This window comes from Pedobacter ginsenosidimutans (assembly GCF_001442625.1).
Taxonomy (GTDB): Bacteria; Bacteroidota; Bacteroidia; order Sphingobacteriales; family Sphingobacteriaceae; genus Pedobacter; species Pedobacter ginsenosidimutans.
The window spans coordinates 173015-263945 of sequence record NZ_LMZQ01000007.1 but is presented as its reverse complement, the minus strand read 5'-3'; the positions used below and the strand labels follow the sequence as shown (position 1 = coordinate 263945).

At 39.1% G+C, this 90931-nt stretch carries 77 protein-coding genes, 1 tRNA gene and 1 pseudogene (1 of these 79 only partly in view); 28 read left to right on the top strand and 51 right to left on the bottom strand.

Annotation, left to right across the window (positions count from 1 at the left end; translation table 11 throughout):
- Nucleotides 1–126: 126 nt before the first annotated feature.
- Both ASU31_RS12990 and ASU31_RS12985 read right to left on the bottom strand, forming a co-directional pair.
- A complete protein-coding gene (locus tag ASU31_RS12990; RefSeq protein WP_057932726.1) occupies nt 127–543 on the bottom strand; it encodes a hypothetical protein in 417 nt (138 codons plus the stop codon).
- Between the two features lie 10 nt (nt 544–553).
- Nucleotides 554–1270: a glycohydrolase toxin TNT-related protein gene (locus ASU31_RS12985; RefSeq protein ID WP_057932725.1), complete on the bottom strand. Its 717-nt coding sequence runs from the start codon at nt 1268–1270 to the stop codon at nt 554–556.
- A 640-nt stretch (nt 1271–1910) separates the two neighbouring features.
- Here ASU31_RS12985 and ASU31_RS12980 point away from each other — a divergent pair.
- From ASU31_RS12980 to ASU31_RS12960, 5 genes are all read left to right on the top strand, one after another.
- On the top strand, nt 1911–2678 hold the full coding sequence (locus ASU31_RS12980) for an SDR family oxidoreductase (protein WP_057932724.1): 768 nt from the start codon (nt 1911–1913) through the stop codon (nt 2676–2678).
- A 36-nt stretch (nt 2679–2714) separates the two neighbouring features.
- Nucleotides 2715–4133, top strand: a complete 1419-nt coding sequence (locus ASU31_RS12975) for a coniferyl aldehyde dehydrogenase (RefSeq protein WP_057932723.1) — start codon at nt 2715–2717, stop codon at nt 4131–4133.
- 19 nt (nt 4134–4152) lie between these two features.
- Nucleotides 4153–5040 (top strand): helix-turn-helix domain-containing protein, encoded by an 888-nt coding sequence (locus tag ASU31_RS12970; protein ID WP_057932722.1) that lies wholly within the window; start codon nt 4153–4155, stop codon nt 5038–5040.
- A 280-nt stretch (nt 5041–5320) separates the two neighbouring features.
- Nucleotides 5321–6232: an AraC family transcriptional regulator gene (locus ASU31_RS12965; RefSeq protein WP_057932721.1), complete on the top strand. Its 912-nt coding sequence runs from the start codon at nt 5321–5323 to the stop codon at nt 6230–6232.
- A 116-nt stretch (nt 6233–6348) separates the two neighbouring features.
- A complete protein-coding gene (locus ASU31_RS12960; protein ID WP_057932720.1) occupies nt 6349–7080 on the top strand; it encodes an SDR family oxidoreductase in 732 nt (243 codons plus the stop codon).
- A 312-nt stretch (nt 7081–7392) separates the two neighbouring features.
- Here ASU31_RS12960 and ASU31_RS28115 read toward each other — a convergent pair.
- Nucleotides 7393–7548 (bottom strand): annotated as a pseudogene (locus ASU31_RS28115) (DUF2000 family protein); the annotation flags it as partial.
- Between the two features lie 187 nt (nt 7549–7735).
- Between ASU31_RS28115 and ASU31_RS12955 the strand changes: the two are divergent.
- From ASU31_RS12955 to ASU31_RS28050, 6 genes are all read left to right on the top strand, one after another.
- On the top strand, nt 7736–8305 hold the full coding sequence (locus ASU31_RS12955) for an RNA polymerase sigma factor (protein ID WP_057932719.1): 570 nt from the start codon (nt 7736–7738) through the stop codon (nt 8303–8305).
- A gap of 108 nt (nt 8306–8413) precedes the next feature.
- The gene (locus tag ASU31_RS12950; protein ID WP_057932718.1) at nt 8414–9571 is read left to right on the top strand and encodes a FecR family protein; all 1158 of its coding nucleotides are present in this window, start codon (nt 8414–8416) and stop codon (nt 9569–9571) included.
- A gap of 147 nt (nt 9572–9718) precedes the next feature.
- Nucleotides 9719–12997: a SusC/RagA family TonB-linked outer membrane protein gene (locus tag ASU31_RS12945; RefSeq protein WP_083505359.1), complete on the top strand. Its 3279-nt coding sequence runs from the start codon at nt 9719–9721 to the stop codon at nt 12995–12997.
- Between the two features lie 9 nt (nt 12998–13006).
- Complete coding sequence (locus ASU31_RS12940; protein ID WP_057932716.1) at nt 13007–14416, top strand: RagB/SusD family nutrient uptake outer membrane protein; 1410 nt, start codon at nt 13007–13009, stop codon at nt 14414–14416.
- 12 nt (nt 14417–14428) lie between these two features.
- Nucleotides 14429–15562, top strand: a complete 1134-nt coding sequence (locus ASU31_RS12935) for a TlpA disulfide reductase family protein (protein WP_057932715.1) — start codon at nt 14429–14431, stop codon at nt 15560–15562.
- Nucleotides 15563–15730: 168 nt separating this feature from the next.
- The gene (locus tag ASU31_RS28050; protein ID WP_157257997.1) at nt 15731–16081 is read left to right on the top strand and encodes a helix-turn-helix domain-containing protein; all 351 of its coding nucleotides are present in this window, start codon (nt 15731–15733) and stop codon (nt 16079–16081) included.
- Nucleotides 16082–16430: 349 nt separating this feature from the next.
- Here the strand turns inward: ASU31_RS28050 and ASU31_RS12925 are convergent, their stop codons facing one another.
- The 5 genes from ASU31_RS12925 to ASU31_RS12910 form a co-directional block, all read right to left on the bottom strand.
- On the bottom strand, nt 16431–17447 hold the full coding sequence (locus tag ASU31_RS12925; RefSeq protein ID WP_057932713.1) for a hypothetical protein: 1017 nt from the start codon (nt 17445–17447) through the stop codon (nt 16431–16433).
- 122 nt (nt 17448–17569) lie between these two features.
- Nucleotides 17570–18352: a DNA-deoxyinosine glycosylase gene (locus ASU31_RS12920; RefSeq protein ID WP_057932712.1), complete on the bottom strand. Its 783-nt coding sequence runs from the start codon at nt 18350–18352 to the stop codon at nt 17570–17572.
- Between the two features lie 127 nt (nt 18353–18479).
- Complete coding sequence (locus ASU31_RS12915) at nt 18480–19391, bottom strand: DUF6615 family protein (RefSeq protein WP_057932711.1); 912 nt, start codon at nt 19389–19391, stop codon at nt 18480–18482.
- 198 nt (nt 19392–19589) lie between these two features.
- Nucleotides 19590–19730: a hypothetical protein gene (locus ASU31_RS27475; RefSeq protein ID WP_157257996.1), complete on the bottom strand. Its 141-nt coding sequence runs from the start codon at nt 19728–19730 to the stop codon at nt 19590–19592.
- 142 nt (nt 19731–19872) lie between these two features.
- Complete coding sequence (locus ASU31_RS12910) at nt 19873–20106, bottom strand: helix-turn-helix domain-containing protein (protein ID WP_157257995.1); 234 nt, start codon at nt 20104–20106, stop codon at nt 19873–19875.
- Between the two features lie 515 nt (nt 20107–20621).
- Here ASU31_RS12910 and ASU31_RS12905 point away from each other — a divergent pair.
- From ASU31_RS12905 to ASU31_RS12890, 4 genes are read left to right on the top strand one after another with little or no spacing between them, the layout of a single operon-like run.
- On the top strand, nt 20622–21764 hold the full coding sequence (locus ASU31_RS12905) for a hypothetical protein (protein WP_167346184.1): 1143 nt from the start codon (nt 20622–20624) through the stop codon (nt 21762–21764).
- Nucleotides 21761–22978, top strand: coding sequence for a hypothetical protein (locus tag ASU31_RS12900; protein WP_057932708.1), 1218 nt, complete (start codon nt 21761–21763; stop codon nt 22976–22978). The genes ASU31_RS12905 and ASU31_RS12900 overlap by 4 nt, the downstream gene beginning before the upstream one ends.
- Nucleotides 22979–22980: 2 nt before the next feature.
- On the top strand, nt 22981–25209 hold the full coding sequence (locus ASU31_RS12895; protein ID WP_057932707.1) for a hypothetical protein: 2229 nt from the start codon (nt 22981–22983) through the stop codon (nt 25207–25209).
- Between the two features lie 3 nt (nt 25210–25212).
- A complete protein-coding gene (locus ASU31_RS12890) occupies nt 25213–25893 on the top strand; it encodes a hypothetical protein (RefSeq protein WP_057932706.1) in 681 nt (226 codons plus the stop codon).
- Nucleotides 25894–26262: 369 nt separating this feature from the next.
- Here ASU31_RS12890 and ASU31_RS28110 read toward each other — a convergent pair whose 3' ends face one another.
- The 5 genes from ASU31_RS28110 to ASU31_RS12865 form a co-directional block, all read right to left on the bottom strand.
- Nucleotides 26263–26475 (bottom strand): Arm DNA-binding domain-containing protein, encoded by a 213-nt coding sequence (locus ASU31_RS28110; RefSeq protein ID WP_057932705.1) that lies wholly within the window; start codon nt 26473–26475, stop codon nt 26263–26265.
- 248 nt (nt 26476–26723) lie between these two features.
- Nucleotides 26724–26808: transfer RNA gene (locus tag ASU31_RS12880), tRNA-Ser, on the bottom strand.
- A gap of 172 nt (nt 26809–26980) precedes the next feature.
- Nucleotides 26981–27421: a DoxX family protein gene (locus ASU31_RS12875; protein WP_245224538.1), complete on the bottom strand. Its 441-nt coding sequence runs from the start codon at nt 27419–27421 to the stop codon at nt 26981–26983.
- A 365-nt stretch (nt 27422–27786) separates the two neighbouring features.
- Nucleotides 27787–28611, bottom strand: coding sequence for a response regulator transcription factor (locus ASU31_RS12870; RefSeq protein ID WP_057932703.1), 825 nt, complete (start codon nt 28609–28611; stop codon nt 27787–27789).
- Nucleotides 28596–31766: a ligand-binding sensor domain-containing protein gene (locus ASU31_RS12865; protein ID WP_157257994.1), complete on the bottom strand. Its 3171-nt coding sequence runs from the start codon at nt 31764–31766 to the stop codon at nt 28596–28598. The genes ASU31_RS12870 and ASU31_RS12865 overlap by 16 nt, the downstream gene beginning before the upstream one ends.
- 663 nt (nt 31767–32429) lie before the next feature.
- Here ASU31_RS12865 and ASU31_RS12860 point away from each other — a divergent pair.
- From ASU31_RS12860 to ASU31_RS12825, 8 genes are all read left to right on the top strand, one after another.
- On the top strand, nt 32430–35633 hold the full coding sequence (locus ASU31_RS12860) for a SusC/RagA family TonB-linked outer membrane protein (RefSeq protein ID WP_057932701.1): 3204 nt from the start codon (nt 32430–32432) through the stop codon (nt 35631–35633).
- A 19-nt stretch (nt 35634–35652) separates the two neighbouring features.
- On the top strand, nt 35653–37557 hold the full coding sequence (locus ASU31_RS12855) for a RagB/SusD family nutrient uptake outer membrane protein (protein WP_057932736.1): 1905 nt from the start codon (nt 35653–35655) through the stop codon (nt 37555–37557).
- A gap of 12 nt (nt 37558–37569) precedes the next feature.
- On the top strand, nt 37570–38271 hold the full coding sequence (locus ASU31_RS12850; protein WP_057932700.1) for a DUF3823 domain-containing protein: 702 nt from the start codon (nt 37570–37572) through the stop codon (nt 38269–38271).
- A gap of 233 nt (nt 38272–38504) precedes the next feature.
- Nucleotides 38505–39482, top strand: coding sequence for a glycoside hydrolase family 43 protein (locus tag ASU31_RS12845; RefSeq protein WP_057932699.1), 978 nt, complete (start codon nt 38505–38507; stop codon nt 39480–39482).
- A 117-nt stretch (nt 39483–39599) separates the two neighbouring features.
- The gene (locus ASU31_RS12840) at nt 39600–40640 is read left to right on the top strand and encodes a glycoside hydrolase family 43 protein (RefSeq protein WP_083505358.1); all 1041 of its coding nucleotides are present in this window, start codon (nt 39600–39602) and stop codon (nt 40638–40640) included.
- Between the two features lie 17 nt (nt 40641–40657).
- Complete coding sequence (locus ASU31_RS12835) at nt 40658–41737, top strand: glycoside hydrolase 5 family protein (protein WP_057932698.1); 1080 nt, start codon at nt 40658–40660, stop codon at nt 41735–41737.
- A gap of 392 nt (nt 41738–42129) precedes the next feature.
- Nucleotides 42130–43983: a glycoside hydrolase family 2 protein gene (locus tag ASU31_RS12830; RefSeq protein ID WP_057932697.1), complete on the top strand. Its 1854-nt coding sequence runs from the start codon at nt 42130–42132 to the stop codon at nt 43981–43983.
- A 553-nt stretch (nt 43984–44536) separates the two neighbouring features.
- Nucleotides 44537–45088, top strand: a complete 552-nt coding sequence (locus tag ASU31_RS12825) for a GNAT family N-acetyltransferase (RefSeq protein WP_057932696.1) — start codon at nt 44537–44539, stop codon at nt 45086–45088.
- Nucleotides 45089–45106: 18 nt separating this feature from the next.
- On the opposite strand, the gene ASU31_RS12820 is transcribed toward ASU31_RS12825, so the two are convergent.
- From ASU31_RS12820 to ASU31_RS12810, 3 genes are read right to left on the bottom strand one after another with little or no spacing between them, the layout of a single operon-like run.
- Nucleotides 45107–46105 carry a hypothetical protein gene (locus ASU31_RS12820; protein WP_057932695.1) on the bottom strand — a complete coding sequence of 333 codons (999 nt, stop codon included), beginning with the start codon at nt 46103–46105 and terminating at the stop codon, nt 45107–45109.
- 32 nt (nt 46106–46137) lie between these two features.
- Nucleotides 46138–46959 carry an MOSC domain-containing protein gene (locus ASU31_RS12815; protein WP_057932694.1) on the bottom strand — a complete coding sequence of 274 codons (822 nt, stop codon included), beginning with the start codon at nt 46957–46959 and terminating at the stop codon, nt 46138–46140.
- Between the two features lie 11 nt (nt 46960–46970).
- Nucleotides 46971–49331 carry a mechanosensitive ion channel family protein gene (locus tag ASU31_RS12810; protein WP_245224537.1) on the bottom strand — a complete coding sequence of 787 codons (2361 nt, stop codon included), beginning with the start codon at nt 49329–49331 and terminating at the stop codon, nt 46971–46973.
- Between the two features lie 393 nt (nt 49332–49724).
- Between ASU31_RS12810 and ASU31_RS12800 the strand changes: the two genes are divergently transcribed.
- On the top strand, nt 49725–50504 hold the full coding sequence (locus tag ASU31_RS12800; protein ID WP_157257993.1) for a hypothetical protein: 780 nt from the start codon (nt 49725–49727) through the stop codon (nt 50502–50504).
- A gap of 96 nt (nt 50505–50600) precedes the next feature.
- Here the strand turns inward: ASU31_RS12800 and ASU31_RS12795 are convergent, their stop codons facing one another.
- Nucleotides 50601–51053: a hypothetical protein gene (locus ASU31_RS12795; RefSeq protein ID WP_057932690.1), complete on the bottom strand. Its 453-nt coding sequence runs from the start codon at nt 51051–51053 to the stop codon at nt 50601–50603.
- Nucleotides 51054–51232: 179 nt separating this feature from the next.
- On the opposite strand from ASU31_RS12795, the gene ASU31_RS12790 reads away from it, so the two are divergent.
- A complete protein-coding gene (locus ASU31_RS12790) occupies nt 51233–51901 on the top strand; it encodes a hypothetical protein (RefSeq protein WP_057932689.1) in 669 nt (222 codons plus the stop codon).
- A gap of 241 nt (nt 51902–52142) precedes the next feature.
- Here the strand turns inward: ASU31_RS12790 and ASU31_RS12785 are convergent, their stop codons facing one another.
- Nucleotides 52143–52652, bottom strand: coding sequence for a PRC-barrel domain-containing protein (locus ASU31_RS12785; protein ID WP_167346183.1), 510 nt, complete (start codon nt 52650–52652; stop codon nt 52143–52145).
- Between the two features lie 285 nt (nt 52653–52937).
- Between ASU31_RS12785 and ASU31_RS12780 the strand changes: the two genes are divergently transcribed.
- Nucleotides 52938–53228 (top strand): hypothetical protein, encoded by a 291-nt coding sequence (locus ASU31_RS12780; protein ID WP_057932687.1) that lies wholly within the window; start codon nt 52938–52940, stop codon nt 53226–53228.
- A gap of 101 nt (nt 53229–53329) precedes the next feature.
- Here ASU31_RS12780 and ASU31_RS12775 read toward each other — a convergent pair whose 3' ends face one another.
- The 3 genes from ASU31_RS12775 to ASU31_RS12765 all read right to left on the bottom strand — a co-directional run bounded on the left by ASU31_RS12775 (nt 53330) and on the right by ASU31_RS12765 (nt 57809).
- Nucleotides 53330–55603, bottom strand: coding sequence for a GH92 family glycosyl hydrolase (locus ASU31_RS12775; protein WP_057932686.1), 2274 nt, complete (start codon nt 55601–55603; stop codon nt 53330–53332).
- 331 nt (nt 55604–55934) lie between these two features.
- Complete coding sequence (locus ASU31_RS12770; protein WP_157257992.1) at nt 55935–56534, bottom strand: GIN domain-containing protein; 600 nt, start codon at nt 56532–56534, stop codon at nt 55935–55937.
- A 525-nt stretch (nt 56535–57059) separates the two neighbouring features.
- Nucleotides 57060–57809, bottom strand: a complete 750-nt coding sequence (locus ASU31_RS12765) for a hypothetical protein (protein ID WP_057932684.1) — start codon at nt 57807–57809, stop codon at nt 57060–57062.
- Nucleotides 57810–58047: 238 nt separating this feature from the next.
- Between ASU31_RS12765 and ASU31_RS12760 the strand changes: the two genes are divergently transcribed.
- Nucleotides 58048–59319 carry an MFS transporter gene (locus tag ASU31_RS12760; protein ID WP_057932683.1) on the top strand — a complete coding sequence of 424 codons (1272 nt, stop codon included), beginning with the start codon at nt 58048–58050 and terminating at the stop codon, nt 59317–59319.
- Between the two features lie 141 nt (nt 59320–59460).
- Here ASU31_RS12760 and pepE read toward each other — a convergent pair whose 3' ends face one another.
- Nucleotides 59461–60156, bottom strand: a complete 696-nt coding sequence (gene pepE, locus ASU31_RS12755; protein ID WP_057932682.1) for a dipeptidase PepE — start codon at nt 60154–60156, stop codon at nt 59461–59463.
- A 227-nt stretch (nt 60157–60383) separates the two neighbouring features.
- On the opposite strand from pepE, the gene ASU31_RS12750 reads away from it, so the two are divergent.
- Entirely contained in the window at nt 60384–61007 is a 624-nt protein-coding gene (locus tag ASU31_RS12750) for a class I SAM-dependent methyltransferase (protein ID WP_057932681.1), read from the top strand.
- On the opposite strand, the gene ASU31_RS12745 is transcribed toward ASU31_RS12750, so the two are convergent.
- The 29 genes from ASU31_RS12745 to ASU31_RS12605 form a co-directional block, all read right to left on the bottom strand.
- Complete coding sequence (locus ASU31_RS12745) at nt 60997–61740, bottom strand: polysaccharide deacetylase family protein (protein ID WP_157257991.1); 744 nt, start codon at nt 61738–61740, stop codon at nt 60997–60999. The genes ASU31_RS12750 and ASU31_RS12745 overlap by 11 nt on opposite strands.
- A 2-nt stretch (nt 61741–61742) precedes the next feature.
- Nucleotides 61743–62294 (bottom strand): WcaF family extracellular polysaccharide biosynthesis acetyltransferase, encoded by a 552-nt coding sequence (locus ASU31_RS12740; protein WP_057932679.1) that lies wholly within the window; start codon nt 62292–62294, stop codon nt 61743–61745.
- A 7-nt stretch (nt 62295–62301) separates the two neighbouring features.
- On the bottom strand, nt 62302–62922 hold the full coding sequence (gene xrtY, locus ASU31_RS12735; RefSeq protein ID WP_057932678.1) for an exosortase Y: 621 nt from the start codon (nt 62920–62922) through the stop codon (nt 62302–62304).
- Between the two features lie 103 nt (nt 62923–63025).
- Nucleotides 63026–63880 (bottom strand): glycosyltransferase family 2 protein, encoded by an 855-nt coding sequence (locus ASU31_RS12730; RefSeq protein WP_057932677.1) that lies wholly within the window; start codon nt 63878–63880, stop codon nt 63026–63028.
- Complete coding sequence (locus ASU31_RS12725) at nt 63877–65094, bottom strand: XrtY-associated glycosyltransferase XYAG1 (protein ID WP_057932676.1); 1218 nt, start codon at nt 65092–65094, stop codon at nt 63877–63879. Before ASU31_RS12725 ends, ASU31_RS12730 begins: the two co-directional genes overlap by 4 nt.
- Nucleotides 65095–66489 carry a hypothetical protein gene (locus ASU31_RS12720; protein ID WP_057932675.1) on the bottom strand — a complete coding sequence of 465 codons (1395 nt, stop codon included), beginning with the start codon at nt 66487–66489 and terminating at the stop codon, nt 65095–65097.
- A gap of 1 nt (nt 66490) precedes the next feature.
- A complete protein-coding gene (locus ASU31_RS12715) occupies nt 66491–67474 on the bottom strand; it encodes a glycosyltransferase (RefSeq protein WP_057932674.1) in 984 nt (327 codons plus the stop codon).
- Complete coding sequence (locus ASU31_RS12710; protein WP_057932734.1) at nt 67471–68637, bottom strand: glycosyltransferase family 4 protein; 1167 nt, start codon at nt 68635–68637, stop codon at nt 67471–67473. Before ASU31_RS12710 ends, ASU31_RS12715 begins: the two co-directional genes overlap by 4 nt.
- 34 nt (nt 68638–68671) lie before the next feature.
- The gene (locus ASU31_RS12705; protein ID WP_057932673.1) at nt 68672–69976 is read right to left on the bottom strand and encodes a glycosyltransferase family protein; all 1305 of its coding nucleotides are present in this window, start codon (nt 69974–69976) and stop codon (nt 68672–68674) included.
- Nucleotides 69973–71172 carry a glycosyltransferase family protein gene (locus ASU31_RS12700; RefSeq protein ID WP_057932672.1) on the bottom strand — a complete coding sequence of 400 codons (1200 nt, stop codon included), beginning with the start codon at nt 71170–71172 and terminating at the stop codon, nt 69973–69975. Before ASU31_RS12700 ends, ASU31_RS12705 begins: the two co-directional genes overlap by 4 nt.
- Nucleotides 71169–72098: a hypothetical protein gene (locus ASU31_RS12695; RefSeq protein WP_057932671.1), complete on the bottom strand. Its 930-nt coding sequence runs from the start codon at nt 72096–72098 to the stop codon at nt 71169–71171. The genes ASU31_RS12700 and ASU31_RS12695 overlap by 4 nt, the downstream gene beginning before the upstream one ends.
- A 5-nt stretch (nt 72099–72103) precedes the next feature.
- Nucleotides 72104–72724 carry an O-methyltransferase gene (locus ASU31_RS12690; protein ID WP_057932670.1) on the bottom strand — a complete coding sequence of 207 codons (621 nt, stop codon included), beginning with the start codon at nt 72722–72724 and terminating at the stop codon, nt 72104–72106.
- 75 nt (nt 72725–72799) lie between these two features.
- Nucleotides 72800–73762 (bottom strand): glycosyltransferase family 2 protein, encoded by a 963-nt coding sequence (locus ASU31_RS12685; protein WP_057932669.1) that lies wholly within the window; start codon nt 73760–73762, stop codon nt 72800–72802.
- A gap of 25 nt (nt 73763–73787) precedes the next feature.
- Complete coding sequence (locus tag ASU31_RS12680) at nt 73788–74510, bottom strand: FkbM family methyltransferase (protein WP_057932668.1); 723 nt, start codon at nt 74508–74510, stop codon at nt 73788–73790.
- A 2-nt stretch (nt 74511–74512) separates the two neighbouring features.
- Entirely contained in the window at nt 74513–75343 is an 831-nt protein-coding gene (locus tag ASU31_RS12675) for a glycosyl transferase (protein ID WP_157257990.1), read from the bottom strand.
- Between the two features lie 107 nt (nt 75344–75450).
- On the bottom strand, nt 75451–76368 hold the full coding sequence (locus ASU31_RS12670) for a glycosyltransferase (RefSeq protein WP_057932666.1): 918 nt from the start codon (nt 76366–76368) through the stop codon (nt 75451–75453).
- Nucleotides 76365–77573, bottom strand: a complete 1209-nt coding sequence (locus ASU31_RS12665; RefSeq protein ID WP_057932665.1) for a glycosyltransferase family 4 protein — start codon at nt 77571–77573, stop codon at nt 76365–76367. The genes ASU31_RS12670 and ASU31_RS12665 overlap by 4 nt, the downstream gene beginning before the upstream one ends.
- A gap of 2 nt (nt 77574–77575) precedes the next feature.
- On the bottom strand, nt 77576–78688 hold the full coding sequence (locus tag ASU31_RS12660) for an acyltransferase family protein (protein ID WP_057932664.1): 1113 nt from the start codon (nt 78686–78688) through the stop codon (nt 77576–77578).
- A gap of 4 nt (nt 78689–78692) precedes the next feature.
- A complete protein-coding gene (locus tag ASU31_RS12655; RefSeq protein WP_057932663.1) occupies nt 78693–79619 on the bottom strand; it encodes a glycosyltransferase family 2 protein in 927 nt (308 codons plus the stop codon).
- Between the two features lies 1 nt (nt 79620).
- Complete coding sequence (locus ASU31_RS12650; protein ID WP_057932662.1) at nt 79621–80496, bottom strand: FkbM family methyltransferase; 876 nt, start codon at nt 80494–80496, stop codon at nt 79621–79623.
- 29 nt (nt 80497–80525) lie between these two features.
- Nucleotides 80526–81677: a glycosyltransferase family protein gene (locus ASU31_RS12645; protein WP_057932661.1), complete on the bottom strand. Its 1152-nt coding sequence runs from the start codon at nt 81675–81677 to the stop codon at nt 80526–80528.
- A gap of 2 nt (nt 81678–81679) precedes the next feature.
- Nucleotides 81680–82465, bottom strand: a complete 786-nt coding sequence (locus ASU31_RS12640) for a DUF5672 family protein (protein ID WP_057932660.1) — start codon at nt 82463–82465, stop codon at nt 81680–81682.
- Between the two features lie 20 nt (nt 82466–82485).
- Complete coding sequence (locus tag ASU31_RS12635; protein ID WP_057932659.1) at nt 82486–83325, bottom strand: class I SAM-dependent methyltransferase; 840 nt, start codon at nt 83323–83325, stop codon at nt 82486–82488.
- A gap of 18 nt (nt 83326–83343) precedes the next feature.
- Entirely contained in the window at nt 83344–84633 is a 1290-nt protein-coding gene (locus tag ASU31_RS27940) for an ABC transporter ATP-binding protein (RefSeq protein WP_057932658.1), read from the bottom strand.
- Nucleotides 84634–84691: 58 nt separating this feature from the next.
- Nucleotides 84692–85546, bottom strand: a complete 855-nt coding sequence (locus ASU31_RS12625) for an ABC transporter permease (RefSeq protein ID WP_057932657.1) — start codon at nt 85544–85546, stop codon at nt 84692–84694.
- A 26-nt stretch (nt 85547–85572) separates the two neighbouring features.
- Nucleotides 85573–86541: a glycosyltransferase family 4 protein gene (locus ASU31_RS12620; protein WP_157257989.1), complete on the bottom strand. Its 969-nt coding sequence runs from the start codon at nt 86539–86541 to the stop codon at nt 85573–85575.
- Nucleotides 86542–86714: 173 nt separating this feature from the next.
- A complete protein-coding gene (asnB, locus tag ASU31_RS12615; protein WP_083505355.1) occupies nt 86715–88529 on the bottom strand; it encodes an asparagine synthase (glutamine-hydrolyzing) in 1815 nt (604 codons plus the stop codon).
- A 171-nt stretch (nt 88530–88700) separates the two neighbouring features.
- A complete protein-coding gene (locus ASU31_RS12610) occupies nt 88701–89204 on the bottom strand; it encodes a UpxY family transcription antiterminator (RefSeq protein ID WP_057932654.1) in 504 nt (167 codons plus the stop codon).
- A 102-nt stretch (nt 89205–89306) separates the two neighbouring features.
- A protein-coding gene (locus ASU31_RS12605) for a GumC family protein (RefSeq protein WP_057932653.1) crosses the window boundary here: on the bottom strand, nt 89307–90931 show its 3' portion. It continues 775 nt past the right edge of the window; only the last 1625 of its 2400 coding nucleotides appear in the window; its start codon lies beyond the right edge, outside the window; it ends in the stop codon at nt 89307–89309.

Below are 90931 nucleotides of genomic sequence, written 5' to 3'. Positions count from 1 at the left end.
GGATGACTTGTGCATTCACTATATTTAACTAGCTGGGATTTTTTTAGAGATTAATGTATTGATTTATCGAAACCCCAAGTTAGGCTTTTACTAAGACCATTGGCACTAAGACTTGCGCTAGATGGGTTAAATTTCGTCATATTTCCATACGCCGGAGATGGTAAGCAAAGTTAGTCCAGGTTGTTTTTCACCATAGCTAAAAACACAAATATATTTTGAATGGCAAGACGGACAATCTGTTCCAAAGTACAATGTTGGTAAATCATTTACTGTCAATTCTCCAAAGTGAAGCAAATTTATGGAGGTTTCGGAGACAATTTTATTCTTTAATAATTCATTTTTAGCTAAAACCTTTTCGTTATTGTACAATTGAAAAATCGGAAAGCCTGATTCATAAGGTGTTATTTTAACGATATTTTCATGGCCACAGTTACAACATTTGAATTTTACTTCTGCTGAGTTACCGATCTCTGCATTACTGAACGTGTTCTTGACAACAGAAACCTGTTTTTCAATGAATATTTTTTTTGAAATGGAATACATCTAAATGATTTTATTGTGCAATAACTACGCCCACAGCTCCCGGGTATTTTCCACTCGGGTTTTTCTTAATTGTTACTTTAATATACCCTTCCTGGGCCAATTTATTCCAGGTTTTTTGGTAGCCAGTCGCTGGATCGATCGGGATTTTCCACATGGTCTGCTTACCATAGCCCATCTGATTAAACCAGGGAATAATATCTGCTGTTTGGCCTTTGAAATTTAATGAATTATTTAAAACTTCGATTTCATAATAAAAATCATAAGCATTTTCCGGTTGATTCAAGGCTCTTTGCCCGAAAGTATATACGGATCCATTGATGATTGGACTGGTAAAACTTCCTCCCAAGGTCGGAGCTCCTGTTCCGCTATAGGTTCCAATCGCACTACTGTATCTATCGTATTTTTGTCCCATCGCGATTGGTGTATCATCTACTGTATTGAAACCTCCGTTTGCAGGTGGCCATTTTCCGTTTAAATTGTTGTTTATAAATAACGTTTCCAGGTCGCCCCACTTTTGTTTCTTGTATAAATCGTAAACCTGATCCCTTATCGTTTGGCTTACAGTATTTGAAGGATCATAGGTCGCAGCCAGTTGGTTTGCGTTTTTGTAGAATTCAGTGGTTGCCGTAATTGGTGGTTCATCTAAAAGACCATCCTTATCTGAGCGACAAGCCGCAGAGAATAATACAATGTTTAAAAGTAGTAAGTACTTTAATAAATTTTTCATAGCTGTTAATTTAGTTTAGTAAAGTGATGATTTTAAAAATAGATCGATAATGACAGTAAAATAAGACATTTACTGCATTGCGAATCTAATATTTTTTAATGATAAAAAATACAAATGAATAGAATATTCGCCACATATTGCCCTTCTTACTAGCGCAAGTCTTAGTGGGGAGGCAGCTGGGTGGACGACTTGTGCATTCACTATATTTAACTAGCTGAGATTTTTTTAGAGATTAATGTGTTGATTTAATGAAAGCCCAAGTCAGGCTTTTGCCAAGGCAGTGGGCGCTAAGACTTGCGCTAGATGGGGATCTGGTTCCTGCTGGCTCTTCAATAATTTTTTGATCGTTTAAAATAAGCGTTTAGTGCATGCGCTTCATATCCCCGCGGATCTTACTTGCTATCGGTTAAAAACCGGGATCGCATTTGTTACGACCTGCTCACCCGTTTTTTTGTGTCAGACATTCCACCTTTTGGGTTATAACCGTGGCATTGCATCGATCTACATTTGTATTATCAAATGCAATGATAAAGATGTATCCAAAGCGAAATTTAAAGAAACATCATTAACAGGTATTTATGCGGTTATTTAAAATAATTGATGTATACACGTCATTAAACAACTTAAAAATTATAAAATCATGGAACTAAAAGGAAAAACAATATTGATTACAGGCGGTGCCGCAGGTATTGGTCTGGAAGCGACAAAACAGTTTCTGGCTAATGGAGCCAAAGTAATTATCACCGGCAGAAACCAGGCAAAATTAGACGCTGCAAAAAGATCGTATCCGGCTATAACTGCGATACAAAGTGACGTAGCTGATGCCAAAGATGCAGAATTACTTTTCGATCAGGTTAAGCAACTTGGAGGGATTGACATCCTATATAATAATGCCGGCGTGATGAGCGGCCCACAGAACCTGGGAATAGCCAATGATAAACATTTTGAATTGGCCAAGTATGAAATGGACATCAACTACCTGGGTGTAATCCGCCTGAACAACCTGTTCATCGAGATGCTGAAATCAAGGAAAGAAGGCGCCATAATCAATACCTCTTCACTCTTAAGTTATGTGCCATTAAATCTTGGCCCAACCTATTCTGCCAGCAAAGCGGCCATGCGCTTTTATACAGTGGCACTGAGAGATCATTTAAAAATAATTGGCAGTAAGCTTAAAGTGTTTGAGCTAGTACCACCTGTGGTGGCAACAAGTATGACAGAACACGTTGAGACAAAAGGAATCTCTCCGGAAAAACTGGTGAATGCATTGATTGCCGGCATCAAAAATAATCAGTTTACTATACGTGTCGGTATCACCAAATTGGTTTACCTGGCCAATCGCCTGTTTCCTAAAATAGCATACAGATTAGTGAATCCGGCTGAAAATGCCAGTCAGCTTCAGTCATAGGCACATTTTCTCCTTACATTATAATATTGAAAGATCATGACAACAGATATTTTAGGCTCAGCACCAGACAAACTTCATAATATTCTTAATAATCAGAGAAGTGCCTTTTTACGTCAAGGCGCACCCACACTTGAACAGCGCAGAGCCGATTTGAGAAAGTTTAAAGCTGCACTGATCGCGCGAAGAAAAGAGATCGAAGAAGCGATCAATACTGATTTTGGACATCGGTCGCGGCACGAAACAGCCGTCGTAGAAATATTAGGCGTGGTTGAAGGGATCAAATACCTGGATCGCCATCTCCCCAAATTTATGCGGCGAACCCGCCGTCATGTAGCATTGCACATGCGGTTTGGCAAAGCCCGGATAGAATATCAGCCACTTGGCGTTGTAGGAGTGATAGCCCCCTGGAATTACCCCATCAATTTATCGTTGATGCCGGTTGTTACCGCAATTGCGGCGGGTAACCGGGTAATGCTTAAGCCCTCTAAGTTTACACCTGCCACAAACGCCGTAATCGAAACAATGTTTAAAGACATTTTCCCGGAAGAGCAGGTAACTCTTGTAAACAGCGATGGCTCAGCATTTTCTAAATTACCTTTCGACCATCTTGTTTTTACGGGCAGTACCTCGGTAGGGCGTTCGGTAATGAAGGCCGCGAGCGAGAACCTCGTGCCGGTTACACTCGAACTGGGTGGCAAATCTCCGGTGATTATCGCTAAAGGCTACCCGCTTCAAAAGGCTGTATCCCGTATTGTATACGGCAAATTGCTTAGTGGCGGGCAAACATGCATAGCACCCGATTATGCACTGGTACACGAAACAGAAATTGATGCCTTCATTAAGGCTTATGACAATGGCGTAAAAATTGCATACCCTGATGGTCCTACGAGTGCAGACTATACTTCGATCGTAAATGATCAGCAATATGATCTGTTGATGGGACTGCTTAACGATGCCCGCCTGCACGGGGCAAAGGTTATTGAAGTGGGTAACAGACCCAGCGATGCCTTAAACCGGCCACACACACTTGCCCCAACCATTGTGCTGGGGGTAACCAATGACATGAAGATAGCGCATGAAGAGATATTTGGCCCCATATTGCCGGTACTTTCTTATCATACTATTGAAGATGCTATCGGTTATGTAAACGCACGGCCAAGGCCACTGGCGCTTTATTACTTTGGTAATGATAATACGGATAAACGAAAGGTGCTGGATCGTACCACCTCCGGTAATGTTACCATCAATGGTACGTTCTTTCATATCGCGCAAGATGATCTTCCCTTTGGTGGTGTAGGCGACAGTGGTATGGGGCAATATCATGGCATAGAGGGCTTCCGCACGCTTAGCCATGCCAAGGGTATATACGAGCAAGGCCGCTGGAATGGCATGGACCTGCTTCATGCTCCCTTTGGAAGCCTTACCGATAAATTGATCGGGTTCTTTCTACGTTAATTTGTAACTTTATAATACTATGCAACATTTTAAGTCTCTCAGTGAACTGGCGTTTGCCAACGGGATGGCACCGCCTGAGCATCCGCTGATTGCTTTGATCAGGATACGCGAAAATATGGTGATTAACCACCCGGAGTTTACCAGCGATTGTTATATGATTGGGCTAAAGCGGGTAAAGGCCGGATTTATGCTTTATGGCCGCACCAAACTCGATCACGAAAAGGGATCGATGATATTCCTGAAGCCTCGCCAGGTTACTGAAATGCGGAACTTAGCATTTGAAGAGGACGGGTATATCCTGTTTTTCCACGAAGATTTTTTAAACGGCAATCCACTCTACCACGAGATCCAAAAGTATGCTTTCTTCGATTACGAAACTAACGAAGCCCTGCACCTGGCACCAAGGGAAGAAAAAGTTGTCTGGAATATTTTTAACACCATAGAACTGGAATACAATAATAACGAAGACGAATTTAGCCGGGAAATCATTTTAGCCAACATCAATTCCATGCTGAAATTCGCAGAGCGGTTTTATAAAAGGCAATTCATTAACCGTAAACAGCTGTCCGGTAAAACGGTTACAGAGTTCAATAGGGTATTGCTGGACTATATTAAAGATGGCTCCCTTGATAAAGGTTTGCCCGCTGTAGCTGACTTGGCAGAAAGGCTCCATATTTCGCGGCGTTATCTTACAGACCTGCTGAAAATTGAAACTGGAAGGACTGCTCAGGATCTCATTCATTTAGCCCTGATCAATGAAGCGAAAAACAGGTTAACAGTTAATGACAAAGCGGTATCTGAAATAGCCTATGCCTTAGGATTTGAAAATATGTCTTACTTTTCCAGGCTTTTTAAAAGAGAAACAGGAATTTCACCAACATCTTACAAAAAGAAACCCATAAACTAAAGATAGTGAAGAGCATTTTAGCCTATGGCCGGTGTTGTTGCAGCACACTTTAAAAAAAAGAAACTGCCTCACTTTTGAGACAGCTTATTTAATTTTTTTCTGCGGGGAAGGATGGACAGTTTAGTTTAATAAACAATATTATAGTAGCTTATAATCAAAAGGTAGTTCTGCTCAAATTATTTGACTCGTCCTAGAACTATTGATTATTATTAGCCAGGGGAATATTCCCAAATAGAATTATTGCAGTAGAAAGAGATCAACTTTTATTTTATTTTTGCTTATGAAAATCCCCGATTTTACATCATCTGTAGACCCTGCAAATATTGCTGCCTTATCAGACACTATTCAGAATGGTGCAGATTTTTTTCATATACTGGACCTCAGCATAACTGGTAATCCGATTTTTTCATTTGAATATAGCAGGAAGAAATTTTACACAGCTACATTATTACAAGGTGACTATCAGCTTGAGTTTGAAGATAGGAACATTGATATTTCGGGCAACTCCTTACTGTTCACCACCACCAAAATTCCTTTTGGGGTTCACGAGGCCGGTTTAGGGTACTCCGGGATTAGTTGCGTCTTCAAGGAGGAGTTTATCACCAAAGCTAACAGCGGTTATCGTTTACTTGAATTTCCAATCTATAAACCAGGCAGACAGAATATCTATTCCCTTACAGAGGAGCAGACGAAACTTTTTATTGAGGTCTACAATAAAATGTTTGATGAATCACAGGCCGATAGCCCTTTTAAAGATAATCTGCTACGCACCTATTTACTTGAGATTATTTTCAATGCACAAAAGCTCGCGCCGTTTAGCTCCTTCGTAAAAACGAACAATACCACCGAGGTTATCGCCTGTTCCTTTATAAGATTGTTAGAATCGCAGTTTCCCATAGAATCCCCTCAGGATACAATCAAATTTAAAACTGCGAAAGATTTCGCAGACAGCCTGTCACTACATCCCAATTATTTGAACCGGCAGGTAAAATTGTCTAAAGGAAGAACTGTAAGTGAGATCATCGCAGCAAGGCTTGTTCAAGAGGCTAAGATCTTATTAAAATTAACCAACTGGAATATTGCGGAGATTTCTTTTGCACTCGCTTTCGAAGAGCCGTCGCATTTCAATCTATTCTTTAAAAAGCATGCCAGCATTTCGCCTACAGATTACCGAAAATTACAAAAGGAATAGTTGCTCCATGAAGTTGGTGCAAGAAAGTTTGATTTTAGTAAGGATCGGTGTTATTTGCGCTAACATCGGCCATGCCATCCACGCTACCTTTGCATTGGAATTAAACAATTTGCAAAATGACAAAGATAGCATTAGTGACCGGAGCCAATAAAGGCATTGGTTTTGAAACAGCGAAACAACTAGCAGCTCACAATATTAAAGTTTTATTAGGGGCAAGAAATGAAACCGAAGGTAAAAAAGCGGAAGCTGCCTTAAGGGATTTATCATTAGACGTAACTTTTGTACAACTAGACATCAGTAATTCAACTGATATCGATAACGTTAGAAAATACATTGAAAGCGAATATGGTGTATTGGACATTCTAATCAACAATGCAGCCGTATTTTTAGACGGCGCGTGGTTCGGAAATAACACGGAAACTGTATCCACACAAACCCTGCGGGATACTTTTGATATTAATTATTTCGGTACCGTAGAGCTGACCCAGGCATTATTGCCCGCAATCAAAAAAAGCGAGGCGGGGCGTATTGTAAACATCAGCAGCTTGTCTGGTTCCTTTGGTATTCATCTGGATAAAGAACATTGGTTATACGCTTTAAAACCTTATGCTTATAGTGCGTCAAAAACGGCCTTGAACCAGTTCACAGTTTTTCTGGCTAATGCCCTTGCCGCTTCCAAGATTAAAGTAAATGCAGTTAGTCCGGGTTGGGTGAAAACATCCATCGGTTCAGACCAGGCACCCTTAACTACGGAAGAAGGTGCTAAGTCAGGTGTTGCCATGGCATTACTTGATGAGAATGGTCCAACAGGAACTTTTTCCCAATCCGGCGAATTTGTACCATGGTAAATACCAACCTATAATTTTAAACGCGGAATGTGCAACTGACTGTATCAGATTATTTGATTTAAACTATAATCGCTCCCTTTCTTTGGAACGCTTTAATCACGAATCCAATCAATACAGCATTGGCAAAGGGCCGTAAGACCCCATAGCTCACCCAACCAGGGGCCTGCATGCCTCCCAGTAAATTGAACCTCGCTGAGGGGACAAAGAGGTATTATCTTTGCCTAACTACTCAAGTGACTGGGAGGTGTCACCCTCGCAATATCAAAATTAAAGTTGCTCTGCCACGATTTAATTCTTTTATGCTGTACCACATCATTTTATATAACTAATCAAAGCCAGTCCTTTCGCGGCTTTGTTGATACTTTTCTTATCTCCAAATAATACAATGCCAAGGTAGATTATGTCCCTTATGGCGACTTCTTCAATGTTTGCTTGATATTCCCCGTAAGTACGAGCCTGTTGTGCAAAAGAAGTAAAAGATAACTAAAATAAAATACAAGAAAGTTTGGTTGGTCACCAGTCATCTTATACCACCTGCTCTGACTTTTTGGTGTGAAGATACAACAGTTCTTTAATATTTTGAGTAAGGCGGATTTCAGCTAACATTGTATGGCTTTGTCAAGGAAATTGCTAAATTGCCATTTCAAATAGTGAAATGGCAGGCTATAAATCATATACTGATCAAGAATTGATTTCATTGCTGAGAAGCGGTGACGAATTTGCTTTTGAAAATCTGTACCTGCGCTACTGGGAAAAGATGTTTTATTTTGCCATTCAGAAAACCGGGGACATCATGGATGCAGAGAATGTAGTACAGGATGTTTTTATTTCTTTGTGGAACAGAAGATCTTCCATTAATGTCACCTCAGAACTTTCTCACTACCTGATAGTATCTGTAAAATACCGGATCATTAAATTGTTTGAAAAACAACGAAACCAGCGTTTGCATGAAGAACAGAGTTTGGTAGCTTATGATATTTTAGACGATTCTACTCAGCAATATCTCAATTTAGAAGAACTTCGTAGCAGGCTTGAAGAATTTATCTGTAAACTGCCGGAGAAAAGTGCGGTCATTTACAGAATGAGCAGACAGGAAGATGTCAGCCATAAAGAAATCGCCCTCAAATTAGGTATCTCGGAGGATGCGGTAAATTCAGACCTTAAAAGGACTAAAAAGAAGCTGGCTATTAATCTCAAATCATTTCTTCATACCGTTTTATTGTAGTTTAATTTTCAGTATATCAGTTAATTATACTTTTTTATCATTTTTATCTGTCACATTTTGACAGTTTCCCTTTTCAGCAGGTACTTGTCTATATAAGACCTATCGGAAATGATTGAAAAAAGTAAAATAAGATTACAGGAATTGTCTCATAGATGGTTGAAAGGCACGCTTACCAAAGCGGAACAACAGGAATTCGACGAATGGTTCAATGAGCAGAATCAGATTCCGATAGAGATGCCATCTGATATTGCTAAAAACCGTGAAGAGCATGAGCAGGCAATATTAAATCGCATTAAATATGCAACAGGTATTGCCAGACAACCTAAAGTGGTCTCCTTATGGCCGCGTATTGCGATTGCTGCCACTGTTGCGTCCATCATTTTTGGAGCTGTACTATTTTACTTCAACAGTGATACCAAAAACACGACCGATCAGATTGCTTACTCCAATGATGTCAAACCAGGGGTGCAAGGCGCTACGTTGACGCTGGCCGACGGGAAGAAGATATCGATAAATGATGCGGTGGCCGGAAACATAGCTTTGCAGTCTGGCGTGAAAATTTCAAAAACCATAGACGGGCAGATCATTTATGAAGTTACAGATCAGAATTCCGAGACCTCGGATTACAATACCCTAACTACGTCGCGGGGAGAACAAACACAGGTACGTTTACCTGATGGCTCTTTGGTTTTTTTAAATTCTGCATCCTCCCTAAAATACCCAACTAGTTTTGTCGGAGCGAAATTCAGGCGCGTTACCCTAACAGGTGAAGGATATTTTGAAATTTCAAAAGATAAGGTACATCCTTTTTTGGTCCAGAGCAATGGGCAGGAAGTAGAAGTATTGGGAACGCATTTTAATATCAACGCGTACAAAGATGAAAAGGCGGTGAGAACGACATTGCTGGAAGGTGCGGTAAAGATTACACCAATGCCCGGCAACAGAACAAAAAGTTCAATTCTCAAACCCGGTCAGCAAAGTGCACTGGATGAAAACGGAATCCAGGTTACTGAAGTTGACCTGGAAGAAGCCATGGCCTGGCAAAAAGGCTATTTCAGTTTTTATGACGAAGACATCTCTGCAGTTATGCGAAAAGTATCGCGATGGTACAACATAGAAGTGGAATATCAAGGTCAATTGCCGGATGTTGGATTCAATGCGCGTATCGACAAATACAGCGACATAAAAGAGGTGTTAAAAATATTACAAAAATCAAAAGCCGTTCACTTTAAACTAGAAGGGAGGAAAGTTATCGTCAGCAAATAATTACGCAATGGCTAAAACGCCAAATCCCGAGTGGAATCGGGATCTGGTGGTCTAATTGGCTATAAGTCAATAAAAATATATCAACTAACCGCAGTCAGCCTAGTGTTTTCGAGGCAATAGCTTACTGCTAAACCAAACTAATTACTAATGTATAAAAAATATACTAACAAACGGGGTGTGCCCAAGGCATACCTGCGTCAAATTCTATTGATTATGAGGCTAACCACTATCGTCTTGATCATGGCTATTATGCAGGTAAGCGCATCCACCTTTGCGCAGCGCATCACCCTGTCCGAAAAAAATGCTACACTAAGAAAGGTGTTCGACCGCATTTCCGATCAAAGCGGATACAACTTCATTTTCACCAGCGATTTGCTAAAAGGCACAAAACCTGTATGGATCAACGTGAAAGACACAGAACTGGCTCAGGTGCTGGACAAGATTTTTGCCAATCAGCCCGTGTCCTTTTCAATTGAAGACAAGACCGTAGTAATAAAAGCAAAAGAAAAAAGTTTATTCGAAAACATCATTGCCAACTTTCAAGCGATTATTGTCCGGGGTAAGGTCTTGGATGAAAACGGCCAACCCCTAGTTGGCGCTAATGTATTCATTAAAGGTACGAATAGATCGGTAAGGACGGATCAAAACGGAAATTTTTCAATCGACGATCTTCCAGATAACTCTGTGATCGTGATTTCTTATGTAGGTTATAAGGTGAAAGAAGTCAGGGCTTCTTCAGATTTTATGACTATTAAACTGGAGCCAGATGAACAGACTCTACAGGGTGTAATAATCAATAAGGGGTATTATTCTACCTCCGAAAAATTAAATACAGGTTCCGCTGTTCAGATTTCGGCAAATCAATTACAGAGGCAACCACTTGGAAATCCTTTGCAGATGTTACAAGGATTGGTTCCAGGCATGCAAATCAAACAAACATCTGGTATGCCGGGATCGGCCACAACGGTATTCATCAGGGGTAGGAATTCTATTAACTCCGGACTTATCCCACTTTATGTTATAGATGGAATTCCGTTTAATGGCGTTCCAGTGGATCAACAGGTAGGTTCAGGAGCAACAACCTTGGGAGGGCAACCGAATGGTTTTACCGATCCGTTAAGTAATATCAATACTAATGACATCGAAAGCATTACAGTACTCAAGGATGCTGATGCTACAGCAATTTACGGGTCAAGAGGAGCCAATGGAGTAGTGCTGATCACAACCAAACGCGGTGCAAAAGGAAAAGCAACATTCGATGTGAATTACAACAGCGGTCTATCAGAGGTGGTAAATCAAAGAAAGCTGCTTTCATCAAGCGAATACCTGGATCTTCGTAGAAGAGCATTTGCCAATGATAACAGAACGCCAACTGTAGCTCTTGCCCCAGACCTTATGCTTTGGGATCAAAATGCCAATACCAACTATCAAAATATGCTTATTGGCAATACAGCCAAACAAAATGAAGTTAGTACCTCTTTGTCTATGGGGAATGAGCGCTCATCTCTTCTCCTCAGTACGAACTATAGGCACGAAACATCCATTCTTTTTGGGAATGGCAAATATCAAAAAGGTGGTTTCAATATCCGTGCTACACAAACTTCGGCCGATAATCGACTTAAACTGGATCTTGGCACTTCACTCGGATTGACCTCCAATAATATGCTCGGTAGTGATTTTGCTTCGGCTGCGATAAATATTCCTGCTAACTATCCGCTTTATGACAGCACCGGCAAACTCTATTGGGTTACCAACTTCAGCAATCCCATTGCTACTAGCAACCAATCGGTGTTAAATAAGGGAAGCAACCTGCTTGTCAGTGGGAATCTTTCGTATAAAGTGAGCGAGCATTTAACAGCCAGAGTAAATTTGGGCTACAACAACATATCGCAGGAATTAAAGGCAAAAGCCCCTGCAAGCACCCAGAATCCACTATTTTCTACTCCTGTATCTTCAGGTATCTATTCCGAAACAGAGGGTAAAGTTTACATCGCAGAACCTCAATTAGATTATCAGACAAAAATTTGGAAAGGAATATTGAAAGCAACATTGGGAGGAGCGTGGCAGCAGAGCAAAAACAATCAGCCTTATTTTATAAATGCGAACACCTTTGCTTCGGAAAGTTTGATGGACAGTTACACAAATGCCGCAAACTTTACAACTGTGAGAAGCCTCAATTCTGAATACCGCTATGTTTCTGGCTTTGGTATCTTAAACTACAACTTGTTGGATAAGTATGTTGTTAATGTTGTATTTCGTAGAGATGGATCTTCGCGTTTTGGACCCGGGAATAAATATGGGAATTTCGGTTCAATAGGATGGGCATGGAATTTCGCAGATGAAAAATTCATCCAAAATCTAAACCTGTTTAGCTATGGAAAACTTCGTGGCAGTTATGGTGTGACAGGGAATGACCAGTTCGAGAATTACAGCTTTATGGATACTTATACGTCAACAACTTCCAGTTATGGCGGTAACCCTGGATTTTATCCTACTCGCCTCGCTAATCAAGATTTCAAGTGGGAGGCCAACCGCAAAATGGAAGTGGGACTCGAATTGGGCTTTCTGAAAGACAGAATACGTTTTACTTCGTCTTTTTACAGAAACCGTTCAGACAATATGGTTGTCCGTAATGCTCCTCTTCCGGCACAAACAGGGTTTAGTACCTATATTACCAATCTGGATGCGCTTGTACAAAACCAAGGGGTTGAGTTTGATCTGAATGCTACTCCAATAAAATCGCCTGGTTTCACATGGGATGTTTCCTTTAATTTGTCCATTTCAAGAAATAAGCTTTTAAGCCTTCCCGACGAACTATTTACACTTTATGGAAATACCTATGCGGTTGGATCAAGTTTAAATTCATACGTTGTATATCAAAATACCGGATTTGTAAATGGTGTAGCTCAATTTCAGGATAGAAATGGCAACGGCGCTGTAACAAGTGGTTTGACCAATGATAGCTACGTTGCCGGAACAAGAGATCCTCAGTTTTATGGGGGATTGGCTTCTGCAATCTCTTACAAAGGTTTGAGGTTAGACATTTTGGTTAATTTTACTAAGCAAACAGGTGTAAATCAGATTGCATTTCCTGGGTTGCTTGGTAGTCAACTAGATGATTTGAGGGACACGCAATTTAAACCGAGTTCTTTAACCAGCTCAGCAGCCTATAGCTCTTACGTTAATTATGCCGGATCGGACGCGGTTTTGACTGATGCGTCTTTCATTAGGCTGCGTAATGTTTCGCTAAGCTATAATTTGCCGGAGAAATGGTTGGGTGCCATTAAAAGCAAAAGGGCGCAGATCTACCTGCGGGGGCAGAATATTTACACAATAACTGGCTACAAGGGGCTTGATCCTGAAACCCAAGGTTCGGTACTTCCTCCCCTAAAAATGTTTGTGGCTGGCTTACAATTTACACTCTAAGTAAACATCATGAAAAAGAAGATTCAAAATATAAAAAACGTTGCATCAACAATGTTACTCGCACTATTGATGATAGGTTTAAATGGCTGCGAAAAATTAATTGAAGTGGGTGTGCCGGTCAATCAACTTACCAGCAGTAACGTATATACCGACTCGGTAACTGCTCAAGCGACCGTAAACGGTATGTATTCTGTTATGTATAATACAACAGGTGGCGGCAATGTTACCGCTTCCACTTTCGGAACTTTCGTCATTAACTGTCCGGCAAGATCTGCTGACGAATCTTATTTTCCAGACTCGCCTGATGACTTTGAGAGCAATTCGCTAGATCCGACAAATATCAATAGCAATTCAATTTGGGTTAGTAGCTACCTCAGCGTGTATCACGCCAATAAAATTATAGAAGGAATGGAAAACAGCGATTTGTCTGCCACACTTAAAAGACAGCTGATAGGTGAAGCCAAGTTCATAAGGGCATATTGCTATTATACCTTGGTCAATTTTTTTGGTGATGTACCATTAGTCACAAAAACAGATGTGCAAACGAATATATCAATGCCGCGTACGCCATCTGATCAGGTTTATGCACTGATCATTCAAGACTTAAAGGATGCACAATCTTCGCTTGCACGAGACTACAGCTGGTCAGCAGGGCTTAGAACCAGGGCAAACTATTGGTCGGCTACAGCCATGTTGGCAAGGGTATACCTTTACCAGAAAGAATATGCTTTGGCAGAAACGGAGTCAAGTAAAGTAATTGCAAATTCTACACTTTTCACCATGCCAACACTTTCCACAACATTTTTGAAAGCCAGTACCGAGACCATCTGGGCGTTCAATACCAATCAGTTTGGTTACCCATTTATTACAAGGGCGTTCTTAACGGGTTCAACCGGCGAACCTGGCCAGCCAGTTACAGCACAATTGGTAGCTGCTTTCGAACGGGATTTGACACGGCCTGAATTTGAAGATGACCGGTTTACCGCCTGGTTGCGAAGGTCGCCAGGGGGGCGCTATTACTCGGTAAAATATCAGTCTAGTACGGCAGGCGCCAATACCGAGTTTGCTGTGGTGCTACGCTTAGCCGAACAATATTTGATCAGGGCAGAAGCCAGGATACAACAAGATAAGCTTACTGATGGAATAAGTGATCTTAATGTAGTTCGAACTCGTGCCGGGCTTCGTGGAACACCATCTACAGGTAAGGCAAACCTACTATTGGCTGTAGAGCATGAACGCCAAGTGGAGCTTAACATGGAATTTGGACATCGGTGGTTTGACTTGAAGCGAACTGGAAGGGCAACAGCTGTACTTGGTCCTATCAAAGGCCAAAATTGGCAGTCAACCGACCAATTGTATCCCATTCCAACGGTACAAATAACTAGTAACACCAACCTGACTCAAAACCCTGGTTATTAATATATCTTCGACATGACAAAAAATATCTTCATACTGGTCGCGTTATTACCTCTTTTTGCCCATGCTCAACAGCAATATGTTGTGAAAGGAAATTTTCATGATACCAAAAGGACGGGCAAGGTATACCTGACCTACAAAATAGGCGGCCTTACCAGAGCTGATAGCGCTGTGGTTACCTCAGGCGTTTTCGAACTGAGCGGGCCGATGCCTGCGGTTACAAGTGGTTATTTGCAATTTGTCGGGCTACAACGTGCTACAAAAAAGACATCACCTGACGCCATCATTTTATATTTAGAGCCTGGACAGATTTCCATTGTGGCAAATGATTCATTGAAACATGCAACTATTAAGGGATCCAAGGTTAACGATGATTATCTCAACCTAAACAATTTGGATGAGCCTCTAAAAATGGAATTGAATAGGTATAGAGAGCAATATTCGGCTATTCCTAAGCATGCACCTGATCTTATACAGCAACAACAGGCGGTTCAGGTTAAAATGAAAGAACTGGCCGAAAGACGAAAGCTGGTCTATAAGAATTTTGTGCGCGATAACCCGAATTCTTACATTAGCTTATTTGTTATCCGCGATGTTGCCGGACCATACATGGACCAGGAGAATGGTGCGGAACTTTTCGCTGGTCTGTCCGATCGGATAAAAAATTCACCAGACGGCAAACAGATGAAAACAATGCTTGATGGCTTAGCCCGTACAGCTAAAGGAAATATGGCTCCCGTTTTCAGTCAGCCAGATACAGCCGGAAAAATCGTTTATTTGACTGATTTTAAAGGTAAATACGTCTTGGTAGATTTTTGGGCATCCTGGTGTCATCCATGTCGTGCTGAAAATCCAAGGCTGCTCAAAGCGTATAATCGTTTCAAAGACAAGGGGTTTAGTATAGTGGGTATTTCTATTGACCAGGAAAAGATGCGGAATGCTTGGTTAAAAGCCATAAAAGACGATGGTATGCCTTGGACGCAGTTGATAGACGCTAATGCTGATAAGAACGGTGCAGCGGCACTTTACGGTGTAAAAGCAATCCCTTCTAACTTTTTAATAAATCCCGAGGGAAAAATTGTCGCGAGAAACCTAAGGGGGGAAGATATTGAAAAAACAATTGAACGTATACTGAAAGACGAATATTAAAAAGCAGTTACACGAGCTGAAGCACATTGGATTTTTTTTCAGCAGCTCTAATTCGTTCCCGCTGATCGGTACTAACCGGGCCCAAGCCCAAAACCTTAAAGGGTTGCTCGTTAAAAAGCAGCCCTTTTTACTTGGCTTTTAAGATGTCACGATGCAAGCGCCAGGATTATGACCGTATTCTCTGAATTGCTGGAAAGACAGTTTCCAATTGACTCACCCTATAACCGCTTCTCTATGCGTTCGGCAAAGGACTTTGCAGATAAGCTATTTGTTCATGTAAACCATCTTCCCAGGGCTATTAAACAGACTACTGGAAAAACCACTAGTGAGCATATTGCTGAGCGGATTACCCCGAAGGTTATGCTGTGTCATACCAACTGGAATATCCCTGAGATCAGCTACTGCCTGGGCTTTGAGGAACCAGCTCATTTTAACCATTTTTTTAAGCGCCATTGTTTTCGGTGGGTCATTAGAATTTTTCATGGTGACTCACCGAATCTTTCACTTTGGGTATGTTAGTGAAGGAATCGAATGATACCCCTAGGAACGCAAAAAGCCCGCTATCATACGATTTGCGGGCTTTTTAAGGACTTTAATGCCATTTGTGCGGAGAGCGAGGGATTCGAACCCATGCCTAAAATTCCGCTTTAATATGTTTTATAGGTCGTTTCAAAATTATGACTCACCGAATCACTTACCGCCTTCTTTGATCGCAAAGTATATGTTTCCATATATACGAGATTTTTAGTACCTTTTAAAATATAAATATAAAGAGATTCAAATCCTCACAAAACTCCAGGCTGGATTCATACAGCTTTTTACCGGTTTGGTCCGTTTGGATAATGACTTGGGCGTCCATGTAGTCAGCTTAATATCCAGTGTTAACCTGCAGCGCTTCCAAACCTTCTTCGGCTAACGCCAAGGGGTTTTTACCGGATAATATTCTAAAAACCTCTTGCCCCAAAACTCTCGTGTTTTTTTCACCTCGGCCCTTGCTGCTATGGTGGAGGTCAACTTCAATGCCATAGGCAAGTTTGATGTGCGGAACAATGGTATCCCGAAGAACGGTCAATGCTTTAAGCATCATATTATTCCTTCGGTCAATCAGGATCACTTTTTTGCCTGCCTCAATGCACAGTACATACCTGTCCATCACCAAAATTTCAGGATTGTCACTGGTTTCCAGATAAGTTTTTATCCTGGGCTTTTTCTGGCTAGGCTTTTTCCTGGCCCGTTTTTCATCCTGCACATAAGGGTATCGGCTCAAATCTATTTGGGGCAGGCCCTTGACCGCATCCCAGCGCTCCACCAATTGATGCAAACGCGGAACACCCGTTCCAACATTTGCCCCGGTTGGGCTGTGCAGGCGTTTGCAGTTAATCTTTAGCGATGCCGCCTGTTGCTCTATCTTTCGCATCTCCACGGAAAAGATAGATTTTTTATTACCTGAAAGCAGCGTAAAGAAGACGTGCCCCGGTTTATTGTCTTGAAGGAAAGCCTCGATCGCTGTCGTGTTCCAAACGATCTCATCGAACTGTTCCAGATCCGTATCCAACACAGAATAAATTCTCTGGCGGTGCTCCGGATTTGCCCAATCTGCATCCTCAATATCAAGAATCAGGTCCGTAAAACCGATTTTGTGGCGTTTACAAAAATCGACCATCGCCTGCTGGTCATCCCGGGCATAACTGTAGGGTCTATCCTTAAAGAAAATACTCACTGCGTCCCAAAAGTAGGCACTTCGGCCATAGAAGTAGGCTGCATTAACCAAATCGGGACGGTCCCATAGCGGATTAAATGTCCCAATGAACAGATAGTCGATTTCCCAGTCTGGAAAGAGCTGGCCATCAATATGCAAACCAAGGTATCGGTGAGGGCAGGGCATAGCGTCATTTTTGGATTTACTTAATTATAGTGAAATAATTCTGAAGAAAAAAATCTTTTTCAAAATACCCTTTCGCTTCCCTAACCTATAAATCACGGCCCATATTTGAATGAAGTAAGGCTTCAGATCATTCCTAGGGCGGATCTCCACTGGTTTAACAACCGTTCCAGATTCCAGGAGGCGTTGGCTGGGCTGGTGCTCGGCAAGGTCACATACCTGATGTTTGCCCTGCGCTTAAAATATTTGTCATACAGTACCTGCGCCTTATTTCCGTTAAAAGCAATGAGAGAAATATCAGATTGCCGGTGCATAAAGCTCTCCAGGTCATTCACCTGTTCTTCCCGAATCGCACTATCCAAACTGCCTTTGCGCTCAGAACTGTGTACCACGTCCCAAAGCCCGATGCCCAGACCAAATAGTGCGCTCTTCTTAGACGCATAATCCGTTAACTCCGCCCGCAGGCTTAAGCCCGCGACCACTTTCCAGAATCGGTTGCGCGCATGTCCATAATATTCCATTTTTCGTAGAGACTCATCACCGGGTAAAGTGCCCAGTATCAAAATTTGAATCCGCTCATCAAAAAGTGGCGCAAAGGAAGTTTTGACCCTTGAAGTCGGCACAGTTAAATGTGATGTTTCAATCTTTGGATTAGCGGATACCTTGCTGCGTGGATTGATCGACACGGCCTCACTAACAACATCAATTAGCATCGGCTTTACGGACCGGTTAACCGTGAACATAAGCGGATAATTCTTGACCCTTGCGTTAATTTGGGCGGCTGAAATGACAGTGCCGTCTGCTTTTCGGTACCACTTATTAGCGTTTAATGCTTCGCTGATCTTGCCGGCATCCATAGGTTGTCCGGCCTGCTGAATAAGCTTCTCAATGGCTTCATGTAATTTCATTCGTAAATTTTTTATGGTTTAGCGCAGCTAAAAAATAATGCGCCAAATACCCAAACCGCATCTGGTCTGCTTGCCATCGACTACACTCAAAGTTACTGCGTATCACTAACCTTTATCCCTTCATTTGTTAATAATGACGATTCCTTAGATCCAGTTCCAGATGAAATCTTGGGTTAAAGCCAGAAGATGGAATAGCTACCGTATCATTTAGCTCATTTGATCCCTGCCGGTTAGTGGATAGGGGCCGAGGTTGGATAAATTCCATGACCCGGTTTTCATCCTCCATTTTTAACCATTCCTCGTCTATTCTCAAAGCAGAGCGAGGCGCTTTTGTAAGCGCGTAATCCGGCGGTAAACCTGAAGCCTCCAAAATCAATTCGTCATCAAGACCCGAAAAAATACAAGCCAGATCAGAAAGTGGGAAAGCATGTTTAAAATGGAGTTGGCTATACCTGACCTTATCACTTAGGTCCTTACCTGAGGTGTCTGGGAAACGGTCTTTCATCTTTTGGGCACCCACCACGGTGCAACCTAAGCCTTTAGATTTTGGGCGTTTTTTTCGTACATAATTGTACATCAGGTACATCGGGATGTAACCCCTTTTTTTTGCATAGTCCAACAGGATGTTCACCTGTGAATCCGCCTCGGGACCTTTGCCCACCATGTGCTTGAACTGCGGATAGGTACCGTCATCCAAGTGGGTTCCCTTTTTAACATCGCCCAGGTTATGGTAGATAATCTTGGCCTGCAGAGCATAAGTGTAGACCTCGTTTTTGCTCGATAGGATGCGCAGCAGCAAGTCGTGGCCATTCGCCTTCTCGTTTCTAGACTCAAAAAGGGTGTATCCAATATGGCCAAATCGATGTTTGAGCAGCCGGAGCTCATAAACGATATTTTGGGTAATCGTAGTCTCCATGATCCGAAGACCAGGGGTTTCCCTGGTAAAGCCAATACGTGCCCAGGTATCCTGTTCGACTGCCCTCAGCAGCTCACAGGGGCCCACAACTTCGCGGCCCCTTAGGTAGTGTTCATTACTCATGATCTAGGCGATTTGATTTTCATTATTCCAATTGCGAAACCCTAACGGCAAAAAAATATTAACCCATTATAAAACCCATACTCACCGGTACAATTGCTTCGCTAATATAAACTGCCGAGCTTAGGAAAACAACACATAAAATTCGGGTACAGGAGCAGGCCATTAAGCGGAGAACAGTGTTTTTGCTCTGGATTGATGTTAATCAATATTTTCTAATAGTGCATCTACTTCACGGTCAACATGCAGGTAATCCTTGAAGTTATCGATGTTGGCATGGTTGCCATCGATGACTGCTTCTTTTGAAGCAATACTTAACTTATCAAATATATATTTGAACATATAATCTAAAATTTCATTAAAAGCTGATTTCCTCTCGATGCCTTATTTTTGCCGCGGCATAAATCTGCCAGTACCGAATGAATGAAGGCTTATATAAAATGGAAAAAGAGAGAGGGAGGGCGTGGTTCATGTCTAATTTGGTTTATTCTTGGACGGATTCTGCGGGCATGAAGTCCTTGGGACTACAATTAAACTCCTGCGCGATTTTGTTAAGCTGGTCAAAGGAATACATACTAGCGGAGCGAACACTTTCAATTTGTCCGATGTATCCATCCGTAACTTCCAGCACCATAGCGATATAGGGCTGATATTTTTTATGCTGATTACGGATTCTCTTCACATTCTCCACAATGGCAAGCTCAAAGTTTGATTTCATTCCCATAGTAGTGCAAAAAGCATAAAATTTCAGTTTTTTGTTCTTAGTATGGACTAAGAATTGAAAAAAATGTTATAGGGTGTAGTAATACTCAACACTTGAAATTTAACTGAATTTTAACAATCTGTCTCCGCAAGCGGTAATCTTAACAACCAGGTATCTTTTATGTCCCACATAGAGTCCACCTCAAAATCTCTAAGCGAAATATTAAAAATACCAAAAAATAGGTATTGTGAGCCGTTTGTAAATGGCTATATTAGAGTTAGATATGTGATGATGTTCCCAGCGGCTTACAAAGGCTGCAAGCGGTGATTTAACGAAACAAACCAAACAAGCGCTCATGGATACCATTATTAAACCCGCCATTTCCGATCTTAGACATTTACATCGAGGCTCAGCTGCTTTCCGCAGAGTTAACCAGCACTTAAAGACAGTTTTTACCCAAATTTAGGCAGACAACTCACGTGTTCGATAATGCTGCTATAGATGTTAGCCTAGGGCTTATATTTATATTTTTGCTGTACAGTTTATTGGCAACTATTCTGCAAGAAATGGTTTCACAATGGTTTTCTCTTCGTAGCAGAAACCTGATGAAAACCATCAGGGGGATGTTGGACGGTAAAAAACCAAGGAATTCTTTTTCGTTAGTTAACATACCCTGGGATTGCTTAACCGGACTTAGTAATTATTTTAGTCCGATGTCCGAAGGCTCGTTGATGAAAGCTTTTTACGACGACCCTTTGATCAACACTCTAGGCGAAAACCGAAGCAACGCACGTCCTTCCTACATAAGTCCCAAGGATTTTTCACAAGTAATGATTAATATATTAAGGGGAGATGGCTTTGATCATACAGCAAATCCGATGAATAGAATTCGAGAAAATCTACTTAACGGAAAAATAGGCAGTGTAGTCCTTTCGCCAAGTACAATTAGGTATCTCAAACAGCTCTACATTAACTCAAATGGCGATATTAATAAATTTCAAATTTTCTTAGAGACTTGGTTCAATTCTGTTATGGATCGGAGCATCGGATGGTATAAAAAACAGACACAAAAAATCCTTTTCTGTCTCGGTTTCGCATTAGCTGTCATATTCAATATCGATTCGATTGCAATCAGTAAAATTCTGATCAACAGCAAAACAGCTCGCGAGCAGTTAGCAGATTTTGCCACCTCCAGGGCTTCGGTGTATGGGGGAATGGTACAAGGTAACGTTGCTAGCCAGCAAGAAGAAAATGCTTCGAAAAATGATACCATAACCCAAAAGGAAATTAGAGCACTTAAAACAGATGCCAAAGCGGTAAATCTCATACTCGGCCTAGGTTACGATTTTGATAAGGTCAAAAACAATTGCAAGCAAGGCATCCTTGATACCCTTGCTAAGTTTTCCAAAGCAAAAAAATTAGATCAGAGAACAATTCAAATGCTCCAGAAACAGTCGTCGGGGTGCTCCATCATAGTTCAATTGCCGCAAGAAAGTAAACCAATGATTAGATTTTTGGGATGGCTTATAACAGGACTGGCCATCTCGCTCGGCGCGGCATTCTGGTTTGACTTACTCAATAAGTTCATCAACCTGAGGGCAGCAGGAGTGAAAGAAGCGGCTTCGAATCCACCGTCAAATCCTTCGGAGGAAATTATATCTAGAGTAGGATGAAAGTAACCGTTTGCAAATACCTCAACGCCCGTAAAAGCGCACAGATAGCTGCTGAATGTCCCTTATACAGAAAGCCGGGCGATACCTTGGAAATCTCTCATGTTTTAACAGGCACCATGATTGAAGGTAACGCTATCTGGTATCGATGTTCCGAAGATGGCAATTTCTACTGGAGCGGCGGAATCATGCAGACAGTGGAATTGCTCCAGCCAGCGATTTCGATATCATCGTTTACTCAGGAACAGCAATTGGACATTTACATAACTGCGGCAAACGAGCTTAGTGCGGATTTTGCAGCCAAGGGAGGTAAGGGATTTAAAGGACTCGCAGTTGGCTATAAAAGTTTGAATGAGATTTTCACAGATGAACTTTCCCTTGTTTTTTATGTGTCAGAAAAAGACGATAATACAGTGTGGCCGATCCCGGCAAAAATCAACCACCGGGGTCTTGCACTAACCACCGATGTAAGAAAAATGCGGGATATCATATTGCATGAATCAACCGATGCCATAGAGGCGGACGAGGGACCGAATTACACGATGGGCGGTAGCCTTTCAGAGATGATTGGTGGGGTTGCCCAAGGCTTTGGCTCGCGGGCAAGCTTGGTTACAAGGCGTGATAAATATGGCGAACAACTCTTACTGCTTGCCTGCTTCCACGTGGCCTGTAACGCGCTATTTAAAAGCGGGATATTTACGCTAGATAATCAAAATCGCAAGGTGAGCTTTCCATCCCCTTTGAGAACAAAGCAAGAGGTTTCCAGCTTGCTGAGTGGAACTGTTGTGGAGGGTGGTTACGGTCCTGGTTATGATTATGCATTGATAGATATAGGACAGGCGAAACTTTCAAATAGACTACCTGACAAAGTAAATTTCGCGGGTTATTATACAATGAAAGAGCTAAAGACCAAATTCAATAAAGATAAAGTGTTAAGAAAATACGGTGCCAAGACATTGGATTCGGTAGGAACTTTTAGAACATTGCATACCACCGGGCGGGACCTAGGTAAAGGCATTGTGATGTCGGGCTTAATTGAAACAAGTTGCATGTCAGACAAAGGTGATTCCGGTGCCCCTGTAATTGACCCCGAAAATAATTTTCTTGTGGGTTATATTATCGCAGGCATAACCAAGGGAAAGGAAATTGAAAGGTGCTCTTTTATTCTACCCTTCGCCGCGCTTGAATTTAAATTTTCCATAAAACCCCATACATAAAAATGAATAACGCTAAAGCCAAATCTAAAATCATCTTTTTTCTGATACTAGCACTTTTTCTGGGTGTGTTAAACGCAGACGCTCAGAAAGCTGCCACCATAAATCTTAACTGGGGAGAGGCAACTGCCCCTGTAAAGCGTGAGGTTTCAGAAAACCAGCCAATCAACATTAAATTTGATAAATTACCTTCTATCAGTGAACGTAAACAATTTTTGGATAAAAGTACTCTTCAAATAATGGACAAGGCTAGTAATGTCAAGTCTATAACGTTGAAAGAAAAAACTGGGGTTTTGGAGTCTACTAACTCATTTTCGTTAACGGATATTACTGGCAAGCTTTCAGCAGGCGATCAAGTTTCGTTTACCGTAAACTATGGAAATATAACTCCTTTTTTGATTGCTATAACCGTCAAGGAAGAAAAGGCAGAGTCAATAACTAATGCAATGGCTACTGCGCAAGTTGACTCAAAGATCGGCCAAGTTCGAGCTGATTTTGAAGGTAAAATTTCTAAAACTAATGCGAACTTAAATGACTTGTCACAGCGTGTTGGCGCTATCGGGAAGCTACCATTAACCAATAAAGAAAAAAAACAGCAGGCTAAACTGTTGGCGGCGATGCGAGCAGACAGATTAAATAATGCAGATTATCAAGACTGCCCGGCCTGCGAAGATAGAGACGGGGATCTGATCTACGATTTCAAATGTAAACTCTTAGTCCAGGCAAGACTTGTTGTCGGAAATGAGGGAAAGGGACAAATTGACTACTATGTTGTAAATGATCTCAGGGACATAAAAGCCAAAGACCGCCGTTTACTGCGTTTCAAAATCGCTGGGATAAACAGGTATTTATATGATGTAGAGGTTACAGTGGATGATATTACCTTTAAATCAGAAACACCAGCATTGTGGAGCAGCTATTTTGGCGGGACAGGTAATTTGGCGGGGGTCCTTGCCGATAAACTCAAAACAGTAGATAAACATCAAGTTGGTGGAGAAGATGAAAATGAGGATCCAAGTGAATTGATAAACGAACTTCAAAAATTTGAGGACGATTATAATAAATTGTTAGAATATCAGCTTAAAGCTTACCTGTTATGTCCAACGGCAAAATGTTGTGGCGAAGCCCTGCCTACTGAGGAGTTCAGTTACTACTCCAAACAGCTTACCAATATAAACTATAAATTACTTCAGCTGGAACTCACAACCCTTAAAGGAGTTCCTGGTGGTGTAGAACTCAATGAAAAAATTACCGCCAAACAGGCTACCTATGATAAAATGGAAACGGCATGTGCGCTGGCAGATAAGATTGAGGTATTGACAAAAGATATTTCAAAATTAAAGGAATCAGAAAAGGACAAAATCGACAGTCTCAATAAAATTTTGACGCCGCTCAAAACTGAGCTCAGCAAGCTTGGCCTCGCCTGTGATAAAGCCGCTAAGACAAAACTTTCTGAAGAGCTGCTTACGCTAAGAAATTCACTGCCCTTTAGACAGGCAATGGATAAAGTGAGGGGGGCGTTACCAACGATAGATGACCTTAGAAAACTTTACCTATTTGATAAAAATATTGCCAGAGAAAACTTCTTCTACCGCTTACCACCGATTTATCCTGAAGGCGAAAAATTAGCGTTGACGATTGATATCAATGCTAGGGATACTGACATTGCAACTAAAATGGGCTTTCTGCCGACCTATCACGATAAATTTAATTTGAATTTCTCTATTAGGAGCAAAACAACCTTTAGCTTTTCTTCTGGACCATTCGTGAATGTGTTTGCAAACAACAGCTTAAAATCTTATGACTGGATAAGCGTTCCTTCTTCTGGCAATTTAGTGGATGCTAATGCCAGTTATAGGTTGGTCGAAAATGGGAGCCCAGCCGTTCCCTATGGCCTTGGTGCTTTCGCTAACGTTGGGCGCCGGTTTGGTGGCGACTTCGGATTATCTCTTACTTTCGGGGTTGGCGCCTCTATAGAAGAAAAACCACTGCCTACGTTTATGCTCGGGTTGACGCCGTCCTTTGGAATAGATAACCGCATACTCATATCTTTCGGGATTGCCGCGTCTCAGTTACGTACAGTAAAAAGCGAGCTTTATGGCAGCAATTTATATGCTACCCAGCCTACCTTGGAATATAGAAAACAATTTCGTCCAGGTGCCTTTATATCTCTTTCGTACGCAATATTAAAGTCTGAAACGAACAAAAAATCATCCTCAAAATCAAAACAATAGACAATGGATCTGAAACATTACATTATACTGATCATCCTGGCTACAACTTTTAGTAGTTGCAAGAAAGATTTTCCAGCGAGGATTGACCTAACTGCAGTTGCGAAAATTCAATCTATTTTGGTTCCAAATGAACCACCTAAGGTATTACCTGATCAAAAAATTGAACTAAATGATCTCAGTAGGGGAAGTAAGTTTAATTTGTTAACAGATAAATTAGGGGTTTTCAGCTTTCCTGGACTTGAAGGTAGTGGCCAGTACAAATTGAGCTATCGGCAAGAATTTACTGATGCAAACCAATACAGGGCAGTTTACGCAGGGGAACAGACTTTTACAGGTAGTTCTGCCGACCTCAATAGTTACACATTCATGGCCAATTTGGATACCAAAAACATGAAAGGGGTATTACTTAATGTCACAGACAAGGGCTCCGGGGCTATTTCTGGGGCAAAGGTGATCTTTTATTCAAGTGAAGAACTGGCAAAATTAGACCCCGACCTTGTGGGATATGGGTCAATATGTACGCTTACCTCGAATAACGTAGGCTTGTCACTAGCAATGCAATTACCTCAAAAAGTCCATATTAAGGCAATGTTCAAAAGTGAAGACGGCAAAGTAAAACTGGTGAGTGAATTGCAGACGGTGACGGTTGACACTTTTAAGGAAATTTCAATAGTAATCAAATAATAGAAGAGATTTATAAGTAAACGTTCACTAATAAGTTGTCTAATACACAACCTTGTAGAGAAGCTCCACAAATATCCTTGGTTGCGCTTACAAGCAGTTCGGATTTAAAATAGAATTGCGGAGAAATAATTCGGTAGCCGTTTTAAAGTCTATAGTATGCTTTAATGATGTGCGATATCGCTCAGCGGTCCCCTTCGTATATTCTGACCCGATGAGGATCTCCAACTTTCTGTTGTGTTCCTTGAATACGCCTATTATAGTATGATGGCTTCCTTATTTTCCAAGAAATCTATCTCTGATAGAGATTGCTGTGACTTCTTCATTATGAAGTGTTAATTGACGATGGGGCTCATGGATCTTAATTGAAGATCATCCAGGTAGGCATTGAGGGATTTTGAATCTTCTTTCTTTCCACTGCTCCGGCCCATTTACAGTATTCCATTGACTGGGTTCACAGGATCTTCCGGATGTCATTTCCACCCGTTTTCCGTTGACAATAATCCGCATGTAGATAGCTACAGGTCCAAATTGATAGTTTTTTTGCCTCTTTAAATAAAAGAGCAAGCTAAAATTAGTTTTCATAGTACTCACCTTAATGGTTAACAAATCTAACTTTGCAGGCAAATCAAATCAAGATGTTTAATCGCTAAACAGCTTGATATCTAACGGTTTAAGTCGTCTTCGGTGGGTCATTTGAATTTTTCATGGTGACTCACCGAATCTTTCACTTTGGGTATGTTAGTGAAGGAATCGAATGATACCCCTAGGAACGCAAAAAGCCCGCTATCATACGATTTGCGGGCTTTTTAAGGACTTTAATGCCATTTGTGCGGAGAGCGAGGGATTCGAACCCCCGGACCTGTTACAGTCAACAGTTTTCAAGACTGCCGCATTCGACCACTCTGCCAGCTCTCCGCTGCAAAAGTACGAACTTGGCGCAAATCTCCAAATGATTTCCATTCAAATATTTGCATAAATATTTTAAGCGTTGCTAATCATTTAGTTAGCTCGCATAAAAACCTTCAAAAAAACAAATAAAGGACCAATAAAGGCCATTTTAGCTGCAATTTTGGGCTTTAGGTTTAAACTAAAGCGCCTGTTTAGGGTAAATTTTTTCCCGGTCTACCGATAAAATACCATTTCCCTCAATTGCAAAACAAACGAGTCCGATTAATACCGAGACCGAAAACCAAAATTCTGAATAGGGTTTAAAAATACCACCAGAAATATTCACAAAGAATACCGCCCCAATCAGTATTGGTAAATTAACCAGGCAGAATACACGGGTATGTGTGCCAAGGGTAATGGCTAAGCCCCCAATAATGTGCAACATAATAATCAGGTGTGCCAGTAAGCTAATGCTCACAGCGGTGCCTAAGAAAGCGCCCCTCATTAAATTACTAAAGGCTTGCATATTGATGTAAAAATCAATTCCCTTCCAAATTAAAATAAGGCCTAATAAGATTCTAAAATAGTCTAACCATTTTGGGTGATGGTGATCGCCCCAGATCTGGATTTTCTTAAGCATGTTCATAACTTCTATATTTTGGTTATGACAATTTACGGAAAAATTAAGAAAATAACAATGGCTAGCTAATTGTTTGATTTTGAGATGGAAAATAACACGCTTCAATTCTTGATGTGGTTAATTTACTAATTATCTACACCCAATTGAATGGCCGGAAATGTACGGTAATATCTTTCGACTCCGATACCATTAGACTTCAATAAAAAGAGTCGTCATCTCGACTGAAGCGCAGTCCCGAACTTTCGGGAGAGAGATCTATATACGTAGATTTCTCGGCTACGCTGCACCCGATAGCTATCGGGTCCGCTCGAAATGACGATTTATCTTAGTTTATATACGCTTCAATCCTTGGTAACCCTTTAAAATTACCCTTTCTTCTTATCCGCTATTTTATTGTTTACGTAATCAGTGGGCGACATGCCGAATTGTTTGGCAAAGTTTCTGCCAAAGTGAGATTGAGAGCTATAACCAACCATTTCTGAGATTTCGTAAATTTTTAGTACCCCTTCATTTAAAAGTTCGGCCGCTTTTTTTAGCCTTGCCAAATTAATCAGTTCATTGGGGCTAAGGTTAGAAATAGATTTAATTTTCCGGTATAAGGTTGGCCGGCTCATGTTCATCTTTTCTGCCAGATGCTCTACATCCAGCTCCTGATTGCTGATATTCTTGTTAATGGTATCCTGTAATTTTTCTAAAAACAGTTCGTCTGCCTTTGAATAAGCAATACTTTTAAGGTGGAGCAGGGGGGAGCTCGCGAAATATTCCTTGATCTTGTTCCTGTTTTTAATCAGGCTTGAAATCTGTACCTGTAAAAACTCGGGAGAAAAGGGCTTTTCTACATAGGCATCTGCACCCAGTTCCAATCCTTCAATTTTAGATTGCAATGAATTTTTTGCGGTAAGCAGTATAACGGGGATGTGGCTGAATTCTAAGGTAGATTTTACTTTCGCACAAAATTCGAAACCGTCCATTTCTGGCATCATTACATCGCTAATGATGAGTTGAACAATTTCACGCTGTAATATTTCTAATGCTTCTATGCCGTTTCTGGCCTGTAATACATGGTATTTTTCTTCGAGATCATCTGAAATGAAATCAAGGATATCTTCATTATCATCAACCAGTAACACTACAGATCTTTCCATATCTTCAGTATCTTTTATGGTCAGCGTGCCTATAATTTCTTCCATTTTCCGTTCAGGTTAAATTCTATAAGTTGATGGATAGGCAATTCTAATACAAATATATTAAAATCACGATCATTAAAATCTAAATAAAGCTCCCCGCTGTGCAGTTGAGCAAGCGATTTTGAAATCGATAAACCTATTCCCGTTCCTGCCTTTATTTCTGTTTCTTTGCCCCTAAAAAAAGGTTCAAATATCTTGTCTTTAATTTCAATGGGGATACTATGTCCGTCGTTTTTTACCCTCACAGCAAACTTGTCGCCTGCCTGTAATGATAAGTTGATGTGTACCGTGGTTTTTCCGTATTTAATGGCATTGTCTACCAAATTGCTGATCATTTTGTAAAAAGCCTCAACGTCGATATAAGCATAGAGTTTTTTCTCAGGTAAATCAAGGTTATACTTAATGTCTTGCTGTTCTGCAGCAGGTTGAAACTGAAGAAATACATCTTTTAGGATTTCTGAAATATCAGCCTTTACGAAGTTTAATGAAAATTCACTGGTTTCGGTTTTCCTGAAATCCAGTAACTGATTGGTCAATTTGAGTAACCTATCGGTGTTCCGCCCCATAATCCGTAAATTCTTTTCTATTGCAGGTATGGCATCGGCCTGTTTAATCAGTTTCTCCATCGGGCCGATAATCAGTGTGAGCGGTGTCCTGATTTCGTGGGCAACATTGGTGAAGAATTCGATTTTCGCCTGATACACTTCTTTTTGTTTTTCATGCTCAAAAACTTCCATTCTTCTGCTGTTTTTTAACGCAATTTTTCGGTGGTATCTCCGTACCAGGAAGAAAATAATTCCTCCTGCGGCGATCAGATAAAGCAGATAAGCAAGGGGACTGAGGTAAAAAGGAGGACGGATTTTGATCAGTAACTTCGCATTTTTGGTGCTCCAGGTACTACTTCCTTCAACCAATGCTTTCACTTCAAAAATATAATTCCCAGGGGCAAGTTTGGTAAAATAAACCTTCCTGTTGGTTTTTAAATATTCCCAGTTTTTATAAAGCCCTGTCATTTTGTAGGCATACTCCGTCATTTCTGGCGATAGATAACTTAATGCCGCAAAATCGATACTAAAAGAAGATTGGTTGTAGTTAAGTTCGATGGTATCGGCATAAACGATCGATTTGTTAGAAACAGAATCTTTCCCATTTAAACCGATTTCTGAACTGTTGATCTGAAACCCGGTTAAAAATACAGGCGTTTGGTAAGATGTTGCTTTTAAATTAGCCGGATTGAAGCTGACCAGCCCTTTTACGCTCCCAAAATAGGTTCGGCCATCCTCATCCTGATAGGCAGAACTGTAGTTGAACTGATCGGTAAGCAATCCGTTGGCTTTAGAATAGGTTTTGCTGAGGCCTGTGTTGGGGTCAAAATGGATAAGCCCCCTGGTACTGCTAATCCAGAACTTGTTTGCAGCATCTTCTTCAATGCGGAAAAGGTAATTGCTGGGAAAACCATTTTTTATGCCATAACGCTTAAACTGATGTGTTTTCTGGTCAATCCTGCAAAGTCCACCACCGTCAGTGGTTACCCAAATCCGTTGTTTACTATCTTCAAAAACATTATTTACGGTGTTATGACTTAAACTTTTCGCATCTGTCGGAATATTTCGATAGTTCACATAGCCTGATTTTGATAAGTTAAACTGAAATAAACCATCGTTAAAGCTACCTGCCCAGATATTACCCTTACTGTCTTCGATAACCGAATAGTAAAAAATAAAGGGGAGGCCGGCAACAGGTTCAAAATCATCGCGTTTTCGGTTATAACGGTAAATCCCGTTAATGGTTCCAACTAAAATTTCACCAGACCGTGTTTTACAAAAAGTAACGATAAAGTTGGTGCGTAAGGCATTTCCAACACCTGCCTGGTAATGTTTAATTACCTTTTCTGTTTTCAGATCTAAAACATCCAGTCCATGTTCGAAAGTGCCAATCCAGAGTTTGTTGCCGTCAACAAGCAGACCATGAATATTGGAATAGGCAATGCTTCCAGGTTTTCCATCCGGTAAGAAATGTTTAAATATTCCTGTTTTTACATCGAGTTTGTTCAGCCCGGCATCTTCCGTACCGATCCAGAAATTTCCGTTTCCATCCTTGGTAATTTCCCTTACATCGCTTCCACTGATCGAATTAGTGCCTTTTTGAGGAAAGTATTTGGTAAACAGTGAAGTATGGCTCGAATAGTAATTTACGCCTCCAAAATAAGTGCCCGTCCAAACGCCTCCTTCGCGGTCAAGGCAGATGGTGTAAACCGCATTATCGCTTAAAGAATAATCGTTATTGTATTGTTTTTTGATGTGGATAATCGCTCCACTTTCATCATTATAAATGTAAATGCCCGATTCGGTGGCAATCCAAAACTCATGAGGACCTGTTTTTTTGATATCCCGTACAAAAATTGGCGTTTGGTCGTCGTTTAACCGGAGTATATTTTTCGATGCTAAAGTAATAGGATTGAAGAGCTTAACACCCTGATTGGTAGTGCCTACCAGTAAATTTCCATTTTCTGTTTCTGCAATTCTGGATACCCAGCCGTATTCGGTTTTGGCATTTTTACCATTGATATTAAATCGCTGAAAATTATTCGCTTTGGGATTGTATTTTTCAACGGTTCCCCTTCCGGTACTGATCCATACGCTGCCATCTTTTAAAACCGTTACCAGCGAGGCATCGAAAGGTGCATTATGGGTAAAAGCCTGTACTTTTTTTGTGCGCTTTTGATAAAGGTATATTTTGAATGAAGATAAGATCCATAAATTTCCACGCTGATCGCTGGCCAGATCTATAATCCGCATTCCTTTAGTTTCTTTGATGATGGTGAAGCTTTCTTTTGCCGGATTGTATTGGTACACGCCGCTGTTCGTGCCTACCCAAAGTGTTTGATCCAGATCGTGGTGGAGCGCATAGATTAAATCGTTGCCTAAACTGCCGCCCTGGTCTGGGTCGTGGCGATAGGTTTTAAAAGAATAACCATCAAAGCGGTTTAAACCATCTTTTGTGCCAAACCACATAAAACCGTTTCCATCCTGCACACTGCAAAAGGCGGTATTGTTAGAAAGTCCGTTTTCTACCTGGTAATGCCTGAAATAATAAGGTTGAGCCCACAGCATGTGGACCGAAAACAACAGGCATAAAAGGATGAAGAATTTTTTCAAGATATCTTGGTCAGCTGCATCAAATATATTAAAGAAATGTTTTGCTTTCAGGCTAAATTGAATTTGAGCGGATACGTAGAAAGATTGAGACAGATTCCATTTTATTTGGGAAAGCCTTAAAGATTTAAGAAACTCAAATTTTATAAACCTGAAAACTGTTAACTGCCAATTGCAAACTAATCTGGGCGTTACCTAAGCTGCGCAAAGGTCGGGCTTTTCAGGGCTGCGCTTCGCTCCGGTACCGATGAAGGATCGGTACTGAACCCTTACAATCCCTAACGCAAAAAACCGGCGAGGCTGATTTCAATAGCGCTACAGGCCTTTGTTAAATAAACCTGATAGAACGTAAAGCCCGGAGCGAAGCATGAGTGAGGACTTGAAGAGATAGCAGGGCTTTCCTAACCGAAATGTGCCAGCCCCTCATTTCCAAAAAACTGTTGCTTAAGATCCTGAGCTGAACTCAGGATGACGCATTGAACGGCATTTTCTGTGTTTCTGAGTCTCCGTGGCTAAACAGACTCCTTAAACACAAATCGAGACAAAATGAAGAAAGATTGATACAAATGCGTATCCCTCCGAAAAGCTAAAAACCGAATCTTTGGATAAGAATTAAATAGAACTAAATCCATTTAGCTCTTTAACTAACCAAATCCCTAACCTAATATGAAAAGAAGTTTATTCTCTTATGGCGGTTTTGTCTGCCTGGATTGGTACCCGCTTCAAAAAATGTTTCTGAAGCGTAAAGTCCTCTCCGCTATTTTTACTTCCATCACCTTAATCTTACTTTCCTTTCAGCTCAGTGCCCAGGAGCAAACAGCTGTTACCGGAACAGTAACCGACGAAAAAGGAGAAACGGTAGTTGGTGCCAGTATTAAAGTTAAGGGTACCAACACAGGAGTAACTACAGATGGCAATGGAAAATTCAAAATTCAGGTAAGCGATAAAAATGCTACCCTGATCTTTATTTATGTGGGATACGCCAATCAGGAAGTTGCATTGGCTGGTCGTACGCAAATAAATGTTAGCCTTAAGCCTTCTAATAACGATCTGTCAGAGGTTATTGTGGTGGGCTACAACACGCAGAAAAAGGAAGCCATTACGGGCGCCATTTCATCAATCAGCAGCAAAGACCTCGAAAAAGTGCACGGTGGTTCTACGGTAAGTACAGGCCTGGCCGGAAAGCTACCAGGTGTATCTTTCAGAATGCCTGACGGAAGGCCTGGTGCGAGCGCGAATATCCAGATCCGTAACATGGGGAACCCGCTTTATGTTATAGATGGTATTCAACAGGATGCTGGCCAGTTTAATAATATTTCACCTAACGATATCGAAAGTATCAGTGTGCTTAAAGATGCATCGGCTGCTATTTATGGTAGCAGGGCATCAAACGGTGTAATTTTGGTTACCACTAAAAGAGGAAAAAACAGTACCCGCAATACCTTTAGCGTTGATGCTTACACGGGCTGGCAGAACTGGGTGCGTTTCCCGGAAACTACCGATGCTTACCAATGGAAAGTGGGGCAGGCTACTGCAGAAATGAACCAGAACGGCGCAACCAGTATTACCCAGGCCGAACTCGATAAATGGAAAGCAGGAACAGAATATGGCTACCAAAGCCAGAACTGGAAAGACATTATCATTGCGCCTAATGCACCCCAAACTTCAGTTAACCTAAGTGCTTCGGGTGGAAGTGACCGGGTAAACTATTACTTTTCTGCTACCCGTTTAGATCAGAAGGGCGTATATGGAAAAGCAAGAGAATTCGATTTTAACCGGACCAATATTCAGAGTAATATTGAAGCTAAAATAACCGACCGTTTTAAAGTGGGGATGCTCATCAATGGCCGTATAGAAAGCCGCGATCAGCCAGGCGTACCGGGGGGAGATGATTACTGGGCTGCCCGTTTTGCCTTATTGAGAAACAGGCCTACCGAACAGGCTTATGCCAATGGCAATCCGAATTACCCGAACGATATCGGGCACAATACAGAGCAGTTCGCTGTGCAGAGTAAAGCTTTAAGCGGTTACTGGAAATCAGACTGGAGGGTTTTACAGACCAATTTATCAGCCTCTTACGAAACGCCTATCAAAGGTTTGGAAATAAAAGGCTTATATTCTTATTACATTGCCGATAATGTAATCAACGGGCATGAGTATACATACAATGTATATACCTACCATCCGGAAACGGGTATTTACGAACAAAAAGTAGGCAGTTCAAATCCATATAGAGAGCGTAGAAACGAAAAAGTATACACCAATACCTATCAGCTTCAGGCCAATTATAACCGCACTTTTGGCAAACATACCGTTGGTGGGGTATTGGTAGCCGAGCGCTTGGATCGTTTTAGAACTTATACCTTTCAACACGCTGTACCACAAACTAATATTTTACCTGTGCTGCAGTTTGCCGATATGGATGGGCAGGATTTTGCTGATATACAGGAAGAGCAGGCCCGTATCGGTTATGTGGGTAGGTTAAATTATAACTACGACAATAAATATTACCTGGAGCTTTCCGGTCGTAGAGATGCCTCTTGGAAATTTGCGCCAGATAGACGTGTAGGTTATTTCCCTTCGGCATCTATTGGATGGAGAATTACGCAAGAGAAATTTATGAAGTCGCTTTTGGGTGAAAGCAATGTTTTAAATGATCTGAAACTTCGTGCTTCTTATGGGGTATTAGGGGATGATGATGTGGGTATCGATCCTTTTGCCTATATCCCGGGTTATAACTACAATCAGGGCAGTGTGATATTGGATGGAAAAAATATTACTACTTCGAGGGATAAAGGTCCTATTATCAATAACCTGAGCTGGTTTAAAAGCAAAATTACCGATATCGGTCTTGATTTTACGATGTTCGGCAGTAAACTCTCGGGAACGGCAGATTATTTTTATAGAAAACGTTCTGGTTTACCGGCCATTAAAAACGACGTAATTGTTCCGATTGAACTAGGATATCCTTTAAATGTTGAAAACCTGGAGAGCGATGCACAGTTTGGAGGTGAATTCTCTTTAAACTACAGAGATAAAATCGGTGAGTTTAACTACAATGTTGGTGGAAACATTTCCATTAGCAGAAAGAAGCTTTTAGAAAGATATAAGCCACGTTTTGGCAACTCATGGGAGAATTACAGAAGTAATGGTACGGATAGATATGCCGATATTTTTTGGGGTTATGAAGTAACCGGTCAGTTTCAGAGTATCGATGAAATCAATAATTACAAAGTGAACATCGATGGAAAAGGAAACCGCTCTTTATTGCCTGGCGATTTAATTTACAAAGATCAGAATGGCGATGGTATTATTGATGGTTTAGATGAAAGGCCCATTGGTTATACCACGGCGGGGCAGCCGAACGTCGGCTTTGGTTTCACCATCGGGGGCTCTTATAAAAACTTCGATTTTACCGCCGATTTTTCTGGTGGTGCCATGTATTCATGGAACCAGAACTGGGAGCAGCGCTGGGCATTCCAGAACGGAGGTGCCTTGCTACAGAATTTTGCGGATGACAGTTGGCACCGTACTAATCTTTACGACCTGAACAGCCCATGGGTGGCCGGTAAATATCCTGCAATCCGTTTTAACGATCGCGACCATAGCAACAATACCAGAAACTCGACTTTCTGGTTGCACAACGTTAGGTACTTAAGGGCACGTACACTTGAAATTGGTTATACCTTGCCAAAAAGATGGGCAGAAAAAATCAAGATCCAGAATGCAAGGGTATATGTAAACGGATATAACCTGTTCTCCATCGATAACCTGAAAGAATATGGTGTAGACCCAGAAATTGCAGACGATAATGGACTGCAATATCCACAGAATAAGTTCTTTAACATCGGTCTTAAATTATCGCTATAACATGAAAAAGACTAATCAAATGAAAAAATACATATACACATTTGCTGCCATTGCATGTTTAAGTTTTGCGCAGTCGTGTAAAAAAGATTCCGAGTTTTTGGATAAACAACCTACCAGTACCCTGCCGATTGATGCAGTGTGGAAAGACCCTAACCTGGTACTTACCGTGGTTGGCGATCTGTACGATCGTTTCCCTGATTTTCAACGTATCGAATCATGGTGGTTATTTGCCGATTTTGATGAGGGTTTTGCCTCCGCCAGCGGTGATTATTTTCGCCACCAGAATTTAGAATACGGATACGATGCATGGAGATACTGGGATATAGGTGTTTACAGGCTGGTAAACGACCTGAACCTGTTTATTAAACGCGGGCAGGAAGCGACAGCTTTAAAAGCCGAAGACCGCGACCGTTTTTTAGCTGAGGCGCGTTTTATCAGGGCTGGTGTATACTTCGAGATGGTAAAAAGAATGGGCGGTGTTCCGCTGATTACTGTTCCCTTGGCTTATGATTATAGCGGAGATCCAAGTTACCTGCAATACCCAAGGGCAAAGGAATCTGAAGTTTACGATTTTGTGATTGCTGAACTGGAAGCCGTTAAAACCATACTTCCGGATAATGCAACCATACAGAGCAGGGCTACAAAAGCTGCGGCCCTGGCCATGGAATCGAGAGCGGCACTTTATGCAGGTTCTATTGCAAAATATAGCAATGCCCAATTAACCCTTCCGGGTGGAGAGGTAGGCATTTCTGCTGCAATGGCTAACGGTTATTTTACCAAAGCTTTAAATGCCGCAAAAGAAATTATCGATGGCGGTAAATATTCGCTTTACAAAAAGAACCCCAATCTATCTGATAATTTTGCAGCCCTTTTTACCGATAAAGGCAGCAACCCGGAAGTGATATTTGCTAAAGATTTTAAATTGAAAACCAATAAAGTGCATGGTTTTACAATCGATAACCAACCGCGCTCTTCTGCCGAGGAAGCACAGGGTGGAAGGTTAAACCCTTCGTTAAATCTTGTGCAGTCTTTCGAAAAGCTAGATAATACCTATGCCTCCTTAGCTTCGGTTGATGGCAGCGGAAACCCGGTTTATTATACCAATATCACCGATATTTTTGCTGACCGTGATGCGCGTTTAGCCGGTACTGTAATTCTTCCCGGAACACAGTTTAAAGGTAAAACAGTTGATATATGGGCGGGCTATCAATTAGCCAATGGTACAATTGTAACGGGCGACAATTTTGCGCAGAGTAAAAGCAATGTACTTCCCGGTAACCCAGGTTCGGTGCAGGTAGTGGGTGGTGATGGTCCTGTTGATGGGCTTGAATTCAGCGCACAATCTGGTTTTTATGTTCGTAAATATTTAGATCCTGCTACAGGTTCAGGCCAGATTGGTACCCGAAGTGATGTATGGTGGATCCGTTACCGTTATGCCGAGGTATTGTTAAATGCTGCCGAAGCCGCTTTTGAATTGGGCGATGCAGCTGCTGCAGCCAACTATATTAAACCGGTAAGAGACCGTGCAGGATTAACCACAGCACTGAGCCCGGCCAATATTACTTTCGATCGTATCGTACACGAACGTAAAGTAGAATTTGCCTTTGAAGGACATCAGCTTTGGGATATGAAACGTTGGAGACTGGCCGATAAAGTATGGAATGGCAACAATATGTCGGTTGCTGATTTTACCAATGCCAGCAATATCGGTAGCGCAACACGTACCAGTACACAGGTGTTTGGTTTGTGGCCATATAAATACTATAACCCGGGTAATGCCAATCACCTGAAGTATATTTTTAAAGTGATTAAACCCAGCCGTGTAACTGCAGCGCACCGCTTCCGTATCGGCAATTACTACTCTTCAATCGGGCAGGACGTACTTAATGGCAACCCGAAAATTATCAGAAACCCTAATCAATAATCAGATACAGACATGAAAAATAGATTTTATTTCATCATAGGGGCAATTATAGCCGTGTTATTCTCCGCTTGTAAAAAGGATAACTACGAAGCACCTGCAGCCGATTTTACAGGAAGGATCGTATATAAGGGCGAAGCAATCAATGTACAGTACGGCCAGGTAAATTTCGAGCTCTGGCAATCTGGCTTTGGCAATTACTCCGCACTAAATGTAAACGTTAACCAGGATGGCAATTATTCGGCTAAGTTATTTGATGGCAACTATAAACTGGTTTTCTCCCCAAACCAGGGTCCGTTTTTGTGGAAAAAGAATGCCGCCGGTAAACAAGATACCATAGCGGTAAATATTAGCGGTAACAAGGTGATGGACATTGAGGTAATGCCATATTATATGATCCGCAACGCTAGTTTAACCGCTGCATCTGGAAAAGTGAACGGATTCTGCAAACTGGAAAAAATCATTACTGATGCCAATGCAAAAGATATAGAAAGTGTATCACTCTACATCAACAAAACACAGTTTATAGATGGAGGTAATAATATCGGGGTACAAGAACTTAGAGGTGCAGCCCTTGCCGACCTGAATAACTTAAATATGAGTGTAAGTATCCCTACAATTGTACCTGCACAAAATTATGTTTTTGCCAGGATAGGGGTTAAAATTGCAGGCGTAGACGACCTGATTTTTACGCCTGTTACTAAAATAAGTTTTTAACCAGGGAAGGTGTTTTAGAAGGTAAATCTAAATGGAATTTGTCACGTTGTCCACAGGAGTCCTTTGGACAGGATGACAGCTTTAAAATCACGCGTCATTTCGACTGGAACGCAGTGAAATGGAGAAATCTTTGAACTGTGTTTATTGCATAAAAGATTTCTCCACTACGGTCGAAATGACGATCTTAACACATTACACATCCTAAAGTATTACCCTTAGCAAATCATCATTATATGAAATATCTTTTTGCCTTTTTTTTATGCTTCTTCGTATTTTCTATTGGTAAAAACGCATTTGCTAAGCAATTAAACGATACCATTTACCTGGCCGATCCAACGATTTTTTTAGATGGCGGTGTCTATTATTTATATGGTACCAGTGGCGATGAAGGTTTTCTGGTTTATACTTCCAGCGACCTTAAAAACTGGACTAAGCCGACCGGAAAGAATAAGGGATTTGCATTAAAAAAAGGCGATGCCTTTGGGAACAAGGGTTTTTGGGCACCGCAGATATTTAAAAGAGGCAAAACCTATTTTATGGCCTATACTGCAGATGAGCAGATTGCCATTGCGCATAGTAATAGCCCGGCAGGGCCCTTTGTGCAGGAAGAATTAAAAGCAATATCAGGCACAGGCAAGCAGATCGATCCCTTTGTATTTACCGATACAGATGGAAAAAACTACCTCTACCATGTAAAGCTCGATCATGGCAACAGGATTTTTGTAACAGAACTGAAAGATGATTTTTCTGATGTAATCCCTGAAACAACAAAATTTTGTTTATCGGGAACAGCACCCTGGGAAAATACAGCGAAAACCGATTGGCCGGTAACCGAAGGACCAACGGTAATCAAAAAAGAAAATCTTTACTATCTTTTTTATTCGGCTAATGATTTCAGAAATCCTGATTATGCCGTGGGTTATGCTACTTCAAGCTCAGCTACCGGACCATGGATAAAGTATCAGGGCAACCCGATTATCAGTAAAAAGGTATTGAAAATAAACGGCACCGGGCATGGCGATTTCTTTATGGATAAAAACGGAGCATTACAATATGTTTTCCATACCCATCATTCAAATCATAAAGTATCGCCAAGAGCTACGGCTATAATCAAAGCGGCCTTTATAAAAGACAAAAATGGGCATTTTCGCATGCAGATCGACGCTGAAAGTTTTCGGTTTTTAATGCAAAGTGCAGCAAGGATTAATTGATTGCATTTGTAGAAATATTGAGATAAAAATAGGCCGGTTTAAAAAAAGAAATTGCTTTTTTTAAAGATTAACGAATACCGTTGATCAAAAAACATAAAAATACGTAAATATTTAAAAATGAATGCGTTGAAAATAAGATATCTGTTTGTCGCATTGTGCCTGTTACACGTAACAGGTTTATATGCACAAACATTTACCAATCCTTTATTGCCATCGGGTGCCGATCCATATAGCTTTTATAAAGATGGTTATTATTACTATACCCATACTACCGGAAACCGTGTAGATCTTTGGAAAACCAAAACCCTGGATGGTTTAAAAGATGCCGAGCGGAAAACCATTTGGCGTGCACCTGCAGGAACCAAGTGCAGCAAAGAAATCTGGGCGCCGGAAGTGATGTTTTTAAGGGGCAAATGGTACGCTTATTTTGCAGCCGATGATGGGAAAAACGAAAACCATCGCATGTATGTTTTAGAAAATGCTTCTGCCGATCCGATGAAAGGCGAATGGGTATTTAAAGGCAAAATTACCGATCCGACTGATAAATGGGCCATTGATGGAGATGTGATCGATTTTAAAGGCCAGTTGTATATGATCTGGTCTGGATGGGAGGGAGATGAAAACGGCAGGCAGGAAATTTTCATTGCCAAACTTAAAAACCCCTGGACAGTGGAGGGTAAACGGGTAAAGATTTCTACACCCAAATTTAGCTGGGAAAAAATCGGGGACCTTGGTGGAGGAGCACACGTGGATGTAAACGAAGGGCCTCAGTTTTTGCCGCATGGCGATAAAATATTTGTCATTTATTCGGCGAGTGGCTGTTGGACAGATTTTTATGCCCTGGGTATGCTTTCAGCTTCGGCTAAAAGCAATCTGCTCGACCCTGCTTCCTGGACAAAATCCGATCAACCTGTTTTTCAGCAATCGCCAAAAGACGGCGTTTATGCGCCAGGCCATAACTCATTTTTTAAATCGCCGGATGGAAAAGAAGATTGGATCCTATATCACGCCAATGATAAACCGGGCCAGGGCTGCGGAGGTTTCCGCTCGCCCCGGGCCCAAAAGTTCAGCTGGAATAACGATGGGACACCAAATTTTGGAACCCCGGTAAAAGCAGGGCTGAACTTAACATCACCATCAAACCAAAATAAAAACTAAATCAGATATATACCGATATGAATTTAAAAAACTACGCGCTACTTGCTGTCTTGAGCTTTAACATTAGCCTGGGTTTTGCGCAAAAAACAAAAAAAAGCACTGAGCCTGCAAAGGTTTGGTCGATAGAAAAAGCCAATGCCTGGTACCAAGAACATAAATGGTTAACAGGTGCCAACTACATTCCTTCCAATGCCATTAATCAGTTGGAAATGTGGCAGGCCGATACTTTTTCACCCGATCTGATCGATAAAGAACTGGGCTGGGCTGAAGGAATCGGTTTTAACACGCTGCGCGTATTCTTGTTCAGCAAAGCCTGGAGTCAGGATCCTGAAGGTTTTAAAAAGAGAATGGATCAATTTTTAACCATTACTCAAAAACATGGTATTAAACCAATGTTTGTTTTTTTCGACGATTGCTGGAATAAAACTTCGGCCATTGGTAAACAGCCCGAGCCTAAAACGGGTATTCACAATTCGGGCTGGTTGCAAGATCCCGGAGATCCTGCTTTTAAAGAAGAAGCCAATTTCCCTGAACTCGAAAAATATGTAAAGGATGTACTTACCCATTTTGCACATGATAAAAGGATTCTGTTATGGGATTTGTACAATGAACCCGGAAATAGCGGAAAGTTAGAAGCCACCATACCTTTGTTAACCAAAACCATTAGCTGGGCAAGGTCGGTTAATCCCGATCAGCCGATTTCTATCGGATTGTGGAGCTGGGGTTTCGAAAAGCTTAACGAAATACAGCTGGCCAACTCAGATATTGTAACCTATCATAACTATGAGGCACCAGACTGGCACCAAAGAACCATCGATCTGTTAAAAGCCAGCGGCCGGCCGCTAATCTGCACCGAATATATGGCCAGATCGCGCAACAGCCGTTTCGCTAACATTTTGCCCATGCTAAAAAGCGAAAATGTGGGTGCCATTAACTGGGGTTTTGCTGCGGGTAAAACCAACACCAAATATGCCTGGGATACCCCGCTTGCCGATGGATCTGATCCGATTGAGTGGTTTCACGAAATTTTTCAGCCCGATGGCACCCCATACCGCCTGGATGAGGTTAACCTGATTAAAAAACTCAATAACAAATAAATTATGGTCAGTCTGTCCAAAGGACTCCTACAGAGAGCGGAGGCGAAGACCCTTAGGTGAAAATAGAAATATTTGTCTTTCTACAGGCTATCATTGACAGACTCCAATAGAATAGTCGTCATCTCGATCCGATAGCTATCGGATGTAGCGCAGTCCCGAACGTTCGGGAGAGAGATCTATCTAGACAGATTTAGCTCCGCTGAGCACTTCATGGTTCTCGACTGCGTTGCACTCCGCTCGAAATGACGGTAACTCTGGGGGTTTTTAAGCGTAAATTAATTGCTGTCATTCATATTGACTTTTATGAAACAAATAAGCCCTTAGGATGAAACTATTCTTTGCTTAAATTAATAACATTGCCAAACCTAACTTTAACACACAAATTTAAACCAATGAACAAAAAAGTAACCATCCTTTTCTCACTGCTGGGGCTCTCGCTTTCCCTTTCTGCGCAGCAGCAAGACAAATCGTGGTCGATGGTAAAAGGGAAAATCTCTTCACCATGGGCCCAGGAAGTTAATCCTAAAAATGTATTGCCAGAATATCCCCGCCCACAGTTTGAGCGTACCGGTAACTGGAAAAACCTCAATGGGCTTTGGGATTATGCCATTTCTGCAAAATCACAACAGCCTGCAATCAACCAGGGTAAAATCCTTGTGCCTTTCGCGGTAGAGTCTTCACTTTCGGGTGTTGGCAAAACAGTAGGTAAAGATAGCTTGCTGTGGTACAAAACCAGCTTTACTGTGCCTGCAAACATGAAAGGCAAAGAAATTTTGATTCATTTCGGTGCGGTTGACTGGAGAAGTACCGTGAGTATCAACGGTAAAGCGGTAGGTAAACATGAAGGCGGTTTCGATCCTTTCAGTTTTAATATTACGCCGTTTTTAAACAAGAGTGGAAACCAGACTTTAACCGTAGAAGTTTGGGACCCGACAGATGAAGGCCCTCAACCAAGGGGAAAACAGGTGAAAAAACCGGAAGGCATCTGGTATACCCCGGTAACCGGTATCTGGCAAACGGTGTGGATTGAGGCAGTAAATAAAGTACATATCGATCACATTAAAGTAACGCCCGATATCGATCAGCAAACGGTATCGGTTACCCCGTTTTTAACTGGCGCCAGCACAGGCGATCGGGTTAAGGTTTCAGTATGGGATGGTACGACCAAAGTGGCTGAGCAGACCGCTGATGGCACGGGCGCAATCAGTTTAAAAATTGCGAACCCCAAACTTTGGAATACTAAAAATCCATTTTTATACGACCTGAAAGTGGAGCTGATCGCTAAAAATAAAAAGGTTGATGAGGTGAAAAGTTATTTTGCCATGCGCAAAACCTCAATAGGCAAAGATCAGAACGGCATTCAGCGTATGCTGTTAAATAATGAATTTGTTTTTCAGTATGGCCCCTTAGATCAGGGCTGGTGGCCAGATGGACTTTACACCGCACCAACAGATGCGGCTTTAAAGTTCGATGTAGATAAAACCAAAGAAATGGGTTTTAATATGATCAGAAAGCACATTAAGGTAGAGCCTGCACGTTGGTACTACTACTGCGATAAAGCAGGTATGCTGGTTTGGCAGGATATGCCAAGCGGCGACCTTGGTAACGGCTGGGAGAACCGACCTGGTGTTTTAGATCATGGATCAGACCAAAACAGAAGTGCCGAATCTGAAGGATATTACAAAAAAGAATGGAATGCTATTATCGATGCACTTTACAATGTGCCTTCTATTGTGGTATGGACACCTTTCAATGAGGCCTGGGGGCAGTTTAAAACAGTAGAAATTGCCAAATGGACAAAAGAGAAAGATCCTTCAAGATTGGTGAATACGGCCAGTGGAGGTAATTTCTATCCGGTTGGCGATATTATCGACCTGCACAATTACCCGCATCCGGCTATGCCGAGTCCTGATTATTTTGGAAAAGACTATGCCCTTGTACTGGGTGAATTTGGTGGGCTTGGCCTGCCCATTGATGGCCATGTATGGCAACAGAAAAATAACTGGGGTTACCAGAGTTTTAAAAACAAAACCGATCTGTTTAATAAATACGCCCAGTTTACCAAACGTTTAGCAGAATTAATTCCATTAGGGCTTTCTGCCGGAGTGTATACCCAAACTACCGATGTTGAAGTAGAAACCAATGGCTTGATGACCTATGACAGAAAAGATATCAAATTTTCGGAAGCACAGATGAAAGCTTTGAACGATAAGCTGTACAACATAAATATACCAGTGCGGAAATAATCTCACATTTTATATTTCAAAGAAGAGGTTGTATCCTAATATAGATTTGTCATCCTGTCCAAAGGATTCCTGTGGAGAGCTTGTCGAAGGACCTGTTTGAATACGCTTTAAGGTGTTTCGACAGGCTCAACATGACAGCATCTGGGCTGAAATCGCCTTTATGATACAACTTCAATGATTTTATTATTGTAAATGAGTTTTTTTATTTGTCAGCAACCGAAAGGGTACCTTGTGTTGGGCAAGGAAATATGCTAATATTTGTTTACCCCTTTATTACCTGTTGTTTACCCTTTCTCTATACCAAGTTAACCCCAGGTTAACCCCTGGGTTACCTTTTCTTTACCTCCTGGTTACCTAAAAGGTAAAGCCAGGCGCTGCTTTTGGCCTTTTTTGGGTGAGTCGGGGCCGATGCTGCCCGCCAGCAAGTACCTTTAAGTGGTAATTAGTTATATTCGCTTTGTACTGATCGGGAAACTTTAATTCATATGAAAAAATCATTATCTTCCGCTAGATAATAATCTTGACTGCAGCAATTCTTCCTTAATTTAACCAGATGAAACAACTCGATTTTTCCACTTTCCCTGTACTCGAAACAGATAGATTGATCCTTCGCAGGCTTTCGTTGGAAGATGCTCCTGTAATTTATCAATTGCGTTCGGATGTTGAAGTGGCTGCACTGACGGGCAAGGCGCCTTTCATTCATATTGATGAAGCCATTGCATACATCAATAAAATTGATCATCTGATCAATAATGATGAATCTATATACTGGGTTGCTTCTTATAAAGGCGATAACGCTATGATAGGAGCAGCCTGCCTATGGAATTTTGATCTCCGGAATGAGACCGTAGAATTGGGATATGAGTTGCTCCCGGAGTTTCAGGGTAAAGGCATCATGGTAGAGATTATTACTCGTATACTCCAATATGCATTTGAGGTAATGGGCATTAAAACGATCGTTGCTTGCCCATCCAGCGACAACCCGCCTTCTGTAAAACTACTCGAAAAAATGGGGTTTGAAATTGCCTCAAGCGATTATCAAAATACGCATGTAAATGTTCCGGGCATGCTCACATTTATCCTTACTGGTTATCCAAAACAATAAAAGGAAGATCATAACAATCTAGACCCTTGCCAGCCTAAACTCATTATAACACATTACAATATTAAAGCCAAGAAAAAGTATCGCCTCTGAACTTACTTTAAGTTTATTAATATCTGCACCAACAGCTGTAGAAATAACCAAGGTAGAGAAAACCAGGATGGCACTTACGAAAATGCTCACAAAAGCCGATCGCAGTAACATCGTTATCCTAAACAGGTTTTTTTGAAAAAAAACTTCAGGCCTACGGATCATTTCTACCAGATTAATAAAGATAAAAAGACCGATAATGAAAATATATGCATTCATATAAGGCGCTGTACTATCCCACACCAAAAGACCAAAATAGCCTTTAGAAATGAAGTATCCGATAATACCCAGGCAGATCAGGCTTTTTAAAACTGTCCAGAATTTTTTGCCCGAAAGCATCAGGTAGAATTTAGGGTATTTAAGGCTGTCAATATGGTCGGCAATGCTTAATAACCTTAGCGAAGCGGGGACAAAGGGATTAAATACGCCTAGCAGCATGAGCATAATGGTACTCGAAAACTGAAAAACAGCATCACTGATCAATCTGTCCATTTTGGCCTGGTCCAATACAGTATCATCAGCGTAGGTAAATATCGACAGGCAGATAAGAACAATAATCACAAAGTGAAATACCACGCCTGCATAACTGCTTAAAACTGTGTTATTAAGCCGCAGATCTTCATTGCTTTGTGTTTTGTTGTCACCAGATGAGAATTTGGCTGAAAGCGCTTTGAGCGAATCGGCCGTACCTCTTACTATGAGCGCTATGGCGAGGATAAAAATCCCTATCCCAATAATAAAACAGGCTATGCCGGCAGCCTCAAAACTGTACAGGCCTAATAGAAATAGAACTAAAGCGATGGAGATGGCTACGTGTTTATACTTCACCCTGGTAAAACCATGCAGATTTAGCAGGAGCGTATAAAACAGCCCAAATGCACTGCCAACTACAATAGCCATCAATATTTTAGAAATAATAGTTCCAGTCATGTTCCCGATTAAAAAACTTATGCGATAAGAGGTTAGTATTCGTCTTTCCAATCTACAACCTTTACCTCATCGCCAACACGGATAATCCCCAATTGTTGATGAAGCAGGTTCTGGCCGAACATGATTTTTTTACCTACCGTACGGTAGCTGGCCAATGTTCTTAATGGTTCCTGCCCTTTTTCGCCAGTTTGCTGATCGATGGTAATGAGCACGCATCTGGCACATGGTTTTACTGCCGAAAACAATACCTCACCAATGTGAAAAGTTTTAAAACTATCCTCAACATGTGGTTCCCCGCCTGTAAAAACAAAATTTGGGCGGAAACGGTCCATTCGTATTGAATCATCAAGCTTTTCATTAAGCCCGTTAAGCGACGATTGGCCGATAAGCAGGCAAGGATAACCATCGGCAAAACTAACCACTTCATCATTCGAAGCATAATCCCGGTCTACCAATCTTTTTTCAGTTAAAGGCATTTTTACCAATCTAACCTTAAACTTCAGGAAGTCAGAAAACCAATCGCTTACTGTTTTATTTACTTCAAGTGCAGTGGCGGTATCGTTCCAGATTACAACAGATAGCTCTTCTCCGGTATCTTCATCCAAAGAAAAGGATATACTTTGCTCGGGTAAAGTTTTATGAGAAACGCTTAATTTACCATCCCCAATATTTACCTGAAGCAGTGCCAGTTCAAAATATTTCCGTTGGGTAATAAATATACCTTCCTCATCAACAAGCATCCATCTTCTATCATATTGCAGGCCTTTTTCTTCAAGCTGTGCTTCTCGGAGACTTATGCCTCCCAACGATTTGATGGGATAAATATTGATTTCGGAAAGGATAAATTTGCTCATGTTATCTGCAATTATAAAATTTCAATGTTCTTCTGCTCAAATGCCTCAAATATCTGCGCATTGATCATGCTTCTGGTCAAATCGGCTTTCGATATATCCTTGCACCAGAAATAAATATTGATGGTACTGTTGAGCTTACTCACTGGGCTGATCATAATAATAGGCTCTTTGCTGATAAAAACATTGTTGTTCTCTACAATAATTTCTCTGATCAGGTTTACCACTTCAGTAGAATTAAAGGGTTTCGCAATCAATAAAGAAATATCTACCCGCATCTGGTTGTTGCTCAGTGTCCAGTTGATGATGTTATTTGATAAAATAGAACCGTTGGGGATAATAATTTCGGCGCCTTCATCGCTAAGTAAGGTACTGGAGCGTACGCCGATTTCCTTTACCCTTCCTTTTTTATTGCTCAGCTCTACAATGTCGCCTATTCGGATGGTTTTATCAAAAATAAGGATAATCCCCGATACGAAATTGCTTACAATATTCTGTAAGCCCAACCCAATTCCCACGCCTAAGGCGCCCAGGATAACCGTGATTTTATCAATTGGCAGTCCGGAAGCGGCAACGGCGATTAAAAAACCGCCAATTAATAATACCAAACGGGTTACGAGTAATTTAGATCGCTCTCCTTTGTTATCGTCAAAACTGTCATCGCCTGTATCGCCAAAGAAATAGGCAATGTATTTCTGCAAAAAGTTGGCAACCCAGATAATGCCCAAAAACAATACGATACCGCCAAAGGTAAAAGAGAAGTTGCCAATGGTTCTTTTTTCGGTGAGGATTTCCATTACCGATTCGTATAGTCCATTAAAAATATTCAGGTTGGTGGTAAATATTACAAACCAGATTAGGGTAGCCCCAATGCCGGTTAGCCTTTTAAGTCCGGTAATTACAGGCTGCCAATCAAAATACTCTGGAAATCCTTTACGGATCCTGCTGCTTTTCATCTGTAACAAAAAGGCCTCTACCAATACTTTGGCCAGGATGGTTAGCGATATGGCATTTAAAAGCGAGCTTACCCCGGTTGAATAAAAAATCTGCGTGAGGGTAAAGCGGCCAAATAGATTACAAAAGGTGGCAATGATAGAAAAGCCAACGTAAATAAAACCCGTAGTGAGGATCATCCTGTATCTTTTGGTTTTCTCATCGAGCATTTTCCATACCATAATGCCATAGGCAACGGAGCTGGTGGTTAAGAACAGCAGCAGCCAGCGCTGGTATCTTGGTGGCATACCCAAAAGGCGTAAAAAAACCGGAGCAAGAAGAAGTACCACAAATATGCACCAATAGTAAAACAACTTTGAGTCTAGCTTTTTGCGGAAAAATACAGTGAGCAAAATGGCTAGAATAAGCTCAACAGCTTCTATGTAAAGTGCGGGCGCCCTCAGATCAAATATTGGGGCCAATGCAAAGAGCATGATAAAAGTAATTAAATAGGGCTGTGGACTAACCAGTGAAAAACCATCAAGGGTTTCTAAACGGCCCCGCTGTTTTACGCTTCTAAAATTGAAGAATACCCAAAAGAAGAATATGGTACAGGTAAAAAGTAATAATAACCGGCTGCTCCTGGTGTACACAAAATAATAGCCCGATATTTCTTGTTCTCCTTTTATAAACCTACGGAAGCCCATGCTTTTATTGGCCCGTCTGTTTACCGTTTCCCACAAATAACGGCGCTCTTTACCAAAAGCTTTAATGCTTACGGCATCGAGCTGACTATCGGTAAGATACATCAACTCTTTAATATTGATGAGGTTAGAAGAGGTTCTGGCCTGCAGGTTGTTGATGGATAAGGTAGTCGTTTTTAGTAGACTATCCATCACTATACGTTTCTTCTTTAACTCTGCAAACTGCTCTTTAAACATAACCTGTATGGCAGGTACCGTAAATACTTTAATCAGTACGGTATCTTTACGCAGGTTAAGAATTTCTGTTTTTAAAGCCCGTAACTCCTTTTCATATTCATCAAGGTCTGACAAACAATCTTTATTATTGCTCTGTAATTCTTCCAGCAGGGTTTGATCCATCTGCAGGTTTTGCAGGTTGGGTGATCTGTCGCTTTGCATTAACCGGCTTTTAAGCAGTGCCAGTGCAGCTTCATCCTGAGTTAAATGTGCTTCTATTGGCTTAAGTTTCTTAAAGGAGCCAACGGTAACCGGAACTTTATTAACGGTTTCAAATACTTTTTCCAGGTGTGCCAAATAATCGCCTTTGGTCAATGTAGCAGAATCCGAAAGAATAGATACGTCCTGTCCCTTATCTGATAACCTGCCCTTTTGTGCAAATGCACTACCCATAATAATAATGGTAAAAAGCAGGAGTAATAGATTTCGGAATAGTATAGGGAAATTATTTATTGTTATCATTGGATTTAAAGAAGTATTGGGAAATATCCCTTTTAAGGATATATGTTGCCAAAAATAAGGATTAGAATTGATTTTACAGCTGGTGGTTTTGGCTATTTCATTTACAATGAATGTTAAAAATGCGAGCGCATTAATGCCAGAACGAATTTAATGCAAATTTATACTGTTGTTCGGTAAAAATTAAATAATTTCAATTCAGCATTTGCTATTTTCAAGCTTAAAAGCATAAAAATGATCTATTGTGAATAATTTTTAACGAAATACAGTTTTGCTTTGTTTTTATCAGGCTTTTCTATTACGGTAACCGCACAGGCCACATGGCGGATTGTGAAAGATTTTGATTCCGACCTGAAAAATAAATAAAAGCTGCAGGAGATTAACCATAAACAATCGATGAAGAAACAGAATAAAATTATCCTCGGGGTTTTAACGTGCATCATGTTGGTAGCCATTTCGTTGATGTATAAACTGCATTGGTTTGGCGCAGGTATGAAACCTCAGCATGCTGCAAGCAGTAACTCTGACCTTGTTGTTGCGGTTGTGCGCGATACACAAGCAGTAACACTTAACCCTAAAACTGAAATTCCGAAAGAAGCGAAGCAGGTCGAATTTTCACAAAGCGGAAACACTATTGAAGATTTTGTTCCCGGATCGTATAAAATTGCAATGGATACCAAAGGCCGTTTAAATAATGACGAACTGGAAGATGTAGTTTTAGTGCTCCAGAATAAGACAGACAGTACAGATTTGCGCCCTACTTTAATTTTGTTGAAACAGCCGGAAGGTGGGTACCGTTTATACGCCAGCTCCTGGCTGGCCATTGGCGCTGCCTATATTAATGGCGATTACCAGCAATATGACAGTGAAGACATCAGCATAGATCAAAAAAGAAATTTAATTATATCAACTTACAGCAGCGGTCCTGTAGGTAATCGCGAAACCAGGTACCGTTTTATAGACAACGAACTTGTTTTTACTTATATGGAAACGTTTAACGCGGGTGCAGGCCAGCAAACCAAGGTGACCTATGATGTTTTAAACCAAAAGGTAACGATTGAAGATATTAATACCATGAAAGAGGATATGCCTGCTGCAGTTAGCCATGGTACTTTGCCACAACACCCGCCTTATCTTTTTAAAGAGATTGATCCGACAACGGTTTTCTCAGAATAATGGCAAAACATCGCCAGGCAAGGAGCCTTGTTTTTAAAAGCTATTAGCTTGAAATACAGGCCCTTCGTTTAAATTTTAAACAGATGATGATTAGTTTTATTCCTTTGTGAGGTAAATAGTCATCACAGCCCTTGCCGCAGTTTGGTTAGTTCCATAAATAAGCCATTGTTTATCCGTTACTTCAGTACTAATCCGCATGTACTGATCGGTCTGTGCTACAATGCTCCAAGTGGTCTGTGCGGCAAAATTAGGATTGCTAAAAGTGAGGATACGGTTATCTGCATTTCGTCTCAGGATATAATCTGAAAACTTTACCGATGTATTAACATCAGTAGAAACTTTTACCTGTTTATCATCAAATGTCCAATACGATTTTACGGCATCTGCCACGATATGGCTAACTTTGACTCCTGAAGAATTATAAAGCTCAAGGTCATACCCACCCGTCGACCATTTGCCATTCAGGGTTTCATTCGTGGTATTATCGGTGTCTTTTTTGCAACCCGATATATTAATGATGATATATAACAGCAATAAAATACGTTTCATACCTGGCCTTTAGATAATTGAAGTTAAATAAATCAAAAGGAATTCGCAAATCTAATATATACGCTAACCCGGCTATCTGTAGTTTGATAGCTGAATTGGCACATTTAAATTTATTTACCCCGGCTTGTAGCAAGTAACGCTATATACACGTTTATACCTTAAATTAACACTAAGCATCAATGAAAAAAATCTTGCCAATTTTAATGGTATTATTTTGCATCGCCGGATGTAAAAAGGAAAAACAGGGAAATTATTCTGAAACCATAACAAAGGGCGAAAAATGGGGAATAAAGATCGGCAGTTCACATGCTGAAGTATACACCCAACTGCAAAAGGCAGGACCAAGCCTCGACTTTCAGCATGTGGCAATTTTTGGCCACAAGCCTTACAGTTCGCCAGAAAGCCTTGGCCAGCTTCTTCCTTATTATTATGCGCTCACTATTTATAACAATACCGGGACTTTAGACCGTGTAGTGCTGTTTTTTAGCGGAGATAAAGTACAGCAGATTGCCACAGGCGGTGGCCTCAGCACACCAGTAAGCAAATGGCCGGAAAATGTGGCTGATGATACCGCAATAAAAGTTGATGACCCTGTTTCAGGTTTAACAGCAAAGCTGATCAAAATCCATCAGTTACCAGCCTATGCAGCTTATGGATTTGTACTTTCCGATAAACCATTAAACAAACCGTACGATCCGGATATGAATAATCACGATGACTGGCAGTTTGGCTTTTCAAACTTTGTAAGTGCAAACATCAGCGGATCTTCAACAGTAACCCTTCATTTCAAGGCAGGTAAGCTGGAAAGTATAGACCACGATTATCGCGAGGGGCAAATATTTAATTGATTCGAATCTGCTGAAATTAAAAAAATAAGTATCATAAATGGGAGTTTCCCAGCAGCGTTTTATTGCAATTTCACGATTACCTCAAAATGCTTTTAGCAACAAGGGAGTTTAGTGAATCAGTTTAAAAATAAAACGAGGACGTATCATAAAGTTGAAATCGCCTCTATGGTACAACCTCGTTTTTTTGAATATAAATTATACTAACGATGCATGTGCATCATTTACAAATTTAACGTATCCATTAAATTAACAGGTCGGAATCCTGATTGCGGGGATTGTGCTCTGGAAAACTATTCTTATCGAAATGATGGTGACGATAAAAGTTTGCACGGTCAATCTCTACAATTTCATCTTCCATCCGCAACGCCGCCGGACTTCCAATTACGCTTCGGATCTGGTTCTCCAATTCAGGGGTAACCTCACCAATAATATATCTCGGCATTGCCCTGAACTGATCTTGGTGGATATCGGGTAAAATAACTTCTTTTTTATCTTCGCCTAAATTTGCGAGCCCGATCGGTATCAGCACAGCCTTTTCCTCCAAATCTTCGCCCATATCGACAAGCTCTACAATAACGTAGCGTATTGCATTTTGCTCGGGATCAAACAGGAGGTCGCGCACTTTTCCAACCGGATCGCCAGCTTCATTTCTTACTGGCCAACCTTTAATGTTTGCCTCGCCGTCTGTTAATTGATAACTACTTTTTGAGAGCTCTTCTAAATTGCTGTATACAATAGTTCCTGAATCCATAATCGCTTTTTTTAAGGGGCCGTTAATAACGATGCCCATTTTTACAACAAGTTTTTCAGGAGATGGTTTTTATGCTAAGACGCCAGGGTACACAAATTAGGCGGCTAAAATAAATATCGTAAAGGAGTTAATTAACGGTAAATATTTGTGATCTAGTGTTTTGTGTTGACAGTGAAAGGTGTGGGAAACAACAAAAATATTAATCGAAATAATTTTTTTTATCAGGCGGCAATCATGCTGTTTAACGATTATTTTGTATAATCGTTAAAATAGAATCAGAAGTTAATGAAGAATATAGCTGAATTTAGAATGTCATTAAAAGAAGATAGGCCTGATAGTAACATGTCAGTTCAATTGCGCGCACTTTGGTACGATGCAAAAGGAGATTGGCATACGGCCCATAACCAGGTCGACCATTTAGGCGATATTGCCGCTGCCCGCATCCACGCCTATCTGCACCGCAAAGAAGGCGATATCTGGAATGCCGATTATTGGTATGGTAAAGCCGGAGAGAAAAGGCCACAATTATCATTAGAGCAGGAGTGGGAAGAATTGGTACAGCGTTTTTTATCATGATGGGTGTAAATTACCTATCATTTAGCTCCAGTAATAACTAATGGTATGCTGGGGAGATAATACCTGAAACAATATTAATCTCCCAAAATCTCCAGTCCTTTTTATTTAGCAGGCATTTTAAACGAAGGGGGAAGTGACGCTTCATCCGCCGCCCATAATTTATTAGGACGTTTGCCCATTACCAGCTCCAATTTGCCCCCTTTCATTAAATCCTCGTGAGCAAACCACGATTTATTCCATGCTTGCCCGTTCAGTTTAGCCGATTGAATGTATTTATTTTCAGGAGAATAGTTTATACAGTTCAGCTCAAACTTTTTGCCATTTCCCAGATCAAGTTTTACGTTGGCAAAAGTGGGGCTGCCAATTACATACATGGGCAAGCCTGGGGTTATCGGGTAAAAACCCATCTGCGAAAATACTACAAAAGAAGTAAGGCCACCGCCATCTTCATCGCCTGGGATACCCATTAAATCGTTGCGGAACCACTGACTTAATAAACTCCTTACTCTTTTTTGCGTGCGCCAGGGCTGTCCCGCATAATTGTACAAATAAGGAATATGCATAGCAGGTTCATTACCCATAGAAAACTGCCCAACATTACCCGTATGATCAGGCAACTGCGAATAAAAATCAAATCTGCTTTTGCCAAGCGGTGTATTATACATTTTCTCCAGTTCATCAACAAAAGCCTGTTTGCCGCCAATCATATTTACCAAATCGCCCAGGTTGTGCAACACATCCCATCGGTAAAGCCAGCCATTGTTTTCGTCGTAAGTTTCTCTGGCACCAAGTCCGCCCGAAAAGCGGTAATCCAGCGGTTTAATAAATTTACCTTCCGCATCTTTCGGATGAAAAAATCGGGTGTCGGGATTAAACACCGTATGGTAGCTGCTACTTTTATCTAAAAAGTATTTGGCTTCGTCGGTTTTACCCAATTGCTGAGCAATATTGCCCAGGCACCATTCATCATAAACCGTACCGAGGGTAACGGCTATCGGTTGACGTTTTTCAAAACCATGAACTTCTGCTGCAGTTTCTTTTTCGCCTTCAGGTAAAGCAGGAAAATAGCCATTATCTTTAAAAAACTGATCTAAAACACCTGCCTTTTTTGACGACCACGGGGCCAGGGTTTTTTCGGTAATGGCTGCTTTACAATACTGATAAGCTTCATCAAGATTAAAATTCCTCAAACCCTTGTTATAAGCATCAATTACGGTGGCCACACCATGATTGCTGTTCATCCTCCGGCTATCACCAGTTACCTCCGGAAAAGTTGGCATCCAATGGTCCTTCATCTGTTGTGCCATTCGCAGATAAGAATTAATCATATCGCTTTCCATTTTTGGCTCAATAATCACACGGAGTGGGTGTGTTGCCCGGTAGGTATCCCAAATCCAGTCGTCAGTAAAAAATGGCATGCCATTGTCATTGTGCACTTTTCCGTCGAAGGCACTAAAATACCTTCCATCTTCAGATAAGCTGATCATTCTTTCGTAAGTGCGATAAAGGGAAGTGTAAAATATGGTTTTGGCTGTTTCATCAGTGCCTGTTACCATGATCTTTCCAAGCGTGGCATTCCAGATATTCTTTCCTGTCTGCGCCACCTGGTTCAGGTTATAATCCTTGATTTCTCGACGGAGATTGTGTTTTGCCTGTTCTTCACTGATAAATGATATGCCATAACGTGCCTTAATCTGCTTGGTTTGAGCAGGAAATTTTAAAATAAGATGAGCATCACGGCCGGAAGCAGACTGTTCCCTAGAATCAATTTGAGTTTCTTGATGCCTGCCTGATTCAACGGGTGTTAAATCAGTTTCGAAATAGAGGTAAACCTTGGTATTATTGTCTAGTTTCTGAAAACCACTTACCACATTCTGGCTCACCTTTAGCGCCCCGTTCCTCGTGTTTAAAACCAGATAAGCCGGAACATTTGTCTGCGAAAAATTGAGCGCATATATCCCCGATTGGTGCGATGGCGCAAATTGTACATTTATCCCAAAATCATCCAGATCAACTTCATAATAATAAGGCTTAATCACCTCATTGTCGTAGCCATAAGAAATTACCTTACCCACATTTTTGAGGTCGCCCTGAAACGGACTCAAATTAAAGGCTGAGCTGCCCCGGTGGCTGGTAACCACAACAGGCAAACCATCTATAGTATTACTGGTAAAATTATCACGCTCAGGATAAACCCGCAATAAGCTGTTAGGTAAATGAACAGTAGGATAAGTGGGTACAAGTAAATGGCTAATGTTACCAATGTATGGGTTAACATAGTCTACGGGTTGTTTTTTAGCTTGTGCATGTGCAAAATTGATACAAGCTATTAGCAAAAACATTGCGCTCAATAAAGAATATGTATATTTTTTCATGTAATGGATTTCGATTAGATGTGATAAACATAGTACTTTCAAAAACGATATTCAGCCCGCTGATGAATTGCCGACTGTATCATTAATGATGTAAATTTTTTAACCTACTTAAATAGTAAAACGATTTATCAAATCTAATGGAAAGGATCAGTTTATCAAAAAATCAACAGCAGAAAAAGTTCTTTCCTATTTAGCATGTTGTATTTTACCCGAGTAAAATTACAATGCCTGGTGCCAAAAAATTAGGTTACGGCTTAAGCGTGAGTGGTGTATCAACAAAAAAGAGCGATGAATAGATTTCATCGCTCTTCGATTGTTAAATTTCTATTTATTATTTCGCTAATGAAGCAGTTTGTTCTGTACTGGTTACTGGTGAGCTTATTTGTGTTTTCATTGCTGCAAATCTGTCTAGATTCAATTTTGGCGTGCTTCCCATTACTAAGATATGCTCTCCGGTGGCTCCGCTTAATTTTAAATCTGCACGGCCTTCAATTACTGTATATAAACTTTCTGTATCTGAATCGATTTCGGCAACTGCATTTCCTTTTAAGAATAACTGAAGATATTTAGCATCCAATTTGCCCGCTGTTTTAACTACGGCATTTTCAGAAGCCTGTACTCTATAGATGTTGTTTACATAAACGGTAATCTTCGCCATATTTCTATCTACTGAACTGATTTTTAATGCATGTCCATCCTGGATCACTTTTACTTTACCAGTGTTGTCGTCATTGTAGCTTACACTTTCTTTTTCTCCTTGTATCAACGTAATTTCTACATTTCCGCTTACAATAACCTGGCTGATGTTTTTAGGTGCCGACATTTTGATTGGCTGTTTCTCGCCTGCCATTACACTTGTTGAGAAAATAGCAGAAGTTAAAACGATAGCTGCTAATACTGATTTTGTTAGGGTTTTGATTGAGGTTTTCATAATGCTGTTGTTTATATTTTTAATTAATATTTTATGATTGTTTTGTAGATAAGACGCCACCATGGCCGAAACGTTGCAGCAGAAAATGCTCAATTATACCAACACAGCTTAATTCTCGACGAACAGGTTTAAAAATCGGGCGAAAAGGAGTTCATTTTTACGAATACTTCCATACCTGCCGCTTAATTCTATGTACAACTTTAATCTTGTTGGCTTAGAATTAACAAAAGCTAAACATTTGCTTTAAAGGCCTGTTAACCTTTTGCGGTAAGTTCCAATAAATTGAGGTCATGAGAAAGACCGTACAGATGAAAAAAATGAAAGAAAAAAGTAAGGCTGGTTAAACAGCTACGAGCCTGTAATACTCCAAACAGATAGATTGGCGGAATTACTTACCTGCCTGAAAAAAAATGGCCTATGTTGATAATCCAGAAAGGTGGGTTAAATCAATATTACCCAAGCTCAGAACTTGGGTTTGAGTGGGCAGATGTTTGATATTCTGCCCTTTCGGGTTCGCTATAATGGCTAAAATTTAATCGATAGTTTTTCGGAAACAAGAACATTGTTTTTGTAGTACTCGAAGAACCAGGTTCCATTCTTTTTTAAAACTACGCCGTTCCCGTTTCCGTTGTTGGAAATGTAACAATCTTCTACAGAGGTTTTGAGTAAGGTCATTACAATTTTAGGCGTTGCATCTATCAGTTGGTAGCCATTGCTTATGGGTTGGGCATATAGTAGCCCCTCTTGTTGTTCTGTTTTGGCGACGATTGGCTGATTAACCGGTGCAGGTGCTGCTTTAGCCGCTACGTTTGCCGGGGCAGGTGTTGAAGTGGTAACCGTAGTTGGGTTGCCCGCTACATACTTAAAATCGTTAAAGGACGTAAATGCGTCTTTCAGTGCTAAATTATAAGAAGTCTCGTATTCTTTCTCCCTGCTTTTACCTGCCTTGCTCTTTATCACTACAGCGCCCTTACAATCCTTAAGTAAAAGGGTAAGATTGGTAACGAACATGCTGTTATTTTCCTGCAATTCTACTACCAGGGCCTTGCATCTATCTGTTGCAATTTCTTCTGGTATTTCAGAATTATCAAAATACACCGTAAAACCCTTTTCCTCAAAAAAGGCCTTGGTAAGGGTATTTAAGCCATATTGATTAATCTGTTTGAGAAAACTAAATTTCTCCGGCACAATGATGTATTTGTAATTGGCAGTATTAGACTGTGCCTGTACAGAAAAAGAGATTGCTAAAAAGAGAATAAAAAGATATCTTTTCATAATGGTTAATGGAGCCTGGATAAGATTCCGTCTCAATTTATAGAATGAAACGGAGAAAATCAAATTTATCGTTCAGTAACACGATCCATATTAATCAATTACCTACAGTAGGCGTAGCCGCTTGAATACATCAGATCGCACTAGTGAAGAAAGAACAACTATTTATCACAAAAATATTTCTAAATTTAGACAAAACCCTTTTTTTTATTTCAAAATTAAACCAATATAAACCAAACATATGCTTAACATTCAAAACACCAAACTATTCTGGGCAAGCTGCCTGGCGTTATTGGTTACTTCGCTTTCCTTCGGCATCCGGGCCGGGATCATGAACCAGCTCGGGATCGATTTTCAATTGAGTACCTCCCAATTGGGCACTATTACGGCAGCTGCTTTCTGGGGATTTCCGCTGGCTATTGTGGTCGGAGGATTTGTGGTCGATATGATCGGCATGAAACGTTTGCTGGTAATGGCCTTTATCTTCCATCTGGCCGGAATTGTGCTTACCATTTTTGCTCAGGGCTACTGGAGCCTGTTTTTATCTACGCTGTTAATCGGGATTGCCAACGGTACAGTAGAGGCCGCATGTAACCCATTGGTAGCCGCTTTATACCCCGAAAATAAAACCACCCGTTTAAATCATTTTCACCTATGGTTTCCAGGGGGCATTGTGATTGGTACCTTGCTGGTTACCTTGTTTGTTCAGCTTGGACTGGGGTGGAAGGTGCAGGTGGCCATGATGATTATTCCTACTTTAATTTATGGATACCTGTTTTCAAAGTTAGATTTTCCGGTTACCGAAAGGGTATCATCTGGTTATTCTAGTTCGGATATGTATAAAGCAGTACTTTCTCCATTGTTTATCTTTATGTTCATCTGTATGTTCGGTACGGCCATTACCGAATTATTTACAGGTCAATGGATAGGTTTACTGTTGAAAAACGTAACGGATAATGCCATTTTATTGCTCACCCTGACTACCGGGATTATGGTAATCGGCCGCGGTTTTGCCGAACCTGTGGTTCACCGTCTTGCCCCTCAGGGCGTACTGCTCTTGTCTGCAATATTTGCTGCAGCCGGACTTTACATGCTGAGCACTTTTACCGGAAATTCTATTTTTTTCGCTGCAATCATTTTCGGCATAGGCGTTTGTTATTTCTGGCCGACCATGATCGGTTTTGTGGCCGAGAATGTCCCTAAATCAGGAGCACTAGGCCTAAACCTGATGGGGGGTGCGGGGATGTTTGCTGTTTCTATTTATACCATGTTTATGGGGAACTTTTACGATAACCTGATTGTTAAACATTTACCTGCTGGTGCCTCGTTAAGTGTTTATTTAAAAGCTCCTGAAAATTCAGCATCAGCGCAAGCGCTTGCCAATGCCAAAAATCTGGCGGGTCCTGAAATTCTGCAGGCTACATTGATTATCCCTATCATATTGATTGTGGCGTTCGGCGGATTAGTTATCTACCTGCGTTCACGAAAAAAGAGCAGGTCTGTAGCTTTGTAACTAAAAGATAATCACTTAATACATTATTCATCAAATACATGCAAAGAATAATATCTACAAGTTTATGATGCTAAATCCATCATAACTTGTAGATATTTGGGGTTTATTTTTTGATCACTGTATTGTTCCTCAATAAATTAATTATAACAAAGAACTACCTGGCGATAGCTCATATGGCGCTTTGCCTGCTTCAAAAATCCTTGTGTTTTCACTTCCCTGTGTAGTGATTTCATCGCCTAGTATCCTGATCCAATTGCCTTCGCGCAGCCCCACTACCTTTATGCTATTCTGCGTTAGAAACTCCATGATCCTGGTTTCCCTTGTTTCTCCGTTATGTTTTAATTCCGGATTTGGGTCAAGATAATGAGGATTAAGGTTAAAAGGAACCAGTTCCATGCAATCAAAAGAGGGCGGATACACAATAGGCATATCATTGGTGGTTTTCATGTTTATGCCACCGATATTGCTTCCGGCGCTACAGCCCAGATAAGCTTTACCAAGTTTGATGTTTTCACTTAGATGCTTCATTAGTCCGAGTTCATGAAGTGTTTTTACCAGCAGAAAAGTATTGCCTCCCCCGGTAAAAAATCCTTGGGCTGCGTGGATCGCCTCAATGGGGTTGTTAAATTCGTGCAGGCCTTTAACGCTGATATTTAGCTGTGAGAAAAAATCTCGGGCTTTGGCAGTATATTCTTCATGCGAAATGCCTCCTGGCCTTGCATAAGGGATAAATATAATTTCATCTATTCCGGCAAAGAGCGTGATGAGCTCATCTTTTAGGTATTCCAGATAATTACCGCCAAACAGCGTAGAAGTAGAGGCCAGGATAACATTCATTTTGGTAAATTTATTTTCCAGTTTTTAAAAGCTTGTTTTGCAAAGTTAAAAAATGAACAGACTTTTGGGTTTAAATAGAAATTCAGTTCGATTTTTAAAACGAGAATAAAATATTTTTTATTGTTCATCTCTCCACTAGGAAAATTATATTTGTTTACAAATATTTATGATCCTCAAAAGAATCATCTTTCTGGAGAATTATTCGTCTATCAATCCCGATTTTTAACATGGAGCTTCTTTTCGATAAGGTCAAAAATAAAATCAGACATCAGGTCTACATCTTTGTTTTATCACGATTTGGCTTTGGTAATAGAGTATCAAAAAGTATATGGGAAAAACAGTTTTGTGGTAAGGATTGGGATTATCTTTACGCTGAAGCTGAAAAAGATCATTATTTAGCTATTGTAGATCTGTTTAAAAAGTATGGATCGGGTAAGATTTTAGATGTGGGCTGCGGACAGGGGGTCCTTTATCATTACCTTAAAGCGGCAGCAGAACCATTAAATTACCTAGGAATCGATATATCCGGCAATGCAGTTGAAAAAGCAAAAGCTTCATTTTCGAAGGCTAATTTTAAGCAGTTAGATTTCGACTATCAAAAGTTGGAAGGGAAGTTTGATGTAATCATCTTCAATGAAACCTTGTATTATTTCAACAGGCCGTTAAATACCATTCAGAAATGTATAAACCAGAACTTAAATAAGGGTGGGTATTTCATTATTTCCATGTGCGATTTTTTAGGCCATGATGTGATCTGGGAGAAACTCAAAAAGCACTTCAATTTTATCTCTTTTCAAGAGATACTTAATGAAAACAATCAAAAATGGAAAGTGGTGGTATTTAGACCCTAGTAGCCTTTTTTATCCAGAGAATTGGATCGAAGAATGTACGCATAAACTGATAGGACTTACTCAGTTTAAAAGATATGGAGCTCTCGGTATCGCGCGTGTGGATGCCTATCCTACGCAGTGCAAACTGATTCGATCTCCGCTGATAGATCGAAAGTCCAAAAGTATAGCCTGCCTGGCTGACCAGTGTTTTGTAATTTTTGGGAACCTCGCCATAGGGATAGGCAAGGGCAACTATATCTTTCTGCAGAAGCGCTTCGAGTTCATTTTTGGCAGCCAAAATTTCCTGATAAAATACTTCTTCACTGATTTTATTTGCCCTTAGGTGATGTTTGCCATGGCTCGCAATCTCCATGCCGAGATTAGAAAGATAAATGAGCTGCTCGGCATTCATTAAACTGAACCTTGAAAAGCCCTGTTCCGATACATCCCACCTGTTAAAACCAGCAATTTCGCCCGTTGGGATAAAAAATACAGCTTTCATATTTCGTTTCAGTAGTTCTGGAATAGCGAATTCAAAAAGTGCAGCCGGGCAATCATCAAAACTCAGGATCACTTCCTTCTGCCGCCTTTGGTGATTATGATCTTTTAACAGTTCAAAAGTAGTGGTAGTAAACCCATGCTTTTCAATGGTGTCGAGCAAGAGGATGAACTTTTCTTCACTGATGCTCCAATTTTCCAGGCCTGGACCGGGAAGATTATTGATATGGTGGAGCATGATAATTGGAATGTTCAAGACTAGTGGATTTCCCTTTTTCTTGTTTTTATGGCGGGGTTGCCCTGATAGATGGAATAGGCTTCAAGATCGTTGGTTGCAACACTACCCATGGAAAGTACAGCATGACTGAATAAATGAAGGCCAGGAGCAACTTTGGCTTCAGCACCGATCCATACGCCATCTTCGATTAAAATTGGTTTAGTAATCAGATCGAAACTGGTTTTGGCATAATTATGATTTCCCGTCATTAGCATGGCATTCTGCGAGATACAGCAGTTTGCACCAATGCGCACAAGATCTAAATTCTCGATATAACAATCGGCAAGCCAGCTGTAATCACCTATAATAAGCTTCCATGGATATTTGATATGAATGCCGGGTTTAATACGAACTTCTTTTCCGATCTTCGCTCCGTATAACCTCAATAAGAACACAAGTACCGAACTGCTCGGTATAAGTCTGCTTTTAAAAAAGAATACATCGGTAAAGTACCATAAAAACTGTTTCAATAGTGATGCGCCGATCTTAAAATCGCCGGTATTAAAGTTTTTATAGAGCTGAGTTTTATTCAATGGAATATTAATCTTCTTTTGGTTGATCGTTCTCTCCAACTTCTATTTTGTCCGTTTTCCTGGTATTTTTCTTGATCCAGAAATACAATAGAGTGAAAATGCAGATATAAACAATAATATTAAAGATTTCGTGGTGGTAGGTAAAGTTTTGTCGTTGGGATTCAAAAAAACCAAGTAAAACACCTAAACCAGCAATCCGGCAGACATTTAAAATATAGATGGTTAAAATCCCAATAGCCAGCATCTTAAAGGTCGATTTCCACGGTGCTGGGAATGCCAGTACAAAGGCAGCCAAAAAACTCATCACTCCAAGCCCCAAACAAGAATAATTAACGCGGAGGTACGGGCCTGCCACAACCATCACATCCGTTTCGTTATAGATGGCGTAAAAACCAAAGGCTTTGATGATCCATACAGCAGGAACGATTAATGCTGTTCTTAATCCTTGTATATAATTGAAATGTGTACTGATTGTTGCGTTATAATATTTTGCGTCTGGGCTAGTTACACTGTTCATAAACAGGTTTGCCTGGCTGAATAAGATATATAATATAAAAAGCGCTACTATAAATTTTATTGCTTTTCTATTTGCTTGTTTTCTAGCTTCTTTGGCCTGGATTTCGTTCATATCTTCTTCGGATGTACAAAGGTAAGTTTTTCTGATTTAAAGCGGGATGGTTGTAATATACTGATTGTACGATTAATTATGATGGGTGTGAGGGTATAGATCATTATTCATTTTGCTTTCGCAAGGCCAGAATTTTTCTATCTATCAGTTTTCTAAACCAGAGCCCCTGTAGATAATGGAATTTTCTGGCGGTTTTATTGTCAAGGATACCGAATTGAACTACCATGCGGTAGCCATAATACAAATAGGGGCGCAATCCCAGCGGCAATTTCCACCAAAGCCTTTTTAGCCAGGCTTTTTTTTCGTCAGGATTGCCCCATATATTTGGTTTTAATGTTTGAAAACGTAGCTTTTTCGTCCGCTCTATTTCTTCCTCAGCAATCAGGTCGCTATATTTTTCATGTTTTTTAAACCAGAAATCGATATTATTCTCTTTAAGATTTTCTTCCACCAAGTGCCCCTTCGTCCAGATGACGGTTTTGCCTGGAACAATAAAGCGGTGATCCATATTCTCATTCAAATCAGAATAACCGATTCCGGTTCTGAACATCTTCAACAGATAAATAGGGTAGTAGCCCCCATAGCGGATCCAGCTCCCTTGGAAATAGTTTTTTCTGTTAAAATAAATCCCGTTTATACCTTCGAAATCTGTGTGCCTAAATTTTTGAAGTTGGTTGAAAAGTTCTGGCGTAACTAATTGATCGGCATCTAGTCCGATTGTCCATGGCGTTTTAATATTAAAATTTTTCAGCGCAAAATCCCATTGTTTAGGATGATTGATAAAAGCATGGTTTTTTACTTCTACACCATATGTTTTAGCAATATTTAACGTTCCATCAGTACTTCCGCTATCCAGAATGAAGGTATTGGCCTGTAGATCTTTGATGGAGGCTAATAAACGGGGAAGATGGACCTCTTCGTTAAAAGTTAAAATGATAAAGCTGAATTCCTGGTTCATTGGGCCAATCTTCTATACAACGCTAGGTATCGTTTAGCCAAAGCTTGATCATTAAAATCTCTCCTGATGATTTCTGGTGCAGATTGCTTCATCTTTTCTCTGGCTTCTTGAGCGCGATACGAGGTTATTAATTTTTCTTTAATATCGTTGGCTTCCAGTGCGCATACCCAGCCCAATTGCTGCTCGCATACATAATCTGATAAACCCACTCGATCAGATATTAAAACGGGTGTTCCGACACTTAAACTTTCAATGACCACGTTTGCAAAATTTTCGTTATAGGAGGTCAGTACCAATAAATCGTGTTTGGCCATTAACCCATATTTGTTCTGATCTGAAACCTGTCCAATCCAATTGATGCGATGATCTAGTTTTAACCTTTGCGCTTTTACCTGTAAGTCTGCAACATATTCCTTTTTGCCCGAACCTGCAATGGTAAGCTGCCAATCTATATCGAGTAAGGATAGGGCATCGAACAACAGCTCAAGTCCTTTTTTTTTTTCAATACGTGAAAGAAAAATAAGTTTGAAACTTGGTGAATTAAGGTTATTCCGACTTGATACTTGATACTTTATGCTCGGTACTTCTGAAGTTAAATTGACTAAATTCGGGATTACTGTAATGCTTCTTGGCGTAATGATCTCAAGGATATCGCGCTTTTCCTGAATACTGGTGGCGTGGACATGGCAATATTGCAAAAGCTTTTTTCCGATCAGCTTGTGCAGAAGCTTTTTGGAAAATGAACTTCGGTTATGCTGCGAATAAACTGTAAGCATACCCCTTGGCGAAAGCACTACCTGCATCCCATACCACTTTGCCACCAAACAGCTTAAGACCGAAACGAGGTTCCACCAGGCATGAATGTGAATAATCAATTTGTCATCCTGAATACTTAGCTTGTCATCCTGAGTGTAACGAAGGATCTTTTTCCGTAAATTCCACAACAATCCAGGCGAAAAATGACTATGATCTTTAGTCCAGCGTTTAAAATAGCTAACTTTTACTCCGTCGACTAAAGTAGTTTTCCCTATGGTTACGTCTAGTTCAGATGTTCCGTTTGCTGTAGTCGTTAAAACCTGTAAGTCAACTTCGCTTTTCGCCTCCCGCCTGTCGCTTAGCGCTGCCATTGCTTCGCACAGTTTCGCAACGCTCTGTATAGGCCCGCCGTAAATATACGCCGGTTTGTAAGAAGCAGAAACTTGAATGATTTTCAATTAAATTTTAATCTGTTTTAAAAAAGTTTTAAGTGCGAAACGACGGATAAGTTCATAAATCAAAAGGTACATCAGCAAACCACCGATCAGTTTATTAAGCGCAGATTCGAAAAGGTAAATTAAAATAAATAAGGGTATAACCATTGCCGTTCCAATCAACTTATCGGGGCTGCTGGTCATTACATATTTATAAACCAAACCAATCAATAAACCATAGCCAAATAAACTGAAAAACATGCCGGGCATTCCGAAATCAATATAATTTTCGGTCATGTAACCTAAACTGATCGAAGTGCCTTGTTCTGTTCCGGCTACCATCATACCAGAATATTGGCGGGTGGTTTCTGAATCATCAATTGCCTTTTTGTTTGGAAAAAGAATACGAGGCTGTAATACGCGTCCAACCGCATCGCTCCATAAACGACCATGAGTATGGGGGATTACTCTTGGTACATAATCGATTGTGGCCGAAAAGAAATCAATATATGAGAGGCGGTCTACTGTTTGCTTGAAACCTGAGTTAACTGACTGCTGGTCAACCTTACTTACTATCTCACCAAGTTTTGAAAGTGACTCTCCTGTTGTGCGGATATTATTCTGGGTCATTGCACCACCATTCAGGTATTGACGGTATTCTGGCTTCACATATTGCCAGATGATAATCATATAAATAAGTATTGCAGTAAGTGCTGTCAGTGGCAGGATCTGTTTGAATTTCAGGCTCCTTCCATAGATGATTAGAATACCCCCAAAAATAACCAAGAAATAATCTTTGAAACTAGAGAAGAATCCAGTTAAACTCATTACTACCTCAGCAATAGCTATGATCGCAAAAAGTTTGAATTGTTTAGTATAGAGGCAACTGAGCATGAATATAAAAAATACCATCCACTTAAAATCTGCGAGTTTAGAAATAGGTTGTTGTAGCCCCCCAAAACGAAAAGATCCTTCAGAAATAATAGGGTAGATGATAGCTACGATAAGATAAATCGGTACAATTTTCCTAGAATCATAGGTTAAAGCCAGTTTGGAATATTCAATGTCAGATATTCTAAACTTGCGTATGATTAAAAATATACCTAAAGCTATTGATAGCAATCCTATATTACTAAAATAAAATGCTTTCTCTATATCTCTATAATTTTCAAAGGTGTCTTCAAACTTTAGTCTCTCAAAATTTGCATAAAAAACTTTAATATTTATTGATAGCCATTGCAACATTAAACCCATGAAAAGAAATGGCGATTCATTTTTCTTCCATAGTAAGGGGATTAATAAAAAAGGGATAAGAATAGCAATTATGGTTTCACTTGGATTTTTACTTGTGATAGCGTAAACTAATAACAGAGATAGAAGTATTTTGCCTGTTGGACCAATTTTTTGAAAATTATTCATCCTAACGGTCGAGTACTTTTTTATAAAAATAAATATCCAATTTTATTAATCTCATAATTCGTATTAAAAACCATCTCATACTTATTTTAAATATGTTGTTTTTTTCCTTCAATAACTTCAGTAGTTTGCTGAATTCAACATATTCTTTTCTTAATAGTAAAAATAAAAGGTCATTAAAATACGACGTTAATGTTTTCCATCGCCACCATCGTAAGGCAATTTTTTGCTCTTTATTTGGCAGTAATCCGATTATTTTTTTGTGAATGGCAATGTCTTCCTGTATACGTTGGAAAATGCTTTTGTAATTTCTACTAAATTGACCCGCATGTCTCCTAAGATAAATCAATTTTTCCGGGTTCCGCCCAATGTTTGAAATAGAAGCAAGCCTTGTCCACAATTCAAAATCGCCACTAACAACCAAATCTTCATTAAACAGGCCAGCTTTATTAAGATAGCTTCTTTTAAGTGTTACATTTGCAATATTTCCGGCTATACATCCCCAACGAACCGATATATTGGCATACCTAGAAGTAGTAATAATGGTCGGAGTTCCATCTTGCTTATCGTTTGGGATTATTTCCCCTTTTTCATCAATATATTCTGTGTCATGATAACTCATGCTTATGTTATCATGATTTTCATGGAATTTAATACATTCAGTTAAACAATTAGGCTTCATGATATCATCTTGAGACCAAAGGTGAATAAGGGGAGCTTTTGAACTACCAATTAATTTATTTAATGTCCTGAATAAACCTTCATTCTTTGCATTAGATATTACTGTAAAGTTTTCAGGGAAAAGAGATTTTAGTTCTAACAGCTTTGCTAAGCTTAAATCGGTAGATGCATCATCACATGCGATAAACTCATAATCGTTATTCTCTTGTTCTAAGACAGATTTAACAGAATCCGATAGAAACTCTCCACCATTGAAAACAGGAAGGATAACTGCAATTTTTTTAAAAAATGACTTTTCTTCCTTCATTTTTGATTAAGTTCATTTAGTATTACGAGAACTTGTTGATTGTAATTCCAATCAGCAATAATATTTTTAGATCTTTTACCGAATTTTTTATAAATAAAATTTTCAGTTAAAAGTGTTAACTTTTGTTTTAGATCAAATAAATCAGTTGATCTAAAGCAAAAGCCATTATAATTATCTCTGATCAAATCAGTGGAACAACCAACAGCATTCGAAGCAATTACAGAGCGACCTGCTGCCATAGCCTCGTTTATAGCTAACCCCCAGGTTTCATTTGGTCCTTCAGAAGGTAGACAAAATATATCAGACATTTGATAAATGATGGGCATTTGACTCTGATTTTGGAAGTTTAAAAAATGTATCCTATCTGAATGAGTCGAATTTTGACTTTCTTCTTTTAACTGTTTTTCTAAGTAACCATTCCCAACAAAAAGGAGATGTGTGTTTTGTTGACTTAGCACTAAGAATGCTCTTAATAATAATAGAGGATTTTTCTTGGGCTCAAATTTCCCTGCGAATAGAATCAATATGTCAGTTCTTTTGATGCCTAATTCTGCTCGTAAATTTGAAGCTTCAATTTGATGATTAGCTCCAAAACGTTCGTTGTCAATTGCGTGAGGCGCATAAACGAGTTGGTCATCTTTTAGTCCATACCTCTTAAAATAAGCCTTATTTGCAGTACCCACATAAAATGCTTTATCAACATGACTATAAATCCAGGTGAGCAAAAACCATCTTAAACTTTTTTTGAACCAGTTTTGATGATCAAGTAATGTAGAATCACCACGGAACCAGACTGGAATTTTTCCTGTAAAATATCGCATTGCTTTTAGGTGGCTATGATAGGACCAACCAAAAAAAAGAATGGCGTTTGGCGAAAAATGCTCAAGCGACGAAATAAGATCAATATTTTTTACCCCAAAGAACGCGCTATGATCTGGGGTTACTGCCTTATTTTGTAAAAAAGAGTGATTGTAACCATCAAGGAGTGGAATATCCCACTTAAATTCTTTTTGGAAACCCTTGTCGTATTTTATTTCAGATGCTTCTTTTCCCGCCGTATAGAAAACCTCCAGCACACAGGATTTAGCCAGTTGTTGAAATAAAATACTATAATATTGTACAGGATGCGTTAATACAACAGCTAGTCTTTTTTCTTTTATCATTAAATACTTTGGAGATGGAGTTTCACAGATATGATTAGGATTTAGGTTCAAGATATTTTTGCAGAACCAGATCAAATAGATCGCACTGCTTTTTAGTCGTTGCTTTCGCTCTATACTGTTCAAATTCAGTCCAATTGATTTCCAGTTTTGGTAAGTTGCATTCGGCAACTCCCTTTAAGAAAGCATAAATGGTTTCCATAGCAGGTTTGAAATTTAGGATATCAGCTACATATCCAGCATTGCAATTAATCAAAGACTGTGCAGCGCTACTTTCTAAATTAAAAATAGCCAAAATAGGCTTTTCTGTCATGATATAAGGGTAAATCTTAGAAGCGGTGTATGCTGGTTTTTCATGCCCCGGTATAAAGAGAGCATCTGCATTTTGCAAGTTAAAGATACTTTCATAAAAAGATATTCGATCGGTCTGTTCTGTTACATAATTGGCAACACCTAATTTTTCAGCAACACCAAATAAAGTTTTTTCACCGCTTCCAAGCGGTGCATAACTTGTACCTACAAAATGAAATCTTAGCTTTTCAAAATGCTTTAGATCCCTTTTTAACCCAATCTTGAAACCTTTTAATAGGAGCATCACGGCTTTTTGCATATCGAAACCACCTCTGCCTACATATACAATATGTTTATTGTTAGGATCATTATTGTAAGCAAGCTTTAAATCGTGTTTATGATTCGCTGCAATTTCAAGATCCTGTTTAAAGCCCCCAAAAGTTATGGTAGCAGATGGTTTTTCAGTTAAATGTGGATATCGCAACGTTAAATCATGTGTATAGGCATCAGATACAGAAATTAAGCCATCCACATCCTTCATAGCCAAGGGCTCTAAATATTTATCTAACCGATAGGAGAACCAATATTTTTTAGGACGTTTATATTTTGGTTTATCTTCGTAATAATTGGTAAACCAGGGGTCTTGCATATCAATGATATACGGAATTTTAAATTTCTTTTTCCAGTAAGGGCCTAGGATACAAACAGGAAATTGCGTAGTAGAAAAAAAAATAAGATCAAATTTTTTTCCTTTTAAAAGACGGTTAACATAACTTTTATAAAACCAAAGTGATCTCAATGCAATACTACCCAATCCAAATTTATAGGTGAATTTTTTAGGTAATGCATTTATACGATGGATTTTGATGTTTTCTGGGATAGAATCATTCAATAGATAATCGAAAACGGCATCAGTATGTTTTTCTACAACGCAAACAAGCTCAACTTCCCAATCAAAATCTTTGTAAAAAGGTAAACTCATCCTAACACGCTGCATATCGGCTGCATTAGATGGAGCAAAGTAAGGGGAGATGATCAGGAGTTTTTTCAATGACTAAAGGTTTTATTTATGACGGCTAGGAATTTTCGACCTTCGTTTTCCCAATTTAATTCTTTAGCAGCTATAATGCGAGAACTAGTTTTAGCTTCGTTTAATAAATCAGGACTTTGGTAATAATATTCAAGAATGTTGGCTAATTCCTTATATCCGTTGATTGGAAATGTTTTTCCAATCGACGGATAATTTACCATAAATGCCCCCTGCGCTGCAGTTTCGGTCGCGATAACGGCTAAACCAGCGGCAATGTATGTAAATAACTTATTAGAAAGCGCAATATTGTTATTTAGGCAGAAACCAGGCTCTAATGCTAGCCCTATATCAAATCCAGTAGCTATCTTAAATATTTCATCTGGCTCGATAGGAGCTATAAAAATCAGTTGTTCAGGGGCTAATTGTTGATCTCTAACTAAATTTTCCAAATATCCCTTAGTGTCAGTATTAACTGATCCCAAAAGTGTTAACGAAATATCTTTATTGCGTAATAACCCCAGAGCTTTAATAACCGTCTGGATTCCGCGATCTTTTCCAATTGTTTGGGAGAACCAAAATAATTTAACCTGTTGTTTTTTTTGTTTTGGTTCAGCAGATCGTATAATGTTATAAGAGTTAGAAAAAACGTTATTGATCACTTTAGGTTTCAAGGCTGGGTATAAAAAATTATATTGTTCAGAAATTAGTGGACTTGCAGCAGTAATATAACTAGCATCTCTTAGATATTTATCTTCAAGATATTTTGCGTATTTATATGTTGTGCTAGTTAAATTATCATTATCTACCTGTCTATGGAAATCTTCCGCATCGAATCCATACTTTGCCTGATTTTTTTTTGCAAGTTTAGCTACTACAGGAAGTGCCGCGAGATTATGGCCGATATACAAATCTACTTTGATGTTTCGTGCTCTAAGATAAAGTAACCAATTTACTCTATTATAATGCCAATCTATAGGGCTGGTCAATTTCAGTAGTTTATGAATAATACGCGTCACAAAATGGAATACAGAACCATGCTTTCCACCAACTCGAATAAAATTTTTATCGTTTTTATTGATCAAATCTGAAGACCATTTATCCTTTTCTCCATAAATTACGGATACATCATAACCAAAGGATTTCAAAGTAGTGTACTCTTTCAGTAACCGAGGATTTTGAGCAGGCGGAAATGGTGAAACTAAAAGTATTTTTTTCACATTTTTAGTTTTGATTTTGCCTCGGTCCAATCAACAAATTCATCGACAATATCGTAGAAACCTTTTTGAGATTCAGGAAAATCATTAAGTTCTATTCTATTAATTATTTCTGGTAAATTGTCATAAAACCCAGATGTTCGATAAGGAGGATGAAGAGACCACAGTCCAGGCTCATCACCCTTAAAGTCAACCCTTAGCATTTGATTCGATTCCAGTTTTGAGCTTAGAATCTCTTCAGGGAGTTTGAAGGGGGGATTTCCTCTAAATATGGCTTTAAGAAAATGAACAATATTTCTGGTCCGGATATTGTCGAGTTTAAAATTTACCAGTCTCTCCTTGTTTACAAGGAACAAACGGGTGCTCATTGATTTAAAAGCAAAATAAAATGGCTTGTTTTTATATTTGGAATATATTTGACCAATCAACTCTCCGTCTGCTTTCGGAGGACCAGCTAATGGATTAATAAATAAAATTTGTTTATCATCATTATACAGTTTCAAAGCCTGTTCAAGCCAATTTTTGCTCATCCCACCAAAAAAAAGATCTGAATCAATATGAAAAACGTAATCGTTTTTTGCTTCATTAATGCCGAAGAAATAGGTGTAAAAAGGCCCTCCTCTCCAGTCTTTGGCAGGGATATTGTTCCGGCTAAAATACCTTTGGGAAATTTCTCTATTTTTAGATTTTGAATAATCAATTTTAATTAATCTGATCTTGATGTTGCTTTTCGAAAAATCAACCAAAAAATCCCACATTTTATCAATATTCAATTCCCAATTGTTGGAAAAATGGCCTTTACTTTTATGAGTGTCATAAGTTAGTAGTATTTCATCTACTTGTTTTTCAAAAACTTTGATTTGGTGCGTTAGTAGGTGTACTGCATGAGGATAATCGGAAGGTGCTAATGAAATTTGGAGCGTGATCATCGTGATTAAATACAAACTAGAAGGCCTTCATTGACCATTATGTTTCCTGGAACAAAATCTACAAATAAATCGATTTTATTCTGATCGTTTTTGACGAAATTTTTTAACACTGCTGCACCGTTTTCTGATAAACTTTTATTGTCTGAATTATCCAAATATATGTAACCACCTTTCTTAACCTTTGTTTTTGCACTAATACAGCACCATTCGCGTGGGCCTCCGTCAATATATATAAGATCGAAATAGTTGTCCGGGAAATCACTAAAGTCTGCCATCTCTTTCCCAACCCATTTATACTGTAAATCTATATTGTTAATTTTTCTATCTAAAATTATAGCGCCTAACTTATTATACCAATTTAGGTCAGCTTCAATGCTGACCACTTTTTCTGCCCTTTCTGATAGCCAAATAGTTGACATACCTGCGCCGATTTCTAAAACTTTCCAATCAGATTTAATAACAGCATTCAGTTTGTTTATAGCTGAAAAAGGTATCCAGGGCATTTCTGGATATCGATTGAAATATTTTCTTTTTATTGCTAAATAGAAAACATAAATAAACCTTAAATAGCTTAGTAATGGTGCGCGGTTGCCGTTATGTGTTGTAAAGGTAGTTCTAGTTTGCATATTTTTTTGGATGTTCCAATGTTGTGTTTGCTAATTTTAAATGTTAATATTGTTACTTGCCTGAAAGTTTTTTTATTAGATCCTATCACAATATTTCTTAATTAATACTGTCAATTTCCAACCCAATAGAGCGTTCAGTATTTTAGTTGTCCCGCCGCAAGGAAAGCTTAGATTGCTGCCTCCAAGGCGACTGATGTTTAATTCTGCCTCTATTGATAGGTCTTTTGCAAGACCGTAGTATTCATAAACAAAACCTTTCCACATGTTCGCAGCACATATTCTTGTTGTAACATCTTCTTTCAACTCAAGTAAATAACCGGTGCTTAATTGTAATGCGAGAAAGTAGGATTCAATTGCTTTTCTGGTCGCATGTCCTGAAAGAGCGTTGGCTCCCATTCCCGACCTATAATATAGAATTGCTTTGGATGAAAATTTCACCCCCTTTGCACCCAATATGATTTTAGTGAAAAATTCCATGTCATCCACTAAGCTGAGCTTCTCGTTCCAAAGGCCGACTTTATCAATAATTTGCCGTGGAATGAGGAAAATGCCAGGCTGTGTCATCGTCTGTGCCTCTCGCCAACTGCTACAGATCCAATCTACCGATGTCATATCTTTCCAACATTCCTCCTGGTTTAATCGAAATGTTCGGATATCATTTTCATAAAAACGTCCCCAAGAAGCGCTAATGATACTATCGGGGTATTGAAGGGCAAGACTAAGTTGTGATTCTAACATATTTTCACACATCAAATCATCTGCGTCGAAGAATTTAATAAATTTACCTTTCGATTTATTAAAGCCATAGTTGCGTGCTGCAGAGGCTCCAGAATTTTTTATCGAATAAGTTTTAATTTTGTCTGATTTGAAACATTGAGCGATTGATAAACTGTTGTCAATACTTCCATCATCAATAATTATTAATTCCCAATCCTCAAGGGATTGATTAATTACACTGTTGATTGCCTCAGCGATATAGCTTTCAGCATTGTAAAGTGGGATAATAATGGAAATAGCAGGTGTGTTTTTTATAGCCAAATTTTTGCCTTTAAATTCATAGAAGTTAATTACTATAGGCTGTTGATTTTAAGAGATTACTATCCTTACTTACAAAAATAAGATCTGTTTGCCAAAGTGCATGATCTAGGGGTCTTCTTATTCTGGTATTGCAAATATCATATGTGACAAAATTATTCTCGAACATATAATCAATAACTTCTTTGATAAGTGGTACGCCTGAATTGCCAATATCTATCAACGAAACTTCTATTAAAATAACCTCAATATTGGGTAAGTACATTGAAGCTCCTTTAAGCGCTTCTAATTCATAGCCCTGTATATCGAGCTTTATAAAGTCTATTTGAGGGAATTGATTTTTCTGTGCGAGAAAATTAATTGTGGTTAACTCACGATTGTATTCTGATGGAGATGATTTAGAAAATATATTGCTATTAGATTCATTATTTATAAATTTTACCTTCTTCCCAATTTCTTTACCAACGAGTCCAATCTCTAAGCTGATGTTCTTGTTAGTATATTTACTTAGTTGTTCTTTTTTTGATTCCTGGCCTTCGATCATAAGAATTTTAGCTCTTGGGAAAATTTTAAGACAATCCTTAGTCCATTCTCCATTATAAGCCCCGGCATCTATAATGTATTTTGGATTAAAACCTAAGCGTTGTATATTTCTAATACTCCAAAACATATGAGGAACCCCAAGTTTATGCTGGATATCTAGTTTGGTAGCGAAAGGAACAAGCTTTCCTAAAATTTTGAATAAGTTCATTGTTATTTAATATATTTCCACGCTTTGGTGAAATACCATTTCTTCGAGATATCTACATAATGATGCAAAATACCCTCTTGATTATCAACCTGCTGTTCTGTTGGGTATACAATGTAGTCTCCTTCTGATCCAATTGAAGAGGTTTCTGTATTGATAATCATAGCTGATAGTGCCTGCTCTAGATAATAACTATTTCCAAAATCATCTTCCAACTTCTTTGCCCATATTTCTATTTTCTCAAAATCTATAGAATGACTGTCAAGGCCAATTATTCCGACGTTTATTCGATCGGCAATATTTTTATCTACTAAGCTTTCCATTGCCTCTTTTGGGAAGCCATAAGAATTTTGAACATCTAAAATATAGAAAGGCTTAGTTGGGTTTTTTAACCAGCTGATTAGGGCCGTTGGTTCGTTCCAAAATAACATGTCCGAGTCAAGTACAAGTTGCCAGCCCTTATTCCAAGAGTGTATATCTACAAGTTTTCTGATATGCTTATATACTTTTCGTTTATGATTTAGATAAGGATATTTTTCTATTGGCAAAATATTTTGGATTTGTTGTTCAATCTGACTTATTGATACAAATTCACTATTAGGTATTTGTTTTTTATAATCTTGGATTGCTCTTTCTGTGAGAGTTCCGTCGTCATAAAAAGTGAAGTATATAGGATGACTACAATTCTTTTGTAATGAGTACGCACAATAAATGGTTTGATGCCAATATTTGGTGCCAGTTAGAAATGATACGTTAAGTGTCGTTAGATCCGTTAATGATTTTTTTATAACAAGCTTTCTTGAAGCTTTAATCATTTCCCTTTCTGCATTCAACATGCGATTATATTCTGACCGTCCGCCAAAATGATCCCATGTCTTAAATAACGATTTAGGATTTCGATATAAAATATTAATTATTTTTTGGAACATCAAGAATTTAAGTCTTAACTACTAAGTGCTTCTAATTGTCCAATAACTCCATTAAATTTTATATAATTACTGGGTGATTTCCATGGAGCATACTTTATTAACGCTTTAATTACTCTAAGCTGTAAAGTGATTTTGTTGAAGCGGTTCCATGGACATTGATTATATTTTATAAGAAAAAGCGTCCATGAATGCATAATCGCTTTATTAAGTTTTCCTAAATAAATTTTGTTTAGCCGTTCTGTTGGGATAATGTGTTTCATACTTAATTTAGGAAAAAAGCCAATATCAAATCCATTTAAAAAAATTTGCATTACAATTTCATTGTCGCCACTTGAAGTTAAGCTGTCGCCTGATCTATCAGCAATTAGCTGTGTGTCGCGTTGTATCTCCTCTAGATATTTATTGAGAGCAATTCTTCTTATGGCCATACCTGCACCAACAGGTGAGAAAAGTGGATAGTCTATTTTATTATTGTTTCTTAACTGAATATTAGCAATCAAAATTTCTTTGCCGAGATTTCGGATCGCTAATAAGCTAAAGAAATCTTTAGTCCAATACGGAGGGATAATTTCAAATTTGCCCTCAATGTTACCACCAATGGCACCCATTTTTGGAAATTCGTTAAAGATAGAAAGACAATTTTCTAAATAATTTTCATCTAAAATATTATCATCATCTACCATGACTATTATTTCACAATTTGTTTGACTGAAGCCTTTTAACCTTGCATGGGTGAGTCCTTGTTTCTCTTCACTTACTATACAGGAATTAGGGTGCCATGATAAATCTGCCTCAACCTTAGGCGAGGAATTGTTGTCAACTATTATGAGTTCCCAAAAAGAAGTATGTAGGCTTTGTTTCTTTAAAGAGTTTAAAGTTTCATTTAAAAACTCATCCTTTGGATTATAAGTAGGGATTATGACGGCTATCAATGCTGATTTTTTAATATGCTTTTGTAATATGTGATTGAGTCTATAGCCAATTTTTTACTGCTAAATTTTCTTTTAAAAGTTTCTTCGGCGTTTTTTCCCATTGTTTCGCGGAGTAAATTATTTTTTATTAACCTAATATTTTTTTCAGCTAGACTTTTTGAATCATTAGTTTCTGCAAAAAGACCGTTAAATCCGTCCACAATAATTTCTGATACTCCACCTACGTTGCAGCCTATAACTGGTTTGCCGAAGCTCATTGCCTCAATATATATAAGTCCAAATGATTCATATCTTGAAGGAGCAACAAATATATCACATTCAGCATAAGCCTTTTGGACGGATTCATTTTCTAATTCACCTCTAAAGACGACCCGATCATTGATCCATTTTTTGTTTTTTAGCCTAAATGTTTCTTCGTAGGCACCGTTTGGATCTAAGCCTACTATCTCAAAAACAACTTCATCGCATGTTAGCAATATTATTGGAATTGCATCCATAAGTAAGTCAGACCCCTTTCTATACTCTAACCTTCCAACATAAAGTATTTTTAATTTTTCTTCATCTATTTTACTAATTCGCTCCTTTGGTGAATTAACTCCATGTGGAATTATTGTAAACCTTTTAGCAGATATTCCATAATTCTTTTCTATTTCCAATGCATGATTGTAAGCGTGTGTAACTAGGTTTTTAGCGCGATTTATCATTAGAATTTCTAGTTTTCCAAAAAAAAATAACAATCTAGACTTAAAATGATAATGATCCTTTAGCATTTGTAGATAGGTTGTACTAACCCTAACGACAATAGGGAGAGATGAAAATAAAAGTCCTTGTATGATAGATAAAGAAAAATAACTGCTTGTTTCTAAAATATCTATTCGATAAATATTTTTGATTGAATTTAGTTTCACTCCAATAGTTAAAATCATTTTGAGCTTTAATAATAAATCCAAAACAGCCCAATGATTTTTTAATAATTTTATAATCCAACTCGATAAACAGACCTTATATGTTAAAACTGTAATTCTACCGGAAGTTTGTTTTTCAAATTTGTCAAATTCGTTATCATATTTTGGCCTAACGTGTATAACAATGATATTTTCACCCATATCTGCCAATTCTCTTGATAAGATGTCGACATGGTTCGCTATACCACTGTTTTTCGTTTTCTGGTCTGGAAAATATGGGGTCAACAATCCAATGTTCATTATTAGATATTACGAAATTTGCACACTACTTTAGACTCCTTTTTGATAATGAGTTTTTTACCTATTTTAATGAATGGCTCTTCGATAAGGATACTTAATATTTTAGATGTTAAGTATGTAATAGCTAGGCATATGAATAAAACAATTATGTAGTTTATATAACTGTTTTGAAAAAAAGTAAGGTCAATGAATATTTTACGTAGTAGATAGAATGTTGCATAATGAAATAAGTAGATACCAAAGCTAGCTTCTCCAATTTTGCAGAGAACCTTGTTTACAAAAATATAAGGCTGATACTTTTCTATAAGAAGGCAAAATAATAATATTAAAAAACCAAGTGTAATATGTATTGGAATAATAAATTTAGATAAAGTAAATCCTAACCCACACAAACAAATAATTAGAAACATTAAATTCGGTCTTTCTAGATTTTTATTGTTGATTATATGGTATAAGATAATACCAAAGGCAAATACAGGAAATTGTGAGGGTAAATAAAAATATGCATAGGCAGCATTCAAATGCATATCGGGTGTTAGTGGGAAATAATTTAAAATTTTATTTAATACAATCATTATATAAAAGGAACCAGTTAGGAGAAAAATCGATTTGTCAATTCTGTTAAAAAAAGCAAATACCAGTGGTATAATTAAATAAAACGACATTTCAATTGAAATGGACCAACCTCCTGGCACAACACTATTTATCCACGAGGGATTCAATTGATGTACGAAAAAAAAATTCGATAGAATATGGCCGATAGTAATATGTTCGCTTGATTGAAGCCATAATCTAGTTTCATTTGTTTCACCCCAAAGTAGATAGAAGCAAATTGCTAAGTAATACATTGGCGCTATTCTAAAAAATCGTCGAATAAAAAAGTTAACTATGTAGTGTTTTTCATATTGCTTCCTGTTTTGATAGGATAGGAACAAAGTAAATGCACTTACTATGTAAAATAATTGTACACCAATAAAAGACTTATTTATCAATTGATTGAAGAATAAATTTGGGCCAGAAGAGACAAACTCTTTTGTATGATGAAAGACAACGCAAATTACCGCGATCCCCCTTAAAGCGTCTACATATTTTAATTTTGCTGAATCTTTTACCATTAAATTAATAATTGATTAAAAGAAGTATTCGTCTGTAGATTCTATTTAGGAAAATCAAATATTTCCATGTTGGAACTGAACCGTGTGCGTCATTACCGCAGATTAACAAATGATCCTTCTCCCATTTTTTTTCAAATGAAAGATTGTAACTTTTAGCCTGTTCATGTATCCTTGCTACCGCGAGAGGTTCTTTTATTAATCTACGTTTGTTGCCCTTTACTAACCTAAGCCATAATTCGTAATCTAGAGCACAACTTAACTCTTCCCATGTGGGTTGGTGGATTGATGATGACCAGAAACAAGACGGTTGTAGAAGTGATGGTATTCTAATAAGCAGGTCAAAAAATGGAGCTGTTTTAATAAGGTTATATTGATTTAGATTTTCATCATAACTATATCCATAGCCATAAATAAAATTGCTCTTAGATTTCAAAAAAGATTCGCTTACTAAGTGAAAGACATTTTTTAAATAATAATCATCGCTATTGATCCATCCATAATAATTCCCTGTTGCTAAACTAAAGCCTAAGTTAATTGCATTACTTTGTCCATTATCTTTTTCAGATTGCCAATAGCTAATCCAAGGGCTATATTTTTCTAAGATTTCTTTTGTATTGTCGGTACTACATCCATCGATAATAATGTACTCAAGGTTAGGGTAATTTTGTAAAAGTACTGATCTTATGGTCTCTTCAATATATTGTCCTTGGTTAAACGAAGGTGTTACGATTGTAAGTTTTGGCCATTGTTTTTTATAACTGTAAATTTCTGGATTTACTTGATCGTCCCAGGGCCATCCAGTTTTTAGGTTATCTACTTCCGGTAACTCTTTCAGTAGACCTTTAGGGTTATTTTTGATGCGCTTTAATGGCACATTTATGCCTCTTAAAATAAAATTTGAGGTGTACTTTTCTAGACTTGGAAGATTCATATTACGATTGTAAAAGCCTCATGTCAAATTCATAACTGTAATCTATATTGACAAAAATAGAATCCCAAACAAAGATATCTTTAGCTATTTCTATAAAATTATTGCTATTTAAAAGATTTTTGATTTTTAGATATCTTTTATAATCAAAATTATGCTCTACCGAAATGCAACCAATATTTATTTCGCTAAAGTTTATTGTTGACAATATTTCAAATTCGGAGCCTTCTGTATCGACTGAAAGATAGTCTATTTTTGTACAGTTGTTCTGTCTGCATAAATCGTTAAAACTTAATGTTTTAAGCGGGTATTCTTCCTGTTGTTCATTATTTATGTAGTTTTCATCAAGACGTTGTTTAATGCTTGAAAATTCTCCATTTTTGCTTTCGCTGAAATTTACCGTGTGATTTGAATGGCTATATATTGGAGTGTTTGAAAAGACTGCCGTTCTTGTTTTAGTAATTGACTCCTTAAATTGTTTCGCTGGCTCACATAATATCCCGTTCCAACCTCTATTTTTTTCTAGAAAAAATGAGTTAGAGAGTGATTGGCCGTCTCCAACACCAATTTCAATGAAAAAACCATTTTCTTTATTATTGAAGATAGTATCCACAAGGCAATCTTGCCCTAATTGGGAGTAATAATTATTCCCATTTTCTAAATAGTTATGTAAATATTTTAGACTTAGATTATTGCCTGACTTCAATAAGTTAGCAAGGGTGTTGAGTTGTAGACTCTTTTCTTGAGCCTTAGAGAACGTATTTGCCGCAATGTTGAAACTATAAATCTCTTTTTGAGTTGCATCTTTTGCGAGCCAAAAAAAGAGTCTAGTTCTTCCCAAGCTTCTGAGTATAATTTTTTTAAATAAATTTTTTAACATTTCGGAGATTGATAGATTAAATCAGATACCTAACAATTAAATGAATTTTCGAAGGCAGTCTGAATTATTTCGGGATTAAATTGTTTTTCAGCTAGTAAATGGGTTTGATTTGCTAATCTTTGCCAGCTATTTTTTTCTGCAATTTTTTCTATTAATAATTTGATGCCATTTAAAGTAATATCTGAGGTAAACAACTCCCAGTTATTTGATTTGGCCCAGTCAGACAAAGCAGTTCCTTCTGCGCTAGTAATTATTATTGGTAGCCCAGTATGAGAATATTCGACAAATTTTGAAGGAAAGCTTGAAATTAACCATGGCATGGCATCCAAGTCATTTGGATATCCACAAAAAATAGCAGAACATGTTGCGCCTAGAAAATTTAATGAATCTATATTATTCTTAAATGAATTAATGATTTCAACGTTTCGATTATTTTCGAAATAATCATTCAGATCTAACTTACTTGAAGATATTATCTTTAATTTTCCATCAAATAAGTTTGCAAGTTCCGCAATCATTTTTAGTAATGGGAGATAACTAGGATATAGCGTTCCCGAGAACCCTATTATGGGATTCAAATACTTATCCGTAAATAGTTTCTTTTCTCGTACAGTTTTACCTTCTGGTATAGGTGGTAAAGTAATGTATTTTAGTATATCTGAATTTGGAATTTTAAGTCTGTTGCTAACAGTCCATATAATATTAGATTGTTGAGTAAGGAATAAATCATATTTAACAAATACTTCTTCGGTTTGGCCAGCCAGTAAATATTTATCGTCATGCAGAAATATTCCCAGTTTACATTTAAAAATTTTTTTCAGAAAAACTGAAAAGCCATTTAAATAGTTTAGATAAAAATATGTTAGAATGAAAAAGGGGGGGTTCTTTACTAAATAATTTCTGATACCTAAATATAAGAGTAGATACCTAAATGTTCTCAATAATTTATGATTAAATCTATAGGGTGGATACCACCATTTTCTGAAAGGAACGAGTAAAACGGTAAATTCTTTCTGCAAGGCAATAAATGAATCATCTTCAAATATATTTTTATAATTTGGTATAACGATATGAACCTTATAGTTGTTTTGCTTTAATCTAATTAGATGGCGATAAAAAATTACATAACTTCCAAATCCTTGTCCTGGAGTGCTTTCTGAAATAAAATAAATGTTTTTCAATTTTATTTAATATATTTTTTCCAAAAATCAAGCTCATACTTATTCCATGCATGACACCCAAACGGAAGATCTTCTGTTTTTTTTATAAATTTTGAGGGATAAGTTTCTATTGAAAATTTCAATGCAATTTCCTGATCTGGAACTCTGAACCATTTAAAGTTCTTGCATGCAAATATGCCCCAAAATCTATCCTCGTTTTGCTCGAAATTATTGAAGATAAAGAGGGTGTTATTGCTAAAAGTAAGCCCGATTATTGTTTCGATTATAGATTTAAACGATAACTTTTTCATTAAGATATATATAAAATACCCAGGTTTTTTAATATATGAAAATGTGTTTAAAACTCTTAAATGACTCGATATTTTTCTCAAAGATAACCCTCCGTTACCTACTCCTTCAAATATTAAAGCGTCATTTTTTTTAGTAAACCATGGAGCGCCTACATAGTCATAGTTCTTATTACACCAATATTCTATTTCATTTTTAAAAATCCAACAATCTAACTGATAAATTAGTAGGAAGTCATATTTGTTAAATGTCTTATAAAAGATTCGGCTAATTAGCAATTTATTATAGCCAGCAATATTTTGAAAATATTTTTTATCAAAATAGATGACAGAATAAGTAAAATCTTTTAAAACAACTTGGTAGGCATTTAGATTACACTCTTTAAAAGTAAACAGAGATATAGGATACATACCAAGTATTTTAAAAACTTGGCGTAATGATTTGATTTCAATATCTGATGGCCTACTTTTATATACTGGAATCGCTATTACTACTTTCAAAGTATTTCCTCAATAATTTCTTAAAAGTTTAAAATTTTTTTTATTAAAAAAAAAGGGAAAAGGATGACCCGTCCTACTTTCCAAGTTGTGGAATTAATGTATTTATCAACAATGTGTTGGCCTTTTAAATATTCATAATAGAGATTCGATTCAAAAATGCTCGAGGTTATATTTTTTATTTCGGTATCGGAAGCTAGTGCAATATTATAAGTATGCGTAAATGGTAAATTATAATTTATAGATTTATAATCTCCTTCATATTGAATCAAATCGCTACCGATGTCTTGCTTAACTATTAATGATCCAGAAACACATCTTTGATTTAAAAATATAGTTTTGGTGAAAAAACCTTTAATAAGATTAACAAACTCTTGTTCATAAAGCTCTTTTACGTGGAATGGATTCCTATAATGGGGGATATCGCTATAATATAGCTTATCTGGTGAGGAAATAATGAGTAAGCCATCCTTTTTTAGAACCCTTTTAAATTCTTGAAGCATTTCTAAATGTTTGTCATGATGTTCAATTGTTTCGAAACTCACTATAACATCCATAGATAGATCTTCTAATGGAATATTTGAAGTAGATCCAACCTTATAAACCAATTTATTAGATTTGTATTTAGCGTTAGAGTGTGTGACCGCCTCTTCGGAAATGTCAACACCAACAACATTTTTGGCAAATTTTGACATTAAATATGCCCCATAACCTTCTCCACTAGCTATATCAAGTACGACTTTATCTTGTATGAAAGATTCAGCTATTGCGTACCGATGCAGATGCTCAACCATTATTCCGTCTTCAAGCAGTGTAGTTAGCCTTTCACCAGTAAATTTTAATTTTTGATTGCTATTTAGCATCGTTTTAAATCTTTGTTTTTATTCCCATTGTATCAGGGGTCTTATTAATCCTGGGAATTTTCCCTGTGATAAACCTCTCGCCGTTAAAGTATTGGTAGTTAAATGATCAACAATATTTATTTTTATAATATCTTTTATATGTAGGTGTATTTCGTGTAGCTGATGATTAAATATAGCTACACTGATCGATATGGATCCTTCATTCAAAAAGTTCTTTGGTATCCATGCGATCGTTTGATATCTACCAGTCGAATGTATCGAATTATATAATTTTGACGTAATATTATGTGTGTCAAATAGATTGTTTCCCATGTCATCATGAATATTTAACCCCGTCCACAGTTGAAAGTTGGGCTTCAATACTACGTATTCCAACATGATTCCGATTTCATCTATTACATCATAACTTTTTTTAGAAATATAGTTCTTGTCGAATGTTTTGATAGCGGTTAATTTAACTATGTCATTACCCGGAGCAGCTGTGTCAGGCCATGTTTTTTCAGACTCGATTGATTGACTATTTGTTTGATATTGCAAAACAATCTCGTGAGTATTACCTAGTGCTTTTATCGAACCATTTTGTAACAAAATAGAATTATTGCATAGATTAATAATACTTTGCATATTATGGCTAACAAACAACACCGTTCTTCCCTCTCCCTTACTTACTTCACCCATCTTGCCCAAACACTTTTTCTGGAACTCCGCATCACCCACTGCCAATACCTCATCTACAATTAAAATTTCTGATTCCAGGTGCGCAGCAACAGCAAAAGCCAAGCGCACATACATCCCGGATGAGTATCGTTTAACAGGAGTATCCAAATAGCGTTCTATCCCAGCAAAGTCTACAATTTCTTCCAGTTTGCGCTGGATTTCTTTTTTTCGCATGCCAAGAATGGCGCCGTTCAGAAAGATGTTTTCTCTGCCAGAAAGTTCAGGATGAAAGCCTGTGCCCACTTCTAATAAACTGGCTATTCTACCCTTGCCGCTGATTTTGCCTGTAGTAGGTGCAGTAACTTTACTCAGTATTTTCAGCAGAGTGCTTTTGCCGGCGCCATTGCGGCCAATGATCCCAACAGCATCGCCTTGCTCAATTTCAAAGTTGATATCCTTTAAGCTCCAAACGATATTGCTTTCGCTTTTGGTGTTTTGATTGTTGCTTTCTCCAATGCGTAAAAACGGATCCTCTTTACCACGGGTCCGGGCATACCAGCGCTCCAGATCCCGGCTGATTGTGCCAGTGCCGATCTGCCCTAATTGATAAGCCTTGCTTAAGTTTTCTACTTTTATGGCTATGTTCGACATATTAAAATATCCTTAAGTCTAATCCTACATTATCCATCTTACCTTTCACATTTCCGATCTAAACCGTGTCAACAAAATTCCGTTCTACCTTATTGAAAATCACTATTCCAAAAACCAATAATGCGAGTGTAACGCCAGTAGCATAACACAAACTTCCCCAGGTAAAACTCCCTTCGCCCAGAAATCCGTACCGAAAGGTTTCAATAATAGGGGTCATCGGATTATATTTAATGATCCAGGCATATTTTGGATATTTCTCTATTGCAGTAGAGAGGGGATATATTACGGTGGTGGCATACATCAATAATTGTACACCAAATCCTACCAAAAATGCGAGGTCACGGTATTTTGTGGTCATAGCCGAAATAATCATCCCGGTGCCCAGGCCCAATAAGGCCATTAAAATTACCACAATTGGAACCAGTGTAATGGCCCACGAAGGCTGAAAACTTGCATCAGCTAAATAATAATAAATAAACATGATCAGGAAAAGGATCATCTGTACGCCAAAGCGTACCAGGTTACTCACCACTATACTCAGTGGCATAATTAAACGGGGGAAATAGACTTTTCCAAAAATCGCGGCATTATCCCTAAAAACAGTTGATGTTTTGGTTAAACAATCTGCGAAATAGTTCCAGGCAGTAATGCCCGCCATATAAAAAAGTGGCTTAGGCAGGCCATCAGTAGATATGCCCGCTAAATTCCCGAAAATAAAGGTAAAGATGATCGTGGTAAATAGGGGTTGAATGAAAAACCACAATGGGCCTAATATGGTCTGTTTATAAAAGGAAACAAAATCTCGCCGAACCAATAACCAAAGCAGATCACGGTACGCCCAGACTTCGTTAAGCTTTAAATCGAATAAAGAAGCTTTAGCCTCAATGGTCCAGGTATGTTCTTCGTTATGCATGGTTGTTTTTATTCATCTGTATCGCCTCATACGGATAGTAAATTCAATACTTTTTCTTGGTACCGTCCGTATCCAAATGTTTCAAAACATAGCTTTTGGATCGCTTTTGCATCATGTCTTTCTTTTTGTAAAGCAGCAATAAGCGCTTCACCAATTGCTCCAGTATCATTTGGGGCAAGCAGGGTGCCCAGTTCGCCATCCATCAGGGCATCCCTACTGCCGTCGGCATTACCACCGAGTACAGTACAGCCGTAAGCAGCAGCTTCAATAAAAACGAGTCCAAATCCCTCTGCCTTGCTTGGCATTACAAATACATCTGCCAATTGATAATGTAAAGCAAGTTCATCATCAGGGACAAAGTTCGTAAGTACCACATTTTTTTGAAGTTTAGATTGAGTTATGAGCTTTTGAATACGCGCTAATTCTGCCAGATCTGCTTTTCCAACCAACAGGTAAACCAAATCCGGATGAACCTTAATGATTTGCGCTAAGCATTCGATCACCAGATCGTATCCTTTATATTGTTCTGATGAAGATAAACGGCAAACACTTAATAGTACTTTTTGATTGCTATTAAGACCATATTTTGCGAGGAGAATAGCAGGTTTTGGAACTGGTTCGACTAGTTTAAAATAGGGGTCTAAACAATTATTTAATACCTTGATCTTGCTCGCAGCTATTCCATGATGATGTATAATCTGATCCGCCGTATATCGGCTTACCGCCCAGATCTCAATTTTATTAAGCATCTGTTTTTTCCAGCCTGCTAAGGCATTCCAGATTTCTATTCCATGAGCAAAGAGTACGATACGAACACCTGGCTTCAATGTTTTGATGATCCGGGCAAAAAGTAATAAATGCACGTGACTTAAAATAACTACATCTGCTTTTAATCCTTCTTTGACAGCCGTTACACCAAAAGTTGTTTTTTTGCCATGAAATCCTTTAAATGAATTTTTTGCTATATAAGCCAGATCGGGTTGATCATCATACATCGATAATACCTGGTAAGACTGGATTTGCTGGGTGGCTTTCAAATCATCAAGGGTCTTCGCAAAAGTTTTGCTCACCTTTTCTATCCCTCCCGTTAAACTGAAAGTATGTAAAGTAAGAAATAGAACTTTTTTTCTTTTCAAATTTGTTTTCCCTAAACCCTAAACCCTAAACCCTAAACCCTAAACCCTGTGAATACCTGATAAAGTGCCATCACTTTGCTCCAGTGCAGATCCCCCCGCCTAAAATCATCAAGCATTCCTGAAGCAAATGTATTCTCTCCTGTTTTTATTGAATGGAGAAAATGTTCATCCTTTTTCAACCAATCCTGAAAAGGAAAGGTAAAGCCCATTTTATTGCGGTCCCAGATTACCTTGGGAAGTATTGCCGAAAAGGCTTCAATCAAAAGCGATTTTGGCCGATCACCGTCAAATTTTAATTTATAATCTGTTGCGGCAAGAGTTGCAAGTAAATCCTGATCTAAAAAAGGAACCCTAACCTCTACACCGTGTTGCATGCTCATAGTATCTGTATCTTTAAGCAATTGGTTTTGCATGTACAGGTTACATTCTAACCAACTGGCTCTTTCGCCATCTTTTAAATGACTGGGAAGAGGGGCTATCAATGCACTTTGAAGTACCTGGTCAACCTCTGCAATTGAGCACAATAACAATCCGGAGATTTCGTCAGGAGTGAATATACCCCTTAAGAAAAGATACTCACCAACTGTATTACGGTAACTTAAATAATAAGAACGTTTTAACGAAGGTTTTTTTAAGCGCAGGCTTTTTCTGAGAACAAACTGAGGCAGTCTCTTCAAATGTCTAACCCATCCCATCCGTTTAAAAGAAGGATAGCCTCCAAACAGTTCATCTGCACCAATGCCAGATAAAACAGCTTTTAAGCCGTTTTCTTTAGCAAAATAATTAACGAACCACGAATTAATGCCATCACTTGTGGGTTGATCCATGGCTTTTAAGGCCGCGGGGAAATGTTCGGAGAAGAGCGCTGGCGTGATGGTATATTCCGAATGATTTCCATGGAGCTGTTGAGCAACAATATCCTGGAAAACTTTCTCTGAAAATGCTGTTTCTTCAAAATTGATCGATACGGTATTGAGCTTGTTCAACTCAGTAGTCCCGGTTAAAATTTTATCAGCAAGCAATGTCAGAATACTACTGTCGATCCCCCCACTTAAGAAAACACCGATTTTGGCGTCAGATAAAAGATGCTTTTTAACTGATGCGTATAAACTTTGCTGTACAGCATTTTTAGCCTCTTGGTAATCCGTGATTTCCTTTATAGAGTGCTGTTGGACATAATTTTTGATCTCGAAGGTATCCGATTGATGTTGCCAGATCAGATAATGTCCTTTAGCTAACATCATCACCTCGCTAAAGGTGGTGTAAGGTTCAGGTAAGTGGCCAAAAGCCAGAAAAAGGATTTTCCAATCAGGCTGTTCATTATAAATATAACCGGTCTCAGTAAAGGCTTTAACTTCCGAGGAAAAAACCAGATGTTTTTCGATAGCACGGAAATATAAAGGTTTAATGCCCGATGGGTCGCGCACCAGGTAACTATGCTGTAGATCAGTATCATATAAACAAAAAGCAAACATGCCTTTAAGCTTGTCGAAACTCTCAACTCCCCATGCGGCATAGCTGGCTAAAATAACTTCGGTATCACTCTCGGTCTTAAACTGAAAGCCAAGGTTTTGAAGTTCTTTTTTCAACAGCAGATAATTATAGATCTCACCATTAAAAGAAATAACCAGTTTTCCATTGCGATAAAACATGGGCTGATGTCCTTTAGGAGATAAATCGATCAGTGCAAGACGCCTATGGCCCATTACAATTCCATCGCTGGCATTGACGTAAAAACCTTCATCATCAGGACCACCATGAGCCATTAGCGTGCACATGCCTTTAACTTCTGTCTGAAGCAGATCCATTGGTCTGCTGCAATCTATAATTCCCGCAATGCGGCACATCTGTAAAAGGTAATGGTCATTTGATATTTCTGGGCTGGGCACAGCTTCGCCCCCTCAGTCACATTTTATTTTCAAAAACGGACTGATATTTGCTTTTTATAAGCTGCTGAGTTTAAAACATCAGCTCTATTTAATTAAGGACTAATCTAATCCCTCACGCATCATCCAGTTCTAAATCGGTTCTACAAACGCAACTGAAGTGTTAATTTCAATCGCATAGCCCATATTTTGTAAACGTAAAATAATACGTTGTTTATTCTGTATCGATACCAGTTCGGCCAGGATCCCTTTAAATGGACCTGCTTTAATCAACACCCGTTCACCAGGTTTGATGTCGTACTCAAAAACCTCAAGATCTGCATCAGTAGCGAGCAGAAGTTTAAGATCGTTAATTTGTTGTTCGGGTATAGACGCTATTTGGCTGGAGAAATAGATAAACCGGGCAATGCCGTTGGTCATCAAAACTTCAGCGTATTCTTTGGCCGAAATATACACAAACAGATAAGACTTAACCAAAGCCTCTTCAACTATTTTTTTACGGTCGCTCCATTGTTTAACCGTCTTTTTTAGCGGGAGATAAGAAGAAATACCCTTTCTCGTTAACTCCTCATGCGCCTTTTTCTCAGCCCTCGAACGCGTACATACCGGATACCACCTGTAATTTTGATCAATCATTAAGCTAATTAATTTCAACAATTAAACCCACATGTATCTTTCCACGCCTTTCTTTCATCAGTTACATACAGTTAACCAATTTAAACAGTTAACCGATTAATCCTATTTCTTTTTCCAAAACATCCACCATTTCCGGTTCTCATCATCATAATAGCCCGAGCCCGAGTAGCCCGAATAATCAGAATAATAATAGGTGCTGTTGCCACCACCTCGGCTATAATCAGTAGTATAATAATTCGAATAAAGGGCATCATCACCAAATGCATTCAACACAATAGCCATATTGCTCAATCCATACTCCCGCGATAACCTTTCGGGTATAGCAGCTGCCCGCGTTTGCGAAACGCCTGAGCGGATGACAAATAGATTGACATCCGAATTTCTGATCAATGGAATGGCATCCGAAACCAGTCCTACTGGTGCGGTATCGACCAAAACATAATCATATTCTTTTTCCAGCGTTTTCAATAAATCGCGCATGGCGGCGGTATGCAAAAGCTCAGAAGGATTAGGTGGTACAGGGCCTGAAGGAATAAAGTCGATATGGTGTACTTCATCATGTATGAGCACATCTTCCAATTTGTGCTGTCCGGATAAAACAGAACTCAGGCCTCTACGGTTATCGCTTCCAAAAACTTTGTGTAACCTCGATTTACGTAGATCGGCAGCAATTAAGATTACTTTTTTCTCAATTAGCGCTAGCGTTCCAGCCAGGTTTACGGTGACAAATGATTTGCCCTCGCCCGATATCTCCGAGGTAATGCAGATCACCTTGCTTTTTTTATGGCTGGCTAAAAAGCTCAAATTGGTGCGTACGGACCTAACCGATTCGGCAAAAACTGATTTGGGTTTAGCAATAGATAAGGCCTGACGGTTATCCTGATCTATATAATCGGGGAATTTGCGTATTACCCCGATGATAGGAGTATTCGTTAATCCTTCTACGGTTTCCTTATCGTAGATGTAAGGATTTAAAAACCTAACCAATAGGATCAAACCCATGCCAGCGCCTAAGCCAAATAAAATGGCAACGGTATAAACCTTATTCGAATTTGCAGAAATAGAGTAGTAGGAAGGGTAAGCTAAATTGACGATGGCCGCGCCAGAAACTGTGGCGGCAGCATTCATTTCGGCTTCTAATTTTTTCTCTGATAAATAAGAACGCACCTTGTTATTTACCTCAAAGTTAGTACTGAGTTTTACAAAGTTTTGTTCTTTAGCCGGAATGGTACTGATGTTTTGGTTAACGCCTGAGATTTGGCTGTCGATATAACGAATGGTCTGTTCGTTATTCCTGCGCATGGCTTGTACATTGCTTCTTATGCTCGCTTTTACATTGGCAATCTGTTGGTCTATTTGTTTTACGGGTTGCGAGTCTGCATTAAACTGATTGAGTTTGAGTATTCTGTTGGCTAATAAGGTATTGAGCTGAGTAACCAAGGCCCCCAGTCCGCTATTTAAATCACCTTCTATATCTAAACCGATTTCTATCTTCGAGCGGTTGTTGTTTACCTGGTCTTCCAGTTGTTTAATGGCCAGTTGTTTAATGTTGAGTTCTGTTTTTTGTTTTTCGAAATCTGACAATTTACCGATTGTTGTAGTGGTGGCAGATCCGAGATCAACCATCTTGTTTTTAGTTTTATAATTGGCCAGGGTATTACCAGATTTGCCAGCCTCAGTATTGATAAAGCCTAATTGTGTATCGATAAATTGCACAGTCTGTTTAG

Coding starts and splice junctions, on each gene's coding strand:
- ASU31_RS12990 (WP_057932726.1), bottom strand. CDS start 543: ATGTATTCCATTTCAAAAAAAATATTCATTGAAAAACAGGTTTCTGTT.
- ASU31_RS12985 (WP_057932725.1), bottom strand. CDS start 1,270: ATGAAAAATTTATTAAAGTACTTACTACTTTTAAACATTGTATTATTC.
- ASU31_RS12980 (WP_057932724.1), top strand. CDS start 1,911: ATGGAACTAAAAGGAAAAACAATATTGATTACAGGCGGTGCCGCAGGT.
- ASU31_RS12975 (WP_057932723.1), top strand. CDS start 2,715: ATGACAACAGATATTTTAGGCTCAGCACCAGACAAACTTCATAATATT.
- ASU31_RS12970 (WP_057932722.1), top strand. CDS start 4,153: ATGCAACATTTTAAGTCTCTCAGTGAACTGGCGTTTGCCAACGGGATG.
- ASU31_RS12965 (WP_057932721.1), top strand. CDS start 5,321: ATGAAAATCCCCGATTTTACATCATCTGTAGACCCTGCAAATATTGCT.
- ASU31_RS12960 (WP_057932720.1), top strand. CDS start 6,349: ATGACAAAGATAGCATTAGTGACCGGAGCCAATAAAGGCATTGGTTTT.
- ASU31_RS12955 (WP_057932719.1), top strand. CDS start 7,736: ATGGCAGGCTATAAATCATATACTGATCAAGAATTGATTTCATTGCTG.
- ASU31_RS12950 (WP_057932718.1), top strand. CDS start 8,414: ATGATTGAAAAAAGTAAAATAAGATTACAGGAATTGTCTCATAGATGG.
- ASU31_RS12945 (WP_083505359.1), top strand. CDS start 9,719: ATGTATAAAAAATATACTAACAAACGGGGTGTGCCCAAGGCATACCTG.
- ASU31_RS12940 (WP_057932716.1), top strand. CDS start 13,007: ATGAAAAAGAAGATTCAAAATATAAAAAACGTTGCATCAACAATGTTA.
- ASU31_RS12935 (WP_057932715.1), top strand. CDS start 14,429: ATGACAAAAAATATCTTCATACTGGTCGCGTTATTACCTCTTTTTGCC.
- ASU31_RS28050 (WP_157257997.1), top strand. CDS start 15,731: ATGACCGTATTCTCTGAATTGCTGGAAAGACAGTTTCCAATTGACTCA.
- ASU31_RS12925 (WP_057932713.1), bottom strand. CDS start 17,447: ATGCCCTGCCCTCACCGATACCTTGGTTTGCATATTGATGGCCAGCTC.
- ASU31_RS12920 (WP_057932712.1), bottom strand. CDS start 18,352: ATGAAATTACATGAAGCCATTGAGAAGCTTATTCAGCAGGCCGGACAA.
- ASU31_RS12915 (WP_057932711.1), bottom strand. CDS start 19,391: ATGAGTAATGAACACTACCTAAGGGGCCGCGAAGTTGTGGGCCCCTGT.
- ASU31_RS27475 (WP_157257996.1), bottom strand. CDS start 19,730: ATGTTCAAATATATATTTGATAAGTTAAGTATTGCTTCAAAAGAAGCA.
- ASU31_RS12910 (WP_157257995.1), bottom strand. CDS start 20,106: ATGAAATCAAACTTTGAGCTTGCCATTGTGGAGAATGTGAAGAGAATC.
- ASU31_RS12900 (WP_057932708.1), top strand. CDS start 21,761: ATGAAAGTAACCGTTTGCAAATACCTCAACGCCCGTAAAAGCGCACAG.
- ASU31_RS12895 (WP_057932707.1), top strand. CDS start 22,981: ATGAATAACGCTAAAGCCAAATCTAAAATCATCTTTTTTCTGATACTA.
- ASU31_RS12890 (WP_057932706.1), top strand. CDS start 25,213: ATGGATCTGAAACATTACATTATACTGATCATCCTGGCTACAACTTTT.
- ASU31_RS28110 (WP_057932705.1), bottom strand. CDS start 26,475: ATGAAAACTAATTTTAGCTTGCTCTTTTATTTAAAGAGGCAAAAAAAC.
- ASU31_RS12875 (WP_245224538.1), bottom strand. CDS start 27,421: ATGCTTAAGAAAATCCAGATCTGGGGCGATCACCATCACCCAAAATGG.
- ASU31_RS12870 (WP_057932703.1), bottom strand. CDS start 28,611: ATGGAAGAAATTATAGGCACGCTGACCATAAAAGATACTGAAGATATG.
- ASU31_RS12860 (WP_057932701.1), top strand. CDS start 32,430: ATGAAAAGAAGTTTATTCTCTTATGGCGGTTTTGTCTGCCTGGATTGG.
- ASU31_RS12855 (WP_057932736.1), top strand. CDS start 35,653: ATGAAAAAATACATATACACATTTGCTGCCATTGCATGTTTAAGTTTT.
- ASU31_RS12850 (WP_057932700.1), top strand. CDS start 37,570: ATGAAAAATAGATTTTATTTCATCATAGGGGCAATTATAGCCGTGTTA.
- ASU31_RS12845 (WP_057932699.1), top strand. CDS start 38,505: ATGAAATATCTTTTTGCCTTTTTTTTATGCTTCTTCGTATTTTCTATT.
- ASU31_RS12840 (WP_083505358.1), top strand. CDS start 39,600: ATGAATGCGTTGAAAATAAGATATCTGTTTGTCGCATTGTGCCTGTTA.
- ASU31_RS12835 (WP_057932698.1), top strand. CDS start 40,658: ATGAATTTAAAAAACTACGCGCTACTTGCTGTCTTGAGCTTTAACATT.
- ASU31_RS12830 (WP_057932697.1), top strand. CDS start 42,130: ATGAACAAAAAAGTAACCATCCTTTTCTCACTGCTGGGGCTCTCGCTT.
- ASU31_RS12825 (WP_057932696.1), top strand. CDS start 44,537: ATGAAACAACTCGATTTTTCCACTTTCCCTGTACTCGAAACAGATAGA.
- ASU31_RS12820 (WP_057932695.1), bottom strand. CDS start 46,105: ATGACTGGAACTATTATTTCTAAAATATTGATGGCTATTGTAGTTGGC.
- ASU31_RS12815 (WP_057932694.1), bottom strand. CDS start 46,959: ATGAGCAAATTTATCCTTTCCGAAATCAATATTTATCCCATCAAATCG.
- ASU31_RS12810 (WP_245224537.1), bottom strand. CDS start 49,331: ATGATAACAATAAATAATTTCCCTATACTATTCCGAAATCTATTACTC.
- ASU31_RS12800 (WP_157257993.1), top strand. CDS start 49,725: ATGAAGAAACAGAATAAAATTATCCTCGGGGTTTTAACGTGCATCATG.
- ASU31_RS12795 (WP_057932690.1), bottom strand. CDS start 51,053: ATGAAACGTATTTTATTGCTGTTATATATCATCATTAATATATCGGGT.
- ASU31_RS12790 (WP_057932689.1), top strand. CDS start 51,233: ATGAAAAAAATCTTGCCAATTTTAATGGTATTATTTTGCATCGCCGGA.
- ASU31_RS12785 (WP_167346183.1), bottom strand. CDS start 52,652: ATGGATTCAGGAACTATTGTATACAGCAATTTAGAAGAGCTCTCAAAA.
- ASU31_RS12780 (WP_057932687.1), top strand. CDS start 52,938: ATGAAGAATATAGCTGAATTTAGAATGTCATTAAAAGAAGATAGGCCT.
- ASU31_RS12775 (WP_057932686.1), bottom strand. CDS start 55,603: ATGAAAAAATATACATATTCTTTATTGAGCGCAATGTTTTTGCTAATA.
- ASU31_RS12770 (WP_157257992.1), bottom strand. CDS start 56,534: ATGAAAACCTCAATCAAAACCCTAACAAAATCAGTATTAGCAGCTATC.
- ASU31_RS12765 (WP_057932684.1), bottom strand. CDS start 57,809: ATGAAAAGATATCTTTTTATTCTCTTTTTAGCAATCTCTTTTTCTGTA.
- ASU31_RS12760 (WP_057932683.1), top strand. CDS start 58,048: ATGCTTAACATTCAAAACACCAAACTATTCTGGGCAAGCTGCCTGGCG.
- pepE (WP_057932682.1), bottom strand. CDS start 60,156: ATGAATGTTATCCTGGCCTCTACTTCTACGCTGTTTGGCGGTAATTAT.
- ASU31_RS12750 (WP_057932681.1), top strand. CDS start 60,384: ATGGAGCTTCTTTTCGATAAGGTCAAAAATAAAATCAGACATCAGGTC.
- xrtY (WP_057932678.1), bottom strand. CDS start 62,922: ATGAACGAAATCCAGGCCAAAGAAGCTAGAAAACAAGCAAATAGAAAA.
- ASU31_RS12730 (WP_057932677.1), bottom strand. CDS start 63,880: ATGAACCAGGAATTCAGCTTTATCATTTTAACTTTTAACGAAGAGGTC.
- ASU31_RS12720 (WP_057932675.1), bottom strand. CDS start 66,489: ATGAATAATTTTCAAAAAATTGGTCCAACAGGCAAAATACTTCTATCT.
- ASU31_RS12715 (WP_057932674.1), bottom strand. CDS start 67,474: ATGAAGGAAGAAAAGTCATTTTTTAAAAAAATTGCAGTTATCCTTCCT.
- ASU31_RS12710 (WP_057932734.1), bottom strand. CDS start 68,637: ATGATAAAAGAAAAAAGACTAGCTGTTGTATTAACGCATCCTGTACAA.
- ASU31_RS12695 (WP_057932671.1), bottom strand. CDS start 72,098: ATGATCACGCTCCAAATTTCATTAGCACCTTCCGATTATCCTCATGCA.
- ASU31_RS12690 (WP_057932670.1), bottom strand. CDS start 72,724: ATGCAAACTAGAACTACCTTTACAACACATAACGGCAACCGCGCACCA.
- ASU31_RS12680 (WP_057932668.1), bottom strand. CDS start 74,510: ATGAACTTATTCAAAATTTTAGGAAAGCTTGTTCCTTTCGCTACCAAA.
- ASU31_RS12675 (WP_157257990.1), bottom strand. CDS start 75,343: ATGTTGAATGCAGAAAGGGAAATGATTAAAGCTTCAAGAAAGCTTGTT.
- ASU31_RS12665 (WP_057932665.1), bottom strand. CDS start 77,573: ATGAACATTGGATTGTTGACCCCATATTTTCCAGACCAGAAAACGAAA.
- ASU31_RS12660 (WP_057932664.1), bottom strand. CDS start 78,688: ATGGTAAAAGATTCAGCAAAATTAAAATATGTAGACGCTTTAAGGGGG.
- ASU31_RS12655 (WP_057932663.1), bottom strand. CDS start 79,619: ATGAATCTTCCAAGTCTAGAAAAGTACACCTCAAATTTTATTTTAAGA.
- ASU31_RS12650 (WP_057932662.1), bottom strand. CDS start 80,496: ATGTTAAAAAATTTATTTAAAAAAATTATACTCAGAAGCTTGGGAAGA.
- ASU31_RS12635 (WP_057932659.1), bottom strand. CDS start 83,325: ATGCTAAATAGCAATCAAAAATTAAAATTTACTGGTGAAAGGCTAACT.
- ASU31_RS27940 (WP_057932658.1), bottom strand. CDS start 84,633: ATGTCGAACATAGCCATAAAAGTAGAAAACTTAAGCAAGGCTTATCAA.
- ASU31_RS12625 (WP_057932657.1), bottom strand. CDS start 85,546: ATGCATAACGAAGAACATACCTGGACCATTGAGGCTAAAGCTTCTTTA.
- ASU31_RS12620 (WP_157257989.1), bottom strand. CDS start 86,541: ATGTATGATGATCAACCCGATCTGGCTTATATAGCAAAAAATTCATTT.
- asnB (WP_083505355.1), bottom strand. CDS start 88,529: ATGTGCCGCATTGCGGGAATTATAGATTGCAGCAGACCAATGGATCTG.
- ASU31_RS12610 (WP_057932654.1), bottom strand. CDS start 89,204: ATGATTGATCAAAATTACAGGTGGTATCCGGTATGTACGCGTTCGAGG.